The following is a 115,343-nucleotide window of genomic DNA, read 5'->3' on the forward strand; positions in this document are numbered from 1 at the left end:
TCGGCAACAGCGTTACCACGATCAACAAAGGCACCGTTGCCGCCAGCGTCATCTGCGGCAGATAACGAGCGTAAAAATCATGCATATCGTCGATTTGTTCAAGAATAAGGGTGGCCCAGCTACCGGCAGGTTTACCCTGTATCCAGGCAGGCCCGGCCTGCTGAAGCCTGTCCAGAACCCGACGGCGAATTTCAAAACGGATATGTGCGCCAGCATGAAAACCCACGCGCTCGCGAAGCCACGTCACCCAGCTACGCAGAATAAACACCAGCACCAGCAATGCAAAGGGGAGGAGCAAAGCCTCGCGTGGAATATTCTCCATAATCAGATGATTAAGGATTTTCGCCAGCATCCAGGCCTGTGCGACGATGAGTACGCCGCTCAACACACCCAAAAGTCGGGACATCATGAGCCAGCGACGTGAGATGACACTTTGCTGTTTTAGCCAGCGGGTTAATTCTTGTTGACGGGTTTTATTCATTGCGCGCTTTGCAGGTAAAGTTATCGGATTTTTTAGCTTCGCAATGTTACATCGGCACAAAAATAAAGGCGACTTATAGTCGCCTTTTTTACCTTTATTACTGACTTGTAAAGATTATTTACTTTCCTGAGCCAGCCCGTCCAGATAGCGCTCTGCGTCGAGAGCCGCCATGCAGCCAGTCCCAGCGGAGGTGATCGCCTGGCGATAGATGTGATCCATTACATCGCCTGCAGCAAAGACGCCCGGGATGCTGGTTTGTGTAGCATTGCCATGAATACCGGATTGTACTTTGATATAGCCATTTTCCAGCGCAAGCTGGCCGGCAAAAATCGCCGTGTTTGGGCTATGACCGATGGCGACAAACAGACCTGCCACGTCGAGAGATTCAACAGTATCGGTATTCTGCGTATCACGCAGACGCAGCCCGCTGACCCCCATCTGATCGCCAGTGACCTCTTCCAGCGTCCGGTTGGTATGCAGAACGATATTTCCGCTTGCTACCTTTTCCATTAAACGCTTGATAAGGATTTTCTCCGCGCGGAACGTGTCGCGGCGATGAATCAGATGCACTTCAGAGGCGATATTCGCCAGATAAAGAGCTTCTTCAACGGCTGTGTTACCACCACCAATGACGGCAACTTTCTGGTTACGGTAGAAGAAACCATCGCAGGTTGCGCAGGCGGAGACGCCACGGCCTTTATAGGCTTCTTCAGAAGGCAGGCCCAGATAGCGTGCAGAGGCGCCCGTAGCGATGATTAATGCATCACAGGTGTACTCGCCACTGTCGCCGGTCAGACGGAAGGGGCGGTTCTGAAGATCAACGCTATTGATGTGGTCGAACAGAATCTGAGTATCGAATTTTTCGGCATGCTCGTGCATGCGCTCCATCAGCAACGGCCCGGTCAGATGATTGGGATCGCCAGGCCAGTTTTCCACTTCGGTCGTGGTGGTGAGCTGACCGCCTTTCTCCATACCTGTAATTAATACCGGCTCCAGGTTTGCGCGTGCAGCATAGACCGCAGCGGTATAACCCGCGGGGCCTGAACCCAGGATAAGCAGCTTGCTGTGTTTGGCCGTACCCATGAAATCCTCATTTTTATTTGCATACATTGAGTCGGATTGTAGGGAATTTGTAAGCGTAAAAAAAGAGTGCAGCGGTTTTGTTAACGATATGTGTAATAGACAAAGCCGATGGCAAAGTTCAAGGGAAGATTTCAAATATAATAATTTCTACTGAAAATCGGTCGCTTATAAGGGGATAAAATGAGTATTACGGGACCCCGATGATGAATATCTGGCATGTTGTACTAAAAAAAGATGTTTTGCTTTGACAATCCCCTGCGCATTTGCGAAAACATCAAAGGAAGAAAAAAAGCAGTGTTTCGCGCGTGATGCAAAATCATGCATGTAAATGCCATTTTTACCGGGCTAGCGAAATCTACGCATGGTGTGGACAGATGCCATCCGTGATGTCGATAGTGGCCTTCAGGCACCGGCTTCTTAATACAGACCCTGGGATTATGTGGTGTTGGCGTTACACAACACGTTACACATAAAGCGACGGGCAAAGACTCTGAACAGTGAAGTGCACAGGGTCAAGACAGGAGTAGGGAAGGAATACAGAGAGACAATAATAATGGTAGATAGCAAGAAGCGCCCTGGCAAAGATCTCGACCGCATCGATCGTAATATCCTGAACGAATTGCAAAAAGATGGGCGTATTTCCAACGTCGAGCTTTCTAAACGAGTGGGACTTTCTCCCACGCCGTGCCTTGAGCGCGTGCGCAGGCTGGAAAGACAGGGATTCATTCAGGGCTATACAGCACTGCTGAACCCACATTATCTGGATGCATCACTTCTGGTTTTTGTTGAGATTACTCTGAATCGTGGCGCGCCGGATGTGTTTGAGCAATTTAACTCCGCTGTACAAAAACTTGAAGAAATTCAAGAGTGTCATCTTGTTTCTGGCGATTTCGACTACTTGTTGAAAACACGTGTGCCAGATATGTCGGCCTATCGTAAGCTTTTAGGGGAAACCCTGTTGCGACTGCCAGGCGTCAATGACACCCGTACCTATGTGGTGATGGAAGAAGTCAAACAAAGCAATCGTCTGGTTATCAAGACGCGCTAATACGGAACAGGTGCAAAATCAGCTTTTTTTGATTACACTCCTGTTAATCCATACAGCAACAGTGCCGGGGCTTCCCGGCGCTGTTGTCCGTTTTAGCTGGAGAGCCTTACTTGAGCCAGGAATACACAGAAGACAAAGAAGTCACACTTACCAAGCTAAGCAGCGGGCGTCGACTCCTTGAGGCGTTGCTGATCCTCGTTTCTCTGTTTGCCATCTGGCTGATGGCGGCACTTATAAGTTTTAACCCGTCCGATCCCAGTTGGTCTCAGACTGCATGGCATGAACCCATCCATAACTTAGGTGGGCAACCCGGTGCGTGGCTTGCAGACACCCTGTTCTTCATTTTCGGCATTATGGCTTACACCATCCCGGTCATTATTATCGGTGGATGTTGGTTCGCTTACCGCCACCGTGCTAATGAAGATTACATCGATTATTTCGCGGTTTCGCTGCGGTTAATTGGCGCGCTGGCGCTGATCCTTACCTCATGCGGCCTTGCAGCAATAAATGCCGATGATATCTGGTACTTTGCCTCTGGCGGCGTGATTGGCAGTCTGCTCAGCACCACACTGCAGCCACTGTTACGTAGCAGCGGCGGAACCATTGCGTTGCTGTGCGTTTGGGCCGCAGGCCTTACGCTCTTTACGGGCTGGTCTTGGGTGACTATCGCAGAAAAAATCGGCAGCGTGATCCTCAGCATCCTGACCTTCGCCAGCAATCGTACGCGACGTGACGACACCTGGGTTGATGAAGATGAGTATGAAGAGGATGAAGACGATGACGTCCCATCCCGTGCGCCCCGAGAGTCGCGTCGTGCTCGCATCATGCGAGGGGCACTGGCTCGTCGCAAGAGCGTGGCGGAAAAATTCAGTAATCCGATGGGACGTAAAACCGATGAAGCGCTCTTCTCCGGTAAACGCATGGATGACGATGGCGCTGAAGAGATTGAATACTCCGCACGCGGTGTTCCGGCGGATGCTGACGATGTACTGTTCTCGGGTAATCGGGCGACGCACGCAGAAGAGGCCTACGACCCGCTGTTGAGTGGATATCGGGCGACCGAACCCCTTAACGCGGCAGCTACGGAAATGACCGCTGCTCAGGCTTATGCGGCTCCAGCAGCCCCGGCAGATTATGCTCCGGAGCAGCCCCCCGCGTGGCAGCAGTCGATCCCTGAGCCTTATGCTTCTCAGGCGTCAGCCGAGCCTGGTCCGGTGTCCGCGCAAGTGGTGCCAGCGCAGGAGAGCGACTGGCAGCCTACGGCCCCGGTTGTCACCGAGCCTATGGAGTATCAGACCTCTCTGCCTGAGCCAGCCTACGCTGCCCCTGAACCTACTCGTGAGCCGGAACCAGAGCCTGAACCTGAAGAGGTTAAGCATTCCCGTCCACCGCTTTATTATTTTGAAGAAGTTGAAGAGAAGCGGGCCCGTGAGCGCGAGCAGCTTGCGGCCTGGTATCAACCGGTTCCCGAAACCGTTCAGGAGCCACCGCGTCCTGTCACTCCCGCTCCGACAGTTGCACCTGCGGCTGCGCCCGTGACCGCAGCGGCCGTCTCCGCCGTCTCGGGCGTATCACATGCCTCTGCTCCGGAGGCGGTTAACCCGCTCTTCAGTCTTGCTGAAGGCGGGGCGCCGCGACAGCAGGTGAAGGAAGGAATTGGTCCACAGCTGCCCCGTCCGAACCGCGTACGTGTACCGACCCGCCGTGAACTGGCGTCCTACGGTATTAAGCTACCTTCGCAGCGTATGGCTGAAGAGCGCGCGCGTGCAGAACAACATCCTCAGCATGATGCGGTAAGTGATGATGAAGCCGATATCCTGCAACAGCAGGAGCTGGCTCAGCAGTTTGCTGCCAGCCAGCACAGCCGATATGGCGATGAGTATATCGATGACTCGCCATCACTGCCTGCGGCGGCTGAACGTAATGAGGATGAAGAGGCGGAAGCGGAGCTGGCACGGCAGTTTGCCAGCAGCCAACAGCAGCGCTATTCCGGCGATCGCGCTGTCAAGCCTGGCATGTTTTCACTGGATGATTTCGAATTTTCACCGACGAAAACGCTGGTGGATGACGGCCCGAGTGAGCCACTGTTCACGCCAGGCGTTATGCCCGAAGCAGAAACGGCCCGTCCGCAGGTTGTGCCAACCCCTGCCGCAGTGCCTCAGCAGCCTGTTGCCCGGCCAGTGGCTCCCGCACCACAGGAAAGCCTTATCCATCCGCTGCTGATGCGAAATGGTGACAGCCGGCCATTGCAGAAACCTACTACACCGCTGCCGTCTCTGGATCTGCTGACACCACCACCGTCAGAAGTCGAACCGGTGGACACTTTTGCCTTGCAGCAGATGGCACGCCTGGTAGAAGCACGTCTGGCGGATTTCCGCATCAAAGCGGATGTAGTCAATTATTCTCCGGGGCCGGTCATTACTCGGTTTGAATTAAATCTCGCGCCTGGCGTGAAAGCGGCACGTATTTCCAATTTGTCTCGCGATTTAGCCCGCTCGCTCTCTACCGCTGCGGTGCGTGTCGTAGAGGTTATCCCTGGTAAGCCATATGTTGGACTTGAGCTGCCCAATAAAAAGCGTCAGACGGTTTACCTGCGCGAAGTTCTGGATTGCGCCAGTTTCCGCGATAACCCTTCGCCCTTGACCGTTGTCCTGGGTAAAGATATCGCAGGGGAGCCGGTGACGGCCGATCTTGCGAGGATGCCGCATTTACTGGTTGCGGGTACCACGGGTTCAGGTAAATCCGTTGGCGTAAACGCGATGATCCTCAGCATGCTCTATAAAGCGCGTCCTGAAGACGTCAAGTTCATCATGATTGACCCTAAAATGCTTGAACTGTCGGTGTACGAAGGTATCCCGCATCTGCTAACTGAAGTAGTCACCGACATGAAGGATGCCGCGAATGCGCTACGCTGGAGCGTCAACGAGATGGAGCGTCGCTATAAGCTGATGTCGGCGTTGGGTGTGCGTAATCTGGCGGGGTACAACGATAAAATTGCCGAGGCGGCGAAGATGGGCCGTCCGATCCCCGATCCTTACTGGAAACCGGGAGACAGCATGGCCGTTGAGCATCCCGTACTGGAAAAATTGCCTTATATCGTGGTTCTGGTCGATGAATTTGCTGACCTGATGATGACGGTGGGTAAGAAGGTCGAAGAGCTCATCGCACGCCTGGCACAGAAGGCCCGTGCAGCGGGGATTCACCTTGTGCTCGCCACTCAGCGACCGTCAGTCGATGTCATTACCGGGCTTATTAAGGCGAATATTCCCACCCGTATCGCCTTTACGGTATCCAGTAAAATTGACTCCCGTACCATCCTGGACCAGGGCGGCGCGGAATCGCTGCTGGGGATGGGTGATATGCTCTATTCCGGGCCGAACTCGACCATTCCGGTTCGCGTTCATGGCGCCTTCGTACGCGATGAAGAAGTCCATGCCGTTGTTCAGGACTGGAAAGCCCGTGGCCGACCACAGTATATCGATGGCATTACCTCTGACAGCGAAAGCGACAGCGGCGGCGGTGGTTTCGACAGCGGCGAAGAGCTGGATCCATTATTCGATCAGGCCGTCAATTTTGTTACCGAGAAGCGTAAAGCCTCCATTTCTGGCGTACAGCGTCAATTCCGTATCGGCTACAACCGTGCTGCTCGTATTATTGAGCAAATGGAAGCGCAGGGCATCGTGAGCGAGCAGGGGCACAATGGCAACCGTGAAGTGTTAGCCCCTCCACCGTTTGAATAAATGCTAAAATAGGTAAATCAGTAAAATTTAAGTCTTTTCTCCTGTCGCTCACTGCAATCTGCTTTTAGAGTGACAGGAGTGTTCCCCAGACCGGGGGCGATGAATTTTAAGGAACCACAATGAAAAAAATCGCGATGGCATGTGTGTTAATGGGTAGCTTTATGGCCAGCAACGTATGGGCTGATGCCTCCAGCGATCTGAAAAGTCGCCTTGATAAGGTGAACAGTTTCCATGCCAGCTTTACGCAGAAGGTCACGGATGGCAGCGGTGCTGCTGTTCAGGAAGGACAGGGAGATTTGTGGGTTAAACGCCCCAGCCTTTTTAACTGGCATATGACCCAGCCCGATGAAAGCGTTCTGGTCTCTGACGGGAAAACGCTCTGGTTCTATAACCCGTTCGTTGAACAAGCTACCGCCACATCCCTGACCGATGCCACCAGCAATACGCCCTTCATGCTTATTGCCCGCAATCAGAGCAGTGACTGGCAGAAATATAATATTGTCCAGAACGGAGATGATTTTGTTCTGACGCCAAAAACAGCCAGCGGTAACCTGAAGCAATTCACCATTAACGTGGGTCGTGACGGTACTATTCATCAGTTCAGCGCTATTGAGCAGGACGATCAGAAGAGCAGCTATCAGCTCAAATCTCAGCAAAACGGCAGCATCGATCCCTCTAAATTCACCTTTACCCCGCCAAAGGGCGTAACGGTCGACGATCAGCGTAAGTAAGAGGCATGTGTGGGCAACCTGTCGCTCGATTTTTCCGATAATGCATTCCAGCCTCTGGCCGCCCGTATGCGGCCAGAAAATCTAGCGCAATATATTGGTCAGCAACATTTGCTGGCTGCGGGAAACCCGTTGCCCCGTGCGATAGAGGCCGGACATCTGCACTCTATGATCCTGTGGGGACCGCCGGGAACAGGCAAAACTACCCTGGCGGAAGTGATCGCTCGCTACGCCAGCGCAGATGTTGAGCGGATCTCCGCGGTGACATCAGGCGTAAAAGAGATTCGCGAAGCCATTGAGCGTGCGCGGCAGAACCGCAATGCGGGCCGACGAACCATCCTCTTTGTGGATGAAGTCCATCGTTTCAATAAAAGCCAGCAAGACGCCTTCTTGCCGCATATTGAGGACGGCACCATTACCTTTATTGGTGCGACCACCGAAAACCCGTCGTTTGAACTCAACTCTGCTTTACTTTCGCGCGCTCGTGTTTATCTGCTGAAATCACTCACCACCGAAGATATTGAACTTGTCCTGACCCAGGCGATGGAAGACAAAACGCGTGGCTATGGTGGTCAGGATATCGTGTTGCCTGCCGAAACGCGCAAAGCCATTGCGGAGCTGGTCAACGGGGATGCCCGCAGGGCGCTTAATACGCTTGAAATGATGGCGGACATGGCCGAGCTGGATGATGCTGGCAAGCGTGTACTGCAACCCGCATTGTTGACGGAAATTGCCGGTGAGCGCAGCGCGCGTTTCGACAACAAAGGTGACCGGTTTTACGATTTGATTTCCGCCCTGCACAAATCCGTACGCGGTAGTGCTCCCGATGCGGCACTCTACTGGTATGCGAGAATTATCACCGCGGGCGGCGATCCGCTCTATGTGGCTCGACGTTGTCTGGCAATTGCCTCTGAGGATGTTGGCAACGCCGATCCTCGTGCTATGCAGGTGGCAATTTCAGCATGGGATTGCTTTACCCGTGTCGGGCCGGCAGAAGGGGAGCGCGCTATCGCGCAGGCTATTGTTTACCTTGCATGTGCACCAAAAAGTAACGCCGTTTATACCGCATTTAAAGCGGCAATGGCGGATGCCCGTGAACGTCCGGATTATGACGTGCCAGTCCATTTGCGTAATGCGCCGACAAAGCTGATGAAAGAGATGGGCTATGGGCAGGAGTATCGCTATGCGCACAATGAACCTAATGCCTACGCGGCTGGCGAAGTTTTCTTCCCTGAAGAGCTAGCACAAACACGCTATTACTTTCCTACAAATCGGGGTCTTGAGGGTAAGATTGGCGAAAAGCTCGCCTGGCTTGCTGAACAGGATCATAAAAGCCCCATAAAACGCTACCGTTGAGAGTGACCTTGCGGTAATGTTGTCGCTGTATCTCTGTGGCCGCAGGCTGCGGTCACTTTCCCATTATTTCAATTCGATAAGCACAGGATAAGCATGCTCGATCCCAATCTGCTGCGTACCGAGCCAGACGCAGTCGCAGAAAAACTGGCACGCCGGGGCTTTAAGCTGGATGTAGATAAATTACGCGCTCTTGAAGAGCGTCGTAAGGTTTTGCAGGTCAATACTGAAAATCTGCAGGCAGAGCGTAACGCGCGATCGAAATCCATCGGCCAGGCGAAAGCACGCGGGGAAGACATCGAGCCTTTACGCCTGGAAGTGAACAAACTGGGTGAAGAACTGGATGCCGCGAAGGCAGAGCTGGACACCCTGCTGGCGGAAATCCGCGAAATCGCGCTGGCCATTCCGAATACCCCGGACGATAGCGTTCCGGTTGGCAAAGACGAAAACGACAACGTTGAAGTCAAACGCTGGGGCACGCCTCGTCAGTTCGACTTTGAGGTTCGCGACCATGTGACCCTGGGTGAAATGCATGGCGGATTAGACTTTGCCGCTGCGGTTAAACTTACCGGCTCTCGCTTTGTGGTGATGAAAGGTCAGATTGCGCATCTGCACCGTGCGCTGGCGCAGTTCATGATTGATCTGCACACCGAGCAGCATGGCTACAGCGAAACCTACGTTCCTTATCTGGTGAACCATGACACGCTCTACGGAACCGGTCAGTTACCAAAATTTGCGGGTGATCTGTTCCATACGCGTCCACTGGATGAAGAGGCCGACAGCAGCAACTATGCGTTGATTCCGACTGCGGAAGTGCCGCTGACTAACCTGGTGCGCGATGAGATCATCGACGAAGACGATCTGCCAATTAAACTGACGGCGCACTCCCCGTGCTTCCGTTCAGAGGCGGGCTCTTACGGTCGTGATACCCGTGGCCTGATCCGTATGCACCAGTTCGATAAAGTTGAAATGGTGCAGATTGTTCGCCCTGAAGAGTCGATGGCGGCGCTTGAGGAGATGACCGGTCACGCTGAAAAAGTGCTTGAGCTGCTGGGTCTGCCGTATCGTCGTGTTGCGCTTTGCACCGGAGATATGGGCTTTGGCGCATGCAAAACCTACGATCTTGAAGTATGGGTGCCGGCGCAAAATACCTATCGTGAAATTTCCTCCTGCTCCAACGTCTGGGACTTCCAGGCACGCCGTATGCAGGCGCGTTGTCGCAGCAAATCCGATAAGAAAACCCGTTTGGTCCATACCCTGAACGGCTCAGGCCTGGCGGTTGGTCGCACTCTGGTGGCGGTGCTGGAAAACTATCAGCAAGCTGATGGTCGTATCGAGATCCCGGCGGTGTTGCGCCCCTATATGCGTGGCGTCGAGTTTATCGGCTAACGTTAATAATATTAAAAGCGCCTGCGGGCGCTTTTTTTTTCACTTCTCCCGCCCCATTACTGTCTGCTTCCGAACCCATGACCTCTGATTAGCGTAAGGGGGCTCAGGTGAATCTTTGGGTGCTAAATTCTCCATGAATTATTTCAACTGAATTTAAAGCACCAGAATGAAAAATTAATATTTAAATTCAATAAATTAAATTAAATTCAGGTGCAGATTTATCCTCTAAGGATTAGTTTTATATATCGTCCTTCAACAAAATGTGTCGGTGCCTGAATCCGTGGATTGACAATGTTTTTGCCAGTGGCATGATGCGCACGAATCCTGAACTTCCTCACGGTTTTAATCCATGACCACCTATACCCGGCCAGTGCTTTTATTGCTCTGTGGCCTGCTTCTGTTGACCCTGGCAATCGCGGTGCTTAATACGCTTGTCCCGCTTTGGCTCGCCCACGAAAACATGCCGACCTGGCAGGTTGGAATGGTCGGTTCATCCTATTTTACCGGTAATTTGCTCGGCACCATGATGACCGGCTGGCTCATCCGGCGTTACGGGTTTAACCGCAGTTATTACATTGCCTCGCTGATTTTTGCCGTAGGCTGCGCGGGACTGGGCTTTAATATCGGTTTCTGGAGCTGGCTTATCTGGCGCTTTGTCGCAGGTATTGGCTGCGCCATGATCTGGGTGGTCGTAGAGAGCGCCTTGATGCAGAGCGGCACCTCTCATAATCGGGGGCGTTTGCTGGCTGCCTATATGATGATTTATTACGTCGGTACGGTGCTGGGTCAGCTTATGGTCAGTAAAATGCCAACAGCGTTGATGAGCGTTTTACCCTGGGCCGTTGGCCTCGTACTGGCCGCTATTCTGCCGTTACTCTTTGCCCGGATTACCCGTGAGGGTGACGAGGCGCAGACCTCCACCTCGGTCTGGCCGATGTTTCGTTTGCGTCAGGCCCGTCTTGGGGTGAACGGCTGCATTATTTCAGGCATCATCCTTGGTTCGCTGTATGGTTTAATGCCGCTGTATCTCAACCACAAAGGCGTGAACGATTCAGGGATTGGGTTCTGGATGGCGTTGATGGTCAGTGCAGGTATCGTAGGGCAGTGGCCGATAGGGCGTCTTGCTGACCGCTTTGGCCGTTTGCTGGTACTGCGTGTGCAGGTTTTCGTTGTGATTCTGGGATGTGTGGCAATGCTTAGCAATGCTGCGATGGCTCCGGCACTGTTTGTACTGGGCACCGCCGGGTTTACGCTTTATCCGGTTGCGATGGCATGGGCCTGCGAGAAAGTGGAGCACCATCAACTGGTGTCGATGAACCAGGCGCTGTTACTGAGTTACACAATTGGTAGTCTGTTAGGTCCTACGCTAACGGCGATGCTGATGCAAAGCTATTCTGACAGCTTGTTGTTTATCATGATTGCCAGCGTGTCGCTCATTTACCTGATGATGCTGATGCGCAAAGCCGGTCATCATCCGACACCTGTCGCCCATGCCTGAAAAAAAGCCCGCTGGATAATTCCGCGGGCTTTTTACTCCGTGTCTGGTTGGAAACTTAGTACATCACCTTATGACCGTACTGCTCCAGAATACCCTTCACGCGGTCCATGGTCTCTTTTTTCGGCGGGTGAATACCATCGAGTTTGTACTCTTCACCCATCGCCACCCATTTATGCTTACCCAGCTCATGGTAAGGCAGAAGTTCTATCTTTTCGACGTTCCCCATATCACGGGTAAACTCGCCCAAACGGTGCGCGGAGTCATCGTCGTCTGACCAGCCTGGAACCACCACATAGCGGATCCAGACGGTAATATTTTTATTGGAAAGATACTGCGCGAACTCCAGTGTACGGTGGTTGGAGACGCCAACCAGATTCTGGTGGATCTCATCGTTCATCTGTTTGAGATCAAGCATCACCAGATCGGTCACTTCTAGTAACTCATCGACAACCGGATCGTAGCGGCGCACAAAGCCGTTAGTATCTAGGCAGGTATGAATGCCCTCTTTTTTGCAGGCACGAAACCAGTCACGAACGAATTCAGCCTGCAGCATGGCTTCACCGCCTGACGCCGTGACGCCGCCGCCGGAGGCATTCATAAAGTGGCGGTAGGTGACGACATCTTTCATTAACTCGTCAACGGTTATCTCTTTGCCGCTATGGGTGTCCCAGGTGTCACGGTTGTGACAATAGAGGCAGCGCATCAGGCAGCCCTGGAAGAAGGTGATAAAGCGGATACCCGGGCCATCAACGGTGCCACAGGATTCAAAGGAGTGGATGCGACCTATCACTGACATTGCGGTGTTTTCTCCAGATATGGCCCATCCGGGGCCTGTATTGATGCACAGCTCAATCCGGCTGTGTTAATACCCTTCACTCTTCGTCCTGCACATACGTTAGCTTCCTCGCTCACCTCAGTCATTTACTTGCGTAAACGCCTGAGGATTTTCTGCGCGGCTCCCTTCTCGCAGCACGAATTATTTTGGGTAACAATCTGTTTTGGCAGATATCCATAGTATAGATAACCGACGAAGCAGACTGGAGAGGGGTGTTAAAAAGGCCCCACTGATGTGGAGCCTTTATTGTACGCGTTTTACTTCACCATTTCAGTAAGAGGACTTACATGGTCTGAGTGAAAGTACGGGTAATAACGTCCTGCTGCTGTTCTTTAGTCAGGGAGTTAAAACGCACTGCATAACCAGATACACGGATGGTCAACTGCGGATATTTTTCCGGGTTTTCCATCGCATCCAGCAGCATTTCGCGGTTCATGACGTTCACGTTGAGGTGCTGACCACCTTCAATGGAAGACTCATGATGGAAGTAACCATCCATGAGGCCTGCCAGGTTAGTTTTACGCACTTCATCGTCTTTACCGAGTGCATTCGGAACGATAGAGAAGGTGTAAGAGATACCATCTTTCGCGTAGGCAAACGGCAGTTTAGCAACGGAAGTCAGAGAGGCAACCGCACCTTTCTGATCGCGACCGTGCATTGGGTTAGCACCTGGTCCGAACGGCGCGCCAGCACGACGACCATCCGGGGTGTTACCAGTTTTCTTACCATACACAACGTTAGAGGTGATGGTCAGAACGGACTGCGTCGGGATAGCGTTACGGTAGGTAGTCAGTTTCTGAATTTTCTTCATGAAACGTTCAACCAGATCGACCGCCATGTCATCAACGCGAGAGTCGTTGTTACCAAACTGCGGGTATTCACCTTCGATTTCGAAGTCGATAGCCAGGCCATCTTCGTCACGAATAGGTTTCACTTTTGCATGTTTAATTGCAGACAGGGAGTCAGCAGCAACAGACAGGCCAGCGATACCACATGCCATGGTGCGGATAACATCACGATCGTGCAGCGCCATCAGTGAAGCTTCGTAGCTGTACTTGTCGTGCATGTAGTGGATGACGTTCAGCGCAGTGACATACTGTTTAGCCAGCCAGTCCATGAAGTGGTCCATACGATCCATGACTTCGTCATAGTTCAGTACGTCGCCTTTAATCGGTTCAGATTTCGGGCCAACCTGAATTTTCAGTTTTTCATCGACGCCGCCGTTGATTGCGTACAGCATGGTTTTCGCAAGGTTAGCGCGAGCACCAAAGAACTGCATTTGTTTACCAACGATCATCGGGCTTACGCAGCAGGCGATAGCGTAATCATCGTTGTTAAAGTCAGGACGCATCAGATCGTCGTTCTCATACTGCAGAGAAGAGGTATCGATGGAGACTTTAGCCGCGTATTTTTTGAAGTTCAGTGGCAGTTTTTCTGACCACAGAATGGTGATGTTCGGCTCCGGAGACGGCCCCATGGTGTACAGGGTGTTCAGGAAGCGGAAGCTGTTTTTGGTAACCAGCGTACGACCATCCACGCCCATACCTGCGATGGATTCTGTTGCCCAAATCGGGTCGCCAGAGAACAGTTCATCATACTCAGGGGTACGCAGGAAGCGAACCATACGCAGTTTCATGACCAGGTGGTCAACCATTTCCTGCGCTTCTTGTTCGGTGATTTTGCCGGCTTTCAGGTCGCGCTCAATGAACACGTCAAGGAAGGTAGCGGTACGACCGAAGGACATTGCTGCGCCGTTCTGGGATTTAACAGCGGCCAGGTAGCCAAAGTAAGTCCACTGAATTGCTTCCTGTGCAGTCGTTGCCGGACCAGAAATGTCGTAACCGTATTTAGCGGCCATTTCTTTGATCTGACCCAGAGCACGGTGCTGTTCAGAGATTTCTTCACGCAGACGGATAGTGGCTTCCAGATTAACGCCATTTTCCATGTCAGATTGCAGGGACAGGAACTGGGCATATTTGTCTTTCATCAGGAAGTCGATGCCGTACAGGGCAACACGACGGTAGTCACCGATGATACGGCCACGACCATACGCATCCGGCAGACCGGTCAATACGCCAGATTTACGGCAGTTCAGGATGTCTTTGGTGTAAACGTCAAACACGCCCTGGTTATGCGTTTTACGGTATTCGGTAAAGATTTTTTTCAGTGCCGGGTCCAGCTCGCGGTTGTACGCTTTGCAGGAACCTTCGACCATTTTAATGCCACCGAACGGAATAATTGCACGTTTCAGCGGTGCTTCAGTCTGCAGACCAACGATTTTCTCAAGGCTTTTGTTGATGTAACCAGCATCGTGAGAAGTAATAGTAGAGGCAACAGAGGTGTCAAAATCTACAGGCGCGTGAGTGCGGTTTTCCTGTTTAACACCTTCCATAACTTTATCCCACAGCGCGGTGGTAGCTTCGGTAGCGCCGGCCAGGAAGGATTCGTCACCCTCGTAAGGGGTATAGTTTTTCTGGATGAAGTCACGTACGTTTACTTCGTTCTGCCAGTCACCTTTCGTAAAACCTTCCCAGGCTGTGGCTAATTTTTCATTAAGCTCGGACATGTAACACCTACCTTCTTAAGTGGATTTTTTATTTACTGCCTGAGACAACCGTTAGTGATGATCGTCGCCACGCAGGTAAATGACCCAGTATGTCAACCCGACTAATAATCCTCCACCAATGATATTCCCAATTGTTACAGGAATCAGATTATCGGTGATGAAATTTGCAATTGTCAGGTGAGAAAAGTTATCCGGGTTAGAACCGATAGCAGTCCAGAACTCCGGGGCCGCAAAGTGACGAATTAAGATACCCATAGGGATCATAAACATATTTGCGATGCTGTGCTCAAAGCCGCTGGCAACAAACATGCCTACCGGCAGCACCATAATCAGTGCTTTATCTGTCAGGCTACGGCCGGAATAACTCATCCACACCGCCAGACAGACCATCAGGTTCGCCAGAATGCCCAAGGCAACGGCTTCAATAAAAGTATGGTGCAATTTATGGTCAGCGGTTTGCAGGACGTTGAGACCCCATCCGCCGTTCGCCACCATATATTCACCTGAAAGCCATATCAGTAAGACAAAGAGCAGTGCGCCAATCAGGTTACCGATATAGACGTTTGCCCAGTTGCGAGCCAACTGACCCCAGGTGATACGTCCGCTGGCTTTAGCCACGACGATCAGTACTGTTGATGTAAAGAGGTCAGCGCCGCAGATGACGCAAAGGATTAGCCCTAATGAGAAGCAGATGCCACCAATCAGTTTAGCAATGCCATAGGGCATCGAGGCAGTACCTGTCGTGGCTGTAATATAGAAAACAAAAGCGATGGAGATAAAGACACCGGCAGTAATCGCCAAAAAGAATGTGGTCAGCGGTTTCTTCGTTGCTTTATAGACGCCTGCTTCTTCGGCAACTTTTGCCATCGCAGCGGGAAGTATTAGATCAAAAGGGTTGTCAGCTTTCACACTAACTCTCTCTTTGTTTAAGTCGGCGAGAAGATACTAACAAAGCATTATAGAAGAGAATTTGATATGGATCATATCTCGCCTGGCTAATAGGACCGCAAAGCGCAGGGTTATACTGCGAATGCGAACTAAAGTGTTGATTATCAAAGTAAAAATAAAGTTTAAAATTTACAAGAAGTGTTGAATTTTTTTATGCTCGCTCCCAATTAACAGTTAATTAAAATGGAGTAATTGCCATAAAAAGTAACAATAAGCCCTGAGTATCTATATATATATTTACCCATAATTAACTTTATTATTACAATTGGCTTTCATTGCCGAAATATAAATAAAAAGGGGCAATGAAATTGCCCCGTAATATAGCCTGAACTTGCGATTAAGCCTACAGAATGTCGTACTACTTGTTGCTATTTCGCCCAGAAAGCACGTTTAGCACGTTGTAATTTTTCGTAAGCGGCTAACAACGCCTGATGGGCCGGGAAAGCTTCAAGCGTCCCATCCGCAGGCTGTAAGCCGTAGAAAGGTTCTTCACCGCTCAAGGCTGCGCTTGCGGCTTCAACCGCTTCTGCGCCATACATCCGCACAAAAGCATTCAGATACTGCAAAGGTTGACGCTCTTCTTCCTGAGCCAGCAACAACAGGGTCTGGAGGCAGCGGTAGAAATTGGCGCGTTCAGCACTGAAAACAGAACCATTGAACTCTATCGTCCATTCAACCCATGACAGTGCCTGCTCAGTGTCGCCACCGGCGAGGGCGAGCATAGCTTTCAGCTCACCAATGCGCAGGGTAAACCAGCCGTTATCTTTGCCGGTTGCGATACCGAGCAGTTCGCGAACGCGGGTGAAGTCATCATGGCCTTCTTCATCAAGCTGCTCAATCAGATTCAGATAATCCTCTTTTTCCCACTCGCTACCTGGCAATGAGAGGATCGTTTCGCGCAGATGACTGCCCATCGCATTGTTTGCAAGCCACAGATCTTCAGCAGGATAAATATCGGACATACCCGGCACCAGAATGCGGCAAGCGTAAACCCCCAGATGCTCGTAGTCAGCGATGTACACTTCTTTATCTTCCGCGCGGAAGATAGCCATCAGCGTAGCGAACTCTTCTTCCGTGGTGCCCGCAAAGCTCCAGTCTGCAAAGGGATAATCCGCGTCCTGTTTAAACAGATCCCAGGAGATCGAACCGCTGGAATCGATAAAGTGTGTTTCGAGATTGGTATGTTCCGCCACTTCTTCATCATCAAAGGTGGGTGGGGTAAAGACGTCCAGATCCTTCAGGCCCCGGCCCTGCAACAGTTCGGTCACGGTGCGCTCCAGCGCCACGCCGAAGTCCGGATGGGCACCAAAGGACGCAAAGCAGGTGCCATTTGCCGGGTTAAACAGCACCACACAAATGACCGGATACTGGCCACCAAGGGAACCGTCATAGGCGAAGATAGGGAAACCTTCTGCTTCCAGCTTCTCAATGGAGGCCACCACACCCGGATAACGTGCCAGTACCTCGGCCGGGATTTCCGGCAGGCTGATGCGTTCACTGATGATGCGATTTTTAATATGGCGTTCGAACACTTCGGACAGACCCTGAACACGCGCTTCGTTAGCCGTGTTACCGGCAGACATGCCGTTAGAGACGTAGAGGTTGCCAACAATGTTCATAGGGATGTAGACGGTTTGCGCGTCAGACTGACGAGTAAACGGCAGAGCACAGATGCCGCGAGCTTCGTTGCCGGATTGCAAATCCACCAGCATACCGGCGGTCAGTTCGTTTTCCGGATCGTAAAAGGCGCGCAGACGGGCATCAAGTATTCCGTCCGGCAGTTGGTCATTTTCCGGCAGCGGGAACCATTTTTCGTTCGGGTAGTGAACGAAAGGGCCATTAGCGACGGTATCACCCAGCCAGAAATCGGCAAAGAAGTAGTTAGTGGAAAGACGCTCAAAATATTCACCCAGCGCGGAAGCCAGAGCGGCCTTTTTGGTGGCGCCTTTACCATTGGTGAAGCACAGCGCGCTGTCTTTATCACGAATATGCACGGACCAGACGTTGGGTACCGGGTTCAGCCAGGAGGCCTCTTCAATATTAAAGCCAAGATCGAGGAGTTTTTGCTGGAAGCGAGTGATGGAATCTTCCAGAGCGGCGTCTTTGCCGGGGATATAGGTTTGCGTCATAGCAGCAGTCACTTTTTTGTACGTAAAGCGGGCGATCATACGGGTTTTATGTGACTGACGCTATCTTCACCGGACGGTCGGCGAAAATAAAACTTTTGGCTATGCTTACTAAACATAACTCGCTGATAAGGCGTTAAAAATGAAAGCGTTTGATTTGCACCGAATGGCACTTGATAAGGTTCCGCTGGAGTTTCTGGGAGAAGTCGCGCTACGCAGTCTTTATACCTTCATTCTGGTTTTCTTGTTTCTCAAAATTACCGGTCGCCGCGGTGTCCGGCAGATGTCGTTATTTGAAGTGTTGATCATTCTGACCTTAGGGTCGGCGGCAGGCGATGTCGCCTTCTATGATGATGTCCCCATGCTACCGGTGCTGGTGGTGTTTATTACCCTTGCCGGGTTATATCGACTCGTCATGTGGCTGATGTCTCATAGTGAAAAGCTTGAGGATCTGCTGGAAGGCAAGCCCGCCATCATTATTGAAGAAGGGGAGTTCGCCTGGGAGAAACTGAGCAAGGAGAATATGACCGAATTCGAATTTTTTATGGAGCTTCGCATTAGCGGTGTCGATCACCTTGGTCAGGTTCGCCTCGCTATTCTGGAAACGAACGGCCAGCTCAGTGTCTTTTATTATGCAGATGAGGACATTAAACCTGGACTGTGTATTTTACCCGCCGAGTACTCTCCACGTTATACAACGGTACCGGAACAGGGAGATTATGCCTGTGTGCAATGTAGCCGGGTAATAACCATGCGGGCAGGGGAGCATCAATTATGTCCGCGCTGCGCAAATCCAGAATGGTCGAAGGCGAGCCGGGGAATTAGGATAACCTGACAGCGATTATGTCGGTTTTATGATGGTTACCCGGAAGAATGTTTTGTGTGAAGCACAGCACGTTTACCGGGTCATAAGTTTTAGACATTGCGGCGCGTGTCACTGAATGATAAAACCGATATCCACTGTTATAACTTATTGCTTTTAGCGTGGTGAGGGGAAATGGCTCAGGTCTTTAATTTCAGTTCAGGTCCGGCAATGTTACCGGCGGATGTGCTTAAACAAGCTCAACAAGAGTTGTGTGACTGGCAGGGTCTTGGTACATCGGTGATGGAGATCAGCCACCGTGGTAAAGAATTTATTCAGGTGGCGGAAGAAGCAGAAAAGGATTTTCGTGATTTACTGAATATCCCCTCGAACTACAAAGTATTGTTCTGTCACGGCGGCGGTCGCGGTCAGTTTGCAGGTATCCCGCTGAACATTCTCGGTGATAAAACCACGGCAGACTACGTTGATGCGGGCTATTGGGCAGCAAGCGCTGTCAAAGAAGCCAAAAAATACTGCACGCCAAACGTGATTGACGCCAAAATCACTGTGGATGGTCTGCGTGGCGTGAAGCCGATGCGCGAATGGCAGCTCAGCGACAATAGCGCTTACCTGCACTACTGCCCGAACGAAACCATTGATGGCATCGCCATCGATGAAACGCCTGACTTTGGCAGCGATGTTATCGTCACCGCTGACTACTCCTCCACAATCCTTTCTCGTCCGCTGGACGTCAGCCGTTATGGCGTGATTTATGCCGGAGCGCAGAAAAACATCGGTCCTGCGGGTTTGACGCTGGTGATTGTGCGTGACGATCTGCTGGGCAAAGCGCATCAGAGCTGCCCGTCCATTCTGGACTACAGCATTCTGGCTGAACACGACTCCATGTTTAACACGCCGCCGACGTTTGCCTGGTATCTGGCCGGCCTGGTCTTCAAATGGCTGAAGAACAACGGTGGCGTAGCGGCGATGGATAAAGTTAACCAGCAAAAAGCAGACCTGCTTTATGGCGTCATTGATAACAGTGATTTCTATCGTAACGATGTCGCGAAAGCGAACCGTTCTCGTATGAACATCCCTTTCCAGCTGGCGGATAGCTCGCTTGATAAACGCTTCCTTGAAGAGTCGCTGGCGGCGGGACTGCATGCCCTCAAAGGCCACCGTGTGGTGGGTGGTATGCGTGCCTCAATTTATAACGCCATGCCGCTCGAAGGTGTGAAAGCCCTGACCGAATTTATGACTGACTTCGAACGTCGTCGCGGTTAACCCTGCCTGTCATCTTACCCCCGTCATCTGCTGCGGGGGTTTTTATTGTGTATTTGTTGAGAGTTAAGTTTCATGGAATCCCTGACGTTACAACCCATCGCGCGGGTGGATGGCACCATCAATCTGCCTGGTTCTAAAAGTGTTTCTAACCGTGCCTTGTTGCTGGCGGCATTCGCTGAGGGTACCACCGTACTGACCAATCTGCTGGACAGTGACGATGTGCGCCATATGCTCAATGCACTGCGTGCGTTGGGTGTCTCGTTTACGCTTTCAGACGATCGTACACGCTGCGAGGTCACGGGTGTCGGCGGTCCACTGATTTGTGATAAACCGCTGGAGTTATTCCTGGGAAATGCCGGTACGGCGATGCGGCCTCTGGCTGCTGCGCTTTGTCTGGGCGTTAACGATCTGGTGCTGACCGGTGAACCGCGAATGAAAGAACGCCCGATTGGTCACCTGGTCGATGCGCTACGTCAGGGTGGCGCGCAAATTGATTATCTTGAGCAGGAAAATTACCCTCCGCTGCGTTTACGCGGTGGGTTTGTAGGAGGGCGGGTTGAGGTTGATGGCAGCGTTTCCAGCCAGTTCCTCACCGCATTGTTGATGATGGCGCCGGTTGCGCCGCAGGATACGACCATCACTATTAAAGGCGACCTGGTCTCCAAACCCTATATCGACATTACTCTTCATCTGATGAAAACCTTCGGGATAGAAGTAGATAACCAGGATTATCAACAGTTTGTTGTGCGTGGAAACCAGCGTTACCACTCACCGGGGCACTATCTGGTGGAAGGGGATGCCTCCTCCGCCTCCTATTTCCTTGCTGCAGGTGCCATCAAAGGCGGCACGGTAAAAGTGACCGGTATCGGGCGTAACAGCGTGCAGGGCGATATCCGCTTTGCGGATGTGCTGGAGAAAATGGGCGCGACAGTGGTCTGGGGGGATGATTTTATCTCCTGTACCCACGGTGAGCTGAAGGCAATCGATATGGACATGAACCATATCCCGGATGCGGCGATGACCATCGCCACGGCAGCACTCTTCGCGCGTGGTACTACTACCATGCGTAATATTTATAACTGGCGGGTGAAAGAGACCGATCGTCTCTTTGCAATGGCAACCGAGCTGCGCAAAGTTGGTGCTGAGGTGGAAGAGCGCGAAGATTTTATTCGTATCACGCCGCCTGCTCACATACAGTACGCGGAAATCGGTACCTATAACGATCATCGTATGGCGATGTGTTTCTCACTGGTAGCATTGTCAGACACGCCGGTTACGATCCTTGATCCGAAATGTACGGCGAAAACCTTCCCGGACTATTTTGAGCAATTAGCACGTATCAGTACCCTCGCTTGATATGCCGGGCTACCCTTAACATATTGCAGGGTAGCCCGCACCTGTCATTTTTTGGTTGTAACATCATAACCTTATAGTGTTAATCTTTTTGCGGATTTATCCCAATGGTGTTAATGATTAATACAAGGATGATGTAATGAAAAATAAAAAAGTACTCTTAAGCTGCCTGGTAGCGGCAACACTGATCTCAGGCTGTAAAACAATGAGTCTCGATCCTGATTCGCTGGCGAAATCAGGCATGTCTGCATATAAAGCCGCGACATTAAGCGACGCAGACGTTAAAACGCTGTCAAATGAAGCGTGTGCGGAGATGGATAAACAGAACACCGTTGCTCCGGCCTCGAGTTCTTATACCAAACGACTGGCAAAAATCTCCAAAGCACTGGGCAGTTCCATCGACGGTACCCCGGTTAATTACAAAGTCTATGCCACTAAAGATGTGAACGCGTGGGCAATGGCCAACGGCTGTATTCGCGTTTATAGCGGCCTGATGGACATGATGACCGATAATGAAGTTGAAGCGGTTCTCGGCCATGAACTGGGTCACGTAGCGCTGGGACATTCGCGTAAAGCGATGCAAACCGCCTATGCGACGCTGGCAGCGCGCGATGCCATTTCTGCGAGCAGCGCCGTCGGTGCCCAGCTGTCAAATTCTCAGCTCGGCGAACTGGGGGAGAAAATGATTAACTCCGCCTTCTCCCGTAGCCAGGAATCGGATGCTGATGACTTCTCCTACGATCTGCTTAAAAAGCGTAAGATCAGCACTCAGGGCTTAGTCACCAGCTTCGAGAAACTGGCTAAGCTGGATGCCGGCTCAGAAAAATCGATGTTCGACTCCCATCCGCCTTCAGCTGAGCGAGCGCAGCATATTCGCGATCGCATCGCGGCTGACAAAAAGTAAATCATTGTCACTTCCGGGCTGGCGTTCTGCCAGCCCACTATAATTGCGCAAACCTTCTTCACTCAATCCGATTCAACAGGTTATTTGCACGCAGGAGTAACGGTCATTCACGTTGCAGCGTATAATGCGCGGCGTTCACGTAAACGGTATGCCTTAATGAAGGAGAAAAAGATGACAGCGATTGCCCCGGTAATCACCATTGATGGGCCAAGCGGTGCGGGGAAAGGCACCCTGTGCAAAGCAATGGCGGAAGCGTTGCAATGGCATCTTCTGGACTCAGGCGCAATCTATCGTGTGCTGGCGCTGGCTGCATTGCACCATCACGTCGATGTCACCTCTGAAGAGGTTCTGGTTCCGCTGGCAGCGCATCTGGATGTGCGTTTTATTTCGACTAACGGCAACCTCGAAGTGATTCTGGAAGGGGAGGATGTCAGTGGTGAGATCCGCACACAGGACGTGGCCAATGCCGCTTCCCAGGTTGCCGCCTTCCCCCGTGTCCGAGAAGCGCTGTTGCGCCGTCAACGCGCCTTCCGTGAAGCACCTGGTCTGATTGCCGATGGTCGTGATATGGGAACCGTGGTGTTTCCTGATGCGCCAGTAAAAATTTTCCTTGACGCCTCATCAGAGGAGCGTGCGCACCGGCGTATGCTTCAGTTGCAGGAAAAGGGCTTTAGTGTTAACTTTGATCGCCTTTTGGCCGAGATCAAAGAACGTGACGACCGCGATCGTAATCGTCCCGTTGCGCCGCTTATCCCCGCTGCTGATGCTTTAGTTCTGGATTCTACCAGTTTAAGTATTGAGCAAGTGATTGAAAAAGCGTTACAATATGCGCGCCAAAAATTGGCTCTCGCGTAAAGCGACCGAATTTGCAGTACCCCCGCAGCAATGGAGTGTTAGCGGGTATGTTAAACAACCCCATCCGGCACGGAGCCAGGTGGACGTTAAATATGAAACCTGAAGATTAAACATGACTGAATCTTTTGCTCAACTATTTGAAGAATCCTTAAAAGAAATCGAAACCCGTCCGGGTTCCATCGTCCGTGGTGTTGTTGTTGCTATCGACAAAGATATCGTACTGGTTGACGCTGGTCTGAAATCTGAGTCTGCCATTCCGGCAGAGCAGTTCAAAAACGCCCAGGGCGAGCTGGAAATCCAGGTTGGTGACGAAGTTGACGTTGCTCTGGATGCAGTGGAAGACGGCTTCGGTGAAACCCTGCTGTCCCGTGAAAAAGCTAAACGTCACGAAGCTTGGATCACGCTGGAAAAAGCTTACGAAGACGCTGAAACTGTGGTTGGTGTTATCAACGGCAAAGTTAAAGGTGGCTTCACTGTTGAGCTGAATGGTATTCGCGCGTTCCTGCCAGGTTCCCTGGTTGACGTTCGTCCAGTTCGCGACACGCTGCAACTGGAAGGCAAAGAGCTTGAGTTCAAAGTTATCAAGCTGGACCAGAAGCGTAACAACGTTGTTGTATCCCGTCGTGCCGTTATCGAATCCGAAAACAGCGCAGAACGCGATCAGCTGCTGGAAAACCTGCAGGAAGGCATGGAAGTCAAAGGTATCGTTAAGAACCTCACTGACTACGGCGCATTCGTTGATCTGGGCGGCGTTGATGGCCTGCTGCACATCACCGACATGGCGTGGAAACGCGTTAAGCACCCGAGCGAAATCGTAAACGTTGGCGACGAAATCACTGTTAAAGTGCTGAAATTCGACCGCGAACGTACTCGTGTTTCCCTGGGCCTGAAACAGCTGGGCGAAGATCCGTGGGTCGCTATCGCTAAGCGTTATCCGGAAGGTACCAAACTGACTGGTCGCGTGACCAACCTGACCGACTACGGCTGCTTCGTTGAAATCGAAGAAGGCGTTGAAGGCCTGGTTCACGTTTCCGAAATGGATTGGACCAACAAAAACATCCACCCGTCCAAAGTTGTTAACGTTGGCGATGTAGTGGAAGTTATGGTTCTGGATATCGACGAAGAACGTCGTCGTATCTCCCTGGGTCTGAAGCAGTGCAAAAACAACCCATGGCAGCAGTTCGCGGAAACCCACAACAAGGGCGACCGTGTTGAAGGTAAAATCAAGTCTATCACTGACTTCGGTATCTTCATCGGCCTGGACGGCGGCATCGACGGCCTGGTTCACCTGTCTGACATCTCCTGGAACGTTACAGGCGAAGAAGCAGTTCGTGAATACAAGAAAGGCGACGAAATCGCAGCCGTTGTTCTGCAGGTTGACGCAGAGCGTGAGCGTATCTCCCTGGGCGTTAAACAGCTCGCAGAAGATCCGTTCAACAACTGGGTTGCAGTGAACAAGAAAGGCGCAATCGTAAACGGTAAAGTCACTGCAGTTGACGCTAAAGGCGCAACCGTAGAACTGGCTGACGGCGTTGAAGGTTACCTGCGCGCTTCTGAAGCTTCCCGTGACCGTGTTGAAGATGCAACGCTGGTTCTGAACGTTGGTGATGACGTAGAAGCGAAATTCACCGGTGTGGATCGTAAGAACCGCGCAATCAGCCTGTCTGTTCGTGCTAAAGACGAAGCTGACGAGAAAGATGCTATCGCGACTGTTAACAACAAACAGGAAGACGGTAACTTCTCTAACGCTATGGCTGAAGCCTTCAAAGCAGCTAAAGGCGAGTAATTTCTCAACATCATTCAGATAATGACGGATTGTTGAATGCAAACCCCGATTAATTTCGGGGTGAGCAGTCAAAGCAGATCTTCATTCAGTCTGAAGAATGATGAGGATACTTGACAGATTACAGATTTCGTCCTGTAATCAAGCACAAAGGGCGGCTACGGCCGCCCTTGTTCAAGCTGTTAAGCTAATTTGCCATGAAGGAAACCGGAGGAATCATGACCAAGTCAGAATTGATTGAAAGACTTGCCAGCCAGCACTCGCACATTCCGGCAAAAGCCGTAGAAGATGCAGTAAAAGAGATGCTGGAGCATATGGCCTCTACTCTTGCCCAGGGTGAGCGTATTGAGATCCGCGGTTTCGGTAGTTTTTCTCTGCACTATCGTGCACCTCGCACCGGACGTAACCCGAAAACGGGCGATAAAGTGGATCTGGAAGGAAAATACGTTCCGCACTTTAAGCCGGGTAAAGAGTTGCGTGACCGCGCCAATATTTATGAATAAGTTTCAGTTTACTGAGGCTTAACCAGTGAAAAGCACCGATAAGGTGCTTTTTTCGTTTCAGGCCCTGCGTGGGCAAAACCTGAACCGCTCCCGCAGATTTCTTGTTGGCCGATGCAAAACCTGAACTCGATTTCGGGGCTCGCCGTAAATCTTCTCTTTCTGCGCAGACACTGCTGATAGCGCCATTCACACTCACCACAACAAGGAGGTGTGAATGACATTACCTGCCCTGGCGATGTGTCTCAATCTGGGATTAATACCGCTCTTATTTCTACCGAAACTACCCGGCCTGCACTTCCTCTGGTGGATGATTGCAGCGGCATGTGTGCTGGCGGGGCAGCGTAGACGTATCCTACGATACGCAGGATTTGCGCTGTTGTTTTTTGCGTGGGGAGTGTTGGCTGCACGGCAACAGATATGGCCTATGGCGTTTATTCCGGGAAGCAGCCAGAAAGTGAAGGTGGTTATTACCGATACGGATCGTGCGACGACCCATTTTGCCACTATTACCCATCTGAACGGTAAACGCCTTTACCCTGCGCCTGGCATTGTATTCTATGGTCAATATTTGCCTGAAGCTGTATGTGCAGGTCAGCAATGGGAAATGGTGATTCGGGCGAGGGCAATACACGGGCAACTTAACGCGGGTGGTTTCGACACACAGCGGCACGCGTTATCCATTCATCAGCCACTCACAGGACGATTCATCACCGCCAGAGCCATCAGCAGTGAGTGCAGCAGACGGGGCCTGTTCGTTAATTCACTGACAAAGAGGCTCGAGCCCTTTCACTGGCAAGCCGTCATACTGGCCCTGGGGCTGGGAGAACGCACCTCGCTGGATGCAGAAACTAAAGACATCATGCGCGAGACAGGTACCGCGCATTTAATGGCGATATCCGGACTGCATATTGCCTTAACGGCTGTACTCGGCGGGCTGTTCGCCCGAGGCATACAGTTCTTCTTCCCGGCACACTGGATAAACTGGCGTCTGCCGCTGTATGTCGGCGTCATTTTCGCGATTTATTATGCGTGGCTTACCGGGATGCAACCCCCGGCGTTCAGAACGGCAATTTCTCTCGGCGTATGGGCAGGGTTACGCCTTTCTGGTCGACAATGGAGTCCCTGGCAAGTCTGGGGGTGCTGTGTTGCTGGTATCTTATTTGTTGATCCTGTCGCGATATTGTCGCAAAGCCTGTGGCTTTCCGCCTTTGCTGTCGCCGCCCTTATTTTTTGGTATCAGTGGCTGCCACTCAGGACGAAAAGCATGGCCTGGTGGTATCGCGGACTGGTTAATCTGATCTACCTTCAGGTGGGGATGACGCTGTTACTGTTACCCCTGCAAATCCTCTCCTTTCATGGCGTAAGCGTGAGTTCCCTGGTGGCAAATCTGCTGGCAGTTCCGCTCGTGACCCTGATAACGGTTCCGCTCATCCTGATGGGCATGTTGCTTCATCTGACCGGGCCTCACGCAATTGAGACCCTCCTCTGGTTGCTTGCTGACGGTTCGTTAGATTTTCTCTTCTGGTTTTTACATGCTCTGCCCCCGGGGTGGCTGAATGTCGACGCGCGCTGGCTGGCAATGGGGGGAGTACCCTGGGTTGTTTTGATTCTCCTGCGTTTGCAACTTTTTCGTTCGGTGCCAGGCCTGTGTCTGGTCGCGTTGAGCGCGATGCTGATACCGCTATTTCGTTATCCGACCCCCGATACCTGGCGTGTGCATATGCTGGATGTGGGGCAGGGACTTGCGATGGTGATTGAGCGCAACGGTAAAGCCATTCTCTATGACACAGGGTTGGCCTGGCCGGGCGGCGACAGTGCAAAACAGTTGATAATTCCCTGGCTCCGCTGGCACCACTTAGAGCCTGAAGGCATTATTCTTAGCCATGATCATCTCGATCATCGCGGCGGGCTAGATACGCTTATGCGTCTCTGGCCGGCACTCTGGGTCCGAAGTCCGGTTAATTCTAAAAACTACCAACCTTGCTGGCGCGGGGAGAAATGGCAGTGGCAGGGTTTAACCTTTACGGCACACTGGCCGCTAAGGGATTCGCGAATGGGAGGGAATAATCTTTCCTGCGTGGTGAAAGTTGAAGAGGGCAAACACAGCATTCTGCTCACCGGAGATATTGAAACTTCCGCAGAGCTCGCGATGTTGCGTCACTACTGGCAGCATCTGGCAGCAAGCGTCATTCAGGTTCCACATCATGGCAGTAATACGTCTTCAACGTTGCCCTTTATTCAAAGAGTAAATGGAGCTGCGGCTCTGGTATCAGCATCACGCTATAACGCATGGCGTCTGCCGTCGGAAAAAGTAAAAAACCGTTATCTTCAGGAGGGATACAAATGGTATGACACACCGCATCATGGGCAAATTACCGTGCAATTTTCACCTGATACCTGGACCATAGTCAGCCTGCGCGAGCATATTTTCCCACGCTGGTATCATCAGTGGTTTGGCGTCCCTGGCGATAACGGGTAGAATATGCGGCTCTTTCAACAAGTGCTGGTTTTTTGAATGCATAACGACAAAGATCTCTCAACATGGCAAACATTTCGCCGCCTCTGGCCCATGATTGCGCCGTTTAAAGCGGGGTTGTTCGTCTCGGGAGTAGCGTTAATCCTCAACGCCGCCAGCGATACCTTCATGCTATCGCTTCTTAAACCGTTACTGGATGATGGTTTTGGCAAAACGGACCGTTCAGTGCTGCTGTGGATGCCACTGGTGGTTATCGGGCTGATGATTTTACGCGGCATCACCAGCTATATTTCAAGTTACTGTATATCCTGGGTGTCCGGCAAAGTGGTAATGACCATGCGCCGTCGGCTTTTCAGCCATATGATGGGTATGCCTGTCTCTTACTTCGATAAGCAGTCGACAGGCACCTTGTTGTCGCGCATTACCTATGATTCTGAACAGGTTGCCTCTTCCTCTTCCAGTGCCCTGATCACCGTGGTGCGTGAAGGTGCATCTATCATCGGCCTTTTTGTCATGATGTTTTATTACAGCTGGCAGCTGTCGGTGATTTTGATTGTGCTGGCCCCGGTCGTCTCCTTCGCCATCCGTGTGGTCTCAAAGCGCTTTCGTAACATCAGCAAAAATATGCAAAACACGATGGGTCAGGTCACCACCAGCGCCGAGCAGATGCTAAAAGGGCATAAAGAAGTACTGATGTTTGGTGGGCAGCAGGTTGAAACCAGCCGTTTTGACAAAGTCAGTAACAAAATGCGTCTGCAGGGTATGAAAATGGTCTCTGCCTCTTCAATTTCAGATCCCATTATTCAATTGATTGCCTCCCTTGCCCTGGCGTTCGTGCTTTACGCTGCCAGTTTTCCGAGTGTGATGGAGACACTGACCGCAGGTACCATTACCGTGGTCTTTTCATCCATGATAGCCCTGATGCGCCCACTGAAATCGCTGACGAACGTTAATGCGCAGTTCCAGCGTGGTATGGCAGCCTGTCAGACGTTATTTGCCATCCTCGACAGTGAGCAGGAAAAAGACGAAGGTCAACGGGTCATCGAGCGTGCGCAAGGTGATATTGAGTTTCGCAATGTGACCTTCACCTACCCTGGTCGTGAAACGCCAGCGTTACGTAATATCAACCTGAAAATCCCGGCGGGCAAAACCGTGGCGCTGGTGGGGCGGTCAGGTTCGGGTAAGTCGACAATGGCAAGCCTGATCACGCGCTTTTACGATATTGATGAAGGCGAAATCCTGATGGACGGTCACGATTTGCGCGAGTACAAACTGACCTCACTGCGTAATCAGGTTGCTCTGGTTTCGCAGAATGTCCATCTGTTCAACGACACGGTAGCCAATAATATTGCTTACGCCCGCACTGAAGCGTTTAGTCGCGAGCAGATAGAGCAGGCGGCGAAAATGGCCTATGCCATGGACTTTATCAGCAAGATGGACAACGGCCTTGACACCATTATTGGTGAAAACGGGGTGTTGCTTTCAGGGGGGCAACGTCAGCGTATCGCTATCGCGCGTGCCCTGCTCCGTGACAGTCCAGTTTTGATCCTTGATGAAGCGACATCGGCATTAGATACGGAATCTGAACGTGCCATTCAGTCTGCCCTCAATGAGTTGCAAAAAAACCGCACCTCGCTGGTTATTGCGCACCGCCTGTCTACCATTGAACAGGCTGATGAGATAGTCGTGGTGGAAGAGGGGCGTATTGTTGAGCGTGGAAGTCATACCGAGCTGCTGGCACAACGCGGTGTCTACGCCCAGTTACATAAAATGCAGTTTGGCGAATGATAGCCCGCATCTGGTCTGGTGAGTCACCTTTATGGCTGCTTTTGCTGCCCTTCTCCTGGCTTTATGGCCTGGTGAGCAGCATCATTCGGTTAAGCTGGCGTATCGGATTGCGTAAACCCTGGCGTGCGCCCGTCCCGGTGGTGGTGGTCGGTAATCTGACGGCGGGAGGGAACGGCAAAACCCCGGTTGTCATCTGGCTGGTAGAACAGTTACAGCAACAGGGAGTACGCGTGGGTGTGGTGTCTCGCGGATATGGCGGAAAGGCGGCGCACTATCCCCTGGTGCTCACAGTGGACACGACAACGGCAGAGGCGGGTGATGAACCCGTACTTATTTATCAACGAACGGGCGCAACGGTGGCCGTTTCCCCCTCCCGGGTTGATGCAGTGAAAGCGCTGCTGGCACACGACCCGGTTCAGCTTATCGTGACGGACGATGGTTTACAGCATTATCGTCTTCATCGTGATAAAGAGATCGTGGTCATTGATGGTGTCCGCCGTTTTGGCAACGGCTGGTGGTTGCCGGCAGGGCCAATGCGCGAACGAGCCTCGCGCCTGAAGACCGTGGACGCCATCATTACGAATGGGGGCGTTGCGTCTGCGGATGAAATTGCGATGCACCTGAAACCGGGCACCGCAGTGAATGTGCGCACCGGGGAGCATCGCGACGTCCGGGAACTTAACCATCTTGTCGCAATGGCTGGTATCGGGCATCCACCGCGTTTTTTTGCCACCCTCGCACAATGTGGCGTGACGCTTGAAGGGGAGGTTGCCCTTGCCGACCACCAGGCGCTCTTTGAAGCGGATGTGGTTAAGTTACTGAGCAGCGGGCAGAGCCTTATCATGACGGAAAAGGACGCGGTAAAATGCCGCGCCTTCGCCCATGAGAACTGGTGGTATCTCCCTGTTGATGCGCATCTTGACGGGGATAAGGCTGCCACACTGTTAAAGGATCTATTAACCCTGGTGCGCTAGCGATTTGTCGGGTGCACACTGTCTACCGGGAAGCTTATGTCAGCGCCGCTTATTTCATTGCAACTTGCCCGACAACTCCACCTTGCCGCTCAGGGATTGCTGCAAAAACCAACCCGAAGCGCGAAACCTGAGGATATTCTTTCTACCGTCCAGCGCATGTCACTGCTGCAAATCGATACGATCAATATTGTGGCACGCAGCCCCTATATCGTGCTCTTCAGTCGGCTTGGCAGTTATCCTCCCGTCTGGCTGGACGAGGCGCTACGTCGTGGAGAGCTCATGGAATATTGGGCTCACGAAGCCTGTTTCTTACCCCGTACTGATTTCAGGTTGATCCGCCACCGTATGCTCGCGCCAGAAAAGATGGGCTGGAAATATCGTCCAGAATGGATGCAGGAGCATGCCGTGGAAATCGAGGCGCTGGTGGCCCATATCGGGCAGCATGGCCCGGTGCGCTCAGCGGATTTTGAACACCCCCATAAAGGAAGCAGTGGCTGGTGGGACTGGAAGCCCCATAAACGTCATCTGGAGGGATTATTCACCTCGGGCAGGGTGATGGTGACAGAACGGCGTAATTTCCAGCGTGTCTATGATCTCACCGCACGCGTCATGCCAGAGTGGGATGATGAACGCGATAGCCTTTCACAAACGCAGGCTGAAATTCTGATGCTGGAAAACAGCGCCCGCAGCCTCGGTATCTTCCGGGCATCATGGCTGGCTGACTACTATCGTCTGCGAAAACTCTCTCTGCCGGTTTTACTGGAAAGATTACAGGCAGAAAACGTTATTGTTCCGGTCAACATCGAGACCCTTGGTCCCGCGTGGCTGCACACCAGTTTGCTCCCTCTGTTGGAAAAGGGGATGGCAGGAAAACTCAACGCCACGCACAGTGCCGTACTTTCTCCTTTTGACCCGGTTGTCTGGGACAGAAAGCGCGCCGAACAGCTTTTTAATTTCAGCTATCGGCTGGAATGTTACACGCCTGCGCCCAAACGGCAGTTTGGATACTTCGTATTGCCGCTACTGCATCGGGGGCGTCTGGTAGGCAGAATGGATGCCAAAATGCACCGTAAAACGAATGTGCTGGAGATTATCGCGCTCTTTCTTGAGGCCGGAGTGAAACCGAATAAGCGCCTTAATAACGAGCTGAAAAGTGCCATTACCGATTTTGCCCGTTGGCAGGGAGCGGTGCGTATTACCTTTGGCCGCCTTCCCGATGGTCTCTTTACAGATATTCATCAGGGGCTGGAAATAGACGCGGTCTGATAAATGAATATGTTAATATTTAACAATCTCACGTCCGGTCCATCAGGAGGAAACATGGATCATCGGTTGCTGGAAATCATTGCCTGCCCGGTTTGCAACGGCAAACTGTATTACAGTCAGGATAAGCAAGAATTAATCTGCAAGCTGGATAGCCTCGCCTATCCGGTCCGCGAGGGAATTCCGGTTCTTTTAGAAACAGAAGCCCGCCCATTGACAGAAGATGAGAGTCGACCATGAGTTTCGTAGTCATTATTCCCGCCCGCTATGCGTCAACCCGGTTGCCCGGAAAACCGTTAGTGGATATCAACGGTAAACCAATGGTTGTGCATGTGCTGGAGCGTGCACGAGAATCTGGTGCCGATCGTATTATCGTTGCTACGGATCATGAAGAAGTGGCAAAGGCGGTCGAAGCGGCGGGCGGTGAAGTGTGTATGACACGCGCCGACCATCAGTCTGGAACCGAGCGTCTGGCAGAAGTGGTAGAAAAATGCGGGTTCAGCGATGACACGGTTATCGTTAACGTGCAGGGTGACGAACCCATGATCCCGCCGGTTATAATCCGTCAGGTTGCAGAGAATCTGGCGGCACGCGAGGTTGGTATGGCGACCCTGGCGGCGCCTGTCCATGATGCCGAAGAAGCATTCAACCCGAACGCGGTAAAAGTGGTACTGGACGCTGAGGGTTATGCATTGTATTTCTCCCGTGCGACCATTCCGTGGGACCGTGACCGTTTTGCCGTATCGAAAGAAACCATTGGCAATAGCGTACTGCGTCATCTTGGTATCTATGGCTACCGGGCCGGTTTTATTCGTCGCTACGTTAACTGGGAAGCCAGTCCGTTAGAAAATATTGAGATGCTGGAGCAACTGCGGGTGCTTTGGTACGGCGAAAAAATTCATGTTGCAGTCGCAACTCAAATTCCCGGTACCGGCGTCGATACCCCGGACGATCTGGAACGTGTCCGCGCCCAAATGCGCTAAGTTACCCTCTCATCCTCTCCGTCCGGAGGGGATTTGTTTTTTTACGCATATTCTCATCCTGATTTGATCTCGTCAGGGTGACTTCCCCGTGGCAGGCGCTCATTATAAAAAGCAGTGGTCTTCATGAGGGTAATCTTGTATGGAACAACTGCGTGCTGAACTGAGCCATCTGTTGGGTGAAAAGCTAAGCCGTATGGAATGTGTGAGCGAACGTCCTGATACGGCACTATGGTCGCTTTATGACAGCCAGGGTAATGCGATGCCCTTGCTGGCAAGAAGCTTCACCACGCCTGGGCTGGCGCGGCAACTGGCATGGAAAATCTCAATGCTGGCGCGCAGCGGTACGGTGCGTATGCCCGTGGTCTATGGAGTCATGACGCATGAAGAGCACCCGGGCCCGGATGTTCTGCTTATCGAACGCTTACGTGGGGTGTCGGTGGAAGCACCAGCGCGCACGCCGGAACGCTGGGAACAGCTTAAAGATCAGATTGTTGAAGGTTTACTGGCCTGGCACCGGCAGGACAGCCGTGGATGTGTCGGCACGGTAGACAGCACCCAGGAAAATATCTGGCCGTCCTGGTATCGCCAGCGAGTGGAAGTACTCTGGACCACGCTTAATCAGTATCAGAATACCGGGTTAACGATGCAGGATAAGCGTATTTTGTTTCGCACGCGCGAATGTCTGCCTGCACTGTTTGACGGATTTAACGATAACTGCGTACTGGTCCACGGAAATTTTAACCTGCGAAGCATGCTGAAAGATGCGCGTAGCGACCAACTGCTGGCGATGGTGGGGCCTGGAATAATGCTCTGGGCTCCGCGTGAATATGAGCTGTTCCGCCTCGCGGAGGGGGCGCTGTCAGAAGGGCTGCTTTGGCACTATCTCCAGCGCGCACCCGTTTCTGAAGCCTTTATGTGGCGGCGCTGGTTGTATCTGCTCTGGGATGAAGTGGCGCAGTTAGTCAACACCGGCCACTTCAATCGCGACAATTTCAATTTAGCCTCGAAATCACTCCTGCCCTGGCTTGCCTGACTCCCCTTTCAGCCACTGCCAGACCCGCCCAAGCGTTTCGTACCCAACCCGGTCACTGTGCATCAGCCAGACCGGGGAGGGGATTGCGCTTTCCCAGGGATTAAGCGGTGAATGAATGGCCAACTGATTGGCAGGGGCGGGAAGGGGATGCAGACCAGCCTGACGGAAAAAGATGACCGCTCTCGGCATATGGGATGCTGAAGTAACAAGCAGAAAAGGAGCATCACCGATCGCGGCTTTGACCGCTGCGGCCTCTTCTTCCGTATCTTTTGGACTATCGAGGGTGAGGATATCGCTGCGTGGAACGCCAAGGCTCTCTGCGACACGAGCGCCGGCTTCAGCGGTGCTGACCGGATTGGTTCGTGCGGCCGCCCCGGTAAAAATCATTCTGGCGCCAGGATTTTCCCGCCACAGGCGGATGCCTTCAGTGAGGCGAGGCAGGCTGTTATTGATTAGGTTTGAGCTGGGTGCCCACTCATCATTCCAGGTGTAACCACCGCCCAGGACCACGATATAATTAACCCGCTGTTCGCCCCGCCAGGTGGGGTAGCTGTTTTCAATCGGCCCAAGCAGGCCGTCAGCGACGGGCTGTAAGCTAATCATGAATAAGACCATCCAGCTTACGGTAATGATACTTTTCCCCGTTCTCTGCCACCGACTAAACCAGACCAGTGCTATCCCTGTTCCAATCAGTAGCAACAAAAAGGGCAAAGGCAACATCAGGCCGCCAATGTATTTTTTGAGGGTGAAAAGCATCGCTTCCGTCTCCTTTTTGACCATACAGCGCGTGTTTCTGGGCGATCTTACACCAGGTGGGTTCATTCTCGGCACGGCTGTGACAAAATAGCGGTTTTGTCAGGATCGTGGAGCGGTCATGCAGGATCGTAATTTCGACGGCATCGCAGAGAAATTCTCGCGAAACATTTATGGCACCACCAAGGGCCAACTGCGTCAGGCGATCCTCTGGCAAGATCTCGACGCGTTGCTGGCAGAAGCTGGAGAGCGGCCGCTTCGGGTGCTGGATGCAGGAGGCGGTGAGGGCCAGACGGCAATCCAGATGGCGCTGCGGGGGCATCATGTCACGCTGTGTGATGTCTCAAAAGAGATGATTGAGCGGGCCCGCGTTGCGGCGCAGGAGAAAGGTGTGAGCGGAAATATGCATTTTATACAGTGCGCCGCTCAGGATATTGCGCAGCATTTGGATTCGCCGGTCGATCTGATATTGTTCCATGCGGTGCTGGAGTGGGTCGCTGAGCCCACGGGCGTGCTGCAGGCCTTATGGTCAGTACTCAGCAGAGGCGGTGCGCTGTCATTGATGTTCTACAATGCGCACGGGCTGTTAATGCGCAATATGGTCGTCGGCAATTTCGACTACGTGCTGGCGGGTATGCCGAAAAAGAAAAAGCGTACGTTGTCCCCGGATTATCCGCGCCATCCGGATGAAGTCTATGGCTGGCTGAATGAGATAGGCTGGCATATTACCGGAAAAACTGGCGTCCGCGTTTTTCATGATTATCTGCGAGATAAGCATCAGCAGCAGGAGTGCTATAACGCCTTGCTTGAACTTGAAACACAATATTGTCGGCAGGAGCCCTACGTCAGCCTGGGTCGTTATATTCACGTGACCGCGATCAAGCCGCAGAGAGATGAAAGGATGAACGATGAGTGAATTTTCCCAGACAGTGCCCGAACTGGTTGCCTGGGCCCGAAAAAATGATTTTTCTATCGCCCTGCCGGTGGACAGGCTCTCATTTTTACTGGCCATCGCCACGTTAAACGGTGAGCGGCTGGATGGCGAAATGAGCGAAGGAGAGCTGGTGGACGCGTTCCGCCACGTCAGTGACGCGTTTGAACAGAGTAGCGACACCATCACTCAGCGCGCCAACAACGCCATCAATGATATGGTGCGTCAGCGTTTATTAAACCGTTTCACCAGTGAACTTGCTGAAGGCAATGCCATTTATCGCCTGACGCCGCTGGGAATGGGGATTACCGATTATTATATTCGCCAGCGTGAATTCTCCACGCTGCGACTCTCCATGCAGCTCTCAATTGTGGCGGCAGAATTAAAACGAGCCGCCGATGCTGCCCAGGAAGGGGGAGATGAATTCCACTGGCACCGCAATGTATATGCGCCGCTCAAATACTCCGTGGCCGAGATTTTCGACAGTATCGATTTGACCCAGCGTGTGATGGATGAACAGCAGCAACTGGTGAAAGATGATATTGCCCAGTTGCTGAATAAAGACTGGCGGGCGGCGATATCCAGCTGCGAACTGTTATTGTCGGAAACCTCCGGCACATTGCGTGAATTACAGGACACCCTGGATGCCGCAGGCGATAAGCTGCAGGCCAATCTCCTGCAGATCCAGGATGCGACCCTGGCACACAACGACCTTGAATTCGTAGACCGGCTTGTATTCGATTTGCAAAGCAAACTGGATCGCATCGTCAGTTGGGGGCAACAGGCGATAGATTTATGGATTGGTTACGACCGCCACGTGCACAAATTTATCCGTACCGCTATTGATATGGATAAGAACCGTGTCTTCGCCCAGCGGCTTCGTCAGTCCGTGCAGTCTTACTTTGATGCGCCCTGGACGCTCACGCATGCCAGCGCCGACAGGCTGCTGGATATGCGCGATGAAGAGATGGCGCTGCGGGACGAAGAGGTAACGGGTGAACTTCCACCGGATCTGGAATACGAAGAGTTCAACGAAATTCGCGAACAACTTGCGGCGATGATCGAAGAACAGCTCGCTATCTATAAGACAAAAGAGACGCCGCTGGATCTTGGTCTGGTTGTGCGCGAATATCTGCTGCGCTATCCACGTGCGCGGCATTTTGATGTTGCAAGGATCGTCATCGATCAGGCGGTACGCCTTGGCGTGGCGCAAGCAGATTTCACCGGACTGCCTCCTGAATGGCAGCCGATTAATGATTACGGAGCCAAGGTACAGGCGCATGTCATTGACAAATATTGAACAAATGATGCCGGTTAAACTGGCCCAGGCACTTTCTAACCCGCTTTTCCCGGCTCTGGACAGCGCCCTGCGTTCAGGTCGACATATCGGTCTTGATGAGCTGGACAACCATGCGTTCCTGATGGATTTTCAGGAATATATGGAAGAATTTTATGCCCGATACAATGTGGAATTAATCCGCGCTCCTGAAGGGTTCTTCTATTTACGTCCGCGGTCGACCACCCTTATCCCGCGTTCGGTGCTCTCTGAGCTGGATATGATGGTGGGTAAAATTCTCTGTTACCTCTATCTCAGCCCGGAACGCCTGGCGAATGAAGGTATTTTTACCCAGCAGGAGCTTTACGATGAGCTTCTGTCATTAGCGGATGAAACTCGTTTACTAAAACTGGTGAATAACCGTTCAACCGGTTCAGATCTGGACCGCCAGAAATTGCAGGAGAAGGTGCGTTCTTCACTGAACCGTCTGCGTCGTCTTGGCATGGTCTGGTTTATGGGTAATGACAGCAGCAAATTCCGGATAACAGAATCCGTATTCCGCTTTGGTGCCGACGTACGCTCCGGGGATGATGCGCGTGAAGCGCAGCGCCGGTTGATTCGTGACGGCGAAGCGATGCCCGTCGAAAATCATCTACAGCTTAATGACGATCCAGAAGAAAACCAGCCGGAAAGCGGAGAGGAAGAATAATGATTGATCGCGGTAAATTTCGCTCACTAACGCTGATTAACTGGAACGGTTTCTTTGCCCGTACGTTCGATCTGGATGAACTGGTCACAACCTTGTCCGGGGGCAACGGTGCGGGTAAGTCCACAACGATGGCTGCTTTTGTAACAGCACTTATTCCGGATCTCACCCTTCTGCACTTTCGCAATACCACCGAAGCGGGCGCGACCTCCGGTTCGCGCGACAAAGGTCTGCACGGAAAGCTGAGGGCGGGGGTCTGCTATGCCGTACTTGACGTCATCAACTCTCGTCACCAGCGCGTACTGGTGGGGGTACGTTTACAGCAGGTTGCGGGTCGCGACCGCAAAGTAGATATCAAGCCTTTTGCCATCCAGGGACTGCCGACCGCATTTTTACCAACGCAGCTTCTGACGGAGACAGTAAACGAACGTCAGGCCCGCGTACTGCCGCTGCAGGAAGTGAAAGACAAGCTCGACGAGATGGAAGGGGTGCAGTTTAAGCAGTTCAACTCCATCACCGACTACCATGCCCTGATGTTTGATTTGGGCATCGTGGCGCGTCGGTTGCGAACGGCGTCCGATCGCAGCAAATTCTACCGTCTGATTGAAGCGTCCCTTTATGGCGGCATCTCCAGCGCCATTACCCGTTCTCTGCGTGATTATCTGTTACCTGAAAACAGCGGCGTCCGTAAGGCGTTTCAGGATATGGAAGCTGCCCTGAGGGAGAACCGGATGACGCTGGAAGCCATCCGCGTCACCCAGTCTGACCGCGACCTGTTTAAGCATTTGATCAGCGAAGCCACCAACTATGTGGCAGCGGACTATATGCGTCACGCTAATGAACGTCGCGTTCATCTGGACAAAGCGCTGACCGACCGTCGCGATCTGTTCTCCTCACGCCAGCAGCTGGCGGCAGAGCAGTATAAACATGTCGATATGGCACGAGAGCTGGCTGAACAGAATGGCGCGGAAGGCGATCTTGAGGCTGATTATCAGGCTGCCAGCGATCACCTTAACCTGGTGCAGACCGCGTTGCGCCAGCAGGAGAAAATCGAGCGCTATGAGGCCGATCTGGAGGAGTTGCAGATTCGCCTCGAAGAGCAGACTGAAGTCGTGGCTGAAGCAACAGATCGTCAGGAAGAGAATGAAGCCCGGGCGGAAGCCGCAGAGCTTGAAGTTGACGAGCTTAAAAACCAGCTTGCCGATTACCAGCAGGCGCTGGATGTCCAACAGACCCGTGCCATTCAGTACAACCAGGCTTTGCAGGCGCTGCAACGAGCAAAAGAACTTTGCCAGTTACCTGATTTGACGTCAGACACCGCGGATGAGTGGCTGGAGACCTTCCAGGCGAAAGAGCGTGAAGCCACTGAAAGGCTGCTGACGCTGGACCAGCGCATGAGCGTGGCACAAACGGCGCACAGTCAGTTTGAGCAGGCTTACCAGTTGGTGGTTGCCATCAATGGCCCGCTCCCCCGCAGTGATGCCTGGAACGTTGCCCGTGAACTTCTTCGGGACGGGGTAAACCAGCGCCACCTGGCCGGTGAGGCGCAATCCTTACGGATGCGATTGAATGAGCTGGAGCAGCGTTTACGCGAACAGCAGGATGCCGAGCGGCTGCTGGCAGACTTTTGCAAACGCCAGGGTAAAACCTATGCCATTGATGAGCTTGAAGCACTACACCAGGAGCTGGAAGCGCAAATCGCAGCGCTCTCAGATACGGTTTCTGGTGCAGGCGAACAACGCATGGCGCTGCGCCAGGAGTTGGAGCAGCTGCAATCCCGTATCAAAACCCTGACCCTGCGTGCGCCCGTCTGGCTGGCGGCACAGAACAGCCTCAACCAGCTATGTGAGCAGAGCGCAGAGCAGTTTGAATCCGGCCAGGACGTCACCGAATACCTTCAGCAACTGCTGGAGCGTGAGCGTGAAGGCAGCGTAGAGCGTGACGAGGTAGGTGCACGTAAGCGTGCTGTCGACGACGAGATCGAACGCCTCAGCCAGCCAGGAGGGGCCGAAGATGGACGCCTTAATGCGTTGGCGGAACGTTTTGGCGGCGTGTTGTTGTCCGAAATCTATGATGACGTCAGCCTTGAGGATGCCCCTTACTACTCAGCGCTTTATGGCCCGTCGAGACACGCTATTGTGGTGCCGGATTTATCGCTGGTCTCAGAACAGCTGGAAGGTCTTGAGGACTGCCCGGAAGATCTCTATTTGATTGAAGGCGATCCGCAATCTTTTGATGACAGTGTGTTCGGCGTGGATGAGCTGGAAAAAGCGGTCGTTGTAAAAATTGCTGACAGACAGTGGCGTTATTCACGCTTTCCGTCCGTGCCCCTGTTCGGGCGAGCGGCGCGTGAAAGCCGGATTGAAAGCCTCCATGCGGAGCGTGAAGCGCTGTCTGAGCGTTTTGCGACCCTGTCCTTTGATGTGCAGAAAACCCAGCGTTTACACCAGGCTTTTAGCCGTTTCATCGGGAGCCATCTGGCCGTTGCGTTTGATGCCGATCCAGAAGCCGAGATACGCACGCTCAATAGCCGACGCGGCGAACTGGAGCGGGCCATCACTGCTCACGAGAACGATAATCAGCAAAATCGCACCCAGTTCGAGCAGGCCAAAGAGGGGGTGGCGCTGCTTAACCGACTGCTGCCACGTCTTAGCCTGCTGGCGGATGAAACGCTTGCCGATCGCGTGGATGAAATCCAGGAACGTCTGGATGAAGCTCAGGAAGCGGCCCGCTTTATTCAGCAGTACGGTAATCAGTTGGCGAAGCTGGAGCCGATAGTCTCGGTGCTGCAAAACGATCCTGAGCAGTTCGAACAGTTAAAAGAAGATTATGCGTTATCGCAGCAGGCGCAGCGTGATGCCCGTCAACAGGCCTTCGCGTTAGCCGAAGTGGTCCAGCGTCGTGCTCACTTTAGCTATTCCGATTCTGCCCAGATGCTCAGTGGTAATAACGATCTGAATGAGAAGTTGCGCCAGCGTCTGGAGCAGGCAGAAGCAGAGCGTAGCCGCACCCGTGAAGCGTTGCGTAGTCATGCAGCACAGCTTAGCCAGTACAATCAGGTTATGGCATCACTGAAAAGTTCGTTCGATACGAAGAAAGAGCTGCTGAACGATCTGCAAAAAGAGTTACAGGACATTGGCGTGCGTGCCGACAGTGGTGCGGAAGAGCGAGCGCGCATTCGCCGTGATGAGCTGCATGCGCAACTCTCCGGCAACCGTGCCCGCCGTAATCAACTGGAAAAAGCGCTGACGTTCTGTGAGGCGGAGATGGATAATCTGACCCGTAAACTCCGTCGTCTTGAACGCGACTATCATGAGATGCGCGAGCATGTCGTGACGGCAAAAGCTGGCTGGTGTGCGGTTATGCGCATGGTTAAAGATAATGGCGTTGAACGCCGTCTGCACCGTCGTGAACTTGCTTATCTTTCCGGAGATGAATTGCGTTCCATGTCGGATAAAGCCCTGGGTGCGTTGCGTCTTGCCGTCGCCGATAACGAGCATCTTCGTGATGTCCTGAGGATGTCGGAAGATCCGAAACGGCCTGAGCGCAAAATTCAGTTCTTCGTTGCGGTTTATCAGCATCTTCGTGAGCGTATCCGTCAGGATATTATCCGTACTGACGATCCGGTAGAAGCCATTGAACAGATGGAGATTGAGCTGAGTCGTCTGACGGAAGAGTTGACCTCACGTGAGCAGAAACTGGCCATCAGCTCCCGAAGCGTAGCGAACATTATTCGCAAAACTATCCAGCGTGAGCAGAACCGTATTCGTCAGTTGAACCAGGGTCTGCAAAGCGTCTCCTTTGGTCAGGTCAACAGCGTGCGGCTTAACGTGAACGTGCGGGAAACCCATGCCACCCTGCTGACGGTACTCTCGGAGCAGCATGAACAGCATCAGGATCTGTTTAACAGCAATCGTCTGAGCTTTTCGGAAGCCCTGGCGAAGTTGTATCAGCGCCTGAACCCGCAAATCGATCTGGGCCAGCGGACGCCGCAAACCATCGGGGAAGAGTTACTGGACTACCGTAACTATCTGGAAATGGAAGTGGAAGTAAACCGCGGTTCTGATGGATGGCTTCGTGCAGAATCGGGTGCGCTCTCTACCGGTGAGGCCATTGGTACCGGGATGTCGATTCTGGTGATGGTGGTACAGAGCTGGGAGGATGAAGCACGTCGTCTGCGTGGAAAAGATATTTCGCCCTGCCGACTGCTGTTCCTTGACGAAGCGGCACGTCTTGATGCCCGTTCCATTGCAACGCTGTTCGAGTTGTGCGAACGGCTTGAAATGCAGCTTATCATTGCCGCACCGGAAAATATCAGCCCTGAAAAAGGAACCACCTATAAGCTGGTACGTAAGGTTGTGCACAACAACGAGCACGTACATGTGGTAGGTCTGCGAGGTTTTGCTGCGCAGTTACCAGAAACGTTGCCGGGAACGGCTGACGCATCCTGATAACCTGAGCTCTCTGATGGCGGCAGATATGCCGCCATTTTTTTATCTAAAGAGGTCTGCTCAGCGTGAGTGGGTCTTTAAACTTCTTTACATTTGGTAAGGCAAATGCTTTTTTGTCTTTATATACTTAGAGAAAGAATGAAGTGATGCTGATTTACTGTGAACAGGGGGCAAGGGATGTTGCTTATGAAGTCGTATGGTCGTCGAATGTCTTCGTTGGGTTTATGCCTGACATTCGCACTCGCTCCACTGTTTAGCGCTCAGGCCGATGAGCCTGAAGTGGTGCCGGTTGATAGCTCAGCGACTCAGGGTTTTCAACCGACCGCGTTATCTCAACCGCTGGCGCAGTCTCCTGCGACAGCCATGATGGCAGGGTTAACGCCTTTCCCGAGTGAAAATGCGCCTGCTGAGGCGCGTGCATCTTTGCAGGGGATTCTTCCTGCTAACTGGTCGCCCGTTTACATGAACTCACTTGCGGCGCTTTATGCGGCACGTGAGATGAAACCGTTATGGGACAATCGCGAAGCCGTTCAGGCCTTCCAGCAACAGTTAGCTGAGATTGCCATCGCCGGCTTCCAGCCGCAGTTTACGACCTGGGTTGAGCTACTGACCGACCCTGCCGTTACCGGCATGGCAAGAGACGTAGTGCTTTCAGACGCGATGATGGGCTATCTCAATTATGTTGCCAGTATTCCGGTAAAAGGTAACCGCTGGCTTTACAGTACCAAACCCTATTCGCTGGAAACCCCGCCACTCTCGGTTATCAATCAGTGGCAACTGGCCCTGGATAATGGCGAGCTCGCCTCTTTTATTGCCAGTCTCGCACCGCAGCATCCCCAGTATGAGGTGATGCATAAGTCATTGCTGGCTTTAGTGGCCGACACCACCCCCTGGCCACAGCTGACCGGAACGGCATCCTTAAGGCCGGGTCAATGGAGCATTGATGTCCCGGCATTGCGTGAGATTTTGCAACGTAGCGGGATGATGGAAGCGCATCCGCATATTGCCCTGCCAGGCGATAACGACAGCGCGAACGTTGTCAGTCCTTCAGCTATTGCGGTTGAAGAGACAAAACCAGCCGTACCCGCGCCGGTAACGCAAGGTAAGAAAAAACCTGCTGTGGCTGCGGTACGCAGTGAATACGATCGTACGCTGGTAGAAGCAGTAAAACGCTTTCAGAGTGCACAGGGCCTGCATGCAGACGGTGTCATCGGGACAGCCACGCGTGACTGGCTCAATGTTACCCCAGCCCAGCGTGCGGGCTTGCTGGCGCTGAACATTCAGCGCCTGCGCTTGCTTCCCGGCAAGCTCTCAACGGGCATTATGGTTAATATTCCGCAATATTCGCTGGTCTATTACCTGAATGGTAATGAGGTGCTGGCATCAAAAGTCATTGTCGGTCGCCCGGATCGTAAAACGCCCATGATGAGCAGCGCGCTGAATAATGTGGTTGTTAACCCGCCCTGGAACGTCCCGCCAACGCTTGCGCGCAAAGATATTTTACCAAAAGTCTGGAATGACCCCGGGTACCTTGAACGTCACAACTATACGGTTCTGCGGGGCTGGAACAGCAAAGAGGCGATTGACCCCTGGATGGTCGACTGGGCGACGATTACCCCGTCTAACATGCCGTTTCGTTTCCAGCAGGCCCCAGGCGCGCACAACTCGCTTGGGCGTTATAAGTTCAATATGCCGAGCTCTGACGCGATTTACCTGCATGACACACCAAACCACGCCCTCTTTCAAAAGGAGGCTCGTGCGCTTAGCTCTGGCTGCGTGAGGGTGAATAAATCCTCTGAGCTTGCCAATATGTTATTACAGGATGCAGGCTGGAATGACACTCGCATTTCTGACGCATTAAAAGGGGGAGATACCCGTTACGTTAATATTCGCCAGAATATTCCGGTCAATCTCTATTACCTGACTGCTTTTGTTGGTGCGGACGGACGCACGCAATATCGTACAGATATTTACAATTATGATTTACCGGCTCGTTCGGGGGCGAAAATCCTGGCGAAGGCGGAACAATTAATCAGATAAATGAAGACGTTCTGAAAACATCGTTGTCGTCATAACCAGGAAATACGGACGGGATCTGTCCAAACGCCCGTATTTCCTGGTGTCTGGCTGCCTTGACGCAGGCGTTATTGCCCGGTAAGGTGCCTTTCGTGCCTAATAATGTGCATAAAATACGATCACTTTGCTTTCTTGAAGACCTGAATATCATGGACAAATTTGACGCTAATCGCCGCAAATTGTTGGCATTAGGTGGTATTGCCCTTGGTGCAGCCATCTTACCTCAACGTGCATTTGCAACCCTATCAACGCCACGCCCACGTATTTTAACGCTGAATAATCTTCACACCGGCGAAACTATTAAGGCCGAGTTTTTCGATGGTAAGGGCTATATTCAGGATGAATTAGCAAAACTGAACCATTTTTTCCGTGACTACCGCGCGAACAAAATAAAAACCATCGATCCTAAATTGTTTGATCAGCTTTTCCGCCTGCAGGGTCTGCTGGGAACGCGTAAGCCGGTACAACTGATTTCAGGGTATCGCTCCATTGATACCAACAATGAACTCCGTGCCCATAGCCGTGGGGTCGCCAAAAAAAGCTACCACACCAAAGGTCAGGCGATGGATTTTCATATTGAAGGGATTTCTCTGAGCAATGTTCGCAAAGCTGCGTTATCTATGCGCGCGGGTGGTGTAGGATATTACCCCAGCAGTGACTTTGTGCATATTGATACCGGGCCGTTACGGCACTGGTAATTCTCAGACGGAAAAACAGGAGCAGTATGAACTATCGTATTATTCCGGTGACGGCATTCTCGCAGAATTGTTCGTTAATCTGGTGTGAAGAAACCCGGCAGGCTGCCGTGGTCGATCCCGGCGGCGATGCAGAACGCATCATAAAAGAAGTCGATGCTTCCGGCGTAACCTTGACACAGATTTTGCTCACGCATGGTCATCTGGATCATGTGGGAGCAGCCGCTGAACTGGCGCAACACTACGGTGTGCCTGTTATCGGTCCGGAAAAAGAAGATGAGTTCTGGTTACAAGGCTTGCCCGCGCAGAGTCGCATGTTTGGTCTGGATGACTGCCAGCCTTTAACCCCCGATCGCTGGCTGAACGAAGGGGATGAGGTGAGCGTTGGCAATGTTAAATTGCAGGTGCTGCATTGCCCCGGTCACACGCCCGGCCATGTGGTTTTCTTCGATGCGCTCTCACGCTTACTGATTTCCGGCGACGTCATATTTAAAGGTGGCGTCGGGCGCAGTGATTTTCCGAAAGGCGATCACCGGCAATTGATTGATTCCATCCGGGTTAAGCTGCTGCCGCTGGGTGATGATGTGACCTTTGTGCCCGGACATGGCCCCATATCAACGCTGGGTCATGAGCGTTTGCATAATCCCTTCCTGCAGGATGAACTCCCTGTCTGGTAAATAAAAAAAGCCGCGAAAGCGGCTTTTTTATGATCACCCTGACTCAAAGCACGGCGACAATGGCTTCACATAACGGTGCCATATTATCTGGCGTCATTCCGGCGACATTGACGCGCCCCGACGCGACAGCGTACACCCCGAACTCTTCCCGCAGACGCAGAACCTGCTCTTTCGTCAGACCGCTGAACGAGAACATGCCGTTCTGTTTAGTGATAAAGCTGAAATCGCGGTTTGCACCTTTATCCTGCAGAGTATTTACGAACAGCAAACGCATACGCTGAATGCGCTGACGCATATCCGTCAGCTCCTGTTCCCAGATAGCGCGCAGAGCATCATTGCCAAGGATGGTCGCCACCACAGAAGCGCCGTGTGCGGGTGGGTTGGAGTAGTTCGCACGAATGGTCGCTTTCATCTGGCTGAAAGCGCGGTCGGCGGTTTCACTATTGGCTGTGACCAGTGTGCAGGCGCCGACACGTTCATTATAAAGGCCAAAGTTTTTAGAGAAGGAGCTGGCGACAATCAGTTCTTCATGAAGCGCAGCAAAGGCACGTAACCCTTCCGCATCCTCTTCCAGGCCACGAGCGAAACCCTGATAGGCAAAGTCAAAGAGCGGGAGCCAGCCTTTTTCTACTGACAGTCTGGCCAGCGTTTCCCACTGCTCCAGCGTCGGGTCGATCCCGGTAGGGTTATGGCAGCAACCGTGGAACAGGACCACGTCCCCTGCGACAGCACCTTCAAGGCTTGCCAGCATGCCATCAAAATCAAGCGCATGGTGTTGCGCATCGTAATAGGCGTAATCGCACACTTCCAGACCCGCGGAATTGAACACGCCTTTATGGTTTGGCCAGCTCGGATTACTTACCCACACGCGCTTAGCTGAAGTATTTTTGGCCAGGAAATCAGCCGCGACACGCAAACCGCCCGTGCCACCTGGTGTCTGTGCCGTACGGGCGCGTTTGTCACTGATAATGGCGCTGCCCTTTCCGAACAGCAGTTCCTGGGTGCAACGACCAAATTCAGGAATACCGTCTATGCCGAGGTAATTCTTGGTGGTTTCATTTTCCAGCAGATATTGTTCAGCTTTTTTTACGCTGGTCAGAACAGGGGTTTTGCCGGTTTCGTCTTTATAGACACCAATACCCAGGTTGATTTTGGTTGGACGTTCATCGGCGCGAAACAGATCGGCTAAACCCAGAATAGGGTCAGCCGGGGCAGCGGTTATAATCTCAAACATGACAAGGTTCCATTGTGATGACAGAAGGGAGGTCCGCTATCAGGGTAACGGGAGAACCAGTGATTGCCAACCGTTTGCAATAAAAAGCGTGCGTCTTTTTGCACGACAGAAGGTTGTTCTTCCATAAAGCAAAAAACAGGGCCGAAGCCCTGTTTATCATGCATATAATAACGAGGTATGCTGATTAGAACTGGTAAGTTACACCCAGAGTTACGTTATCGGAGGTACCAACCCAGGAGTAGTACTGGCTGTCTTTGTCATCCAGCAGGTTGATACGGTAGTCGCCGTATACGTTGAAGTTTTTGTTGAAGTAGTAGTACGCACCAACGGTCACGTATTTAGCCAGGTCGTTGGAAACGGTGTTGCCGTTGTTATCCAGGCCCAGTGCTTTGCCGGTGGACTGAACGTAAGATACGGACGGACGCAGGCCGAAGTCGAACTGGTACTGTGCGATAACTTCGAAGTTCTGAGTTTTGTTAGCAACAGATTTGTCGTCGTTAACTCTGTTACCAAGGATGCTGGTGTTACGGGTTTCTGCGTAAACAGTTGCCAGGTAGACGTTGTTCGCATCATATTTTGCACCAACAGCCCAGCTCTCTGCTTTCTCGCCTTTGCCGTCGTCTTTCTGGTATTTGGTACGGTTAGCGGTGCTGTATGCGCCGATCACGCCGAAGCCTTCACCGAACTCATAGCCCAGGGAGGTACCGAAACCGTCGCCGTTGCCACGTTCGATGTCGTCGCTACGATCGTTTTTGCCCTGATACTGCAGCGCCAGGCTCAGACCATCAGCCAGACCGAAGAAGTTGCTGTTACGGTAGGTCAGAACACCGGTAGAACGGCTGGTCATGTAGTTATCGGTGTTACCGCCACCCCAGGTTTCGCCGGAGAAGGACGGAGACATATCGGTGTAAGATTCTACATCGTAAACCACGCCGTAGTTACGGCCGTAGTCCAGAGAGCCCGCGTCAGTTACTTTGATACCAGCGAATGCCAGACGGGTAACGTTGTCCTGGTTGCCTTCAGCTTTGCCCGCTTTGGTACGGTATTCCCATTGGCCGTAACCGGTAACATCGCTGTTTACCTGAGTTTCGCCTTTGAAGCCGATCTGACCGTAAGAGGAGTCCTGGTTAGTAGTGCTATCGCCGGAGGTGGTGAAGCCGTGCTCACCAACAACTTTCCCGTACAGGTCCAGTTTGTTGCCGTTTTTATTGTAAACTTCAGCAGCATTTGCTGCGCCAGCTACCAGCAGGGCAGGGATGACCACTGCCAGGATATTGCGCTTCATCATTATTTATTACCCTCATTGGTTTTTTTGAACACCTGCCACTGCCTCCAATAAATTCCGTCAATAATAATTTACGGAACTATTGATGAGAGTTTGGTGTCTTTCTGTGTCTGAGAGGCATCTTTCCATTCATATAATCGTTTCGCTAGCCTGAAAGTGCTACAAATGTCTTAAAGAAGTAACAGAAAGCAATATTATGTAATAATTTATGAATTTTAAGGAACTTTGTGAACCAACTCAAAGTTCAGAGACAATCGTCGATAAAAACAGCCATTCTTATCCTATTTATATGAATTACTTATAATTAATAAAGATAACGGGATTTCTTATTCAAGAATCGTTCTCAACAAGCTTTTGCTTATGACGAGGTTCAGCCATCTGGATTGCTGTGTATATTTTATCCAAATGTGCTATTCGATGAGGAAAAACTAATCCGCAAGAAAGGTGGGGGTTATTTTTTGTTCAGGAATGTTTCAACGACAGGCAGGTAAATTCAGGTCAACATGGTAACGCGGAGTCAGTATGGCAAAGGCAAATGAAGAAACCATGACAGTGGAGTAAAAAGGCCAGCACCGGCTGGCCTTTATGTTTTTAGAAAGTGGCGCTACGCGGAGTTCGCGGGAAGGGAATTACGTCACGGACGTTCTGCACGCCGGTCACATAGGCAATGAGACGTTCAAAACCAAGCCCAAACCCGGAATGCGGCACGGTGCCATAGCGACGAAGATCGCGATACCACCAATAATCTTCTTTATTCAGGCCCATTTCCGCCATACGTGCATCCAGCACATCCAGACGCTCTTCACGTTGAGAACCACCGATGATTTCACCAATTCCCGGCGCAAGAACATCCATTGCGGCGACGGTCTTTCCATCATCGTTGAGACGCATATAGAAAGCTTTGATCTCTTTTGGATAGTTTTTCACCACAACCGGTGCTTTAAAATGTTTCTCAGCAAGGTAGCGTTCATGTTCGGAAGAGAGATCAACGCCCCAGTAAACCGGATTTTCAAACGACTGACCGCAGTTTTCAAGGATAGTGATGGCATCGGTGTAATCGACCTGAGCAAAATCCGCTGCAACAAAGCGTTCAAGACGAGCGATAGCATCTTTGTCGACACGTTCAGCGAAGAACTTAAGATCGTCCATACGTTCTGTCAGCACCGCGTTAAAGGCGTATTTCAGCATGGCTTCTGCCAGACGGGCGTTATCTTCCAGATCGGCAAAGGCGACTTCCGGTTCCAGCATCCAGAACTCAGCGAGATGGCGGCTGGTATTGGAGTTTTCGGCGCGGAAGGTTGGGCCAAAGGTGTAAATTTTCGACAACGCACAGGCATAGGTTTCGCCGTTCAGCTGACCGGAAACGGTCAGGAAAGACTCTTTACCAAAGAAATCTTTGTCAAAATCGACTTTGCCCTGTGGATTACGCGGCAGGTTTTCCAGATCCAGCGTCGACACGCGGAACATCTCGCCAGCCCCTTCGGTATCGGAAGCGGTAATAAGTGGGGTCGAAACCCAGAAGAAGCCCTGCTCGTCGAAGAAGCGGTGCAAAGCCTGCGCCAGCGTATGGCGAACACGCGCAACGGCACCAATCATGTTGGTGCGCGGACGCAGGTGAGCCACTTCACGCAGGTACTCAATGCTGTGACGTTTAGCCGCCATCGGATAGGTATCCGGATCTTCAACCCAACCGGTCACTTCGACTTTTGTCGCCTGGATTTCCAGGTTCTGGCCTTCACCAGGCGATTCCACCACAACACCCGTAACAACGACGGAGCAACCGGTAGTCAGGCGCAGTACGTCTTCATTGTAATTGGGCAGAGAATTATTAATAACGGCCTGTACAGGATCAAAGCAGGAACCGTCGTAAACGGCGAGGAAGGAGATGCCAGCTTTTGAATCTCGGCGGGTGCGCACCCATCCACGTACGGTGACTTCTTGGTCAACGGCAACGCGGCTATGGATGACGTCGGCTACAGGCACAACGCTCATAATATTCTCTCTGTTAATTGTCTGGAAAAAATAACCATTTATCCGCCCGTAAAAGGGGGGATACCTATGTTACCTGGCGAGCGCCATCAGACAAGCAGAATTAACAGTGGAAGAGGAGATTTCGGAAATTAAAGGGGAAGTTAGCCGTTTAAGGCGTCGGGTATCCCGTGCCGCCACCTAAAATGCAGGACGCCACACAAGTTATCATTGACTCAGGCACGGTGTGGGGGAGGTCGGCTGAATTAATCAATGCAGCAGAGAGCAAGGAATTATCCTGAAGAGCATCACATCAGGTGATGCCCTTCAGGGTGGTGTTCAGGCAGGCAGTTTCAGCTGGCTTTTTTGATTTGCGGCAGGTCGAAGGCCTCGCGCAGCGCACGGACAAAGGCTTTATCATGACAGATGGTTTTACCTGGGCTGTCAGACAATTTCGCGACCGGCTTACCATTACACTCCACCAGCTTGATGACAATGTTCAGCGGTTTAACGTCCGGGATGTCGCAAGTGAGGCGGGTTCCAATCCCAAAACCGAGTTTCACCCGTGTGGCAAAGTGGCAATAGAGATCAAGCGCTTTATTGAGATCCAGGTTATCAGAGAAAATCAGGGTCTTCGACAAGGGGTCGATACCGAGCTTTTCATAATGGGCAATGGCTTTTTCACCCCATTCAACCGGATCTCCGGAGTCATGGCGTAAACCCTGATAACGCTGAGCAAATTCAGGACCGAAGTCGCGCAGGAAGGCGTCCATAGTAATACAGTCGGTGAGAGCGATACCCAGTTGTGTCGGGTACTCATCAAGCCAGGCTGCCAGTGCTGCACGCTGGCTGGTCGCAAGTTCAGGGCTTATCTGCTGATGTGCCTGGAACCATTCGTGCGCCTGGGTGCCCATCGGCGTTAAGGCGAGGCGACGCGCTAAATCGTAGTTGCTGGTGCCAATAAACCACGGCTCCTGTTGAAGGCGAGCGACAATCGCGTGCTGCACCCCGGCAGAGAAGCGACGACGGGTACCAAAATCCATCAGACGGAAGCCTGACATATCCAGGTTGTCTGTTCGGGCGGCAAAATCTGCCAGTTTTGTCTCAAGGTGCACAAGCGCCTGCTGAATACCGGCTTCGGGAGAACGATAACGGTGAACCAGCTCGCTGATGACCGCAAGCAAAGGCACTTCCCACATGATCACTTCACGCCAGGGGCCCGAGAGGCGAATGTGCAACTTACCATTATCATTAGTCACAACCACCTGACGCGGGTCATAGCGGAAGTCACGTAACCAGTTGAGATAATCAGGCTTAAAGAAGGGCAGCCCGGACAACCACTGGTACTCGTCCTCCTGCAGGCGCAAATGCTGCATCGCCTCGACTTCTTCCTGAACCGCCTGTGCGTAAATCCCGAGCAGGTCGTCGCCACGGCAGCGAAACTCCGCCGTTACATGCACATCGAAGTAGTGGTGATACACCGCCTGCTGCATATGCAATTTGTAGGCATCAGTATCCAGCAGTGTCCGCAAAACAGGGTGGGCAAATTGAGTCATGGTGCGCCGTAGCATCCTCTCACAGGAGCGTTTAGTACAATAAACAAAGCAGGTGAAAACTGCCGGAGTATACCCTGTTTATTGATTTATTGAACCCCGATCACACCATATAGCGCTAAACGGGTCGAGCGCATTTTGTGCCGCATGTTAGCCAAATGTAGCAAACATGGTATTTCTGCCTGGAAAGTTAAAGATTCTGCGTGGCGGGATTCTGGCAACAGGAATAGACTGGAGACGTAACCAACAGAAGATGCTAAAGGTTTTTTATGACACAACAGCCACAAGCCAAATACCGCCACGACTACCGTGCGCCGGATTACCTGATTAGCGATATTGACTTGACCTTTGACCTGGATGCCGCAAAAACCGTTGTCACTGCGATAAGTTCCGTCTCCCGCCAGAGCGCCACTGCCGTACCGCTGCGTCTGGATGGTGAAGACCTGACGCTTGTCTCCCTACATATCGATGGCCAGCCCTGGACAGACTATAAAGAAGAAGATAACCAACTGGTCATCGACAATGTGCCGGAACGTTTTACGCTGCAGATTGTGAATGAAATCAGCCCATCGGCAAACACGGCGCTGGAAGGGCTGTATAAATCAGGCGAAGCACTGTGCACACAGTGTGAAGCAGAAGGCTTCCGCCATATCACCTGGTATCTTGATCGTCCGGATGTGCTGGCGCGCTTCACCACCACGCTGATTGCAAACAAAGCGGAGTATCCGTTCCTGCTCTCCAACGGTAACCGTGTCGATCAGGGTGAGCTTGAAAGGGGTCGCCACTGGATGAAGTGGGAAGATCCCTTCCCAAAACCCTGCTATCTGTTTGCGCTGGTTGCCGGTGATTTTGATGTCCTGCGGGATACCTTCACCACCCGTTCCGGGCGTGAAGTCGCGCTGGAGTTGTACGTCGACCGTGGGAACCTGGACCGTGCGCCGTGGGCGATGACCTCGCTGAAAAACTCAATGAAATGGGACGAAGAACGCTTTGGCCTCGAGTACGACCTCGATATCTACATGATTGTCGCCGTCGACTTCTTCAACATGGGCGCGATGGAGAATAAAGGACTGAACGTCTTTAACTCCAAATACGTGCTGGCCCGTACCGATACTGCAACGGATAAAGACTACCTTGATATTGAGCGCGTGATTGGTCATGAGTATTTCCACAACTGGACCGGCAACCGCGTGACTTGCCGCGACTGGTTCCAGCTTAGTCTCAAAGAGGGGCTGACGGTATTCCGTGACCAGGAGTTCAGCTCGGATCTGGGATCTCGAGCAGTCAACCGCATCAGTAATGTCCGCACCATGCGTGGACTGCAGTTTGCCGAAGATGCCAGCCCGATGGCGCATCCGATCCGCCCGGATAAAGTCATCGAGATGAACAACTTCTATACCCTGACGGTGTACGAGAAAGGCGCTGAAATTATCCGCATGATCCACACCCTGCTCGGTGAAGAGAACTTCCAGAAAGGGATGCAGCTCTATTTTGAACGCCATGACGGCAGCGCCGCCACCTGTGATGATTTTGTCCAGGCGATGGAAGATGCGTCAAATATTGATCTTTCCCATTTCCGTCGCTGGTACAGCCAGGCTGGCACCCCGATTGTTACCGTTCATGATGACTATAATCCGGCCACCGAACAGTACACTCTGACCATCAGCCAGCGTACGCCGCCGACGGCCGAGCAGCAGGAGAAGCATCCGCTGCATATTCCGTTCGACATTGAGCTTTATGACAATGAAGGGAAGATAATCCCGCTGCAAAAAGAGGGGCATCCGGTACACCATGTATTGAATGTGACCCAACCCGAGCAGACTTTTGTCTTTGATAACGTCTACTTCCAGCCGGTGCCGTCACTGTTACGCGAGTTCTCTGCGCCGGTGAAACTGGAATATAAATGGAGCGATCAGCAGCTAACGTTCCTGATGCGCCACGCCAGCAACGATTTCTCCCGTTGGGACGCCGCGCAGAGTCTGCTGGCAACCCACATCAAGCTTAACGTTGCCCGTCAGCAGCAGGGACAACCGCTGTCGTTACCCTTGCACGTGGCGGATGCCTTCCGTGCCATTCTGCTTGATGAGCATATCGATCCGGCGCTGGCCGCTGAGATCCTGACGCTCCCCTCGGTCAGCGAAATCGCCGAACTGTTTGATGTCATCGATCCTCTCGCTATTACGACGGTGCGGGAAGCACTGACCCGCACGCTGGCGACAGAACTGGCGGATGAGGTGCTGGCGATTTACAACGCCAACAAGCTCGATGCTTATCGTGTTGAACATGCGGATATCGGCAGGCGCACGTTGCGCAATACCTGTCTGCGCTATATCGCGTTTGGTGATGCACAGCTCGCCGATAAGCTGGTCAGCCAGCAGTATCATAGTGCCGATAACATGACAGATGCACTCGCTGCGCTCTCTGCAGCCGTTGCGGCTCAGTTGCCGTGCCGTGATGCGCTTATGCAGGCCTATGACGACAAATGGCATCAGGACGGTCTGGTCATGGATAAATGGTTGATATTGCAGGCCACAAGCCCGGCAGATAACGTTCTTGAAACGGTTCGCGGCCTGTTGCACCACCGTTCCTTCACCCTCAGTAATCCGAACCGCGTTCGTTCACTGATTGGCGCCTTTGCAGGCAGCAACCCGGCGGCTTTCCATGCGCAGGACGGGAGTGGTTACCAGTTCCTGGTAGAGATGCTTACCGAACTTAACAGTCGTAACCCGCAGGTGGCCTCAAGACTTATTGAGCCGCTGATCCGCCTCAAACGCTACGATGAGAAACGCCAGGCGCTGATGCGTGCCGCCCTGGAAAAACTGAAAGCGCTGGATAATCTTTCCGGCGATCTGTTCGAAAAAATCAGTAAAGCACTGGCGTAATCGTAAACCGGGCAGGCATTGCCGCCTGCCCGGTTTCTTCTCTCGATACCTTACGCCACTTCACGGGCGAAAGGGCTTGTTCAGGCAAGACGCTGGAAGCGGATGGTAACGTGAGCGCTCCGCTAAAGTGACCACGTTCATGGTTACGCCTTATCACCGCTGCGTCCATTGCCTGGTAACACCCAGCGCGAGAGTACGTCTGGCAGAGGGGAACTATTCCTTTAGATACATTATTCGACGTTAAAACGCGAAAAAAGGCATAAAAACAGCTGGCCAGGTAATCGATTGCGTCGAGATAGTCTTTTTTTGCCCCAGGTCAATTCCCTTTCTTCCGGTTATCACAGATAATACGCCCCCGGTTTGCACACCGGGAATCCAGGAGAGTTCATGTACTACCCCTTCGTTCGTAAAGCCCTTTTCCAGCTCGATCCTGAGCGCGCTCATGAGTTTACCTTCCAACAGCTACGTCGTGTATCAGGGACGCCCCTTGAAGCGCTGGTGCGTCAGCGCCTGCCGGAAAAACCGGTGCAGTGTATGGGTCTGACGTTTAAAAACCCGCTCGGACTGGCGGCGGGCCTGGATAAAAACGGAGAATGCATTGAAGCGCTGGGCGCAATGGGTTTTGGCGCTATTGAGATTGGTACGGTAACCCCACGCCCGCAGCCGGGTAATGACAAGCCGCGTATCTTCCGTCTGGTGGAGGCTGAAGGGTTAATCAACCGCATGGGCTTTAATAACCTTGGGGTTGATAATCTTGTTGAGAATGTGAAAAAGAGCCGTTTTGACGGCGTCCTGGGCATTAACATCGGCAAAAATAAAGACACGCCGGTGGAGCAGGGTAAAGATGACTACCTGATTTGCATGGAGAAAATTTATGCCTATGCAGGTTATATCGCTATTAATATTTCATCGCCAAATACCCCTGGGCTGCGCACACTGCAATATGGCGAAGCGCTGGATGAACTGTTAAGCGCGATAAAAACTAAACAGGCGGCGCTTCAACAAATCCACCATAAATATGTGCCCGTCGCCGTGAAAATCGCCCCTGATCTCTGCGAAGCGGAATTGATTCAGGTCGCTGACAGTTTAGTTCGCCACAATATTGATGGCGTCATTGCCACCAATACAACGCTCGAACGCTCTCTGGTTCAGGGAATGAAACATTGCAATGAAACGGGTGGGTTAAGTGGACGCCCATTACAATTAAAGAGTACTGAAATTATTCGCCAGCTCAGCGCGGAATTAAAAGGTCGCTTGCCGGTTATTGGCATAGGGGGCATCGATTCGGTGATTGCCGCACGCGAGAAGCTGGAAGCCGGTGCCTCGCTGGTTCAGATCTATTCCGGGTTTATTTTTAAAGGTCCTCCACTGATTAAAGAAATCGTTACCCACATCTGATCTTTTCTCCCGAATTACCCCGCCAGGGCTTTATTTCAGGCCCTGGTTGATTTATATTCCCTCACTGTTGCTAATTTGTACATTTTAGTCTTTTCTTAATTCTGGTAATAAGCGAAGCGGTAAAAAGGACTTTGGGATTAAGGGATGACCAAGGGCGAGGGGGAACGGTATGCGAATTAAACCTGATGATAATTGGCGTTGGTTTTATGATGATGAGCACGATCGCATGATGCTCGATTTGGCCAATGGCATGATTTTCCGTTCACGTTTTGCCCGTAAGATGCTTACCCCGGATGCGTTCTCTCCCTGCGGATTCTGTGTCGATGACGCAGCCCTCTATTTCTCCTTCGACGAAAAATGTCGGGATCTTATGCTCAGCAACGAGCAGCGCGCTGAACTGGTGCTCAATGCGCTGGTTGCCATCCGCTTTCTGAAACCACAAATGCCAAAAAGCTGGCACTTTATGAGCCACAACGCCCCCTGGTCTCCCGCACCGGGAATGGCTGCCAGCGTTTCGTTAAGTGATACCGGTGAGTCGGTGAATCTGCTGGTGGTGGAGTCCGGTGAAAACGCGGCCCTCTGCTTGCTGGCGCAGCCCGGGGTGGTGATAGCCGGACGCACCATGCAGTTAGGTGACGCAATAAAAGTGATGAATGACCGACTGAAGCCACAACTTCATGTTGATAGCTTCAGCTATGAGCAGGCGGTTTAACCTTTAAGTTTTAAGGACGTTTTCGGCACACAACAGCAGCTCAAAATGGAACCCTCAGCCGACACCGCCGATTGTTTTAACGGCTTGACGTCACCTTCAATAAGCTGAATGCGGCAAGAGCCGCAAATACCCGCCCGACAGGAATAGGGGATGCGGATGCCCTGACTCTCCAGTTGCTCAAGCAGGATCTGCTGATTGTTTCCCCGGAACCGTTTCCCTTCCCAGACAATATCCACTTCGCCTGCGGTCTGCTGTTCGGGTTCGATGGAGCCCACAACCTTACCCGCACCATAGGGTTTGGCCGGCGCGCGATCCAGCACGGCGAGCGCGTCACCAACCCTCACGACACCGCTATTGCGGGCAATTAAATTCTGCCCGAAGTCGACACTGCCGGTATCCGGTGCGGTGCGAAACCGAATTAATGTATTGAGCGGCTCGCCAGAGGGATGTTTCTGCCCGCGCTCCGGGTTAACGGTGGTCAGCACGCAGCGGTTACATGGCTTCACGACATCAAAGATAACCTCACCAATGCGCACCACCCGCCAGCTATCCTCCTCCCACGCCTGAGCGCCCGTAATCACGAGATTAGGGCGGAACTGCTCCATGCTGACACTGGCCGGGCAACGATTTTGCAAATCGCGCAGTGACGCCTCATTGGTTAGCAGGAACGGAAATCCATCGGCAAAAGAGAGCGGTACAGCATCAAAGCGTTTGACGCGCCGCGTCAGCGTCGGGCCAACCCAGCGTAACTGCACCTCGCTGTCAAAAAAGCCGCTCAACCAGCGATTAATGGTCGTTGGCGCAACCAGGGCAGTGAAGTGGTTTCCCCACACCTCGGTGGGTTCGCCCTCTGGTAAAAAATCAGCGAAACGTACCACCGCGCTGGTGCCATCCGGCGCGGTCAGATGCAGACCGTCAGGCAAAGGGGAGGGAATAAAGCGCACCATGTGCGGATACTGCCGCGCTGTAATAAAGGTGCCATCCTGTTTAGTGACCATGAAGATACGGTCAAATGACAGACCACTGCTGTCTGCCAGCGCATGCGTAAGGCCAATACCGCGCATAGATTTAACCGGATGTATAAAAAGACGCGAGAGGGTAGCCACGCCGTTTCCTCTGCCGACGAAAATAAGCCTTCAACTTTATGACATGCACGTCAGATTGGCTATAATGCGCAACAATTTTCTTTAAAGTTAAGTGACCTTATGATTTCTCTGTTTGCCAGTACGGCCCGTGGGCTGGAAGAGCTGTTAAAAACTGAACTTGAAAGCCTTGGCGCCGCAGAGTGTCAGGTGGTTCAGGGGGGCGTCCATTTCCATGGTGACACACGGCTTGTCTACACCAGCCTGATGTGGAGCCGACTGGCCTCGCGCATTATGATGCCCCTCGGCGAGTGCAAGGTTTACAGCGACCTTGATCTCTACCTCGGCGTGCAGGCGATAAACTGGACGGAGATTTTCAACACCGACGCGACCTTCGCCGTACATTTTAGCGGACTGAACGACGAGATACGTAACAGCCAGTACGGTGCTCTGAAGGTTAAAGATGCGATAGTTGACAGCTTTACCCGTAAAAACCTGCCGCGTCCCAATGTCGATCGTGAACAACCGGATCTCCGTATTAATGTCTGGCTGAATAAAGAGACGGCGCATATCTCTCTGGATCTCAGCGGTGAGGGATTACACCTGCGTGGTTACCGCGATCGCACCGGTATCGCGCCGATTAAAGAGAACCTCGCCGCCGCCATCGTAATGCGCTCTGGCTGGCAGCCGGGTACGCCGCTGTTAGATCCCATGTGTGGCTCCGGTACGTTGTTGATCGAAGCTGCAATGTGGGCCACCGACCGTGCGCCGGGTTTGCATCGTGGTCACTGGGGCTTTGGCGGCTGGGCGCAGCATGATGATGCCCTCTGGCAGGAAGTAAAAGCGGAGGCACAGGCCCGCGCACGTAAAGGTCTTGCCGACTACGCGTCTCATTTCTACGGTTCTGATAACGATGCGCGCGTACTGGAGCGCGCTCAGCGTAACGCCCGTCGTGCAGGCATTGCCGATCTGATCACTTTTGAGGTGAAGGATGCGGCGAAGCTCACTAATCCGCTGCCCAAAGGACCTTATGGCACTGTCATCAGTAACCCGCCTTACGGTGAGCGCCTGGAGAGCGAGCCGGCGTTGATTGCCCTGCATAGTCTGCTGGGTCGTACCCTGAAATCGCAGTTCGGCGGCTGGAATCTGTCGCTGTTCAGTGCCTCTGTCGATTTACTTAATTGTCTGCAATTACGCGCGGAGCGCCAGTTCAAAGCCAAGAACGGCCCGCTCGACTGCGTGCAGAAAAACTATCACCTCGCGGAAACCACCGGTGAAGTCCGTGCGCCATCTATGGCGAAGGATTACGCTAACCGTTTACGTAAAAACGTGAAAAAACTGGAAAAATGGGCGCGACAGGAAGGCATTGAATGTTATCGCCTTTATGATGCCGATTTGCCGGATTATAACGTGGCGGTTGACCGCTACGCGGATTGGGTGGTGGTCCAGGAGTATGCTGCGCCAAAAACCATTGATGCGAATAAAGCACGCCAGCGTCTGTTCGATATCATTGCTGCCACCATTGCGGTACTGGAGATTGCACCTAATAAACTGGTGCTGAAAACGCGCGAACGGCAGAAGGGCAGCAGCCAGTATCAGAAGATGAATGAAAAAGGGGAATTCCTCGAGGTCGGTGAGTACAATGCGCGCCTGTGGGTTAACCTGACGGACTATCTTGATACCGGCCTGTTCCTCGATCATCGAATTGCGCGACGTATGCTGGGGCAGATGAGCAAAGGTAAAGATTTCCTGAATCTCTTTGCTTATACCGGTAGCGCCAGCGTGCATGCAGGATTGGGCGGTGCCAAAAGTACCACCACGGTGGATATGTCCCGCACCTATCTTGAATGGGCGGAGCGTAACCTGCGCCTCAATGGACTGAGCGGGCGTGCGCACCGACTGCTTCAGACCGATGTCCTGGGCTGGCTGCGAGATACCAACGAACAGTTCGATCTGATCTTCATCGATCCCCCTACGTTTTCAAACTCGAAGCGTATGGAAGAGTCGTTTGACGTTCAGCGCGATCACCTGGCACTCATGAAAGATCTAAAACGTATGCTGCGTAAAGGCGGCACAATTATGTTCTCCAACAACAAACGCGGTTTTCGCATGGACCTTGAAGGGCTGGCTGAGCTTGGGTTGAAAGCACAAGAAATTACCCAGAAAACGCAATCGCAAGATTTTGCCCGCAACCGTCAAATCCATAACTGCTGGCTGGTTACCTCAGCCTGAAAGGATAAATAGATGTCATTAATTAGTATGCATGGTGCATGGCTGTCCTTCAGCGATGCGCCTCTCCTTGATAATGCAGAACTGCATATCGAAGAAAATGAACGCGTTTGCCTGGTCGGGCGTAACGGCGCGGGCAAGTCGACGCTCATGAAGATCCTTAACCGTGAGCAAGGTCTTGACGATGGTCGCATTGTGTATGAGCAGGATCTGGTGGTGGCGCGTCTGCAGCAGGACCCACCGCGTAACGTTAGCGGCAGCGTTTACGACTTTGTGGCTGAGGGGATTGAAGAGCAGGCTGAATATCTGAAGCGCTATCACGACATCTCCCACCTGGTGATGACCGATCCCAGCGAGAAGAATCTCAGTGAAATGGCGCGGCTTCAGGATTTACTCGATCATCACGGCTTATGGCAACTTGAAAGCCGCATTAATGAGGTGCTGGCGCAATTAGGTCTGGAAGCGGATATGCCTCTGGCATCCCTCTCCGGAGGGTGGCTGCGTAAAGCGGCGCTGGGCCGTGCGCTGGTCAGCGGGCCACGTGTGCTGCTCCTTGATGAACCGACGAACCACCTGGATATTGAAACGATCGACTGGCTGGAAGGGTTCCTGAAAACCTTCAGCGGGACCATCATCTTTATTTCTCACGACCGTTCATTTATTCGCAATATGGCGACGCGCATCGTGGATCTCGACCGCGGTAAGCTTGTGACCTACCCTGGCGATTACGACACTTACCTGCTGGAAAAAGAGGAGAACCTGCGCGTTGAAGAGCTGCAAAACGCTGAGTTCGATCGCAAGCTGGCGCAGGAGGAAGTCTGGATCCGTCAGGGCATCAAAGCGCGTCGCACCCGCAACGAAGGACGTGTTCGTGCGCTTAAAGCCATGCGCCGTGAGCGTAGCGAGCGTCGTGAAGTCATGGGAACGGCGAAGATGCAGGTAGAGGAGGCCACCCGCTCTGGCAAAATCGTTTTTGAAATGGAAAACGTCCATTATCAGGTCGATGGCAAAGTGCTGGTGAAAGGGTTCTCTGCCCAGGTTCAGCGTGGCGATAAAATTGCGCTGATTGGCCCGAACGGCTGCGGTAAGACGACGCTGCTGAAACTCATGCTGGGTCAGTTGCAGGCAGACAGCGGGCGCGTGCACTGTGGTACTAAGCTCGAAGTGGCCTACTTCGACCAGCACCGCGCTGAACTCGATCCCGACAGAACAGTGATGGATAACCTGGCGGAAGGCAAACAGGAAGTGATGGTGAATGGAAAGCCTCGTCATGTGCTGGGCTATCTGCAGGACTTCCTGTTCCACCCGAAACGTGCCATGACGCCAGTACGTGCGTTATCCGGTGGGGAACGAAACCGCCTGCTGCTGGCGCGCCTGTTCCTGAAGCCCAGCAATCTACTGATTCTCGATGAACCGACCAACGATCTGGATGTCGAAACCCTGGAACTGCTTGAGGAGCTGATTGATGGCTATCAGGGTACGGTGATGCTGGTGAGCCATGACCGTCAGTTTGTCGATAACACGGTGACCGAGTGCTGGATTTTTGAAGGCGGCGGTCAGATTGGTCGCTATGTCGGCGGGTATCATGATGCGCGGGGTCAACAGTCGTCGTCGCAGGCATTTAAAGCGCACCCTGCCAAGAAAGAGACAAAGCAACCGGCTGCTAAAGCGGATACTGTCAAACGCGGCGCGAACAAACTAAGCTATAACCTGCAGCGTGAGCTGGAACAACTGCCCCAGAAACTGGAATCCCTGGAAGCAGAGCTGGAAGCATTGCAGGCTCAGGTCGCGGACGGCAACTTCTTCAGCCAGCCTCATGACCACACCCAAAAAGTCTTAGCCGAACTGGCGCAGGCGGAACAAGCGCTGGAGGAGGCGTTTGAACGCTGGGAGTCTCTGGAGGCTCTGAAAAACGGCGCATAATTCAGGGAGCCAGTATGTGCGAACATCATCTTTCCACGCCTCACATTCTTTGTACGCAATGTGATTTGCTGGTGGCGTTACCGGCGTTGCAACATGGCCACAAGGCGGCTTGCCCGCGTTGTGGCACTACACTGACCACGCGCTGGGATGAACCACGGCAACGACCTACGGCGTATGCGCTGGTGGCACTGTTCATGCTGCTGCTCTCGAATCTCTTTCCTTTCGTTAACATGAAAGTTGCCGGGGTTACAAGCGAAGTGACACTGCTGCAGATTCCCGGCGTGATGTTCTCGGAAGATTACGCCAGCCTGGGAACCTTCTTCCTGCTTTTCGTACAATTTGTGCCTGCTTTTTGCCTGGTCACGATTTTACTGTTAGTCAATCGCGTCCCCCTGTCCTTGCGAACAAAAACCTTTCTGGCACGTGTTCTTTTCCAGTTGAGAACCTGGGGAATGGCGGAAATCTTCCTCGCCGGAGTGCTGGTAAGTTTTGTGAAGCTAATGGCTTACGGTGACGTCGGCATCGGCAGCAGTTTTATTCCCTGGTGCCTGTTTTGTCTGCTGCAGCTACGCACGGTGCAGTGCGTGGATCGTCACTGGTTGTGGGATGACTTAGCGCCCGCCCCACCCGTGTCCCGACCGCTGCAGGTAGGGGTGCCTGGGATCCGTCAGGGGCTGAGAAGCTGTCCGTGCTGCACGGCCATTGTTGAAGCGGATGAACCGGTATGCCCACGCTGCCATACGAAAGGGTTTGTACGGCGCAGAAACAGCTTGCAGTGGACGATGGCACTACTGGTTACCTCCATCATGCTGTATCTTCCGGCTAACATCCTGCCAATCATGATAACCGATCTCCTGGGCGACCGGATGCCCTCCACCATCCTGGCCGGAGTCATACTGCTCTGGAGTGAGGGATCTTATCCTGTCGCTCTGGTTATTTTTATCGCCAGTATTATGGTACCCACCCTGAAGATGATCGCCATCGCCTGGCTTTGCTGGGATGCAAAAGGCCATGGCCGTCGGGACAGTGAGCGCATGCATGTTGTCTATGAAATCGTAGAATTTGTGGGGCGCTGGTCGATGATTGATGTGTTTGTCATTGCCGTATTATCGGCACTGGTACGAATGGGCGGACTGATGAACATCTATCCGGCTATTGGGGCGCTGATGTTTGCGTTAGTGGTGATTGTCACCATGTTTGCGGCTATGACGTTCGATCCACGTCTGAGCTGGGACAGAGATCCTGAATCAAGCCATAAGGAGCAGTAAAACATGGAGAATAAAAGTGGGGAGGCCAAGGTGCAGAAAGTAAAGAACTGGTCGCCGGTCTGGATCTTCCCGATCGTGACGGCTCTCATAGGCGCATGGATCCTCTTTTACCATTACAGCCATCAGGGGCCTGAGGTTACGCTCATCACAACCAACGCTGAAGGTATCGTTGGGGGTAAAACCACCATAAAAAGCCGTAGCGTGGATGTGGGTGTGGTTGAAAGTACGACGCTTACCGATGACCTGACGCATGTTGAAATTAAGGCACGCCTGAATACCGGGATGGAGAAACTGCTCCATAACGACTCGGTGTTCTGGGTAGTAAAACCTCAGGTAGGCCGTGAGGGTATTAGCGGACTGGGTACACTGCTCTCCGGCGCCTATATTGAGTTGCAGCCCGGCAAAAAAGGCACCCAGCCGGATAACTATAAGCTGCTGGATTCACCACCGCTTGCACCGCCAGATGCGAAAGGCATCCGTGTGATTCTCGACAGCAAAAAAGCAGGGCAGCTCTCGCCGGGGGATCCGGTGCTGTTCCGCGGCTATCGGGTGGGCTCGGTTGAAACCAGTACCTTTGATACTGAAAAACGCACCATTACCTATCAACTCTTTATCAATGCGCCGAATGACAGGCTGGTAACCAGTAACGTGCGTTTCTGGAAAGACAGCGGTATCGCTGTTGACCTCACTTCAGCAGGCATGCGTGTTGAAATGGGTTCCCTGAGCACCCTGTTTGGGGGCGGTGTAAGCTTTGATGTGCCGGAGGGCAACGAAGCAGGGGAGCCGGTGGCGGAAAAAACGGCGTTTATGCTGTTTGATGACCAGCGGAGCATTCGGGAATCACTCTATACCCAGCACACTGACTATCTGTTGTTCTTCAAAGACTCTATTCGCGGTCTTCAGCCAGGGGCGCCCGTTGAGTTCCGTGGTATCCGACTGGGTACCGTTGAGAAAGTCCCGTACTTCACGCCTGAGATGCGGCAGAAACTGAATGATGATTACCGGATCCCCATCCTGATACGCATTGAGCCGGAACGCATTGCCAATCAGTTTGGTGGCGATGCCAATATCGATAGTCATCTCACTGAGCTGATGAAACGTGGTCTGCGTGCAGCCTTAAAGACTGGCAATATTGTCACCGGCGCGCTGTATGTTGATCTCGACTTCTACCCTAAAGCACCGGTGGTTAACGAAATGCCGGAATTTGGCGGGCACCGTATCATCCCTACAGTGAGTGGCGGCCTTGCACAGATCCAGCAACGGTTGATGGATACGCTCGACAAAATCAATAACCTGCCGCTGAACCCGATGATTTCGCAGGCAACCAATACGCTTTCAGAAACGCAACAAACGATGCGCCGTCTGCAGAAGACGCTCGATAATCTGAACAAACTGACCGCCAGTCAGTCAGTGCAGCAACTGCCTGCTGATATGCAGGGCACCCTGCGAGAACTCAACCGCAGTATGCAAGGCTTCCAGCCAGGCTCCGCGGCGTATAACAAAATGGTTGCTGATATGCAGCGCCTTGATCAGGTCTTGCGCGAGCTGCAACCTGTTCTTAAGACCCTGAATGAGAAGAGCAACGCGCTGGTATTTGAAGCAAAAGGCAAAGACGATCCGCAGCCGAAGAGGGCGAAAGAATGAAGAAAGGAGTAGTAGCACTGCTGGCGGTCTTGCTGACCGCCTGTAGCTCAGGGGATGACAGCAAAAACTACTATCAGCTACCGTCACCTCAATTCACCTCCACAGCCGCGGGCGATGCCCGTGGGCAGCGTTTGCTCTGGGTTGAACAGGTCAGCGTGCCCGATTATCTTGCCGGGAACGGCGTGGTATACCAGACCTCCGATGTGAAATATGTCATCGCGACTAAAAACCTGTGGGCGAGCCCGCTTGATCAACAGCTGCGAACTACGCTGGTGGCCGGTCTCAGTAAACAGCTACCGGGATGGGTTGTTGCTTCACAACCGCTCGGCAGTGTTCAGGACACCCTCAACGTGACGGTGACAGGGTTTCATGGACGCTACGACGGGCGGGTGATTGTCAGTGGCGAATGGTTGTTGAATCATCAGGGTCAGTTAACCAAGCGCCCCTTCCATGTTGAGCTGAAGCAGCAGCAGGATGGCTATGATGAAATGGTTAAAATGCTGGCGCAGGCGTGGCAGCAGGAAGCAGCCAGCATAGCCGGGGAGCTTAAACGCTTACCATAAGTAAAATTAATGCCGCGCTGAGGCCGTCATGCTGGTAAAGGTGGCGGCTTTTTTGTCTCTTTTTCTCATACAGTTACTTGTACTGGCTCACACTTTTTGTACAAACGAATTCTTTTCCAGGTCACATTTATGACACTGGCGTGAATTTTGCGCATTGACGTCAAACTTTATCCAGGGTATTCGTAGCCTGTGGTTGCACGATTTATGACCACTGTTTTCTTTTCCACCAGACCAGAAAAATGAGGGAAACGAGGCATGAAGAGACAAAAACGAGATCGCCTGGAACGGGCACATCAACGTGGATATCAGGCCGGCATTACCGGACGGCCTAAAGAAATGTGTCCTTATCAGACGCTGAATCAAAGGTCCTATTGGCTTGGAGGCTGGCGAGAAGCCATGGAAGACAGGGCCGTTATTGCTTGATTCTGTCTCTTTAGAAAAAGAAACCTCCGCCATGCGGAGGTTTCGCGCGTAGGGCGTCCGGCTATCAGAAAGCGGATGTATCCTGGAACAGACCTACTTTCAGATCGGATGCCGTATAGATTACACGTCCATCAACCAGTACTTCGCCATCTGCCAGACCCATGACCAGACGACGGTTAATGACACGTTTAAAGTGAATGCGGTAGGTGACTTTTTTCGCCGTTGGCAGAATCTGGCCGGTGAATTTCACTTCACCCACACCTAATGCGCGACCTTTACCTTCCGCACCCAGCCAGCCCAGATAAAAACCAACCAGCTGCCACATAGCGTCAAGACCGAGGCAGCCTGGCATCACCGGGTCGCCAATGAAATGGCAGCCGAAGAACCACAGGTCCGGATTGATATCCAGTTCAGCTTCTACATAGCCTTTGTCAAAATTGCCACCGGTTTCGGTCATTTTGACCACACGGTCCATCATCAGCATGCTTGGTGCTGGCAACTGCGGGCCTTTAGCGCCAAACAGCTCTCCGCGACCAGAGGCAAGAAGGTCTTCTTTTGTATAGGATTCGCGTTTATCTACCATGTTCTCAGTAAGCCTTATTGTGAGTTTCGGACGCAGGATAGCTAACACGTGTACGCTGAACAAGTCCGATCAGTTCGGACTGAACCAGCCAAGCCAGCGCAGCGGCCACGGATAACGATGACGTGCATCCTGCTGCGTTGCCTGAGCAATGCGTTCAAGTATCGTCTGCTTCAGCGTAGTCTGTCCTTCTTCATCCCACACTAATTGTGTCAGCAGGGGCAGCGCGTCCATTACATCTTCAATCGCCCAGATTGAGAACTGCCCGGCTTGTACCGCGTCAAGCAGCGACTGGCTAAGGCTGAGATGACGTACATTTGCAACCGGAATGATAACCCCTTGCTTACCATCCAGACCGCGGCTCTGGCAGACAGCAAAAAAGCCTTCAATTTTCTCGTTGAGTCCACCGACAGGCTGTGAACGACCGAACTGATCCACTGAGCCGGTGATGGCAATACTCTGCGTAACCGGTACCTCCGCGAGGGCGCTTATCAGCGCGCACAGTTCAGCCATTGAAGCACTGTCGCCATCAACTTCGCTGTAGGATTGTTCAAAGGTGAGGGACGCGGAGAATGGGATCTGCTGTTCAAGGTCGAGCTCAGACATCAAAAATGCCTGCATAATCATCATGCCTTTCGCATGAATATTGCCGCCCAGTTCAGCTTTGCGTTCAATGTCATTGAATTCACCATCGCCAATATGCACCACACAGCTGATGCGGGACGGCTCGCCAAAGGCGCGCGGATGGCCCGGGAATTCGATAACCGAGAGCGCATTGATCTGTCCAACACGCTCGCCTTCCGTTTCAATGAGGATTTGCTCAAGCAAAATCTCATCCTGCATACGTTCAGCCAGATAACCTTCCCGCCACTCGCGCTGCGTAAGCATGGTAGTAAATTGTTCGGCGCTGAAGTGGTCACTCTCCGTCAGGGCAGCAACCTCCCGCAGCTGGCGCGTAAGCCAGAGGAAACAAAGCGGTAGCGTTTCCTGATCGCCGGTATAACGCACGGCCTCACGAATGAGCAACGGCCAGGCATCGGCGGCAGGAGAGGGGAGACCAGCCTGGTGCGCTATCAGCATTACCCACTGACACCAGAGCGCCATGGTATCCGCATCGATGATTTGCAGGCTGTCTTCATACTCGCTGTAGATGGACTGGGCCGCCAGTTCAGGCTCCATCTCCTGGAAATCTGCCAGTGAATCACGTTCGCCAACCAGAATAACGTTGAGCTCAAGCGGCATGGAGGGTACAGCGACAGGCAGAGGACGAGATTCATCAAATGAAACCCAGTCGAACCGGCGTCGGGCGATCATGGATTTGAGACGCATCCACAGTAATGGCTGGGCCAGAAGCGTGCGCAAAGAGATAACAAGAACGCCCCCGTTCGCCTCATGAACCAGGCCGGGCTGCAACGTTATCTGATTGTTGAACTGACGCACGCAACCAAACAACTGCTCCGCTTCAACCCAATCGGCGATGACCACCTGCTGTTTTCCGGCAAAGCGCGCCAATTGATCCCGTGCGGGTTCAAAAGTAACCGAGGAGCCGCTTACCTGGTAATCACCACCATAGATTTGCGTTGATTCAGGAAGTATATCCTGCACCGCCCCGGCGATAACGGCCAGGTATTCTGCTTCCTCTGGGGCTTTCACCAGCATGAAGCGGCTGTCAGATGACGGGTGCAGCAACTGCTCCAGTGCATACTGTAAACGGGGTTGGGTATCGCCAAGGAAGTAGACGGAGTCGTCGGATAAGTCGGCCTGACTGAATATGTCCTGGTGACTGGCTGTCTCAGGAGTCAGTTCATTCCATTCGAGTTTTGTAATGGTCAAAGTCGTTTTTTTAGTCTGATGTAAAGGGCGGAATTATACCGTAAACGTCTGCACGGCACACACGGATTACACGTTTTCCTCGGGCAGAATTGCTGCGCTTATCTGCAGAATGTGATTTCTTTGCAGCAGACAAGGAAAAAACTGATATTCTGAAGAGAGTTACACGGTAACGCTGAGATCGCAATGAAATATCAACAACTCGAAAACCTTGAAAGCGGCTGGAAATGGAAGTATCTGGTAAAGAAGCACCGGGAAGGTGAGCTTATCACACGATATGTTGAGGCCAGCGCTGCCAAAGATGCTGTCGATTTATTGCTAACCCTCGAGCATGATCCCGTACAGGTGAATGCGTGGATAGAAAAGCATATCAACGCCTCTCTTATTAATCGCATGAAGCAAACCATTCGTGCCAGGCGTAAGCGTCATTTCAATGCTGAACACCAGCACACGCGAAAAAAATCTATCGATCTGGAATTTGTGGTCTGGCAGCGTCTTGCAGGGCTTGCACAACGTCGCGGTAAAACACTTTCCGAAACGGTGGTGCAACTGATTGAAGATGCCGAACATAAAGAAAAATACGCGACGACAATGTCATCGCTAAAGCACGATCTCCAGGCCTTACTGGGCAAAGAGTGAGTCCCATTTACTAAAGACAATAAAAAACCCCGCCAGGCGGGGTTTTTTTTAGACGGTAAAACTTAAGCCTGAGGCTGAGTTACAACGTCTTTGATACCTTTAACTTCGATCTCTACGCGACGGTCCGGCGCCAGGCAATCGATCAGCGCAGGGCGCGCTTTCACGTTGTCACAGGTGCTGCCAGTAACCGGGTTAGATTCACCCATGCCACGTGCGGAGATTTTGTTAGAAGGAATACCTTTAGAGATCAGGTAATCAACCACGGACTGAGCACGTTTCTCGGACAGACCCTGGTTGTAAGCGTCAGAACCGATACGGTCAGTGAAGCCCAGAACAACTACGGAACCGTCTTTCGGATCCAGGTTGCTCAGCTGGCTGTACATCTGATCCAGAGCCTGCTGGCCTTCAGGTTTCAGAGTTGCTTTGTTGAAGTTGAACAGAACGTCAGACTTCAGAGTGAAGTGCTTGGTCTGTACTTCTGGAGCCGGAGCCGGAGCCGGAGCAACAACTGGTGCTACGTCTTCCTGCTGGCCGAAACGGTAGGAAACACCAAGGCTCAGCAGACCGTTATCCTGACGGGTGCCAACGGTGTTAGCATCACCGATGTTGTTAACCCACTGGTATTCCAGACGAGTAGCGATATCGCGGGTCATTGCCCACTCAACACCACCTGCGAAGACCGGAGATACGCCAGTGTCGTGATCTTTGAAGTGAGCGTCTGCAGCAGGAGCATTTGCTTTAGAGTCTGCACGCCATACCATACCACCCAGACGGGTGTAGATGTCCAGATCGTCTGCTACCGGGTAGCTCAGCTTAGCGGTCAGCTGTACGCCTTGAGCTTTAAAAGCGCCGTTTACGGTATCGCCTTTATACTCTTCGCGGCCCAGCCAGTCGTAGCCCATTTCGAAGCCAACATACGGGTTAACCTGATAGCCACCGAACGCGCCAGCACCCAGTTGGTTTTCATGAGTCGGGCCATCGTTAGGAATGAAACCAGTATCATGGAACTGAGACCAGCCCAGTTTACCACCTGCATACCAGGTATTATCTTTCGGTGCGGCCTGCGCTACGGTAGCGAAACCAGCCAGTGCCACTGCAATCGCGATAGCTGTCTTTTTCATTTTTTGCGCCTCGTTATCATCCAAAAATCGCCATGGAAATCTCGGAGAGAAATCACGGTTAAATCCTTCACCGGGGGTCTTGCTCACTTATTACTCAGCAGATATCTTTTCGATATCTTTGGCTTATGCTGAGCACCCCTGGCGATGTAAAGTCTACAACGTAGTTGGAAACTTACAAGTGTGAACTCCGTCAGGCATATGAAAAAAAAGGCTTTGTATACACAATATTTAACAATTCTGCGCAAGCAATCAGCAGTCGAAACGTCAAAAAAAGGGCGCAAACCATGACCTGGCGCGGTATTTAGCTGATAACAATGGAAATGATAACTCAAGTAAATTTAATGCCAGGATTTATCTTATTTTTACTCAATGATACAAATTTGAATGAATTTTTACCCCGGAATGCTGTCTCGCATCCTGATGATCGCGTCTGACCGGACGCATAACAAACCCAATAGCATTACCTTCTTCTGCCGCCTGTGCCAGCTGCTGATGCTCATCCTGCGTCAGTTCATCTGCATGCCACCCAATAACAACACTGTAATTTCCGGTGCGTAAGGCGCGAATCATGGATTCCAGCGTCAGGCTCGGTGAGAGCTGGTTAATCTGCATCACTTTTGTAAGTGGCAATCCCGCAGACTGTACCCATTCGCGGCTCAATTTTTGCTGAGGCGTTAACCAAAGCTGCCAGCGTGACTGTTGACCAAGCTGTTGCAATAAAGGCAATAACAGTAATTGCGTCATTCCGGGCTGGTCTTCGCGATAGACCACTTCACTGATGAGCCCTGTAGAGACATTATGAGCATTCGCGTGAGGCGCGGAAATAAATTGTGTTGAACGATTTGCACGGCTTAGTGAGTGGTACATGATCAACCCAGCCCTAGTAGTTACTGTATGTTTATACAGTAACCCTCAGGCGTTTAAAGATCAACCTCATTTTCTGAAAGAGCCTCGCATTTTTGTGGCCTGATAGAGCGCAGTAATAAAATTCGCTTGCTGAGTGGCGCACACTTCCCTATGTTCCTGAGTAACGGATCCGTTAACTAAGATGCTGTTTTAGACCATGATTTAAAAGGAATAATCATGAAAAGCATATCCTATCAGAGGATCTATTTATCTCAGGAATATCTTGCAACACTGGGGGATATTCGATCCCGCGCCCTTTTCGGGGGATACAGTCTCTCTGTCGATGATGTCGTGTTTGCCATGGTGGCGAATGGAGAGTTGTATCTGCGCATGTGCGAAGAAAGTGCATCTTATACAGTGAAACGACAATCACCGTTGCTGACGTATAAAAAGCGTGGACGTCAGGTGTCACTTAACTATTATTTTGTGGATGAACATCTCTGGCACGACAGAGCCATGCTGGTCCGGCTCTCCTCATATTCCCTGAATGCCGCGCGCTCAGAAGCACAGCAGAAAAGAGCGGTTCTGCGCTTAAAGGATTTACCCAACCTCACCTTTCAGCTTGAGACCTTACTTTGCGAAGCAGGGGTCAGGGACCCGACGATGTTACGCATGTTGGGGGCAAAAGCATGCTGGTTACGCATGAAAAAGAGGAACAAAAATCTGGGTGTTAAAGTGTTACTGGCCCTCGAAGGGGCCATCTTTGGCATGCATGAAGCGGCGCTGCCTGCATGCCGGCGAAAGGAACTTATCGACTGGTTCAATACGCTCGACAGCAAAGCATGGGAGCCGCGTTAAACCAGCTGCTGACGTAAGTAACACATTTCCGGTAACAGGGATATCAGTAAGCCAATCTGTTGCAATACCAGAGGCTCTTTGCTGTCAGGCCTGGGCTCAAGATGCTTAATTCGCCGTGAGAGGTCTGCCAGCGTTAACTGCACGCGCTCCTCATCGGCAGGCTGATGATGGAGCGCATCGTCCACGTAACAGACAGCATCGTCCAGCAGCCGAAGAATTGCCGGGTGCGTTAGCTGTTCCCGATGAGCCCCAAGGGCAGAAATATAACTGATAAAAGTATGGTTCAGGCACAGCAAGCGGAAGGCAACATCGCGCTGCTCGGCAGAGGTTCCCGGTTCTGACGCCATATTGGAGACAACAGAAGCCAGTTCTGCATCGCGGTTGTAGGCGCTACGACGGGCAATACGATAAGCCAGACGGTTATCCCGTCCCTGGTGGTACTGCTCCAGAATGGCATCGAGGTAGCGACAGTTGGCATTTACGGCCTGTTCCGTGACCCGCTTAAGGTTACGAAAACGCCAGTCGGGCCAGATAAAACTCACCGCCGCCCAGGCAATCGCACACCCTATCAACGTATCGATAACGCGAGGTATGGCAACTTCAAATCCTTCGCCAAGCAAGTTAAAGCACAGTAAAACCAGAAGGGTGATGAACATCGTTGCCTGAGCATACTGCACAAGGCGAAAAGCAAAAAAGAGCACACCTGTAATAACGATGAGGATGAGTTGCCCTTCGAGCGAGGGGACGAAATAGAGTACCGGCAAACCCAGCGCGACACCGGCCAGCGTACCAATGATGCGTAGCGTCAGGCGATGCCGTGTGGCGTTATAGTTGGGCTGACATACAAACAGGCTGGTGAGCAATATCCAGTAGCCATGATGCAAACCCAGGGCCTGGATAACCCCATAACCCACGCACAATACAACAGACATACGTACCGCATGGCGGAATAGCGCCGATTCCGGCGTCAGATTGCTGCGTAAACGTAAGCAGATGTCGCTCAGTCCGTGCAGACTATCATCCGCCAGCAGGTTCTCGGTTTCATTTGACGCAGAGATGTGCGCCTGCCCGGACTCAATTGTGGCAAGTTGGGCATCTATAGCCCGCAGGTTGTCCAGCAGAAAACCCAGCGCTTTAAGCTGTTCATGCGATGTTGTACCACCGGCGCGGATCCTGTCCAGAGCGGCATCGAGATGAACAAAGGCACGCTCAAAACGCGTGTCGTGCTGGTAAGGCGTACGCAGCAGAATGGCCCGTGCCAGGTGAGCGCAGGCCAGCGACTGTTGCGATATCAACCGCTGAAAACGAAACATGACGTCGCTGTAGCGAAAATGCTCACGTAGCGCCTGGTACTGAATATGCGACGAACTGGCACGTTCGTGAATATCCTGAGCGACAAAATAGTAGCGCAGCGTTCTGCGGGTTCCGCGCTGGCCTCTGTCACCGCGAAGGCGCGTCAGTAGTGAGGCTTTAGTCTGATTCAGCGTCGTGACCAACTGACCATTCGCCAGCGCCAGTTCATATAAGGGTGCCTGACTTTCATCCTCCAGGTCAGGATCAAACAGGCGGGATTTGAGCTCAAGGTAATGCGAAAGCTGTTCATAACAGCGCGCCAGGTTGTCCTGCAGGGGACGGATAGGAAAAACCAGATGGCCTGCCAGAGTGAGCAGGTTAAACCAGACGGCGCCTGCAAGAAGCAGCAAAGGCTGCTGATACCAGATGCTATAAAGTGACGTCCCAAGCATAGTGTAGATGGCAATCAGTAGCGCGCCAAAAGCAATGGTGGCGTAACGCTGGCCCAGCCCTCCCAGCAAAATAAACCCGATCGTGGACAGGACAAGTCCAGGAGCAAACAGCCAGGGCCAGGGGAAAAGTAACTCGACTGAGGCCGACGCAATAAAAAAAGAGATCAGGGTGATAATGAGATTACGCAACCGCCCGGTGAGTCTGTCATCGAGGTCAGCCAGCGCGGCTGCAACCACACCAAGCGTCAGTGGGATGGTTAGCTTAACATCGCCCACAAGCCAGGGCAGGGCTGCAGCCCCACACAGAGCGATAAAAATGCGCACGTTATACAGCCAGGCACTGTTCCATGTATACCGGCGCAGAAGGGGACTTAACATAAACACAACATCCTGTTAAGGAAAACGCCGACGGGCGTTGGCTTCACGCGCGGCGCGAGCGACCTCGACGGAGACCACGCGACGTCCTACGGGCCAGAGAGCAATGGCGGCGATTTTGAAATTCGCCACCCCTACCGGGATGCCAATGAGGGTAATGCACTGCGTGATACCTGCCACAATGTGCATGATGCATAACCACCAGCCGAACAGCACAAACCACACCAGATTGAGCACGGTTCCGCCGGCATTGCGCAATGAACTTTTGCCTTCGGGATCAAGTTCGTCAACATGGATAGCTTCGTTGCCCCAGGGAACCAACGACAGCCGGGTGATTTCCCAGCAGGAGCGGGTCAGGGGAAGTGTAATAACCAGCATGACGCTAAAAACAGTGGCTATCAGCCAGCCCAGTGTGGTTGCAAATCCGCCAAGCACAAAATTCAGAATATTCAAAACGGTACGCATAATACCTCGCTGTAATCCATCCACTGAATGTTTTGGTCAATTGTAATGATTTTTTAAACTGGAGCACGTTTTCTCTGGCGGTTACACTGAGAATCACAGTCAGCTGAGAAACGATGTGTGATGGAACTAAAAGCAACTTCATTAGGAAAACGTCTGGCGCAGCATCCTTACGATCGCATTGCACTACTCCATGCCGGGGTGAAAGTTTCCGGCGATAAGCATGAATATTTGATTCCCTTCAACCAGTTACTTTCCATAGCGTGTAAGCGTGGGCTGGTCTGGGGAGAGCTCGAATTTGTGCTGGCGAATGATAAAGTAGTCCGTCTGCACGGTACGGAGTGGGCCGAAACCCAACGTTTCTATCAACATCTTGATGAACGCTGGCAAAGCTGGAGCGCAGAAATGAGCGACGTAGCGGCCGGTGTGCTCAGTGCGCAACTGGAGGCCATTACCGCCCGGGTTAATCACGGCGGCTGGCTGACGCGTTCCCGACTGGCCGGGTTAAAACAAGAAATTATCGAAGCGTTTGATGCGCTGCCTGTACCGCAACGCCGCCTTGTCTCTTTCGATAACTGCCGTGAGCTCTGGCAGCAGTGCCAGGCATGGTTGCAGGATACTGAAGCGCGTCGGGCTGAGCATAACCAGGCATGGACAGCGAAGATGCTCGCGGAGTATGCCCCTTTTTTCAATGATATTGAATCTTCCCCTCTTAACCCCGCCCAGGCGCGGGCGGTGGTCAACGGAGAGCGTTCCCTGTTGGTACTTGCCGGGGCTGGCAGCGGAAAAACCTCCGTGCTGGTCGCTCGCGCAGGCTGGCTGCTGGCCCGCGGTGAAGCCTCTCCCGAACAGATATTGCTGCTGGCCTTTGGGCGAAAAGCCGCACGTGAGATGGATGACCGTATCCGTGAACGCCTGCATACCGAGGACATTACGGCGCGTACCTTCCATGCGCTTGCGTTGTCCATTATCCAGCAGGGTGGGAAAAAAGCGCCCACCATCAGTGAACTGGAAAGTAATACCTCAGCGAGGGAGGCTTTACTGACCAGCACATGGCAGAGACAGTGCGCTGAGAAAAAATCTCAGGCCAATGGCTGGCGGCAGTGGCTCAGTGAAGAGTTAGACTGGGCGTTGCCGGAGGGAGATTTCTGGAATGATAAAAAGGTGCAGAAGCGTATTGCGGGGCGCCTGGATCGCTGGATAAGCCTCATCCGTATGCATGGCGCAGGTCAGGCAGAGATGATTGAAGCGGCGCCGGAGTCCATTCGTGCCCTTTTCAGCAAACGTATTAAGCTGCTGTCCCCGCTACTGAAAGCCTGGAAAGCGGCCCTGAAAGCGGAAAACGCAGTGGATTTCCCCGGATTAATTCACCAGGCCGTGGCGGTGCTGGAAAAAGGACGCTTTGTAAGTCCCTGGAAACATATCCTGGTGGATGAATTTCAGGATATCTCTCCACAGCGTGCGGCGCTGCTTGCGGCATTACGTCGGCAGAATTCAGAAACCACCTTGTTTGCTGTCGGGGATGACTGGCAGGCCATCTACCGCTTCAGTGGGGCGCAGCTTTCGCTCACGACCGCGTTTCACGATGCTTTCGGGGAAGGGGATCTCTGCGCGCTGGATACTACCTATCGCTTCAATGGTCGGATTGGCGAAGTCGCCAACGGATTTATCCAGCAGAACCCGCACCAACTGGCGAAGCCGTTAAACAGCATCAGGGCGGGCGACAAGAATGCGGTGATGTTACTGGCGGATGACCAACTGGATGCGCTGTTTGACAAGCTCAGCGGGTTTGCCACCCCCGACGATCGCATTCTGGTGCTGGCGCGTTATCACCATAGTAAGCCGGTCAGTCTCGACAAAGCCGCAACGCGCTGGCCCAGGTTAAATCTTGATTTTATGACCATTCATGCCAGTAAAGGGCAGCAGGCGGAATATGTCATTGTGCTCGGTCTTCATGACGGGCAGGATGGTTTCCCGGCTCCCGCGCGCGAGTCACTGATTGAAAAAGCCCTGCTGCCCGTGCCGGAAGATTTCCCTGATGCGGAAGAGCGACGTTTACTTTATGTGGCGCTGACGCGGGCCAAAAAGCGCGTATGGGTACTCTTTGATAAGGCAAACCCCTCGCGATTTGTTGAGGCATTAAAAAAGCAGAATGTTCAGGTAGCCCGAAAGCCATGAGAGCAGGCGGCATTGCCGCCTGATAACGCTTATTTAAGACGTTCAGCAAGGTAGCGCTGATAATCCGGAATCAGGATCTCAACACTGTCATTGAAGTGGGGCGACTGAATAATAAAATCTGCCGTTGAGAGGTTGGTGGCAACCGGAATATTCCAGACGGTTGCAAGACGCAGCAGCGCTTTGACATCGGGATCGTGCGGCACCGCATTTAGCGGATCCCAGAAGAAAATCAGCACATCAATTTTTCCCTCAGAGATAAGGGCGCCCACTTGCTGGTCGCCGCCCATCGGGCCACTCAGCATGGCGTTGACGGTAAGGCCGGTAGCACGCTGGATAAGATTCCCCGTCGTGCCCGTTGCGTAGAGCTCATGTTGTGCCAGTTGAGCCTGATGACGTTCAACCCAGGACATCAACATCTGTTTGCAGTGATCGTGCGCCACCAGCGCAATGTGCTTGCGCACCGGTAAAGAGCGTGTAGTGAGTTCCATGATTAACTTCCGTTATTTAATTTCGCTACAGATTACTGGAAGCGCCTGATGCTGCAAGAGAAGTCGACGAAAAAAAAGGGAGGTCGGGGATTCTGTTAACTGGCGCACATTCAGGACGGTGGCTGTTGCCTGATCCATTGCATAAAGCGATCCCGTGTGGCGGGGTCAGCCTGTTGATACCAGTATCTGAGTCGCTGTTCGGTCAGGTTTTGGGATTGCGCAGGCGGCATATCAAGCTCAGAAATGCCCGACAGCAGGGTACTGTCATCAGCCGTTGTGGTTGAAAATTGTGCAAGGGAGGCATACTTGCCGGCGTTATTATAGCCTTCTGCTGCTCTCTCGTAGTCCCCCTCTTTCAGGGGCGAATTGATGTCAAGGATATCGAGCTTAACGGGAATGGGCGTTGCGTTGCCATCCAGTAATGCCATATGCGGAGTAGCATTAAATCGTTCGGCCTCTTTTTGAGAGTCCAGTAATGGCAGGCTGAAATTGACCTGTCCGATGTGCTGCGTATTAAAGGTGGCAATCAATGCCACGGATGTAAAAAGGCGTGATTCATGATCGCGGGTACTAATCGTTTTTTCGACCCGGAAAACGACCTGATGCACTCCTTCTTCAAGTTCAATGCTCTCCGCGCCGCGTAATAACGAACTGGACACTTTTTTGCCATCCAGGACCAGCAGATCCACCTCGCCAGATAACCTCAGCGTGGTTGCCAGCAGTGGAATGGGTAAGAAAGCAATCATCATCACGACCGCACACCCGCCTCTCATTTCGCGCTCCTGTTTACGTGCCTTGCGGATAACCGGAACCTTCAGGTTTTAGCTCGTTATTACTATACAGAGATAACCAGGCGGAACGCTCTCATGCTTATGTATGGATAAATGGTTGCAACGGCATGTTTGGCGTACACTTTCAAAAACCGTAGGAGGAAACATGAAAGAGACAGACATCGCTGAAATCCTTACCACGACCCATACCATTGCTCTGGTCGGCGCGAGTGACAAACCTGACAGGCCGAGCTACCGCGTGATGAAATACCTTCTTGACCAGGGTTATCACGTCATCCCTGTTTCGCCAAAAGTGGCAGGAAGCACGTTGCTGGGACAAAAGGGGTACGCCACCCTCGCGGATGTGCCGGAAAAGGTCGATATGGTGGATGTGTTTCGTCATTCAGAAGCCGCCTGGGGTGTGGCGCAGGAGGCGATTGCCATTGGCGCGAAAACCCTCTGGCTGCAGTTGGGTGTGATAAACGAACAGGCAGCGGTTTTAGCCAGTGAGGCGGGAATGAAAGTGGTAATGGACCGGTGCCCGGCTATTGAGATACCGAGACTGGGGCTGACTAAATAAAAAACACCCCGCGATGCGGGGTGCTGTTAATGGCGGAGGCGAGGGGCCTGAAGTTGCTTACGAATGGATCGTGAGAGCTCGTCCATTGAGGATTGCTCAGGGTGTTCATCCGCGGTTTCACGCGTCAGCTGTGCTTCAGCGAGATAGGTATGGACTGGCTCGCCGTCATCCCCTTCCATAATCACATGGTACCAGGGCGCTGCGCGTAGTTCATCGTTCACCGCCACTTCATCAACCGGCGGTTCATCCAGAGAGTACTCTGCATCAATATCAAGCACGACGCCCAAATAACCCAGCAACGAGTGACGTACCTGCTGACCAATGCCGAATTTGCTGGCTATCATAGTCACCTCCTTAAAACAGTTACCTACATTGATATGTGGGCAACGTTCCAGAAATCAAGTTACATGACGCGACAGGCAAACCCTTTAAGATACAGCCCTTCCGGGTAAGGGGCGATCACCGGGTGATCGGCGGCCTGACGGAACTGCTCTATAAATTGTACATCACGACCAGCATCTATTGCGGCATCAGCGATAATTTTCTGGAACAGATCGGTCGTCATCAGCCCGGAGCAGGAGAAGGTCATCAACACGCCGCCGGGGTTGAGAAGTTGGATTGCCAGCATGTTAATGTCTTTATAACCGCGGCAGGCACCCTGAAGCTGACTTTTGTTTTCAACAAATTTTGGCGGGTCCATCACAATGACATCAAAGGTCTCACCCTGATCACGATATTTACGCAGTAACTTAAACACATCATCACGAACGAACTCCGCTTTGCTGAGGTCGAGCTGGTTAAGTTCGACATTCTTTTTCGCTACGTCCAGCGCTTCCTGTGAGGTATCAACACTCACAACCTGACGGCAGTTTCCCATCAGGGCAGAGACAGCAAAACCGCCGGTATAAGAGAAGCAGTTGAGGACACGTTTGTCGGCGACATAGCGACGGGTAGCGAGACGGCTGTCCCGCTGATCGAGGTAGTAACCAGTCTTGTGACCCGCCTGGATATCGACGTACAGCTTCATGCCATTTTCTTCAATGGGCAACAGTGTCGGCGGCAATTCACCCAGAACCGGACCTTGCGTGAGCTCCATACCCTCTTTTTTACGCACGGCAACGTCACTGCGATCATAAATTGAACAGGCCGGATAGAGCGCCTGCAGCGCCGATAAAAGCGCAGGGCGCTGATATTCCGCGCCCGCGCTCAGAAGCTGTAGCACCAGAAAATTACCAAAACGGTCGATTGTCACCCCAGGTAAGCCATCCGATTCGCCCGCGACGAGACGATAGCTGTCAAGGCCATCACGCTGCGCCAGCCAGTCACGCCAGGTCTGCGCCTGCTCAATACGGCGGGTAAAGAAATCGATGTCAATCGCTTCGTTTTTATCGAAAGTCCAGACACGAGCACGGATTTGCGAAGCAGGCGAGAAAGCGCCGCGCGCCAGCCATTTGCCCTGGGCATCCACGATATCAACGGTTTCACCCAGGCTGGCTTTCCCTTCCATACGGGCGACAGCGCCAGAGAAAACCCACGGGTGGCGGCGCAGCAGCGATTTTTCGCGGCCTTTGGTCAAAATTAAACGTGCACTCATAGTTAATTATTCAGCTAAACGGGAGAAATTGGGCGCTATTGTCAGGGGTTCATGCTGTAATTGCAACGCACCACGTATTAATCTGAATGTTCACTTTCAAAAACCACAACCCCAAGCGTGCCGGCAATTGCGCTGACGTTGCTGTCACCGTGTCGGATCCAGTTCTTGATATAGTCAATGAGATTTTTATCTCCGGAAGCATCCCAGAGGTTCAGGTAGCCCACCGCTTTCCAGCGCTGAATTTCTCGGAAAAAAACATGTTCACACAGATAATAAGAGACGCCGTGGATGTGCTTTAAACTGGCTCGGTCCCAGATGCGGGTAATGCTTTTCAGTTCAAGCATCGTGATATTGTCATTGATAAACTGCAGGATGGCGGAGGCAGGAATATTTTTCGGCACATCCCTGAGTACCTCCTGAAGATAGCCAAAGACCCGTGTGTTGTTCTCATTTATCGTGGGGTGATGGGCGAGTGGCAATGAGTTCCAGTGGTCCTGAATATAGTAGAGGTTACTCATTGCAGCCGCTTCACAGATAGCCTCTTCAAACCAGTGGTGTTTATGAACGTTCGCTCTGTCATACCGGCAATATGCGTGGCACAGCATGTGGGTAAACTGATACATGATCATCCCCCAGTTTGTGGCATCCGTGATATTGAGACAAACACGGTAATTATCTTTTTCTTTAATGATGAACTGAGGCGAAAAAACCATTGGGCAGGAGGAGCGCATTGCATTGGTCAGAATAATATTTTTCTCCAGCCCGTAGCCCACCATTTCGGCAAAGGTACGGTAGGTTTCGGCGAGTATAACGTCCAACACCTCTGCCTCAATGCCATGCCACTGCCTGATATCGCTTACAGCAATGCGGATGTGCGCCATTTATCTTCCTGTAGAGTAAAGGGTTAACAAGAGTCCATCTGAAAACGATTACGTGGTACATAGCACCCGTGATGCCTGAGTCATAATGTCACACGGAAATTGCTTATCCTCAAACGAATCAGAAGCTTAGTCTTGTTTTTGTCGCCAGAGGTACAGTTTACTAAAATTAACAGTACTAAAGGCTAACACAGAAGCAAAACCACAAAAATAAGGGGGATTTATGACCAGCACCGCACCATCTTGCACAATCTGTTGGGTACATGGGCGTGTTCAGGGGGTGGGATTTCGCTACAGCACACAACATGAGGCACAACGCCTGGGCTTGACGGGGTACGCCCGGAATATGGATGACGGGAGTGTCGAAGTGGTTGCCTGCGGACATCAGGAAAGGGTTGATCAACTGATTACATGGTTAAAGGCGGGCGGGCCACGCAGTGCCAGAGTTGAGCGAGTTCTTACCGAACCGCATCAACCCGACAGTAAGTGGTCAAATTTCAGTATCCGCTACTAAATACACTTTACCGGCTTAGGCAGGCCAGCAATTTTGGTCGCCTGCTTTGCCGGCCCTTTTGGAAAGAGGCGATACAAATATCGACTGTTGCCTTTCTCTTCACCAAACTTATTGGCCATCGCTTTTACCAGCATACGTATGGCTGGCGACGTATTAAATTCCAGATAGAAATCGCGGACAAAGCGCACCACTTCCCAGTGCTCTACAGAAAGGGTAATGCCTTCGTTTTCAGCGATAGCCAGCGCCAGCCCATCACTCCAGAGCGTAGTATCTTTCAGATAGCCTTCGCTATCGGTCTCTATTTCTTTGCCTTCAAAAATCATGATGTATCGCAATGTTAGTCAGTCACGGCGAGGCAGTGTAACAAAAAACAAAGCCCCGCTTAAGCGGGGCCTGGAAGTGATGTCCTAAGAGGATCAATCTCGGCTGGCGAAGCCAAGGATACTCAACAGGCTGACAAAAATGTTGTAGATAGAGACATACAGGCTGACGGTGGCGCGGATGTAATTGGTCTCGCCGCCGTTAATGATATTACTGGTTTCATACAGGATGGCACCTGTTGAAATCAGGATAAACACCGCGCTGATAGCAAGGTGCAGGGCAGGCAACTGCAGGAAGATGTTCGCTACCATCCCGATAAGCACAACCACGATGCCCGCCATCAGCATACCGCCGAGGAAAGACATGTCTTTACGGGTAGTCAGAACATAAGCCGAGCAGCAGAAGAACACCAACGCGGTGCCACCAAGTGCCAGCGCAATCACATCCCCCATACCGGCGGAGAGATAGGCATTCAGAATGGGGCCCAGGATGTAGCCAAGGAAGCCCGTAAACGCAAAGGCCGAAACAATACCGATGGGCTGATTAGCAGTTTTATAGGTCAGGAACATCAGACCATACATTCCCACCAGCGTCAGGATCAGTCCGGGCGAAGGCAGCGCCAGCAGCGTGCTTGCCGTGGCGGTGATAGCAGAAAACGCCAGGGTCAGGCTAAGAAGAAAATAGGTGTTACGCAGCACTTTATGGGTGCTAAGCAACGATGTACGGTCGCGCGAGGAGGTAATTATACGATCCATGAGGCACTCTCTTTAAATAATGTCATATGTGCAGAGGATAGAAAATCCCGGTTTCCTTACCTAGCTGTTTTACCCATCTTTACTCTGAATACTTCCCGGTTAACATAGTTATTTATCCTGCATTTTTAACAAATATCGATACTAGCGCGCATTTGTTAAAAATAACCCTACCTGTGTCTTATATGTAGCTGAAAAATATTGCCCTGACCTGAATTGGCAGCTAAGAGTGTAAGCGCACCGTCATCATAAAAAACCTTCAGGGCGTAGGATATGAAATCACATACTTTGACGCATGTAGCACTGAGCCTGTTTTTAATCAGTGGGTTAGGGAGTGCCACTTACTCTTTTGCGGCCAGCGTACCACCGGGTACTGTACTGGCCGCGCAGCAGGAACTGGTTCGTAATAATGGAAGTGAGCCTGCATCACTGGATCCACATAAAGTAGAAAGCGATGTTGAATTCACTATTATCAGTGATTTATTCGATGGGCTTGTTGCGGTAAAAAATGATGGCTCAATTGAGCCCCGACTCGCACAAGCATGGGAAAACAAAGACAATACGGTCTGGATTTTTCATCTTCGTCCAAAGGTGACCTGGTCAGATGGTACTGCCATTACCGCTAAAGATTTCGCCTGGAGTTGGCAGCGGCTGGTGGATCCTAAAACGGCATCGCCCTATGCGAGCTATCCGGGAAACATGCATATCGAGAACGCCCGCGAGATTGCGCTTGGTAGTAAACCTGCTGAGAGCCTGGGTGTAAAAGCGCTGGATGACAACACCCTGGAAATTCGTCTGACGCAGCCTAACGCTGCCTTTCTGGCCATGCTCGCGCACCCTTCGATGGTGCCTGTCGACAGGATCCTTATCAATCGCTTTGCTGAGAAATGGACGAAACCGGAACATATTGTCACCAGTGGCGCATACAAACTGAGTGAGTGGGTGGTAAATGAAAAAATTGTCGCCCAGCGCAATACGCGTTACTGGAACAATAAAGACACCATCATTAATAAAGTAACCTACCTGCCGATTACCTCAGAAACCGCTGACGTAAACCGTTTCAGGGCGGGTGAAATTGATGTCACCTACAGTGTGCCAGTGAATCAGTTTGCCCAGTTGAAAGCGACCCTGGGCGACCAGATGAAAGTGCTGCCGTTGCTCTCAACCTATTACTATGAACTCAATACCACCCGGCCTCCATTTAATGATGCGCGGGTCAGGCTGGCGCTGAACATGGCGCTCGACAAAGATATCATTGCACAGAAGGTGATGGCGCAAGGGCAACGCCCCGCCTGGTTAATCAGCCAGCCTGAGATCGGCGGCATCACATTGACCGCCCCGGAGTATGCCTCATGGCCACGCGAAAAGCGTATTGACGAGGCCAGGAAACTGCTGAACGAGGCCGGGTATAACGATGCCCATCCCCTGTCGTTTTCTCTGCTCTATAACACAATGGAGACGCATCAGCGGCTGGCCATTGCCGTCAGTTCGATGTGGAAGAAAAATCTGGGAGTAGAGGCAAAACTGCAAAATCAGGAATGGAAAACCATGCTGGATACCATGCATACCGGCAACTTTGATGCCGTCCGATATTCCTGGATTGCGGATTACGATGATGCTGCCACCTTTTTAAATAACTTCCGCACCGACGATAGCGAAAACACGTCGAAGTACAGTAACCCTGCCTATGACGACGCGCTCCGGAATGCGGCTAAAGCCGGGGATGTCACTGAACGCGGCCGCTTTTATCAGCAGGCGGAGGATATACTGGCGAAAGATGTTCCGGCCATTCCGCTCTATCACTACGTTCGTGCACATCTTGTGAAACCCTGGGTAGGGGGATTTGCGCCCGATCGGCTGGGATATTTCTTTACCAAAGATCTTTATATCAAAAAACATGAGCAGTAAGGTGAGGTGAAAAGTGCTGGTTTAATAGTCAATTTGTTTTAATTTCAGACGATTAAATCACATTTGTCTGTTTTTCAGGCAAACGGTGCATAACGGGCTTTACAGACGTCATCGGGATGTTTATAGTGCGCCTCATTCCGGAAGTGTGGCCGAGCGGTTGAAGGCACCGGTCTTGAAAACCGGCGACCCGAAAGGGTTCCAGAGTTCGAATCTCTGCGCTTCCGCCAGATTAAACAAGGGGTTACCGAAAGGTAACCCCTTTGTTTTTTGGCCTCTTGGTATGGTGTAGGTATATTCACTTGGTATATTTTCCGACCCTCCATCCTCATTCTTCCTCTGTATCACTCAAAAATGGCAGGTCCAGCGACGGAGAAATTTTTATTTTCCTATCGTAAACCAGCACCTGACTCTCTGTTTTGTGACCACTGAATAACTGCTTATCTTTACCAGATCCTTCGTAGTCTGAAATAGCCTTAGCTTTAACGTCATGGTAAGTACCCGGTATGGTTTTACCCAGGGAAACTTCCGCAGCTTTCTTCGCTTTATTCCACCAGTTGTTAAAAGTTTTACGGTTGAGTTTCCCTCCATCCGGTCCAGCGATTACCAGTCCATTGGACCGATCACCGGGTAGCCACTGGAACAGCTTTTGAAGAAGTTCAGCCAAGTTGGCGTGGAGTGCCGGGAGGAATACTATCAGGAGATTGGTGAGAAAAAGGCTCATAAATTGGGGGCCAAGAGGTTACAACAGTTGCTTGAGTAAATGGGGCTTGATCGTGTATCACCGAAATATTTATATAGATGAACATCAAATGCATACTGATATATCATCAATATGGGATTGATGAATATAATTTTTCTTACTTCTATACAAAAGACATTTATCAAACAAATATAATGAAATTAATAACTCACTGAAAGCATTGGGTTAATAAAAAATATAAATGAGAGTATGATTCGTGAATACTTTATAATATTAAGAATAAGCATAAATTTTAGTTATGATGTGGCTCTGCTTTTAATGATTCAGGTAGGGTTATTCCTAATTTCAGGTTGTACATAACTAACGGTTTTCTCGCGATAATATGAAGGAATATAATAAATTGTCTCACTAATTTTTTACTCAATGATGATAATGTGGCATTAAGTTGCCTGAAAGTAGGAGGGACTTTGCGATCTAATCGAACAAAACCACATATATTTCGACTGACAAATTCAGTGGGGGCTTGTGGTACCAACGAGGTAAAAGAAGTTAAAAATCTACAGTTAATGTTAGATGCTGCAGGTTATACCTTGAGTACAGGACGGCCATTACCCCTGACGGGACACTGTTCAACTGATATTATTGAAGCAATACGCTGGTATCAGTCGCTATTAAGAATGTTTCCAACAGGGCGTGTATAACCCACTGACATCTGGTTTGTGGAGGCAATGCGCAATGCCTCAAGCACTGAATGGCGACCTAAGCATAGTGGCGGTATCTTGACAGTGAAGGAAGGGCAGTTGACTTTCGACTATGAAGGTGCTGATTATATCACTGCGGTGGAACCTTTTCGACAACCTGCTCGTATGCCGTGGTTCTCTCGTATTTTACACAACCCTACCAATAACTCTGGTGTAACGTTAGGACGTGGTTTTGATATGAAGAAGCGAAGTGCTGGCGAAATACTCTCAATTCTAAGACAGGACGGGATTGAGGAGTATAAAGCGCAGCTTTGTGCTCTGGCATCACATCTATCAGGACGCGAGGCTGATATTTTTATTGAAGTTTATGGCCCATTGGTAGGGGAGATTAGCCATTATCAACAGGTCAGGCTTTTTGAGTTATCATATGCTGAAAAAGTCAGTTACGCTCAACACCTTTATCTAAAATTTTCAGCAAAAGTGCCATCACCTCCATCATGGGATAGTATAGACCAGAAAATTAAAGATACTTTTGTTGATACACTATTCCAGGGGAATGTTACAGCGAGTGATATGGTAGCAGTAATGGCTAAAAATGGCAGTAAACAAGATATTATTACATATCTGAATAATGATATTTATCAAAAGAATGATCCTCGTCGGTTAACTTTACGGTTGAATTACTTAAAATGAAAATAATATTTTTATTAGCTTTCCTGTTAGCATTTCAGTTTAGTGCGCTAGCTGACTCACTTCCAATATTGAAAAATAAAGCGGTTGAAAATTGTGTCGCAAAATATGGTGAGGAAGATGATGAATGTCTTGGTTCTCTGAATGATAAGACAAACAATGAACTACAAAGCATCTATAATGAAAAGTTTCATGAGTTAGAGAAAGCTGATTATACAAAATGGTGGATGGGAACTAAGGAGCAAAAACAGAATATGTTATCTGCTTTCAAAAAAAGTCAAGATGAATGGATTCAATATAGAGATAATTTTTGCCAAGTGCTAACAACAAGTGAGCAGGGTGGTCATGCTTTTGGTGAAGTGATGTTGAGTTGTCTGATTAATATGAATAATAACAGGATTACAGAGATAAAAAACATCAATCCTTAGAATATTCTATTTTCATTACACGGAGATGTTTTTATCTTCCGCTATTATTCAGGCATGATTCTATACAGAAAAGTTCATGGATAAAAGATTATAAAATATAACGGGGTTAAATATGCATCTTGCTTTTTTCTTATTTGAATTGTCTATTCTAGATGAAATGAATGAAGGTTTATTAATGCTATTCTCAACAGAACATTAAAAATCAAGCACGGCCTTTGTGCATTTTTATCACCAGAGTAATGATTTCAGCATCAATTTTTTTGCAGTGGCTTTCCTATAAAGTATTCGTTCATTTATTAAGCCTGGACTTCCTGACGATTTAGCAGCGGTGTTAGCTGTTGAGTGACTTACAGGATTGAACTCACTAATAAAACTACTCAAAAGACATTGTCTTTTCTTATCTGGTCTGCGCAGCGTAGTATGTGCGGATCTATATTTTTTTTATTTCATATGCAAATGCATCATCATCACGTAGCTTACGATATCCTGCTCTAAACGCCTTTATTGATGGATGGTTTTTGAATTCTTCAACCGTATTAAAATATGCTAATAAATCACTGTTGTCTACCTATGCTTTCCTCATATATACCTCGTTAATAAATAGTAGATATAGTTTTATGTTAAGTTATATAGAGAAAGTGTCAAATTAATGAGTAGGTTAAATATTTTATTTCTACTTTGGTAGCATAAAAGAATTCAGGATGTTTTTACTTATTATTGTCGTGTTTTAAGATGCAGCTTTTAGATTGGTGTCGATTTCAGACACGTTTTTTATTGCTGCCTCATTTTCTTTTATTCTTTTATATACCTTTCGCGGTTTATCGATCTGGACACTGTTTTTAGTATTAGGAACAGCATTATTTTTCTTCTTCGTGCTAAAAACAAATGCATCTGTGTACTGATCTGCTCCCCATTCATTAACACACGCCGATGTAAGTAATGTCTTCATAAGCCACATGAGGTCATCCCCATGAAAAAGCTTTTTTCCGAGGAACAGATCATCAGTATCCTCCGCGAGGCTGAAGCCGGGCTTTCTGCCCGTGAGCTTTGCCGCAAGCACGCCATTTCCGACGCCACCTTTTACACCTGGCGTAAGACGTATGGCGGTATGGAGGTGCCCGAGGTTAAGCGACTGAAGTCGCTTGAGGAAGAGAACGCCAGACTCAGGACGCTGCTTGCCGAAACCATGCTGGATAAGGAGGCACTTCAGGTGGCTCTGGCGCACGTACTGACGACAGGCCAGAAGCGGGAAGCCGTTGAGTTTATGTGTGATGCGACCGGTCTGACGCAACGTCGTGTCTGCAGGCTTACAGGTTTATCCCTGTCGACCTGCCGCTATGAGGCTCAGCGTCTGGCGGCTGATGCATATTTATCAGGGCGTATCACTTAACTGGCACCCGAACGAAGGCGTTTTGGTTACCGGCGCATCTGGCAGTTATTACGTAGGGAGGGGCTTCACGGCAACCACAAGCGGGTATACCGCATTTACCACCTTAACGGCCTGAGTGTGAAGCGCAGACGACGTCGTAAGGGTCTGGCTACTGAGCGGCTTTCGCTTGTCCGGCCGGATGTGCCGAACCAGACCTGGTCGATGGATTTTGTCATGGATGCACTTGCCAGCGGCCGCCGGATTAAGTGCCTGACTTGTGTGGATGATTTCACGAAGAAGCGTCTGACGATCAGCGTTACTTTCGGGATTTCAGGCGTTCAGGTCACGCGTATTCCAGACAGTATCGCGCTCTTTCGTGGCTGCCCGTCGGCAATAAGAACCGATCAGGGCCCGGAATTTACCTGCCGTGCGCTCGGTCAATGGGCCTTTGAGCATAGTGTGGAGCTGCGGCTTATCCAGCCAGGTAAACCAACGCAGAACGGATCTCCATAAAATGTCGGATTTTTTCGGATGTAGCAACACGTCCTCGAACAATCGATTTTGACAACATATTGTTTATTAATGATAAAATGAACGATTTCTGACATTTTCGGACATCAATTTGCGGGCTGCGCTTCCGCCAGATTAAACAAAGGGCTTACCATCAGGTAAGTCCTTTGTTTTTCTGGCAAAGCAAATCTAATCCCCTTGCTACAGGCGTAGCGAACGCAGCTGCAGCACAACATTTTTCTCCCACTACGCTACATCTACTTAAGTATATAACGCGCAACGAGCCTTCAGTCGGACACCGCCTCTTGCTATTACCTGTTAGCTTCGTCCCTTCGCCCGACGCCCGGAGAAAACTCGCTATACTCATCCAACGCGTCCCGTACGCTCTGCGCTAACCAACCATGATGAGTCTGATGAAAACCCTTTATCTGAGCCTGCTTTGCCTCATTTTTCTGGCGATATTTTTAAGCCTTGCCCTTTCACTACACCAGCGGGAATCCCTGGCGCAGGATGGATGGTGGTCTGCCAGACGTGATTCCACAGGCATGGCGCCGGATGCACGGCGTTACGCCAGTCAGGCCGTTGTCCAGATCTATGCGGCCCCCACCTGGGGCTGGAAGGGGGTAGTGGCGGTGCACCCGTGGATAATCTTCAAACGTGCCGGTGAAACCGACTATAGCCGCTATGAAGTAATTAGCTGGGGAGCAGGGCAAAAAGTGCGACGAAACCAGAACACCCCGGACGGTTACTGGTACGGGGCAAAGCCGCGCCTGCTGGTGGAACATCGCGGGGCCGCTGCCGGGGCCATGATCCCTAAGATAGAAGCGGCTATCGCCTCTTACCCCTGGCCTGAGACTTATCGCGCCTGGCCGGGCCCGAACAGTAATACTTTTATCGCCCATATCGGGCGCGAAGTTCCGGAGCTGAGACTGGATATGCCTGCCAATGCGCCAGGAAAAGATTTTCGGGGGCTGCTCAATCCTGTCGGTTTACCACCCTCCGGGCGAGGGATCCAGGTTTCGCTGCTGGGCGTCGCGGGCTTCACGCTGGGGAGAGAGGAGGGGCTTGAGCTCAACATCCTCAGTGTAAATATCGGTGTGAGCTTTTCACCGCTACGCCTGCGTCTGCCATTTATTGGCGGGCTTGGTGGGGATAATTTACAAAAAAACAGCGCTCCGGATGCGGAATAGGGACGTTGTTGCTGAATGGGCCACGCGATTCGCCGCCCATTCAGAGGGGAGCCAGACTCAGCCGCGCCCCACGAAAGGCATCGTGGTGGCCATTACGGTGATAAACTGCACGTTAGTATCGAGCGGCACGCCGGCCATATAGACCACGCTGTTCGCCACCTGCGAGACATCCATCATCGCCTCCACCATCACCTCCCCGTTGGCCTGTTTTACCCCTTTCGCCATTCGCTGAGAAAGTTCGGTATGGGCATTCCCAATATCTATCTGACCACAGGCAATGCCATATTTACGCCCATCGAGCGAAATGCTTTTAGTCAGGCCGGTCACGCCATGTTTCGTGGCTGTGTAAGCCGCAGAATCCGGGCGGGGGGCATGCGCCGAAATCGAACCATTGTTTATGATGCGCCCGCCCTGTGGAGATTGCTCCTTCATCAGACGGAAGGCACCCTGAGCGCAAAGGAACATCCCTGTCAGATTGACGTCAACGACCGCGGTCCATTTTTCATAGCTCAGCTCCTCGAAAGGGATACCCGGAAAGTTGGTGCCTGCATTGTTAAAGAGCACATCAAGATGACCACATTTTTCTTTGATTCGGTTAAACAATGCCGCTACGGATTCAGGGTCGGTGACATCGGTGGGAACCACCATCGACTGCTCACCGCCGCCGAGCGCCGATACCGTTTCCAGCATGGGCTCAAGACGTCGCCCGGCCAGGACGATAAAATATCCCGCGTGAGAGAGCGCAATGGCTGTCGCTCTGCCTATCCCGCTGCCCGCGCCGGTCACCAGCGCAATCTTTGTTGAAGCGAACATAGTTACATCCTTTGTTATTCAGTGATTTCAAATGCCCCACTCAGGGGGCTTAGCTTGTCAGGCTGGCATCAGGACGCTGCCCACTCAGCGCCTGGGCAAGGCTTGCCAGCACCATTTCACCCATCGCGGTTCGCGTTTCGACCGTAGCGCTGGCACGATGTGCCTGCAGCACCACATTATCCATGCCACAAAGCGGGGCCGGAACGTTTGGCTCGTCAACAAACACGTCCAGTCCCGCCCCCTGAATCTTACCTGACACCAGGGCTTGTACCAGATCCGGCTCATTAACCAGTTTTCCCCGGGCAATGTTTATCAAAAAGCCCTGTTCCCCGAGCGCCGCCAGTACAGGGGCGTTAACAATGCCTTCCGCTTTGTCGGCAGAGGCGGAGAGGATCAGCGCGTCACTCTTACCTGCCAGCTCCTGCAGATCGGCGATAAAGGGGTAATCCAAATCGGCCATAGCATGGAGATCGGTGTAAGCAATCGGGCAACCGAAGGCTGACGCGCGAGTCGCTATCGCACGTCCCACTCGGCCCATCCCCACGATGCCGATACGCATTCCGCTAAAGCGGCGGGAGAGGGGAATGGCGCCAGGATGGGGGTTCTTCGCCCACTCACCGTTACGTACCACGCGGTCGCCCGAGCAAATACCACGGCAGGTGGCAATCAGCAGGCCAATGGCGAGATCTGCAACATCTTCTGTCAGGGCGCCGAGGGTAGCGGTGACGTGGATCTTACGCTTGCGTGCATACTCAAGGTCGACAGCGTCTACGCCTACGCCGTTGATGGCGACCACTTCCAGCGCCGGAAGTTGTTCCATTAAGGCATTGCTGATGCCGGTATGTCCTCCTGAAACCACGCCGCGAATACTGTTACCGTACTCCTTAATAAAGGCTGCTTTGTCTTCTATTTCAAAATAGCGGTGAACGGTATAAAGCGCGTTTAGTTTCTCGCTGATGGCGGGAATAAGAATGGGATTTAACTGCAGGATGCTGGGTTTCATAACAATATGTCCATAGTTGCGGCCAGGCGTGGCAGGCTAATGTTTTCGTTGTGCTGAACAGGAGAGGCGAATTAACTCAGCCGTCTCTCAAGTATTTCAATTGAGATATTTTGCGGCCCACGGATAAAACAACCGCGCACGCCGGGACGAATCGTAACGGGCTCCTGCGTGAAGACTACCCCTCTGCTTTTCAGGGTACTGGCGACTTCATCAAGGTTGTCCACGGTCAAACCAAAATGGTCCAGACCCTGGTAGGGAGGCAAAGGGGGTGGAGCAACGCCGTCACCGTCAGTGACGGGGGCAATAAATATGTTTATCCCCGCGAGGCGAATATCGACTTTTCCGGAGTGACGGATGATCCGGGCATCCAGGCAACGTTCGAACCATTCGGCGGTTGCTTCAGGATCCGGACTGCGTAACTGCAAATGATCCCAGGTAAATTCAGACACAGTTTCCTCTCTTTTGATAATGCCAGCCCGGGCGACCAACCCGCTACACGCGGCGTGAAGGCTGCTCAGGCCTGGTTGTAACACTCACGCAAGACCGCAAACGGCACGGGTTCCGGCGTGGTTAATCCATTTCAATACGCGACAAAGGCCCCAGCAGGAAGGAGTAAGCAAATGCACCAATCAGGCACATGATGCCCATCATATTGAGCGCCCAGAAAAACTGCCCGGTGACATGAAGAATATAACCAATCATGATAGGGGTGGTGACGCCGGCAATATTCGCCGCAAGGCTGGTGATACTGCTGGTTAATCCAATATATTGCCGGGGCGCTATTTCTGAAACCGCGGCCCATGACGAGGAACCTACGCCCTGCGCAAAGAAAGAGATAGTTAAAATAACAATTATCAGTTCATTGGAGGTCACGAAATTTACTAATAAAATGGAAGAGCCAAGTAGCGTCCCAATAATCAAAGGCGCTTTACGGGCAACCGACATAGAGTAGCCACGGCGAATAAAGAAGTCAGAGAAAAAGCCTGCCAGCAATATTCCTGCGGTGGCGCCAATAAACGGCAGCGCCTGGAATATACCGACTTTGATCATCGTCATCTGACGCTCTTCCACAAGATAGGTCATAAACCAGGTGGTAAAGAACACCAGAATCGCGTTATTACAGAACTTACCCAGGCAGATAGCCAGGATCTGACGATGTTTGAGCAATCTGAGCGCGTTTTTCCAGTCAAAACGATCGCGCTCTTTTTTGCCAACAAGACCACCACCTTCCTGAATATGTTTTAATTCAGCTTCGTTAACCGCACGGTGATTTAAAGGGTCGCGATACCAGATGTACCATAAAATACCAAACAGTACCCCTGCGCCACCGGTCAGATAAAAGGCGGAGCGCCAGCCAAATCCATTGGCAATCCAAAGTAAAAGACCGGTAAATAAAGGGGTGCCGATATACTGCCCCATCACATACACGCTGGTGGCAAAACCACGTTCGGTAGTGGGGAACCACATGGTGACGGCCCGGGCGTTTGACGGAAAAGCGGGTGCTTCCAGCGCGCCAATCGCCAGGCGCGAGCCGAACAGCATAGTAAAGCCGCTGGCAATACCCTGTGTCATGGTGGCTAACGACCAGGTTATCAGTGAAAAAGCATAGGCAATACGGGAACCCAGTACGTCAGCGATAATGCCACCGGGCACAAGTGCAATAGCGTAGGTAAGGCCAAATGCCGCAAATATTTGCCCCATTTGTACTTTATCCAGTGCCAGATCTTTACTGATGAATGGGGCTAAAATACCCAGGCTCGATCGATCAACGAAATTGATAATTGTCGCGAACAGGATCAGCGCTAGCATGTAATAGCGAATACGTGTGGCTTTTTTTTGTGGAACTACTCTGGCATCTATTGATGCCTCGGTAAGTTCTTGTTGTTGAATGCTATTCATATTTTTGTCCTTCATGCATTTGTAGGTATACGTAATAATTACCAACCGGTACCACGGGTGTTAATTATTTTGTAAGGTGTCTTCTCGACCAGGTGCCCATAGAGTTTTGTGAGCAACGGTTCTGTTAATAAAAAATCCAATGCGTTTTTCAGGCCGGTTATTAAAACCGTAAAACACCCTTTATTTTTTATGCTGTACCGCTGCGTGCTATTTTGCATTTCTTATTGGGCATCAATTTGTCAGGCTTCACTGCATATGACCATTGATAAAAGTGACGTTAGAATATCGTTTTGCCAGGATCAATCTTGATTAAAATAATCAATACTCATCTTTGCATTACAGATTAAGGAGTGTGACGCAATAGCAAAAGATCGCATTTATTTATTGACAGGCAAAAATAATAGGGAATGAAAGTTTCGCACCCTCCGGTAAAACGTCCCGGAGGAAGGGAAAGGGGAGTGAAACTTCCCCGCGTTAGGCTAAAGGGGCAATTTTGCGATCTGTCTATCAGTTGATTTGCAAAATCAATCTTGATAGGCCAAAAATGCATATATAGAGTTATTTGATTCGCTTTGATTTTTCTTAAGGTGCCCTGAAGGGGGCCGCACTCCGCGCTCATCAGAAAGCTAACCGGACAGACTTATGCAACCAAAGACGACCCACTCCCCCTGGCTTACGCTGGACGAGGTTCAGGCCTATCTCGGCGTCAGGGCGCAAACCATTTATGCCTACGTCAGCAGGGGGCTGATCGCTTCCCATCCGGACCCGCAAAATACCCGACGCAGCCTGTACAGCGCAGAAAACATACAGAGCCTGAAGCAGAAGAAGCAGCAGGGACGCAAACGAGAGACTCTCGCGGTAAATACGCTGTTTGGCACTGAACCCAGCATCCCGACCGCTATTTCGACCTTTGCAAAAGGGCATCTGTACTACCGGGGCAGAGATGTTATCGCTTTTTCAGAGCAGGCGACGCTGGAGGAGACGGCGCGCCTGCTCTGGAGCGCGGAGAGTGACGCAGGGTTTTCCGTCCCGACCAGGGACTATCCACCTGCCGCACCTGAGCGTTCTCATGCCTTTATCGCGCTGGCGACGGCAACAGCGACCGGACACTCAACTCATGGCCGCACCGCCAGAGTATTGCATGCTGAAGCCGCCACACTGGTGGGGCATCTGGCTGCGACCTTTGGTGCGCAAAATCATCCGGCGCTGTTGATTCATGAGCGTCTGGCCCTTGGTTGGGGAGTGAACGAGGAGGTGGCCGATATTTTACGCAGAGCAATGGTTCTGCTGGCCGATCATGAACTGACCAGTTCGGCGTTTGCGGCGAGGATCGCCGCCTCAAACGGAGCCTCCCTTCCTGCCTGCCTGCTGACCGGACTGGCGACCTTTACCGGGCCGCTGCATGGCGATGCCACTCAGCGCGTAAGAGCCCTGTTTGATGAGGTCGAGCGGTCCAGCGCCGATCAGGTGGTCAACCGCTATCTCTCCTCCGCCATTCCCATTCCGGGCTTCGGTCACCACCTCTACCCGGACGGTGACCCACGGGCAGGTGCCCTGCTTGCACAATTCACTCCGCCGGAGGAGATTGCGAAATTTATTGAGAAAGTGATCACCCTGACCGGGCTGCTGCCCAACATCGATGTGGTGCTGGCGGCGCTGGTCACGCGTTATCGCCTGTTGGGTGATGCAGCCTTCGCGCTCTTCTCCATCGCCCGCAGTGTGGGACTACTGGCGCATGCTATGGAGCAGATCAACACGGGTAAAGTTATCCGCCCGCGTGGCCGCTACGTTGGTCCTGCGCTTGAACTCCCCTGACGCCTGCAACCGCCGCGCAGAGCGTGCTGTCACTTCTGCGCGCGGCTTCGCAGCAAACCTTCACAAATATGTCACACTTTCTTTTCCCCTATCAGGATGAGGATGTCAGGATGAAGCTTTCACTTTGGGCGCTTGCCGCAGCTGCTACGTTACCTTTTGCTGCCGGGACTGAGGCGCAAACCACGCCAGCGGGTTATCAGCTTGAGCAAGTGCTGATCATGAGCCGGCATAACCTGCGCGCACCGCTGGCTAATAACGGCAGCGTTCTCGAACAATCGACAGCCCGACAGTGGCCTGAATGGGATGTACCCGGCGGGCAGCTCACCACCAAAGGCGGGGTACTGGAAGTCTACATGGGCCATTACCTGCGTGAATGGCTTGTAGAGAATAAGCTGGTAACATCCGGTGAATGCCCGGCACCGGGTGCCGTTTACGCCTATGCCAACAGCCTGCAACGCACGGTGGCCACCGCGCAATTCTTTATCACCGGCGCGTTTCCCGGCTGCGATGTGCCCGTTCATCACCAGGAAAAAATGGGCACCATGGATCCGACGTTTAATCCGGTGATAACTGACGGGTCGGCAGCGTTCAGCGAGCAGGCGGTGAAGGCAATGGAGACGCAGCGCCAGAAGGATGCGCTTGATGAAAGTTATCAGTTGCTGGAAAAGATTACCCAGTTTGATCAGTCTCCCTCCTGCAAAGAAAAACAGGTTTGCGACCTGACCAGCGGCAAAGAGGTATTCAGTGCGAAAGTGCAGCAGGAACCTGGCGTATCGGGGCCGCTGAAGGTCGGTAACTCGCTGGTGGATGCCTTTACGTTGCAGTATTACGAAGGTTTTCCACTGGACCAGGTGGCCTGGGGCGAAATCAAATCTGACCAGCAGTGGCGCGTGCTGTCGAAGCTGAAAAATAGCTATCAGGATGCGCTCTTCACTTCACCCGCCGTGGCGCAAAATGTGGCGAAACCGCTGGTGAAATATATCGATAAAACCCTGGTGAGCGAGGCGGCGAAGGCAGCGAAAGTGACCCTGCTGGTCGGGCACGACTCCAACATTGCATCGCTACTGACGGCGCTGGACTTTGCTCCTTATCAGTTGCATGACCAGTATGAGCGTACGCCGATAGGGGGCAAAATTGTGTTTCAGCGCTGGAATGATCCAACGGCGAAACGTGAGCTCATGAAGATTGAGTACGTTTACCAGAGTAGCGAGCAACTGCGTAATGCAAACCCGTTGACGCTAAAAGAGCCTGCCCAGCGCGTGACCCTGGCACTGAAAGGGTGTCCGGTAGACGATAACGGTTTTTGCCCGCTGGAGAAATTTAATGCGCTGTTAAACGCGGCGGCGAAATAAAAAAAAGCCCCCGCTCAAGCGGGGGCGTGTCAGGTCAGACGTTCTTGCGCTCAATGGTTTGTTCGCCCCAGAAGAGCGAGTCTTTGTCCGTTTTTTCAAAGGCGCGCATTAGCACTTCATCGCTGCCTTCTTCCCAGATTTTCTCAGCCAGTACTTCGTCATAGTCCGCCACTTCGAAAATGGCTTCCGCTATCTCCGGTGAGGTGTTACGTAAGCTGGCCCATTCTCCCACGCGATGTGCTTTTGCTTCTTGAGTTGGCATAGAAATCCTCCTGTAAAACATTAGCCTTTGAGTTTGACCGCCAGACCGGCGACGTATTCACCTTGATAACGGGCGATGGATAACTCTTCCTGGCTCGGCTGCCGGGAACCATCCGCCCCGGCGATGGTTGTCGCGCCATAAGGCGTACCCCCACGAACCTGCGAAATATCGAACAGCTCCTGCGCGGCGTAGCCAATAGGCACGATAACCATCCCATGATGTGCAAGGGTAGTCCATGTTGAAGAGATTGTATGTTCCTGACCGCCGCCCGTCCCGGTTGAGCTGAAAACACTGCCGAGTTTGCCGTAAAGCGCGCCGGAGGCCCAGAGCCCGCCGGTCTGGTCAAGAAAGGTACGCATCTGACCGGCCATATTGCCAAAGCGGGTCGGCGTACCAAACAGAATGGCGTCATAATCAGTCAGCTCCTGCGCGGTGGCGACCGGCGCGGTATGGGTTTTGCCGCCCGCTTTAGCGAAGGCTTCAGCCGACATAGTTTCAGGCACACGCTTGACCACTACCTCCACGTTGTCCACCTTGCGTGCCCCTTCGGCTACGGCCTGGGCCAGGGTTTCGACATGTCCATACATGGAGTAAAAAAGCACCAGGATTTTAGCGCTACCAGGTTCTCTATTCTGCATTTATCAACCCTTCGTTGCGATGAGATCACCATTGAGTGTAGCAAACGAAACATCAGTTACTGACCCGGTGAAAATTCGAGCCGTAGAACAGGGCTATCGCCTGCGGTCAGAAGGGCCTGCGACAGCTCCTGATAAAAAGGTTCCACCCAGGGCATTGACCTTCAAAATACTGCCCGCTGTCGTTATTAATGCTTCTGGTTTCACCTTTAAGGATTGTCGCAATTTGACACATTTTTACCGCTGCCGTTTTTGCAATGCATAAGAGTGACTTATTAATTGATGAAAATAAAAATCGCTTTTTTGCAGGCGTAGCTGTTGCAGAATATTACGATTCACTGGCCGCTTGCCCTGGGTTTACTAAGATTAGATTCACGTGACGCAGATTATGGCGATGCCATAGCGGCACACGGTGAAAGAATCCTCTTTTACTGAATGCAGTATGATGACTAATGTTTCACTTAACCGGAGGTTCGAAATGGCAAACCATCGTGGTGGTTCAGGTAATTTCGCTGAAGACCGTGAAAGAGCATCAGAAGCAGGCCGTAAAGGTGGCCAGCAAAGCGGGGGGAATTTTAAAAATGACCCTCAGCGCGCCTCGGAAGCTGGTAAGAAAGGGGGCAAAAGCGGCCACGGGAACAGTCGCAGCAGTTAGTTAAGACTGATGCACCGTGGTGACGGTGAAGCTTCATTGTCACCGTCTGCTGACCGCCGGTTTATACCGGCGGTTTTTTATTGCCTGATGAACACTATAAAGGGCCCTGCGCTTAATTCGTCCTCAAGTGAGACAGGGGTTACTTGATGTATAGGGTTTATATAAGGTAAAAGATAAAACCTCATCCGCCCGCGCGCATTACCCCCGGTGCCATTTTCAGGCATGCGGGATGAGTAAAAGCAGCGCAAAAGAGGGGTTGAACTCCCTTTACTGACAACGCACACTACCGTTTTACGTTAACCGGTTTGCAACATGCGCCCCTCACGTTTTACCTTCTCGATCTCTGCCCAGGAATCTCTCCTGATCCTCATCACCATGTTCTGGGGCGGCACGTTTCTTGCGGTACAGTATGCCGTCACCCTCAGCGGCCCCTTCTTTTTTGTGGGCCTGCGTTTTGCCACGGCCGGGCTGGCTGTCGCACTTTTATCTCTGAAAATCCTGCGTGGCATCACCTGGCTTGAGGTAAAAGCGGGGGTCGCCATTGGTATTGCTATTGCCTTTGGCTACAGCCTGCAGACCTGGGGGTTGCAGTCAATTTCCAGCAGTAAGTCGGCATTTATCACTGCCATGTATGTGCCCCTGGTGCCACTGCTGCAATGGCTGTGCCTTGGGCGAATGCCAGGGCTGATGTCCTGCGTGGGGATCGTGCTTGCCTTTACTGGCCTCATTTTTCTTGCCGGACCAGAGGGAAATATGCTGGCGCTGGGCGAGGGGGAGCTTATTACCCTCGCGGGTGCGCTGGCGATTGCCGCGGAAATCATCCTGATCAGCGCCTGGGCGGGTAAAGTGGACGTGCGTCGGGTGACGGTGGTGCAACTGCTGACGGCCTCGGTAATCGCCTTTGCCTGTATGGCTCCGGCAGGTGAGTCCGTTCCTGAACTGTCGCCTGCTTTGCTGATGGTGGCGGCAGGGCTGGGTATTTTCAGCGCCATTATTCAGGTCACCATGAACTGGGCTCAACGTAGCGTCTCCCCAACCCGCGCCACGGTTATCTACACGGGGGAACCGGTGTGGGCGGGAATTTTTGGCCGCCTGGCAGGTGAGCGTCTGCCTGCTCTGGCTATCCTGGGTGGGGTGTTTATTATTGCCGGGGTGTTGGTAAGCGAACTGAAGCTTAGAAAGCGTAAGAAAGCGGCGCTGGCGACAGCGCCGGATGAGTCCTGAACCCTGCTCAGGCGGGGCTGAGAGCTCCCCGGTAATATGACGTTTTACAGCGATACCACGGCGAAATGAGAATAAAACCGTCACCACGATGAATGGGTCCGGCTGAAAATCGATGAGGCGTTGACGACTGACCGGGAGCCCGGGTCGCCAGGGGGGCGGTGAACCACCCTGGCACGTTCACGGGTTCTGTCGCTACAGACAAGCAAGGAACATAAGGTAAACGGAATGACCCTCAGCCCCGCATGTTTCCCCTCACCCTGGCCCTCCCCCAAAAGGGGCGAGGGGACCTTTCGTGCTCTCATTTTTTTCGAGGATCCTTCAGCAGGCGGGGGGACGGGGCAGGGTGTGGTAATGGCGGTTAAACCACATTAAACCGCCCGGATCGGGACGATGGGCGCTGTCTTCAATGGTGCAAAACAGAATATCATGCGTCCCCACGCTCATCACCTGGCTGATGCGACAGTCAAACGAGACCAGTGCGCCAGCCAGACGCGGGCAACCCGTTTCCCCGGTTTCCCAGTCTGCCGCACCGAAGCGTTCAGCCATAGAGGTCTTACCGCCAAAAAGGGTGGATAATGCCTCCTGGCCCGCTGCCAGGGTATTGACGCATAACGTCTGATTCTGACTGAACACTGGCCAGACCGATGCGGAGCGGTTAAGGCATACCAGTAGCGTCGGCGGTGAATCGGTCACGCTGCAGACTGCACTGGCGGTGAATCCCGCCTGGCCTGCCGGACCATCAGTGGTAATAATGTTCACCGCCGCACCCACGCAGGACATGGCATCACGAAAATGCTGTTGGCTGATTCCCATCTCTTCTCCTTAACGAAGCACGCAGGCATCGTCAAATGCCAGGCGCGGCAGACGCGCGTAAAGTTTACTTTCATCACCATAGCCAATGTTCACAAGCAGGGTGCTGCGAAAATCGCTGTCGGCAAAAAAGGTGGTATCCACGATGTCACGGTTAAATCCGGACATCGGCCCCGTATCCAGTCCCAGCGCCCGGCAGGCGAAAATAAGATAGGCCGCCTGCATCGCGCTGTTACGAAATGCCGTCTCCTGGGCCAGTTCAGGACTTGAGGTAAACCAGCTCCGGGCGTCACCGTGCGGAAAGAGGGCAGGGAGTTTGTCGTAAAAGCGATTGTCCCAGGCGACAATCGCGGTGACCGGCGCGCTCAGGGTTTTTTCCAGGTTACCGCCGGAAAGGGCCGGACGCAGCTGCGCTTTACCTTGCGGAGTGCGGATAAAGACAAAACGGGCCGGGCTGCAGTTGGCCGACGTGGGTCCCATCTTCAGCAGATCGTAAATCTCTTGTAATGTCGCGTCGCTGACCATCCTGTCCTGCCAGCCGTTGTGGGTACGTGCGGCAGTAAACAGGGTATTCAGCGCACTTTGGCTAACGGCTTCACTCATAAATACTCCTTTTGCACCGCTGCCGTAGCGGGCAGCACTCTTGCCAGCCCCTCGAGCAGCAGACCATTAAACTCATCGCTTTCGGTTACATTGCAGGCGTGACCGCCGCGGGCCATCACCACCCTGATGCTGTTAACAAGCGCCTGGTGCAGCGCCTGCGAACAGGTACAGGGGACCAGCATGTCATCCTGCGAACAGATAATGAGCGCCGGAGCGCGGATCTGACGGGCCGTGGCGCTGAAATCCGCTTCTTTCAGGGCCTGTAAACGGCGCTGGAGATTGTGTTCTCCCTGAAAGTGCGCAAGGGCCAGGGCCTCCTCCGCTTCCAGGCGCGGGGCATGGGCTGAGAGCCAGTCCGCCGGATAGAGAAACAGCGGCTGCGCCTCCACCCAGGCAGGCGGCCCACCCGCCTGCAATAACCGTTCGCGAATATGAAAACAGCGACGGGTGTGTGTATCCAGCGATAACCAGCCGTTCACCAGTACCAGGGCGCTGACCGACTGCGGATAATCCAGCGCCAGCTGCATTCCCACCAGCGCACCCAGCGCATGACCGACCACGCAAAATCTTAGGATCCCCGCCTGTTGCAGCGCGCTTTGCAACTCGCCCGCCATGTCGCTTATCTGGTAATTATCCGGCAGGGTGGCCGGATTGTTTCCCGTGCCGCACTGGTCGTAACAGACCACCTGATAGCGGGCCGACAGCGCCTCCCTCTGCGTCAGCCAGTAGCTCCCGTTACCGCCCAGTCCGGCAATCATCACTATGACAGGCGCGCCGGGGTAAGGGGCCGGGGTAAGGGAAATGTTCATGGCAGCCTCACTTGCCGATATGGGCAACGGTAGCAATTTCCACCAGTGCTTCCGGCTTCACCAGCCCACACTGGATGCAAAAGCGTGCGGGTTTATCGCCAGGGAAAAACTCGGCATAGATTTCATTAATCGCGGCGTAGTTTTTCCAGTCGGTGATAAAGATGCTGTTGAATGTCACGTCCTCCATCGTACCCCCCGCCGTCTCGATAACGCTGCGAATAGTCTCGAGCACATGGCGGGTTTGCGCCTTTGTGTCGCCGGGGAACACCACATTGTTCTGCTTATCAAAGGGCAGTGTGCCGGAGACATAGACCACGCCATCGGCCAGCGTGCCGGGAACAAAAGGGGCGATGGGCGTGGTGGTGCCAGCGGGAATAATGACCTGTTTTGGCATAAGTGTGCTCCTAAGCAATATTCATAAGTGGCTGGGGAGAGAGGGCGGAACAGAAGGTATCGACGTCGCTGACCCAGCCAAAAAAGGTTTCGATATTAAAAAGCGCCGCCTGCTGCGCAAACGCCGGACCGGCCTGATGGGTGGCGTCTTCGAGCACGATGCCGAAATACTCCAGAAAGAAGCCATCACGCAGGGTTGACTCCACGCAGACGTTGGTGGCAATACCAGTGAAAACCAGATGGCGAATGCCCCGGCTGCGTAACATGCTGTCCAGTGACGTATTGAAAAAGCCGCTATAGCGCGGTTTGGGCAGCACAATGTCCCCTTCCTGCGGCACCAGCTCATCCACCAGTTGGTAGTCCCAGCTGCCTTTCGCCAGCAATGTCCCTTTCAGTTCAGGGTGCTTACGCATGGTTTTCAGGGCATTGGATTTATGCCAGTTAGGCGATCCTGGCCCGCCGGCTTCTACGTACTGGTCATCCCAGCCGTTCTGAAACCAGATAATTTGCATTCCTGCCGCACGGGCGGCCGCCACGGCGGTGTTGATCTTCGCAATCACCGCAGCCGTGGCGGAGACATCAAATCCGGCAAGATCGAGATATCCTCCCTGGCTTGCATAGGCATTCTGCATGTCCACCACAATGAGTGCACTCTGCGCCGGTGTGAAAGAGACCGCTTCAGGACGGGCGGGTAATGTCAGCATCAGGCTACCTCCCTGGTGGGGGCGGCGATATGGCTTCGGCACTGCATCAGCGGTTGGATCCGCTCACCAAAATCTTCCACACCCTGAAGGAAATCATCGAAGGTCAGGAGCACGCCGTCGGTGCCCGGCACGGTCGCCACCTCGTCGAGCAGACGTGCTACCGTCGCGTATGAACCCACCAGGGTGCCCATATTGATATTGACCGCGGAGGTCGGGTCCGCCATCTGGCGCACGTTGGTGTCACTGCCGGAACGGGTGTCTTTCTGACTCTGTTCGGTCAGCCATGCCAGCGCTTCGTCATCGGCTCCCGCTTTGTAGTGTTCCCATTTGGCACGGGCGGCCTCGTCGGTTTCGTCGGCGATGACCATAAACAGCACATACGAACCGACATCACGCCCGGTTTTCTGCGCCGCTTCGCACATGCGCTGAGCCGTAGGGGCAAAAGCGGTAGGCGTGTTAACCCCCTTGCCGAAGCAGAAGTTGTAATCAGCATACTGCGCGGAGAAGGCCATCCCGGCATCGCTCTGCCCGGCACAGATAACTTTCATCGGCGTCGACGGCTGCGGGCTGACGCGACAGTCATTCATGGTGAAAAATTCACCTTTAAGGTCGCTTTTGCCGCTGCCCCACAGATCACGAAGCACCTGTACATACTCCGTCAGATAGTCATAGCGACGGGAAAAGTACTCGTCCCCCGGCCATATGCCCATCTGCTCATATTCCGGTTTTTGCCAACCGGTCACCAGATTCACACCAAAGCGCCCGCCGGAGATGGAATCGATGGTCGAGGCCATACGCGCCACAATAGCCGGGGGAAGGGTCAGGGTGGCGGCGGTGGCATAAATTTGAATGCGTGAGGTCACGGCCGCCAGCCCGGCCATCAGAGTGAAGGACTCAAGGTTGTGATCCCAGAACTCGGTCTTGCCGCCGAACCCCCGCAGCTTGATCATCGAAAGTGCAAAGTCGAAGTGATAATGCTCCGCCTTTTGCACAATCGCCTTGTTCAGCTCAAAGGTCGGTTTGTATTGCGGCGCATGGGTGGAAATGAGCCAGCCGTTGTTGCCAATCGGAACAAAAACACCAATTTTCATCTCGTACCTCGCGTTGTCAGGTGAAGGGGGGCGTGGTGTGGCTGATTGCCGAATTCTCTGCCGGTCATACTTCACGTTTCAGCAGTGTTGGCTTCGCTTGTCCACCCCATTCACTTACCTGAGTAAGCTACTGGGATCTGCGCTTGCCGCCTTGCTGCATCGTGAATGACATAGGGCAGTACGCCTTCCGAGAACGGGTTTGCAAAGGCGATGCCAGAATTGAAAAAGGTATTGTTGTCAACGTGTTAAATAAAAGTTGGCAAAATGAGAGTGAAAAAAGTGGACTGAATGGTCAAATAGAGTGCACAAAAAACAGGCAGCTTTGCGCTATTGCTGTGCAGGGGTCGAGTCCGCACCGGCCATTTGCTATGCTTGGCGCAAAGGGTAAAGGAGAGCGATCATGGCGCAGGGTACGGCGAAAAAAACGGGCAAACGCATGCAGGCGGTGAATGAGAAACGCGGGGTTATTCTTGCCGCAGCGCTGGAAACCTTCTCTCTGTATGGCATTCATGGCACCCGCCTCGAAAAAGTCGCCGAGCGGGCCGGGGTATCGAAAACCAATCTGCTCTATTACTACCCGTCGAAGGAGGCGCTCTATCTTGCGGTACTGCAACAGATTCTGGACGTCTGGCTGGCGCCGCTGAAAGCGTTTCGTGAAGATCTTGCCCCGCTGGTGGCTATTCGTGAGTACATCCGCCAGAAGCTTGAAGTCTCGCGCGATAACCCTCAGGCCTCACGGCTTTTTTGTCTGGAGATGTTGCAGGGGGCGCCGGTGCTGAATGCGGAACTCAGCGGGACGCTAAAAACGCTGGTGGAGGAAAAATCGGCGATCGTTGCTGGCTGGGTGGCCAGCGGAAAACTGGCCCCGGTTGACCCGCATCATCTGATTTTTATGATCTGGGCATCGACCCAGCACTACGCCGACTTCGCCTCCCAGGTGGAGGCGGTGACCGGCAAAAATTTACAGGATGAAGCCTTCTTTAACAGCACGGTGGATAACGTGCAGCGGATGATCATTGAGGGCATTCGCCCGCGTTAACCGGCTGGCGGCAACGGGCAGCTCATATCTCCCTCCTCGCACTGTAACAGGGAGGAGAGCCAGGCTTCACGCTCAATGGTTTTGTCGGCGATACACTGGTTATGAATCATCGGCTGGACGCTGCCACCTTCGACACCCGAGGCGATGAACTCACAGTCGGCATCGCGCAGTGTAATCCAGGCCTGCTGCGCCTTTTTCATCAACTCACGTTGCGCGGGGGCGGCGCGTTTCAGCGCGTCCTGCCAGGTCTGGTTAAGTTTTTTATCCGCGGTCTGTGCCTGCTCAGCGGTGCACATGTTCATGGCAGTCTGGGTACTGGCGTTGTCGCACTCATCCGCCAGAGCACCTGCGCTGGCCAGCAGGGTTGCGGCGGCAATCAGGATAATTTTCATCTTCTCTCCCTGTTTAGCAAGACCCCGGTAACGGCAGATGACCGGGGCGATGGCTGTAGTTTATCCTATGGTCATTAAACTGGCATTACCGCCTGCCGCCGCGGTGTTGACGCTTAACGAACGTTCAATCCACAGCCGTTCCAGCAGTATATTGCGCTCACCACGTGCAAAGCCCTGCACCGAAACAATCGCGCCATCACGGGCGGCAACGTCGGCACAAAGCTCACGCAGTTGATCGGAGTCGCCGTGGTATATCACTGCATCGAAGCTTTCAGCCATCAGCGTTTCCGCAGGTGCGAGCGCAATATGCGGCCCCAGCGCGTCCGGCAGCTGTTTTAGCAGATCGCGATGCATACCGTCTTCCGGCCACAACACTTTACAACCGCATGCCAGTGCAGCGGCCAGCTGGACCAGGGCGTCCGGGGCATTATCCGCTATACACAGTACCCGCTCGCGCGGCAGCAGCGTCAGGGTGTTACGCTCACCGGTAGGGCCAGGAAGGATGCGCTGCGTACCTGCCTGCGCCAGCTCAGCGAAGGTGCGACACTGTGCCTGCAGATCAGGTTTACCAGCGGCCCACTCACGCAGAATCTCTAACGGCCCAAGCAGGGCGGATTTGATCTGCGTGTCCGCCGCTGTGGTGCCGTCCTGGCGGGACAGCGTGCGCAGTACCGCGTCCTCCGGTCGGCTTGCCAGCAGGCGGTAGAGGTAAAGCGGGCCTCCCGCTTTCGGACCCGTGCCGGATAAACCCTCTCCGCCAAACGGCTGCACGCCCACCACCGCACCTACCATATTGCGGTTCACATAGAGGTTCCCGACGTGCGCCCGCCCGGTGACCTGACCGATGGTTTCATCGATACGGGTATGTACGCCCAGGGTCAACCCGTAGCCGGAGGCGTTGATCTGACCGATCAGCTCATCGAGTTGGTTACGGCTGTAGCGCACCACGTGCAGCACCGGACCAAAGACCTCTTTTTGCAGTTCGTCGAACCGCTCAAGCTCAATCAGCGTAGGCGGCACGAAGGTGCCGGTGCGCCATTCACGCGCGTCGGTGCTGTTTTCCTGCACGGCCTGGAAGACGGTGCGGCCTTTGGCGCGTAGCGCGGCTATGTGTTTCTCGATATTCTCTTTCGCTTCGGCGTCGATAACCGGGCCAATGTCGGTGGTCAGACGGCCTGGATTACCCATCCGGCATTCTGCCATCGCACCGCGCAGCATCTTCAGCGTATGGTCAGCAATGTCGTCCTGCAGGCAGAGCACACGTAACGCGGAACAGCGCTGACCGGCGCTATCAAACGCCGAGGCCATGACGTCAATCACCACCTGCTCGGTGAGCGCTGAGGAGTCGACGATCATGGCGTTCATCCCGCCGGTTTCTGCAATCAGCGGGGTCGGACGGCCCTGTGGGTCAAGACGCGTTGCGACCGTGCGTTGCAGCAGGGTGGCAACGTCGGTGGAGCCGGTGAACATTACGCCACGCACGCGCTCATCGGCGGTGAGTTGCGCCCCCACCGTTTCGCCACGCCCTGGCAGAAGCTGCAGTACGCCGGGCGGGACGCCCGCTTCCAGCAGAATGGCAATGCCCTGGGCGGCAATCAGCGGGGTTTGCTCTGCCGGTTTTGCCAGCACGGTGTTACCTGCCGCCAGCGCCGCGGCGATTTGCCCGGTAAAGATAGCCAGCGGGAAGTTCCACGGGCTGATACAGACAACCGGTCCGAGCGGGCGGTGGGTAATGTTATCGAAATCGTGACGCACCTGGCCGGCGTAGTAGCGCAGGAAATCCACCGCTTCACGCACCTCAGCAATGGCGTTGCTGAAGGTTTTGCCCGCTTCGCGTACCAGCAGGCCAATCAGCGACTGCATCTGATCTTCCATCAGCACGGCGGCACGCTCAAGGATAGCAGCGCGCTCCTGAGGTGGCGTGGCAAACCAGATAGGGGCCTGATTTAGGGCATTATCCAGCGCCTGGGACACTTCAGCTTCAGTGGACTCACGCACGTAACCGACAATATCTTTTGGCTCTGCCGGGTTGATTACCGGTTGCATCTCTGCGTCGGCAACCGGTGTCTCCAGCAGCGGTTTGGCCTGCCATTTTTGCGCCGTACCGTTAAGCAGGGACGCAGAAAGAGAGGCCAGGCGGTGTTCGTTCGCAAGATCAAGCCCTGCGGAATTTACGCGTCCTTCACCATAAAGCGCTCGCGGTAAAGGGATCTTCGGATGGGGGAGGCCGACGCCGCCTTCCTGACGGGCGAGTTTTTCCACCGCAGTAACCGGGTCGGCAACCAGTTCATCAATCGGCAGGGTGGCATCTGCAATACGGTTCACAAACGAGGTATTTGCCCCGTTTTCCAGCAGACGGCGCACCAGGTAGGCGAGCAGCGTTTCATGGGTGCCCACCGGTGCATAAATGCGGCAGGGACGGTTAAGCTTGCCGTCATTGATTTTGCCCACAACCTGCTCATACAGCGGTTCGCCCATGCCGTGCAGGCACTGGAACTCATACTGGCCCGGATAGTAGTTCTGACCGGCCAGGTGATAAATAGCCGCCAGAGTATGGGCGTTATGGGTAGCAAATTGCGGGTAGATGAGGTTCGGCACGGCCAGCAACTTTTTGGCGCAGGCAATGTAGGAGACGTCGGTGTAGACCTTGCGGGTATAGACCGGATAGCCTTCCAGCCCCTCCATCTGGGCGCGTTTGATTTCGCTGTCCCAGTAGGCGCCTTTGACAAGACGGATCATCAGGCGGCGACGGCTGCGGCTTGCCAGATCGATCAGGTCATCAATCACGAACGGACAGCGCTTCTGGTAAGCCTGAATGACGAAGCCAATCCCGTTCCAGCCTGCCAGTTCCGGCTCAAAACACAGTTTTTCCAGCAGATCGAGTGAGATCTCGAGGCGGTCGGCCTCTTCGGCGTCGATATTAATCCCGATATCGTACTGGCGCGCCAGCAGGGTCAGGGATTTCAGACGTGGGTAGAGCTCATCCATCATGCGATCGTACTGGGCGCGATTGTAGCGGGGGTGCAGCGCCGACAGTTTGATAGAAATGCCCGGTCCTTCATAGATACCACGTCCGTTAGAGGCCTTACCGATGGCGTGAATCGCCTGCTGATAAGAGAGCATATAGGCGTGGGCATCTGCCGCCGTCAGGGCTGCTTCACCGAGCATGTCGTAGGAGTAACGGAAACCTGTCTCTTCGAGCCTGCGGGCATTTGCCAGGGCTTCAGAAATGGTTTCGCCGGTTACGAACTGCTCACCCATCAGGCGCATCGCCATGTCGACACCCTTGCGGATGAGGGGCTCACCACTTTTGCCGATAATCCGGTTGAGGGAGCGGGAGAGACTGGTTTCGTTATGGGTCGACACCAGTTTGCCGGTAAACAGCAGGCCCCAGGTGGCCGCGTTCACAAACAGCGAGGTACTGCGGCCGATGTGTGACTGCCAGTTGCCGTTGCTGATCTTATCGCGAATGAGGGCATCGCGGGTAGCTTTGTCCGGGATGCGCAGCAGCGCTTCGGCAAGGCACATCAGGGCCACGCCTTCCTGCGAAGAGAGAGAAAATTCCTGAAGCAGACTTTGCACCATTCCCGCTCTGCCAGAAGCCGTTTTCTGGTTACGCAGTTTTTCGGCCAACTGGTACGCCAGCTGTTGAGACTTTTCGGCAACCGGTGAAGGAAGGCGCGCTTGTTCCAGGAGCATGGGCACGGCGTCGGTTTCCGGGCGGCGCCAGGCGGCGGTAATGGCGGCACGGGTGACGGACTGCGGCAGAATATTTTCTGCGAAGTCGAGGAAAGGCTGCGGTGTTTCCTCTACCGGCGTTTCCGTGTCGTCAAAATCGGATGCGCCAGTAATATGCGTGACGGGCAGTTCCGGTACCATCTCATTGTTTTCCAGTTTTTCCAGATAACTAAAGATGGCCTGTTTAATCAGCCAGTGCGGTGTACGATCAATTTTTGCCGCTGCCGCTTTCAGGCGTTCCCGCGTAGCGTCATCAAGCTTAACCCCCATGGTCGTGGTGCCCATGACTTTCTCCTGTGAATTCGTGGTGAGCTGACTATCCGTCATGTTGCAACTTTGTGCAACCATGTTAAATGTCAACTTTGTGACAAGGTTAAATCGCGTAATAAGTTAATTGTATGTTACTTAATTTAAGCGCTGTTCTAACGTTCAGAGAGTGGGATATTTGCGGTGCATAACACTTTTATAAGGTGCAACCGTAAAAAGTGTGATTAAGTGCAACCTCTTAAAAAGACCCTCTCGTCGCGGGATGCAATTGATGTGAATGCAGTGTTAAATCAATTGTGAATAAGCGAGGCTTCCGGCAGGATACGGGCGCTTTATACAATAACCACATCCTCACCTCGTTCCGGTGGTGGAATAAAAGCGGCAAAGATGACAGTTGCCGACGAATAATCCTGGAGAATTTCGATGGAAATTAGCACACCACTACTGGTGACATTTCTTGTTTATATCTTTGGCATGATCCTTATCGGATACTTTGCATGGCGTTCAACGAAAAATTTCGACGATTATATTTTAGGGGGGCGACGCCTCGGGCCGCTGGTTACTGCGCTGTCTGCGGGTGCTTCCGACATGAGCGGGTGGCTGTTGATGGGCTTGCCCGGCGCCATTTTCATTTCCGGGATTTCTGAAAGCTGGATTGCCATTGGCCTGACGCTGGGTGCGTGGGTCAACTGGAAGCTGGTGGCAGGCCGTCTGCGCGTGCATACCGAACACAACAATAACGCCCTGACGCTGCCGGACTATTTCACCGGACGCTTTGAAGATAAGAGTCGTTTGCTGCGTATTATCTCGGCAGTAGTGATTCTGTTGTTCTTCACCATCTATTGTGCCTCCGGCATCGTGGCAGGCGCGCGCCTGTTTGAGAGCACCTTTGGCATGACCTATGAGCAGGCTTTATGTGCCGGTGCCGCTGCCACCATCATCTACACCTTTATCGGCGGCTTCCTGGCGGTTAGCTGGACCGACACTGTGCAGGCCAGCCTGATGATCTTTGCGCTTATCCTGACGCCGGTGATTGTGATTATCTCCGTGGGGGGCTTTGCTGACTCAATGGAAGTGATCAAGCAAAAAAGCATTGAAAACATCGATATGCTCAAAGGTCTGAACTTTGTGGCCATTATTTCGCTGATGGGCTGGGGGCTGGGTTACTTTGGCCAGCCGCACATTCTGGCGCGCTTTATGGCGGCGGACTCCCACCACAGCATCGTACATGCGCGTCGCATCAGTATGACCTGGATGATCCTCTGCCTTGCCGGTGCGGTAGCGGTCGGCTTCTTTGGTATCGCCTATTTTAACAACCACCCTGAGCAGGCGGGGGCGGTTAACCAGAACGCCGAGCGCGTGTTTATCGAACTGGCGCAGATCCTCTTCAACCCGTGGATTGCCGGTGTGCTGCTCTCTGCCATTCTGGCGGCGGTGATGTCTACCCTGAGCTGCCAGCTGCTGGTGTGCTCCAGCGCGTTGACCGAAGATTTCTACAAAGCCTTCTTCCGCAAAAATGCTGGTCAGAAGGAGCTGGTGTGGGTTGGACGCGTGATGGTACTGCTGGTGGCGCTGGTCTCTATTGCGCTGGCGGCGAACCCGGAAAACCGCGTGCTGGGTCTGGTGAGTTACGCCTGGGCAGGCTTCGGTGCCGCCTTCGGTCCGGTGGTGCTGTTCTCCGTCATGTGGTCGAAAATGACCCGCAACGGGGCGCTGGCCGGGATGGTGATTGGTGCGGTAACGGTTATCGTCTGGAAACAGTTCGGCTGGCTGGGCCTGTACGAAATTATTCCGGGCTTCGTTTTCGCCAGCATCGGCATTGTGGTCTTCAGCCTGCTGGGTAAAGCGCCCACCGCGGCAATGGAAAAACGCTTCGCCGAGGCGGATGCCCATTACCACTCCGCACCGCCGTCGCGCCTGCAGTAACACCTTCTCTGACTGAGCCCGGATTTGCGGGCTCAGACTCCACCCTCGCAGCAGAAAAATTGTCACAAACAACGTTTCAGAATTTAACGTGATTTCCGCTACCTGACTGCTTCAGCGGCATGCAAGTTACACAGCCTTTTACTTTTTCACGCCATACGGCAACCCAGCAGCTTGCGATTCCACCGGGTTGTGGGATATTTTTCAGCAATACAATATCTCCTTATCGACAACTTTGTTCTTTATAACGGCACGTCAGCAACGCATTTCCACGGAGGGAATATGCTCAGACGCGCAATCTGCTTTTCAGTCCTGTCACTCATGTCCATTCCCGGCACTCAGGCCGGTATTCAGCTTGATGCCACCCGCGTGATTTACCCACAAGGGAAACAAGAAACAACGCTGGGCATCAAAAATGAAGCCAGCGACCCCCGTATGATTCAGGCATGGGTGGATGCGGGGGAAGAGAATAATGCCAGACCGCCGTTTATTGTTATGCCGCCGATTTTCCGCCTCGACCCCGGTAAAGGGCAGTCGCTGCGTATTAGCTTTATTGGCGGCGAGATTCCCCGTGACCGTGAGTCGGTGTTCTGGGTGAATATTCTGGAGGTCAGACCGCAGCCGCAAGGTAAAAAGGCCGGGACGGAGAATTATATGCAGTTCCCGGTGCGCACACGGCTGAAACTTTTTTACCGGCCAAAGGGGTTGCCGGGTTCACCGGAGGCGGCGGTTTCGCAACTGCACTGGCGGCGGGGAACGCATAATGGAATCGAGTGCATAAACCCCAGCGCATTTACTGTTTCTTTTCAGGATATCCGGCTGACGCCGCCCTCCGGGGAGCAAGATATCAGTCAAAGTGGAATGTGCCCGGCAAAAGGGCAACAACTATTTCTTCTGCAGGGAAAGGAACAGGCCGCACAGGGGAAAGTTTTTTTTACCACTATCAATGATTATGGCGGTTATACCCGGCATGAAGCCGCTTACCAACACCAATAATTTAACCTCGTGTGCGCGCCTTACGGGGCAGGGAAATACATGATGAAAATAATACCTTTTATTGTGAAGTTCGCTCTTTTCTCAGGGCTGATTGTCTTAAGTCCGCTGTGCCAGGCATATTGTTATATAACCAGTGGGGGGCCGCAGATTATCTGGGGGAACGCGCTACCTGCAAATATCACTGTCCCGGCAACGCTGACAAAGGGACAAAACATTGGCAATTCTTTCACGATCGGCTGGGGGACGGGGCCTTATATATATGTAAGCTGTGGTACATCTACTATTTACGAACTCCTCCAGAAAGGGAGTTTGTCATACCTTACAACGAGTGGTGGTTATACATTATTTGACACCGGGGTCCCAGGTGTGGGTATAAGAATGTGGAGTGCTTACAATAATGTGCAGATTAGTAACGGCACGAGTCTTTACTTTACCGCCACTAATTCCTCTAACCCCCAGCCTTTCTTCTTTCAGTCATTGTACGGGCAGTATGTCGCTACCGCCACCCAAATCACCCCAGGAACAACCACGCTCAGTGGGAAAGATGCCGCCTATGGTTATCTGAGCGAATCATATAGCATATACAGTGGAGTGAGAGGTGTGACATGGAAATTTAACGGCAATACCACATTCACTGTCAGCTCCTGCAAGACACCGGATATTACCGTTCCACTCGGCTCGCATGCCGCCAAAGATTTTGCCGCTGTTGGCAGTAACAGCCAGCCGGTACCCTTTAACTTTCAAATCAACAACTGCGCTGCCGGGATGACCTCGGTGAGCTATACCTTTAAACCCGCAGCGGGGATCACGCTGCAGGGCTCCGGTAATAACCAGTATCTCACGCTCGACAGCGGTTCGACGGCGAGCGGCATTGGTGTACAGGTGCTGTATGAGGATGGCATCACTGCCGTGCCGTTTAACACCAAAACGACGTTTTCAGGCTACGTAAAAGCCACGGGCGGCAGCTACACCATTCCCATGAAAGCCCGCTACGTGCGCACCGGCACCATCATCGCCGGAACGGCCAATTCGGCGGCGGAATTTGTGATGACATATGAATAAGTGATTATTGCCGGGTAGAGATTTCTGAAAAATGGTTTCAGGCGATTTCTACCCGACATGTTATCCCTCTGATTTATTTTAGCTAAATAATCCTTCGGGTCCTCCTGCCAGTATGAATCTCAGGCCAGCAGGCTGGCCCGCCATCTCTTCTTTCGGTAAAATTCCCGGATACAAGATATTCTTATTGAAAGCTGCGTCCTCTATAACTGCGCGCCAGCGGCACGTTTTTCCAGGGAGGAAATCATGTCAGGACGCGCGCTCCGCTTTTTCTGCTTTACCGTTTTTACCGTTATTCATTTAGCCACCGCTCAGGCGGGCATTACGCCTGATGCCACCCGTGTGATTTATCCGGAAATCAGAAAAGAGGTGACCCTCGGAATTAAAAATGATTCCGCAGCGCCGCGCCTTATTCAGGCGTGGATGGATGCGGGCGAAGGCAATGATTCGACACCACCTTTTATTATCATGCCGCCGATTTTCCGCCTGGATCCGGGTAAAGGGCAGTCGCTGCGTATTCGTTTTACCGGCGGCGAGGTTCCCCGCGACCGGGAGTCGGTGTTCTGGATTAATGTGCTCGAGGTCAGTCCGACCCCACCGGGTAAAAAGGCCGGGACGCAGAACGTGATGCAGTTCCCGGTACGCTCCCGGCTGAAGCTGTTTTACCGGCCAGAGGGGTTGCCGGGTTCGCCAGAGGAAGCCGTTAAAACATTGCAATGGCGTCTGATGCCGGGCAAAAAGGGTGCAGAGCTCGAGTGCACTAACCCTTCGGCATTTAACGTTTCGTTTCATGACATCCGGCTGACACCACCCTCTGATGTGGATAAAACAAAACTGAACGGTATGTGCCCGGCAAAAGGGCGGGTGCTATTTACTCCGCCACACACCGGCCAGCAGGCGCAGGACACAGTCTTTTTCTCAGCTATCAGTGATTCAGGGCTTTTCCATTATCAGCAGGCGCGATTCATAAATTAAAGCCAGCGGCAGATTATTCTTGTTGGGGTGTTAAATATGGTTTATTACAGGTTTTTACTAAAAACAGCTGCGTTATTTTTACTTCTGCTCGTCAGCCGGACGGCGCTGGCTGGGTGTACCGCTAATGCGAAAGATTATACGTTAACGCTGCCGGCAAACTCGTTTACGGTGGGGAGCAATGTGCAGCCCAATACAGCGCTTGGCCCTGTCATCACTTTTAATCCTGGTGCGGCGGATGCTGGTTATTTTGTTTGTACCGGTTCTCGGCTGGCTTACTTTGTAAAGTATGCATCGGTGATGGAACCTTCTGGTTTTGAAGGGATCTATAAAACTAAAATTCCCGGGATTGGTGTAAAAATAACAACAACGCTTAGCTATATTCGTACAGTGACTGAATCCGTTGGTAATATTGAAAAAAGATTAATAATAGTCTTGGGTCAGACATATAACACCATAACATTTCGTCAGATTACCGTTCAGTTTTATGTTATTGGCCCTGTGACTCAGTATGGTAAAATGGATTTATCGGATTTTGTGGTTCAGGGATGGATTAATAACGATCAATATAGCCCAGTTATTACTGATGGCGCAGTTTTCAATAATATAACTTTTGCAGCAAGCGCCATTGAAATTAAACCCGGCGCCTGTACCACCCCGGATATTACCGTTGACCTCGGCAAACATGCCGCTTCGGATTTCCCCGCAGCGGGGGCAACCAGTACGCCTGTCTCGTTTAATTTTGAAATCAACAACTGCGATCCGGGCCTCAATTCGGTCAGCTATACCTTCAAACCCGCCTCGGGAATAACGCTTCAGGGCTCCGGTAATAATCAGTATCTGACGCTCGACAGCAGTTCGACGGCGAGCGGCGTGGGGGTACAACTGCTGAAAAACGACGGCATCACCGCCGTGCCGTTTAACGTGAAAACAGCGTTTACAGGCTACGTAAAAGCCACGGGAGGCAGCTACACCATTCCCATGAAAGCCCGCTACGTGCGCACCGGCACCATTAGCGCGGGAACGGCAAACTCGGCGGCGGAATTCGTCATGACGTATGAATAAGTGATTATTGCCGGGTAAAGATTTCTGAAAAATGGTTTCAGGCGATTTCTACCCGGCATGTTATCCCTCTGATTTATTTTCGCTAAATAATCCTTCGGTTCCTCCTGCCAGTATAAACCTCAGGCCAGCAGGCTGGCCCGCCACCTCTTTTTTCGGTAAAATTCCCGGATACAACATATTCTTATTGAAAGCTGCGTCCTCTATAACTGCGCGCCAGCGGCACGTTTTTCCAGGGAGGAAATCATGTCAGGACGCGCTATCCGCTTTTTCTG

At 52.4% G+C, this 115,343-nt stretch carries 96 protein-coding genes, 1 tRNA gene and 5 pseudogenes (2 of these 102 cut by a window edge); 59 read left to right on the forward strand and 43 right to left on the reverse strand.

Features of this window, described 5'->3' with window-relative positions; all coding sequences use genetic code 11:
- Positions 1-481 carry the 5' end (the start) of a heme ABC transporter permease/ATP-binding protein CydD gene (gene cydD, locus M1D91_RS08170; RefSeq protein ID WP_437431284.1) on the reverse strand. The gene continues 1,286 nt to the left of window position 1, outside the view, so only the first 481 of its 1,767 coding nucleotides appear in the window; it begins with the start codon at positions 479-481; the stop codon falls past the left edge of the window.
- Positions 482-595: 114 nt separating this feature from the next.
- Entirely contained in the window at positions 596-1,564 is a 969-nt protein-coding gene (gene trxB / locus M1D91_RS08175) for a thioredoxin-disulfide reductase (RefSeq protein ID WP_437431285.1), read from the reverse strand.
- Between the two features lie 553 nt (positions 1,565-2,117).
- On the opposite strand from trxB, the gene lrp reads away from it, so the two are divergent.
- The 6 genes from lrp (at position 2,118) to M1D91_RS08205 (ending at position 11,320) form a co-directional block, all read left to right on the forward strand.
- Entirely contained in the window at positions 2,118-2,612 is a 495-nt protein-coding gene (lrp, locus tag M1D91_RS08180) for a leucine-responsive transcriptional regulator Lrp (RefSeq protein WP_002439523.1), read from the forward strand.
- A 110-nt stretch (positions 2,613-2,722) separates the two neighbouring features.
- Positions 2,723-6,352, forward strand: coding sequence for a DNA translocase FtsK 4TM domain-containing protein (locus tag M1D91_RS08185; RefSeq protein ID WP_437431286.1), 3,630 nt, complete (start codon positions 2,723-2,725; stop codon positions 6,350-6,352).
- Positions 6,353-6,471: 119 nt separating this feature from the next.
- A complete protein-coding gene (gene lolA, locus M1D91_RS08190) occupies positions 6,472-7,083 on the forward strand; it encodes an outer membrane lipoprotein chaperone LolA (RefSeq protein WP_437431287.1) in 612 nt (203 codons plus the stop codon).
- Positions 7,084-7,092: 9 nt separating this feature from the next.
- Entirely contained in the window at positions 7,093-8,436 is a 1,344-nt protein-coding gene (rarA, locus tag M1D91_RS08195; RefSeq protein ID WP_437431288.1) for a replication-associated recombination protein RarA, read from the forward strand.
- A 93-nt stretch (positions 8,437-8,529) separates the two neighbouring features.
- Positions 8,530-9,822 carry a serine--tRNA ligase gene (gene serS, locus M1D91_RS08200; RefSeq protein ID WP_437431289.1) on the forward strand — a complete coding sequence of 431 codons (1,293 nt, stop codon included), beginning with the start codon at positions 8,530-8,532 and terminating at the stop codon, positions 9,820-9,822.
- A gap of 349 nt (positions 9,823-10,171) precedes the next feature.
- A complete protein-coding gene (locus M1D91_RS08205) occupies positions 10,172-11,320 on the forward strand; it encodes an MFS transporter (protein WP_437431290.1) in 1,149 nt (382 codons plus the stop codon).
- A 55-nt stretch (positions 11,321-11,375) separates the two neighbouring features.
- Here the strand turns inward: M1D91_RS08205 and pflA are convergent, their stop codons facing one another.
- The 4 genes from pflA to ycaO all read right to left on the reverse strand — a co-directional run bounded on the left by pflA (position 11,376) and on the right by ycaO (position 17,798).
- The gene (gene pflA, locus M1D91_RS08210; RefSeq protein ID WP_437431291.1) at positions 11,376-12,116 is read right to left on the reverse strand and encodes a pyruvate formate lyase 1-activating protein; all 741 of its coding nucleotides are present in this window, start codon (positions 12,114-12,116) and stop codon (positions 11,376-11,378) included.
- Between the two features lie 322 nt (positions 12,117-12,438).
- Entirely contained in the window at positions 12,439-14,721 is a 2,283-nt protein-coding gene (gene pflB, locus M1D91_RS08215; protein ID WP_437431292.1) for a formate C-acetyltransferase, read from the reverse strand.
- A gap of 51 nt (positions 14,722-14,772) precedes the next feature.
- The gene (gene focA, locus M1D91_RS08220) at positions 14,773-15,630 is read right to left on the reverse strand and encodes a formate transporter FocA (RefSeq protein WP_437431293.1); all 858 of its coding nucleotides are present in this window, start codon (positions 15,628-15,630) and stop codon (positions 14,773-14,775) included.
- 407 nt (positions 15,631-16,037) lie between these two features.
- A complete protein-coding gene (gene ycaO, locus M1D91_RS08225; RefSeq protein ID WP_437431294.1) occupies positions 16,038-17,798 on the reverse strand; it encodes a 30S ribosomal protein S12 methylthiotransferase accessory factor YcaO in 1,761 nt (586 codons plus the stop codon).
- 139 nt (positions 17,799-17,937) lie between these two features.
- Here ycaO and M1D91_RS08230 point away from each other — a divergent pair, with 139 nt between their 5' ends.
- The 14 genes from M1D91_RS08230 to M1D91_RS08295 all read left to right on the forward strand — a co-directional run bounded on the left by M1D91_RS08230 (position 17,938) and on the right by M1D91_RS08295 (position 33,796).
- Positions 17,938-18,630, forward strand: coding sequence for a DUF421 domain-containing protein (locus tag M1D91_RS08230; RefSeq protein WP_437431295.1), 693 nt, complete (start codon positions 17,938-17,940; stop codon positions 18,628-18,630).
- A gap of 162 nt (positions 18,631-18,792) precedes the next feature.
- Positions 18,793-19,881, forward strand: coding sequence for a 3-phosphoserine/phosphohydroxythreonine transaminase (gene serC / locus M1D91_RS08235; protein ID WP_437431296.1), 1,089 nt, complete (start codon positions 18,793-18,795; stop codon positions 19,879-19,881).
- A gap of 72 nt (positions 19,882-19,953) precedes the next feature.
- Entirely contained in the window at positions 19,954-21,237 is a 1,284-nt protein-coding gene (gene aroA / locus M1D91_RS08240; protein WP_437431297.1) for a 3-phosphoshikimate 1-carboxyvinyltransferase, read from the forward strand.
- 136 nt (positions 21,238-21,373) lie between these two features.
- Entirely contained in the window at positions 21,374-22,138 is a 765-nt protein-coding gene (gene loiP, locus M1D91_RS08245) for a metalloprotease LoiP (protein ID WP_437431298.1), read from the forward strand.
- A 171-nt stretch (positions 22,139-22,309) separates the two neighbouring features.
- On the forward strand, positions 22,310-22,993 hold the full coding sequence (cmk, locus tag M1D91_RS08250) for a (d)CMP kinase (RefSeq protein ID WP_437431299.1): 684 nt from the start codon (positions 22,310-22,312) through the stop codon (positions 22,991-22,993).
- 112 nt (positions 22,994-23,105) lie between these two features.
- Entirely contained in the window at positions 23,106-24,779 is a 1,674-nt protein-coding gene (gene rpsA / locus M1D91_RS08255; RefSeq protein WP_437431300.1) for a 30S ribosomal protein S1, read from the forward strand.
- Between the two features lie 215 nt (positions 24,780-24,994).
- A complete protein-coding gene (gene ihfB / locus M1D91_RS08260; protein WP_437431301.1) occupies positions 24,995-25,279 on the forward strand; it encodes an integration host factor subunit beta in 285 nt (94 codons plus the stop codon).
- A 214-nt stretch (positions 25,280-25,493) separates the two neighbouring features.
- Positions 25,494-27,758: a ComEC family protein gene (locus M1D91_RS08265; protein ID WP_437431302.1), complete on the forward strand. Its 2,265-nt coding sequence runs from the start codon at positions 25,494-25,496 to the stop codon at positions 27,756-27,758.
- Between the two features lie 36 nt (positions 27,759-27,794).
- Entirely contained in the window at positions 27,795-29,543 is a 1,749-nt protein-coding gene (gene msbA, locus M1D91_RS08270) for a lipid A ABC transporter ATP-binding protein/permease MsbA (RefSeq protein WP_437431303.1), read from the forward strand.
- Positions 29,540-30,517: a tetraacyldisaccharide 4'-kinase gene (gene lpxK / locus M1D91_RS08275; protein WP_437431304.1), complete on the forward strand. Its 978-nt coding sequence runs from the start codon at positions 29,540-29,542 to the stop codon at positions 30,515-30,517. Before msbA ends, lpxK begins: the two co-directional genes overlap by 4 nt.
- A 36-nt stretch (positions 30,518-30,553) precedes the next feature.
- Positions 30,554-31,783: a winged helix-turn-helix domain-containing protein gene (locus M1D91_RS08280; protein ID WP_437431305.1), complete on the forward strand. Its 1,230-nt coding sequence runs from the start codon at positions 30,554-30,556 to the stop codon at positions 31,781-31,783.
- A 54-nt stretch (positions 31,784-31,837) separates the two neighbouring features.
- The gene (gene ycaR, locus M1D91_RS08285; protein WP_437431306.1) at positions 31,838-32,020 is read left to right on the forward strand and encodes a protein YcaR; all 183 of its coding nucleotides are present in this window, start codon (positions 31,838-31,840) and stop codon (positions 32,018-32,020) included.
- Positions 32,017-32,763: a 3-deoxy-manno-octulosonate cytidylyltransferase gene (gene kdsB / locus M1D91_RS08290; protein ID WP_437431307.1), complete on the forward strand. Its 747-nt coding sequence runs from the start codon at positions 32,017-32,019 to the stop codon at positions 32,761-32,763. The genes ycaR and kdsB overlap by 4 nt, the downstream gene beginning before the upstream one ends.
- A gap of 139 nt (positions 32,764-32,902) precedes the next feature.
- On the forward strand, positions 32,903-33,796 hold the full coding sequence (locus M1D91_RS08295) for a YcbJ family phosphotransferase (protein WP_437431308.1): 894 nt from the start codon (positions 32,903-32,905) through the stop codon (positions 33,794-33,796).
- Here M1D91_RS08295 and elyC read toward each other — a convergent pair.
- Entirely contained in the window at positions 33,773-34,552 is a 780-nt protein-coding gene (gene elyC, locus M1D91_RS08300; protein WP_437431309.1) for an envelope biogenesis factor ElyC, read from the reverse strand. The genes M1D91_RS08295 and elyC overlap by 24 nt on opposite strands.
- Before the next feature lie 118 nt (positions 34,553-34,670).
- On the opposite strand from elyC, the gene cmoM reads away from it, so the two are divergent.
- The 7 genes from cmoM to M1D91_RS08335 all read left to right on the forward strand — a co-directional run bounded on the left by cmoM (position 34,671) and on the right by M1D91_RS08335 (position 45,361).
- On the forward strand, positions 34,671-35,465 hold the full coding sequence (gene cmoM / locus M1D91_RS08305; RefSeq protein WP_437431310.1) for a tRNA uridine 5-oxyacetic acid(34) methyltransferase CmoM: 795 nt from the start codon (positions 34,671-34,673) through the stop codon (positions 35,463-35,465).
- Positions 35,458-36,780 (forward strand): chromosome partition protein MukF, encoded by a 1,323-nt coding sequence (mukF, locus tag M1D91_RS08310; protein ID WP_437431311.1) that lies wholly within the window; start codon positions 35,458-35,460, stop codon positions 36,778-36,780. Before cmoM ends, mukF begins: the two co-directional genes overlap by 8 nt.
- Positions 36,761-37,465, forward strand: coding sequence for a chromosome partition protein MukE (mukE, locus tag M1D91_RS08315; protein ID WP_437431312.1), 705 nt, complete (start codon positions 36,761-36,763; stop codon positions 37,463-37,465). The genes mukF and mukE overlap by 20 nt, the downstream gene beginning before the upstream one ends.
- Positions 37,465-41,913: a chromosome partition protein MukB gene (gene mukB / locus M1D91_RS08320; protein ID WP_437431313.1), complete on the forward strand. Its 4,449-nt coding sequence runs from the start codon at positions 37,465-37,467 to the stop codon at positions 41,911-41,913. Before mukE ends, mukB begins: the two co-directional genes overlap by 1 nt.
- A gap of 177 nt (positions 41,914-42,090) precedes the next feature.
- On the forward strand, positions 42,091-43,953 hold the full coding sequence (gene ldtD / locus M1D91_RS08325) for a L,D-transpeptidase (protein WP_437431314.1): 1,863 nt from the start codon (positions 42,091-42,093) through the stop codon (positions 43,951-43,953).
- Positions 43,954-44,138: 185 nt separating this feature from the next.
- Positions 44,139-44,687, forward strand: a complete 549-nt coding sequence (locus M1D91_RS08330; protein ID WP_437431315.1) for a DUF882 domain-containing protein — start codon at positions 44,139-44,141, stop codon at positions 44,685-44,687.
- Positions 44,688-44,713: 26 nt separating this feature from the next.
- Complete coding sequence (locus M1D91_RS08335) at positions 44,714-45,361, forward strand: MBL fold metallo-hydrolase (RefSeq protein ID WP_437431316.1); 648 nt, start codon at positions 44,714-44,716, stop codon at positions 45,359-45,361.
- A 43-nt stretch (positions 45,362-45,404) separates the two neighbouring features.
- Here the strand turns inward: M1D91_RS08335 and M1D91_RS08340 are convergent, their stop codons facing one another.
- From M1D91_RS08340 to pncB, 4 genes are all read right to left on the reverse strand, one after another.
- Positions 45,405-46,595 (reverse strand): amino acid aminotransferase, encoded by a 1,191-nt coding sequence (locus M1D91_RS08340; RefSeq protein ID WP_437431317.1) that lies wholly within the window; start codon positions 46,593-46,595, stop codon positions 45,405-45,407.
- 184 nt (positions 46,596-46,779) lie between these two features.
- Complete coding sequence (locus M1D91_RS08345; RefSeq protein WP_437431318.1) at positions 46,780-47,883, reverse strand: porin; 1,104 nt, start codon at positions 47,881-47,883, stop codon at positions 46,780-46,782.
- 588 nt (positions 47,884-48,471) lie between these two features.
- On the reverse strand, positions 48,472-49,872 hold the full coding sequence (asnS, locus tag M1D91_RS08350; protein WP_437431319.1) for an asparagine--tRNA ligase: 1,401 nt from the start codon (positions 49,870-49,872) through the stop codon (positions 48,472-48,474).
- A 329-nt stretch (positions 49,873-50,201) separates the two neighbouring features.
- Positions 50,202-51,404 carry a nicotinate phosphoribosyltransferase gene (pncB, locus tag M1D91_RS08355; protein ID WP_437431320.1) on the reverse strand — a complete coding sequence of 401 codons (1,203 nt, stop codon included), beginning with the start codon at positions 51,402-51,404 and terminating at the stop codon, positions 50,202-50,204.
- A gap of 266 nt (positions 51,405-51,670) precedes the next feature.
- Between pncB and pepN the strand changes: the two genes are divergently transcribed.
- The 3 genes from pepN (at position 51,671) to zapC (ending at position 56,393) form a co-directional block, all read left to right on the forward strand.
- On the forward strand, positions 51,671-54,283 hold the full coding sequence (gene pepN, locus M1D91_RS08360) for an aminopeptidase N (RefSeq protein WP_437431321.1): 2,613 nt from the start codon (positions 51,671-51,673) through the stop codon (positions 54,281-54,283).
- Between the two features lie 387 nt (positions 54,284-54,670).
- Entirely contained in the window at positions 54,671-55,681 is a 1,011-nt protein-coding gene (gene pyrD, locus M1D91_RS08365; protein WP_437431322.1) for a quinone-dependent dihydroorotate dehydrogenase, read from the forward strand.
- A 169-nt stretch (positions 55,682-55,850) separates the two neighbouring features.
- The gene (gene zapC, locus M1D91_RS08370) at positions 55,851-56,393 is read left to right on the forward strand and encodes a cell division protein ZapC (RefSeq protein WP_437431323.1); all 543 of its coding nucleotides are present in this window, start codon (positions 55,851-55,853) and stop codon (positions 56,391-56,393) included.
- Here the strand turns inward: zapC and M1D91_RS08375 are convergent.
- Positions 56,390-57,499, reverse strand: coding sequence for a YcbX family protein (locus M1D91_RS08375; RefSeq protein ID WP_437431324.1), 1,110 nt, complete (start codon positions 57,497-57,499; stop codon positions 56,390-56,392). The two genes, zapC and M1D91_RS08375, sit on opposite strands and share 4 nt — an antisense overlap.
- A 99-nt stretch (positions 57,500-57,598) precedes the next feature.
- On the opposite strand from M1D91_RS08375, the gene rlmKL reads away from it, so the two are divergent.
- From rlmKL to rmf, 6 genes are all read left to right on the forward strand, one after another.
- Positions 57,599-59,707 carry a bifunctional 23S rRNA (guanine(2069)-N(7))-methyltransferase RlmK/23S rRNA (guanine(2445)-N(2))-methyltransferase RlmL gene (rlmKL, locus tag M1D91_RS08380; protein ID WP_437431325.1) on the forward strand — a complete coding sequence of 703 codons (2,109 nt, stop codon included), beginning with the start codon at positions 57,599-57,601 and terminating at the stop codon, positions 59,705-59,707.
- 12 nt (positions 59,708-59,719) lie between these two features.
- Positions 59,720-61,627, forward strand: coding sequence for an ABC transporter ATP-binding protein (locus M1D91_RS08385; protein WP_437431326.1), 1,908 nt, complete (start codon positions 59,720-59,722; stop codon positions 61,625-61,627).
- 14 nt (positions 61,628-61,641) lie between these two features.
- On the forward strand, positions 61,642-62,895 hold the full coding sequence (gene pqiA / locus M1D91_RS08390) for a membrane integrity-associated transporter subunit PqiA (protein ID WP_437431327.1): 1,254 nt from the start codon (positions 61,642-61,644) through the stop codon (positions 62,893-62,895).
- 3 nt (positions 62,896-62,898) lie between these two features.
- Positions 62,899-64,539: an intermembrane transport protein PqiB gene (gene pqiB, locus M1D91_RS08395; protein ID WP_437431328.1), complete on the forward strand. Its 1,641-nt coding sequence runs from the start codon at positions 62,899-62,901 to the stop codon at positions 64,537-64,539.
- The gene (pqiC, locus tag M1D91_RS08400) at positions 64,536-65,102 is read left to right on the forward strand and encodes a membrane integrity-associated transporter subunit PqiC (protein WP_437431329.1); all 567 of its coding nucleotides are present in this window, start codon (positions 64,536-64,538) and stop codon (positions 65,100-65,102) included. Before pqiB ends, pqiC begins: the two co-directional genes overlap by 4 nt.
- Before the next feature lie 255 nt (positions 65,103-65,357).
- A complete protein-coding gene (rmf, locus tag M1D91_RS08405; RefSeq protein WP_437431330.1) occupies positions 65,358-65,525 on the forward strand; it encodes a ribosome modulation factor in 168 nt (55 codons plus the stop codon).
- Between the two features lie 64 nt (positions 65,526-65,589).
- On the opposite strand, the gene fabA is transcribed toward rmf, so the two are convergent.
- Both fabA and M1D91_RS08415 read right to left on the reverse strand, forming a co-directional pair.
- The gene (gene fabA / locus M1D91_RS08410) at positions 65,590-66,108 is read right to left on the reverse strand and encodes a bifunctional 3-hydroxydecanoyl-ACP dehydratase/trans-2-decenoyl-ACP isomerase (protein ID WP_437431331.1); all 519 of its coding nucleotides are present in this window, start codon (positions 66,106-66,108) and stop codon (positions 65,590-65,592) included.
- 69 nt (positions 66,109-66,177) lie between these two features.
- Positions 66,178-67,938, reverse strand: a complete 1,761-nt coding sequence (locus M1D91_RS08415) for an AAA family ATPase (protein WP_437431332.1) — start codon at positions 67,936-67,938, stop codon at positions 66,178-66,180.
- Between the two features lie 183 nt (positions 67,939-68,121).
- Here M1D91_RS08415 and matP point away from each other — a divergent pair, with 183 nt between their 5' ends.
- A complete protein-coding gene (matP, locus tag M1D91_RS08420; RefSeq protein ID WP_437431333.1) occupies positions 68,122-68,574 on the forward strand; it encodes a macrodomain Ter protein MatP in 453 nt (150 codons plus the stop codon).
- Positions 68,575-68,636: 62 nt separating this feature from the next.
- Here matP and ompA read toward each other — a convergent pair whose 3' ends face one another.
- A complete protein-coding gene (gene ompA, locus M1D91_RS08425; protein WP_437431334.1) occupies positions 68,637-69,695 on the reverse strand; it encodes a porin OmpA in 1,059 nt (352 codons plus the stop codon).
- A gap of 366 nt (positions 69,696-70,061) precedes the next feature.
- Positions 70,062-70,562 (reverse strand): SOS-induced cell division inhibitor SulA, encoded by a 501-nt coding sequence (gene sulA / locus M1D91_RS08430; RefSeq protein ID WP_437431335.1) that lies wholly within the window; start codon positions 70,560-70,562, stop codon positions 70,062-70,064.
- A 216-nt stretch (positions 70,563-70,778) separates the two neighbouring features.
- Here sulA and M1D91_RS08435 point away from each other — a divergent pair, with 216 nt between their 5' ends.
- Entirely contained in the window at positions 70,779-71,399 is a 621-nt protein-coding gene (locus M1D91_RS08435; RefSeq protein ID WP_437431336.1) for a TfoX/Sxy family DNA transformation protein, read from the forward strand.
- Here the strand turns inward: M1D91_RS08435 and yccS are convergent.
- Positions 71,396-73,522: a YccS family putative transporter gene (yccS, locus tag M1D91_RS08440; protein ID WP_437431337.1), complete on the reverse strand. Its 2,127-nt coding sequence runs from the start codon at positions 73,520-73,522 to the stop codon at positions 71,396-71,398. The genes M1D91_RS08435 and yccS overlap by 4 nt on opposite strands.
- 15 nt (positions 73,523-73,537) lie before the next feature.
- On the reverse strand, positions 73,538-73,984 hold the full coding sequence (locus M1D91_RS08445) for a YccF domain-containing protein (RefSeq protein ID WP_437431338.1): 447 nt from the start codon (positions 73,982-73,984) through the stop codon (positions 73,538-73,540).
- Between the two features lie 120 nt (positions 73,985-74,104).
- Between M1D91_RS08445 and helD the strand changes: the two genes are divergently transcribed.
- The gene (helD, locus tag M1D91_RS08450) at positions 74,105-76,159 is read left to right on the forward strand and encodes a DNA helicase IV (protein WP_437431374.1); all 2,055 of its coding nucleotides are present in this window, start codon (positions 74,105-74,107) and stop codon (positions 76,157-76,159) included.
- Between the two features lie 29 nt (positions 76,160-76,188).
- On the opposite strand, the gene mgsA is transcribed toward helD, so the two are convergent.
- Positions 76,189-76,647 (reverse strand): methylglyoxal synthase, encoded by a 459-nt coding sequence (gene mgsA / locus M1D91_RS08455; RefSeq protein WP_437431339.1) that lies wholly within the window; start codon positions 76,645-76,647, stop codon positions 76,189-76,191.
- 110 nt (positions 76,648-76,757) lie between these two features.
- Positions 76,758-77,420 (reverse strand): curli synthesis inhibitor, encoded by a 663-nt coding sequence (csgI, locus tag M1D91_RS08460; RefSeq protein WP_437431340.1) that lies wholly within the window; start codon positions 77,418-77,420, stop codon positions 76,758-76,760.
- A gap of 163 nt (positions 77,421-77,583) precedes the next feature.
- On the opposite strand from csgI, the gene M1D91_RS08465 reads away from it, so the two are divergent.
- On the forward strand, positions 77,584-77,997 hold the full coding sequence (locus M1D91_RS08465; protein WP_437431341.1) for a CoA-binding protein: 414 nt from the start codon (positions 77,584-77,586) through the stop codon (positions 77,995-77,997).
- 26 nt (positions 77,998-78,023) lie between these two features.
- On the opposite strand, the gene hspQ is transcribed toward M1D91_RS08465, so the two are convergent.
- The 3 genes from hspQ to M1D91_RS08480 form a co-directional block, all read right to left on the reverse strand.
- Positions 78,024-78,341 (reverse strand): heat shock protein HspQ, encoded by a 318-nt coding sequence (hspQ, locus tag M1D91_RS08470; RefSeq protein WP_437431342.1) that lies wholly within the window; start codon positions 78,339-78,341, stop codon positions 78,024-78,026.
- Positions 78,342-78,400: 59 nt separating this feature from the next.
- Entirely contained in the window at positions 78,401-79,591 is a 1,191-nt protein-coding gene (rlmI, locus tag M1D91_RS08475) for a 23S rRNA (cytosine(1962)-C(5))-methyltransferase RlmI (RefSeq protein ID WP_437431343.1), read from the reverse strand.
- A gap of 77 nt (positions 79,592-79,668) precedes the next feature.
- Positions 79,669-80,472: a hypothetical protein gene (locus M1D91_RS08480; protein WP_437431344.1), complete on the reverse strand. Its 804-nt coding sequence runs from the start codon at positions 80,470-80,472 to the stop codon at positions 79,669-79,671.
- Positions 80,473-80,692: 220 nt separating this feature from the next.
- On the opposite strand from M1D91_RS08480, the gene yccX reads away from it, so the two are divergent.
- A complete protein-coding gene (gene yccX / locus M1D91_RS08485) occupies positions 80,693-80,983 on the forward strand; it encodes an acylphosphatase (RefSeq protein ID WP_437431345.1) in 291 nt (96 codons plus the stop codon).
- Here yccX and tusE read toward each other — a convergent pair.
- Both tusE and yccA read right to left on the reverse strand, forming a co-directional pair.
- Positions 80,980-81,309: a sulfurtransferase TusE gene (tusE, locus tag M1D91_RS08490; RefSeq protein WP_437431375.1), complete on the reverse strand. Its 330-nt coding sequence runs from the start codon at positions 81,307-81,309 to the stop codon at positions 80,980-80,982. The two genes, yccX and tusE, sit on opposite strands and share 4 nt — an antisense overlap.
- 90 nt (positions 81,310-81,399) lie before the next feature.
- A complete protein-coding gene (yccA, locus tag M1D91_RS08495; protein WP_437431346.1) occupies positions 81,400-82,059 on the reverse strand; it encodes an FtsH protease modulator YccA in 660 nt (219 codons plus the stop codon).
- Between the two features lie 270 nt (positions 82,060-82,329).
- Between yccA and M1D91_RS08500 the strand changes: the two genes are divergently transcribed.
- Entirely contained in the window at positions 82,330-83,964 is a 1,635-nt protein-coding gene (locus M1D91_RS08500) for an ABC transporter substrate-binding protein (protein ID WP_437431347.1), read from the forward strand.
- Positions 83,965-84,103: 139 nt separating this feature from the next.
- Positions 84,104-84,191, forward strand: a tRNA-Ser gene (locus tag M1D91_RS08505).
- 98 nt (positions 84,192-84,289) lie between these two features.
- Here the strand turns inward: M1D91_RS08505 and M1D91_RS08510 are convergent.
- Positions 84,290-84,568 (reverse strand): annotated as a pseudogene (locus tag M1D91_RS08510) (integrase); the annotation flags it as partial.
- A gap of 30 nt (positions 84,569-84,598) precedes the next feature.
- Between M1D91_RS08510 and M1D91_RS08515 the strand changes: the two are divergent.
- The 3 genes and pseudogenes from M1D91_RS08515 to M1D91_RS08525 form a co-directional block, all read left to right on the forward strand.
- Positions 84,599-84,724, forward strand: a pseudogene (locus tag M1D91_RS08515) (DNA-binding protein); the annotation flags it as partial.
- 668 nt (positions 84,725-85,392) lie between these two features.
- A complete protein-coding gene (locus tag M1D91_RS08520; protein WP_437431348.1) occupies positions 85,393-86,058 on the forward strand; it encodes a lysozyme family protein in 666 nt (221 codons plus the stop codon).
- Complete coding sequence (locus M1D91_RS08525; protein WP_437431349.1) at positions 86,055-86,483, forward strand: lysozyme inhibitor LprI family protein; 429 nt, start codon at positions 86,055-86,057, stop codon at positions 86,481-86,483. The genes M1D91_RS08520 and M1D91_RS08525 overlap by 4 nt, the downstream gene beginning before the upstream one ends.
- Positions 86,484-86,711: 228 nt before the next feature.
- On the opposite strand, the gene M1D91_RS08530 is transcribed toward M1D91_RS08525, so the two are convergent.
- From M1D91_RS08530 to M1D91_RS08540, 3 genes and pseudogenes are all read right to left on the reverse strand, one after another.
- Positions 86,712-86,864, reverse strand: a complete 153-nt coding sequence (locus M1D91_RS08530) for a DUF4756 family protein (RefSeq protein WP_437431350.1) — start codon at positions 86,862-86,864, stop codon at positions 86,712-86,714.
- 49 nt (positions 86,865-86,913) lie between these two features.
- A pseudogene (locus tag M1D91_RS08535) lies at positions 86,914-86,991 on the reverse strand (DUF4756 family protein); the annotation flags it as partial.
- Positions 86,992-87,210: 219 nt separating this feature from the next.
- Positions 87,211-87,381 (reverse strand): annotated as a pseudogene (locus M1D91_RS08540) (DNA-binding protein); the annotation flags it as partial.
- 72 nt (positions 87,382-87,453) lie between these two features.
- On the opposite strand from M1D91_RS08540, the pseudogene M1D91_RS08545 reads away from it, so the two are divergent.
- Positions 87,454-88,356 (forward strand): annotated as a pseudogene (locus M1D91_RS08545) (IS3 family transposase); the annotation flags it as partial.
- A 410-nt stretch (positions 88,357-88,766) separates the two neighbouring features.
- Positions 88,767-89,552: a DUF3750 domain-containing protein gene (locus tag M1D91_RS08550; RefSeq protein ID WP_437431376.1), complete on the forward strand. Its 786-nt coding sequence runs from the start codon at positions 88,767-88,769 to the stop codon at positions 89,550-89,552.
- Positions 89,553-89,609: 57 nt separating this feature from the next.
- Here M1D91_RS08550 and M1D91_RS08555 read toward each other — a convergent pair whose 3' ends face one another.
- The 4 genes from M1D91_RS08555 to M1D91_RS08570 form a co-directional block, all read right to left on the reverse strand.
- Complete coding sequence (locus M1D91_RS08555; RefSeq protein ID WP_437431351.1) at positions 89,610-90,365, reverse strand: SDR family oxidoreductase; 756 nt, start codon at positions 90,363-90,365, stop codon at positions 89,610-89,612.
- Positions 90,366-90,414: 49 nt separating this feature from the next.
- Positions 90,415-91,368 (reverse strand): 2-hydroxyacid dehydrogenase, encoded by a 954-nt coding sequence (locus M1D91_RS08560; protein WP_437431352.1) that lies wholly within the window; start codon positions 91,366-91,368, stop codon positions 90,415-90,417.
- 71 nt (positions 91,369-91,439) lie between these two features.
- On the reverse strand, positions 91,440-91,817 hold the full coding sequence (locus M1D91_RS08565; protein ID WP_437431353.1) for a VOC family protein: 378 nt from the start codon (positions 91,815-91,817) through the stop codon (positions 91,440-91,442).
- A gap of 121 nt (positions 91,818-91,938) precedes the next feature.
- A complete protein-coding gene (locus M1D91_RS08570; RefSeq protein WP_437431354.1) occupies positions 91,939-93,267 on the reverse strand; it encodes an MFS transporter in 1,329 nt (442 codons plus the stop codon).
- A 642-nt stretch (positions 93,268-93,909) separates the two neighbouring features.
- On the opposite strand from M1D91_RS08570, the gene M1D91_RS08575 reads away from it, so the two are divergent.
- Both M1D91_RS08575 and agp read left to right on the forward strand, forming a co-directional pair.
- Positions 93,910-95,082 carry a citrate synthase family protein gene (locus M1D91_RS08575; protein WP_437431355.1) on the forward strand — a complete coding sequence of 391 codons (1,173 nt, stop codon included), beginning with the start codon at positions 93,910-93,912 and terminating at the stop codon, positions 95,080-95,082.
- 110 nt (positions 95,083-95,192) lie between these two features.
- Positions 95,193-96,434, forward strand: coding sequence for a bifunctional glucose-1-phosphatase/inositol phosphatase (agp, locus tag M1D91_RS08580; protein WP_437431356.1), 1,242 nt, complete (start codon positions 95,193-95,195; stop codon positions 96,432-96,434).
- 34 nt (positions 96,435-96,468) lie between these two features.
- Here agp and M1D91_RS08585 read toward each other — a convergent pair whose 3' ends face one another.
- Entirely contained in the window at positions 96,469-96,696 is a 228-nt protein-coding gene (locus M1D91_RS08585; protein WP_437431357.1) for a YccJ family protein, read from the reverse strand.
- A 20-nt stretch (positions 96,697-96,716) separates the two neighbouring features.
- A complete protein-coding gene (wrbA, locus tag M1D91_RS08590) occupies positions 96,717-97,334 on the reverse strand; it encodes an NAD(P)H:quinone oxidoreductase (protein WP_437431358.1) in 618 nt (205 codons plus the stop codon).
- A gap of 475 nt (positions 97,335-97,809) precedes the next feature.
- Between wrbA and M1D91_RS08595 the strand changes: the two genes are divergently transcribed.
- Together M1D91_RS08595 and M1D91_RS08600 are read left to right on the forward strand one after the other, a co-directional pair.
- On the forward strand, positions 97,810-97,986 hold the full coding sequence (locus M1D91_RS08595; RefSeq protein ID WP_437431359.1) for a con-10 family general stress protein: 177 nt from the start codon (positions 97,810-97,812) through the stop codon (positions 97,984-97,986).
- Positions 97,987-98,298: 312 nt separating this feature from the next.
- A complete protein-coding gene (locus M1D91_RS08600) occupies positions 98,299-99,210 on the forward strand; it encodes a DMT family transporter (protein WP_437431360.1) in 912 nt (303 codons plus the stop codon).
- 318 nt (positions 99,211-99,528) lie between these two features.
- On the opposite strand, the gene rutF is transcribed toward M1D91_RS08600, so the two are convergent.
- Genes rutF through rutA form a run of 6 tightly spaced genes read right to left on the reverse strand, consistent with a single transcriptional unit; the run spans position 99,529 to position 103,620 of the window.
- Positions 99,529-100,023, reverse strand: coding sequence for an NADH-dependent FMN reductase RutF (gene rutF / locus M1D91_RS08605; protein ID WP_437431361.1), 495 nt, complete (start codon positions 100,021-100,023; stop codon positions 99,529-99,531).
- Positions 100,024-100,032: 9 nt separating this feature from the next.
- Positions 100,033-100,623, reverse strand: coding sequence for a malonic semialdehyde reductase (locus tag M1D91_RS08610; RefSeq protein WP_437431362.1), 591 nt, complete (start codon positions 100,621-100,623; stop codon positions 100,033-100,035).
- Positions 100,620-101,432, reverse strand: a complete 813-nt coding sequence (gene rutD / locus M1D91_RS08615; RefSeq protein WP_437431363.1) for a pyrimidine utilization protein D — start codon at positions 101,430-101,432, stop codon at positions 100,620-100,622. Before rutD ends, M1D91_RS08610 begins: the two co-directional genes overlap by 4 nt.
- Before the next feature lie 7 nt (positions 101,433-101,439).
- Complete coding sequence (rutC, locus tag M1D91_RS08620; RefSeq protein WP_437431364.1) at positions 101,440-101,826, reverse strand: pyrimidine utilization protein C; 387 nt, start codon at positions 101,824-101,826, stop codon at positions 101,440-101,442.
- 10 nt (positions 101,827-101,836) lie between these two features.
- On the reverse strand, positions 101,837-102,529 hold the full coding sequence (gene rutB, locus M1D91_RS08625; RefSeq protein WP_437431365.1) for a pyrimidine utilization protein B: 693 nt from the start codon (positions 102,527-102,529) through the stop codon (positions 101,837-101,839).
- Positions 102,529-103,620, reverse strand: coding sequence for a pyrimidine utilization protein A (rutA, locus tag M1D91_RS08630; protein WP_437431366.1), 1,092 nt, complete (start codon positions 103,618-103,620; stop codon positions 102,529-102,531). Before rutA ends, rutB begins: the two co-directional genes overlap by 1 nt.
- Positions 103,621-104,020: 400 nt before the next feature.
- On the opposite strand from rutA, the gene rutR reads away from it, so the two are divergent.
- The gene (gene rutR, locus M1D91_RS08635; protein WP_437431367.1) at positions 104,021-104,659 is read left to right on the forward strand and encodes an HTH-type transcriptional regulator RutR; all 639 of its coding nucleotides are present in this window, start codon (positions 104,021-104,023) and stop codon (positions 104,657-104,659) included.
- On the opposite strand, the gene M1D91_RS08640 is transcribed toward rutR, so the two are convergent.
- Complete coding sequence (locus tag M1D91_RS08640) at positions 104,656-105,051, reverse strand: lysozyme inhibitor LprI family protein (RefSeq protein WP_437431368.1); 396 nt, start codon at positions 105,049-105,051, stop codon at positions 104,656-104,658. The genes rutR and M1D91_RS08640 overlap by 4 nt on opposite strands.
- Positions 105,052-105,111: 60 nt before the next feature.
- Positions 105,112-109,074, reverse strand: coding sequence for a trifunctional transcriptional regulator/proline dehydrogenase/L-glutamate gamma-semialdehyde dehydrogenase (gene putA, locus M1D91_RS08645; protein WP_437431369.1), 3,963 nt, complete (start codon positions 109,072-109,074; stop codon positions 105,112-105,114).
- A gap of 405 nt (positions 109,075-109,479) precedes the next feature.
- Between putA and putP the strand changes: the two genes are divergently transcribed.
- From putP to M1D91_RS08675, 6 genes are all read left to right on the forward strand, one after another.
- Positions 109,480-110,982, forward strand: coding sequence for a sodium/proline symporter PutP (gene putP / locus M1D91_RS08650; protein ID WP_437431370.1), 1,503 nt, complete (start codon positions 109,480-109,482; stop codon positions 110,980-110,982).
- 279 nt (positions 110,983-111,261) lie between these two features.
- The gene (locus tag M1D91_RS08655) at positions 111,262-111,975 is read left to right on the forward strand and encodes a fimbrial biogenesis chaperone (protein WP_437431371.1); all 714 of its coding nucleotides are present in this window, start codon (positions 111,262-111,264) and stop codon (positions 111,973-111,975) included.
- Between the two features lie 600 nt (positions 111,976-112,575).
- Entirely contained in the window at positions 112,576-113,037 is a 462-nt protein-coding gene (locus M1D91_RS08660; RefSeq protein ID WP_437431372.1) for a fimbrial protein, read from the forward strand.
- A 243-nt stretch (positions 113,038-113,280) separates the two neighbouring features.
- Positions 113,281-114,009 (forward strand): fimbrial biogenesis chaperone, encoded by a 729-nt coding sequence (locus tag M1D91_RS08665; RefSeq protein ID WP_457976164.1) that lies wholly within the window; start codon positions 113,281-113,283, stop codon positions 114,007-114,009.
- Positions 114,010-114,045: 36 nt separating this feature from the next.
- A complete protein-coding gene (locus M1D91_RS08670) occupies positions 114,046-115,071 on the forward strand; it encodes a fimbrial protein (protein WP_457976166.1) in 1,026 nt (341 codons plus the stop codon).
- Between the two features lie 243 nt (positions 115,072-115,314).
- Positions 115,315-115,343: the start of a fimbrial biogenesis chaperone gene (locus M1D91_RS08675; RefSeq protein ID WP_437434561.1), read on the forward strand. Its footprint extends 676 nt past the window's final position; the window shows 29 of its 705 coding nt (coding positions 1-29); its start codon is at positions 115,315-115,317; the stop codon falls past the right edge of the window.

It is taken from the genome of Enterobacter sp. SA197 (assembly GCF_054131575.1).

What these genes read in the sequence shown, in the direction of transcription:
- trxB (WP_437431285.1), bottom strand. Translation starts at nt 1,564, where the DNA reads ATGGGTACGGCCAAACACAGCAAGCTGCTTATCCTGGGTTCAGGCCCC.
- lrp (WP_002439523.1), top strand. Translation starts at nt 2,118, where the DNA reads ATGGTAGATAGCAAGAAGCGCCCTGGCAAAGATCTCGACCGCATCGAT.
- lolA (WP_437431287.1), top strand. Translation starts at nt 6,472, where the DNA reads ATGAAAAAAATCGCGATGGCATGTGTGTTAATGGGTAGCTTTATGGCC.
- serS (WP_437431289.1), top strand. Translation starts at nt 8,530, where the DNA reads ATGCTCGATCCCAATCTGCTGCGTACCGAGCCAGACGCAGTCGCAGAA.
- M1D91_RS08205 (WP_437431290.1), top strand. Translation starts at nt 10,172, where the DNA reads ATGACCACCTATACCCGGCCAGTGCTTTTATTGCTCTGTGGCCTGCTT.
- pflA (WP_437431291.1), bottom strand. Translation starts at nt 12,116, where the DNA reads ATGTCAGTGATAGGTCGCATCCACTCCTTTGAATCCTGTGGCACCGTT.
- pflB (WP_437431292.1), bottom strand. Translation starts at nt 14,721, where the DNA reads ATGTCCGAGCTTAATGAAAAATTAGCCACAGCCTGGGAAGGTTTTACG.
- ycaO (WP_437431294.1), bottom strand. Translation starts at nt 17,798, where the DNA reads ATGACGCAAACCTATATCCCCGGCAAAGACGCCGCTCTGGAAGATTCC.
- M1D91_RS08230 (WP_437431295.1), top strand. Translation starts at nt 17,938, where the DNA reads ATGAAAGCGTTTGATTTGCACCGAATGGCACTTGATAAGGTTCCGCTG.
- serC (WP_437431296.1), top strand. Translation starts at nt 18,793, where the DNA reads ATGGCTCAGGTCTTTAATTTCAGTTCAGGTCCGGCAATGTTACCGGCG.
- aroA (WP_437431297.1), top strand. Translation starts at nt 19,954, where the DNA reads ATGGAATCCCTGACGTTACAACCCATCGCGCGGGTGGATGGCACCATC.
- loiP (WP_437431298.1), top strand. Translation starts at nt 21,374, where the DNA reads ATGAAAAATAAAAAAGTACTCTTAAGCTGCCTGGTAGCGGCAACACTG.
- cmk (WP_437431299.1), top strand. Translation starts at nt 22,310, where the DNA reads ATGACAGCGATTGCCCCGGTAATCACCATTGATGGGCCAAGCGGTGCG.
- rpsA (WP_437431300.1), top strand. Translation starts at nt 23,106, where the DNA reads ATGACTGAATCTTTTGCTCAACTATTTGAAGAATCCTTAAAAGAAATC.
- ihfB (WP_437431301.1), top strand. Translation starts at nt 24,995, where the DNA reads ATGACCAAGTCAGAATTGATTGAAAGACTTGCCAGCCAGCACTCGCAC.
- M1D91_RS08265 (WP_437431302.1), top strand. Translation starts at nt 25,494, where the DNA reads ATGACATTACCTGCCCTGGCGATGTGTCTCAATCTGGGATTAATACCG.
- msbA (WP_437431303.1), top strand. Translation starts at nt 27,795, where the DNA reads ATGCATAACGACAAAGATCTCTCAACATGGCAAACATTTCGCCGCCTC.
- lpxK (WP_437431304.1), top strand. Translation starts at nt 29,540, where the DNA reads ATGATAGCCCGCATCTGGTCTGGTGAGTCACCTTTATGGCTGCTTTTG.
- M1D91_RS08280 (WP_437431305.1), top strand. Translation starts at nt 30,554, where the DNA reads ATGTCAGCGCCGCTTATTTCATTGCAACTTGCCCGACAACTCCACCTT.
- ycaR (WP_437431306.1), top strand. Translation starts at nt 31,838, where the DNA reads ATGGATCATCGGTTGCTGGAAATCATTGCCTGCCCGGTTTGCAACGGC.
- kdsB (WP_437431307.1), top strand. Translation starts at nt 32,017, where the DNA reads ATGAGTTTCGTAGTCATTATTCCCGCCCGCTATGCGTCAACCCGGTTG.
- M1D91_RS08295 (WP_437431308.1), top strand. Translation starts at nt 32,903, where the DNA reads ATGGAACAACTGCGTGCTGAACTGAGCCATCTGTTGGGTGAAAAGCTA.
- elyC (WP_437431309.1), bottom strand. Translation starts at nt 34,552, where the DNA reads ATGCTTTTCACCCTCAAAAAATACATTGGCGGCCTGATGTTGCCTTTG.
- cmoM (WP_437431310.1), top strand. Translation starts at nt 34,671, where the DNA reads ATGCAGGATCGTAATTTCGACGGCATCGCAGAGAAATTCTCGCGAAAC.
- mukF (WP_437431311.1), top strand. Translation starts at nt 35,458, where the DNA reads ATGAGTGAATTTTCCCAGACAGTGCCCGAACTGGTTGCCTGGGCCCGA.
- mukE (WP_437431312.1), top strand. Translation starts at nt 36,761, where the DNA reads ATGTCATTGACAAATATTGAACAAATGATGCCGGTTAAACTGGCCCAG.
- mukB (WP_437431313.1), top strand. Translation starts at nt 37,465, where the DNA reads ATGATTGATCGCGGTAAATTTCGCTCACTAACGCTGATTAACTGGAAC.
- ldtD (WP_437431314.1), top strand. Translation starts at nt 42,091, where the DNA reads ATGTTGCTTATGAAGTCGTATGGTCGTCGAATGTCTTCGTTGGGTTTA.
- M1D91_RS08330 (WP_437431315.1), top strand. Translation starts at nt 44,139, where the DNA reads ATGGACAAATTTGACGCTAATCGCCGCAAATTGTTGGCATTAGGTGGT.
- M1D91_RS08335 (WP_437431316.1), top strand. Translation starts at nt 44,714, where the DNA reads ATGAACTATCGTATTATTCCGGTGACGGCATTCTCGCAGAATTGTTCG.
- M1D91_RS08340 (WP_437431317.1), bottom strand. Translation starts at nt 46,595, where the DNA reads ATGTTTGAGATTATAACCGCTGCCCCGGCTGACCCTATTCTGGGTTTA.
- M1D91_RS08345 (WP_437431318.1), bottom strand. Translation starts at nt 47,883, where the DNA reads ATGATGAAGCGCAATATCCTGGCAGTGGTCATCCCTGCCCTGCTGGTA.
- asnS (WP_437431319.1), bottom strand. Translation starts at nt 49,872, where the DNA reads ATGAGCGTTGTGCCTGTAGCCGACGTCATCCATAGCCGCGTTGCCGTT.
- pncB (WP_437431320.1), bottom strand. Translation starts at nt 51,404, where the DNA reads ATGACTCAATTTGCCCACCCTGTTTTGCGGACACTGCTGGATACTGAT.
- pepN (WP_437431321.1), top strand. Translation starts at nt 51,671, where the DNA reads ATGACACAACAGCCACAAGCCAAATACCGCCACGACTACCGTGCGCCG.
- pyrD (WP_437431322.1), top strand. Translation starts at nt 54,671, where the DNA reads ATGTACTACCCCTTCGTTCGTAAAGCCCTTTTCCAGCTCGATCCTGAG.
- zapC (WP_437431323.1), top strand. Translation starts at nt 55,851, where the DNA reads ATGCGAATTAAACCTGATGATAATTGGCGTTGGTTTTATGATGATGAG.
- rlmKL (WP_437431325.1), top strand. Translation starts at nt 57,599, where the DNA reads ATGATTTCTCTGTTTGCCAGTACGGCCCGTGGGCTGGAAGAGCTGTTA.
- M1D91_RS08385 (WP_437431326.1), top strand. Translation starts at nt 59,720, where the DNA reads ATGTCATTAATTAGTATGCATGGTGCATGGCTGTCCTTCAGCGATGCG.
- pqiA (WP_437431327.1), top strand. Translation starts at nt 61,642, where the DNA reads ATGTGCGAACATCATCTTTCCACGCCTCACATTCTTTGTACGCAATGT.
- pqiB (WP_437431328.1), top strand. Translation starts at nt 62,899, where the DNA reads ATGGAGAATAAAAGTGGGGAGGCCAAGGTGCAGAAAGTAAAGAACTGG.
- pqiC (WP_437431329.1), top strand. Translation starts at nt 64,536, where the DNA reads ATGAAGAAAGGAGTAGTAGCACTGCTGGCGGTCTTGCTGACCGCCTGT.
- rmf (WP_437431330.1), top strand. Translation starts at nt 65,358, where the DNA reads ATGAAGAGACAAAAACGAGATCGCCTGGAACGGGCACATCAACGTGGA.
- fabA (WP_437431331.1), bottom strand. Translation starts at nt 66,108, where the DNA reads ATGGTAGATAAACGCGAATCCTATACAAAAGAAGACCTTCTTGCCTCT.
- matP (WP_437431333.1), top strand. Translation starts at nt 68,122, where the DNA reads ATGAAATATCAACAACTCGAAAACCTTGAAAGCGGCTGGAAATGGAAG.
- ompA (WP_437431334.1), bottom strand. Translation starts at nt 69,695, where the DNA reads ATGAAAAAGACAGCTATCGCGATTGCAGTGGCACTGGCTGGTTTCGCT.
- sulA (WP_437431335.1), bottom strand. Translation starts at nt 70,562, where the DNA reads ATGTACCACTCACTAAGCCGTGCAAATCGTTCAACACAATTTATTTCC.
- M1D91_RS08435 (WP_437431336.1), top strand. Translation starts at nt 70,779, where the DNA reads ATGAAAAGCATATCCTATCAGAGGATCTATTTATCTCAGGAATATCTT.
- yccS (WP_437431337.1), bottom strand. Translation starts at nt 73,522, where the DNA reads ATGTTAAGTCCCCTTCTGCGCCGGTATACATGGAACAGTGCCTGGCTG.
- M1D91_RS08445 (WP_437431338.1), bottom strand. Translation starts at nt 73,984, where the DNA reads ATGCGTACCGTTTTGAATATTCTGAATTTTGTGCTTGGCGGATTTGCA.
- helD (WP_437431374.1), top strand. Translation starts at nt 74,105, where the DNA reads ATGGAACTAAAAGCAACTTCATTAGGAAAACGTCTGGCGCAGCATCCT.
- mgsA (WP_437431339.1), bottom strand. Translation starts at nt 76,647, where the DNA reads ATGGAACTCACTACACGCTCTTTACCGGTGCGCAAGCACATTGCGCTG.
- csgI (WP_437431340.1), bottom strand. Translation starts at nt 77,420, where the DNA reads ATGAGAGGCGGGTGTGCGGTCGTGATGATGATTGCTTTCTTACCCATT.
- M1D91_RS08465 (WP_437431341.1), top strand. Translation starts at nt 77,584, where the DNA reads ATGAAAGAGACAGACATCGCTGAAATCCTTACCACGACCCATACCATT.
- hspQ (WP_437431342.1), bottom strand. Translation starts at nt 78,341, where the DNA reads ATGATAGCCAGCAAATTCGGCATTGGTCAGCAGGTACGTCACTCGTTG.
- rlmI (WP_437431343.1), bottom strand. Translation starts at nt 79,591, where the DNA reads ATGAGTGCACGTTTAATTTTGACCAAAGGCCGCGAAAAATCGCTGCTG.
- M1D91_RS08480 (WP_437431344.1), bottom strand. Translation starts at nt 80,472, where the DNA reads ATGGCGCACATCCGCATTGCTGTAAGCGATATCAGGCAGTGGCATGGC.
- yccX (WP_437431345.1), top strand. Translation starts at nt 80,693, where the DNA reads ATGACCAGCACCGCACCATCTTGCACAATCTGTTGGGTACATGGGCGT.
- yccA (WP_437431346.1), bottom strand. Translation starts at nt 82,059, where the DNA reads ATGGATCGTATAATTACCTCCTCGCGCGACCGTACATCGTTGCTTAGC.
- M1D91_RS08500 (WP_437431347.1), top strand. Translation starts at nt 82,330, where the DNA reads ATGAAATCACATACTTTGACGCATGTAGCACTGAGCCTGTTTTTAATC.
- M1D91_RS08520 (WP_437431348.1), top strand. Translation starts at nt 85,393, where the DNA reads ATGCGCAATGCCTCAAGCACTGAATGGCGACCTAAGCATAGTGGCGGT.
- M1D91_RS08525 (WP_437431349.1), top strand. Translation starts at nt 86,055, where the DNA reads ATGAAAATAATATTTTTATTAGCTTTCCTGTTAGCATTTCAGTTTAGT.
- M1D91_RS08550 (WP_437431376.1), top strand. Translation starts at nt 88,767, where the DNA reads ATGAGTCTGATGAAAACCCTTTATCTGAGCCTGCTTTGCCTCATTTTT.
- M1D91_RS08555 (WP_437431351.1), bottom strand. Translation starts at nt 90,365, where the DNA reads ATGTTCGCTTCAACAAAGATTGCGCTGGTGACCGGCGCGGGCAGCGGG.
- M1D91_RS08560 (WP_437431352.1), bottom strand. Translation starts at nt 91,368, where the DNA reads ATGAAACCCAGCATCCTGCAGTTAAATCCCATTCTTATTCCCGCCATC.
- M1D91_RS08570 (WP_437431354.1), bottom strand. Translation starts at nt 93,267, where the DNA reads ATGAATAGCATTCAACAACAAGAACTTACCGAGGCATCAATAGATGCC.
- M1D91_RS08575 (WP_437431355.1), top strand. Translation starts at nt 93,910, where the DNA reads ATGCAACCAAAGACGACCCACTCCCCCTGGCTTACGCTGGACGAGGTT.
- agp (WP_437431356.1), top strand. Translation starts at nt 95,193, where the DNA reads ATGAAGCTTTCACTTTGGGCGCTTGCCGCAGCTGCTACGTTACCTTTT.
- M1D91_RS08585 (WP_437431357.1), bottom strand. Translation starts at nt 96,696, where the DNA reads ATGCCAACTCAAGAAGCAAAAGCACATCGCGTGGGAGAATGGGCCAGC.
- wrbA (WP_437431358.1), bottom strand. Translation starts at nt 97,334, where the DNA reads ATGCAGAATAGAGAACCTGGTAGCGCTAAAATCCTGGTGCTTTTTTAC.
- M1D91_RS08595 (WP_437431359.1), top strand. Translation starts at nt 97,810, where the DNA reads ATGGCAAACCATCGTGGTGGTTCAGGTAATTTCGCTGAAGACCGTGAA.
- M1D91_RS08600 (WP_437431360.1), top strand. Translation starts at nt 98,299, where the DNA reads ATGCGCCCCTCACGTTTTACCTTCTCGATCTCTGCCCAGGAATCTCTC.
- rutF (WP_437431361.1), bottom strand. Translation starts at nt 100,023, where the DNA reads ATGGGAATCAGCCAACAGCATTTTCGTGATGCCATGTCCTGCGTGGGT.
- M1D91_RS08610 (WP_437431362.1), bottom strand. Translation starts at nt 100,623, where the DNA reads ATGAGTGAAGCCGTTAGCCAAAGTGCGCTGAATACCCTGTTTACTGCC.
- rutD (WP_437431363.1), bottom strand. Translation starts at nt 101,432, where the DNA reads ATGAACATTTCCCTTACCCCGGCCCCTTACCCCGGCGCGCCTGTCATA.
- rutC (WP_437431364.1), bottom strand. Translation starts at nt 101,826, where the DNA reads ATGCCAAAACAGGTCATTATTCCCGCTGGCACCACCACGCCCATCGCC.
- rutB (WP_437431365.1), bottom strand. Translation starts at nt 102,529, where the DNA reads ATGCTGACATTACCCGCCCGTCCTGAAGCGGTCTCTTTCACACCGGCG.
- rutA (WP_437431366.1), bottom strand. Translation starts at nt 103,620, where the DNA reads ATGAAAATTGGTGTTTTTGTTCCGATTGGCAACAACGGCTGGCTCATT.
- rutR (WP_437431367.1), top strand. Translation starts at nt 104,021, where the DNA reads ATGGCGCAGGGTACGGCGAAAAAAACGGGCAAACGCATGCAGGCGGTG.
- M1D91_RS08640 (WP_437431368.1), bottom strand. Translation starts at nt 105,051, where the DNA reads ATGAAAATTATCCTGATTGCCGCCGCAACCCTGCTGGCCAGCGCAGGT.
- putA (WP_437431369.1), bottom strand. Translation starts at nt 109,074, where the DNA reads ATGGGCACCACGACCATGGGGGTTAAGCTTGATGACGCTACGCGGGAA.
- putP (WP_437431370.1), top strand. Translation starts at nt 109,480, where the DNA reads ATGGAAATTAGCACACCACTACTGGTGACATTTCTTGTTTATATCTTT.
- M1D91_RS08655 (WP_437431371.1), top strand. Translation starts at nt 111,262, where the DNA reads ATGCTCAGACGCGCAATCTGCTTTTCAGTCCTGTCACTCATGTCCATT.
- M1D91_RS08665 (WP_457976164.1), top strand. Translation starts at nt 113,281, where the DNA reads ATGTCAGGACGCGCGCTCCGCTTTTTCTGCTTTACCGTTTTTACCGTT.
- M1D91_RS08670 (WP_457976166.1), top strand. Translation starts at nt 114,046, where the DNA reads ATGGTTTATTACAGGTTTTTACTAAAAACAGCTGCGTTATTTTTACTT.